Source organism: Microvirga sp. VF16, from assembly GCF_016864375.1.
GTDB lineage: Bacteria > Pseudomonadota > Alphaproteobacteria > Rhizobiales > Beijerinckiaceae > Microvirga.
Genome location: NZ_CP069356.1, coordinates 571587 through 684485, shown reverse-complemented (window position 1 = coordinate 684485; position 112899 = coordinate 571587). Strand labels below are relative to the sequence as shown.

At 60.4% G+C, this 112899-nt stretch carries 104 protein-coding genes, 1 tRNA gene and 10 pseudogenes (2 of these 115 running past the window's edge); 49 read left to right on the top strand and 66 right to left on the bottom strand.

Going from position 1 to position 112899, the window contains the following annotated elements; genetic code table 11:
* Positions 1 to 163, bottom strand: a pseudogene (locus JO965_RS35575) (DDE-type integrase/transposase/recombinase) (its annotated part extends 32 nt beyond the left edge of the window); the annotation flags it as partial.
* 248 nt (positions 164 to 411) lie between these two features.
* Between JO965_RS35575 and JO965_RS35570 the strand changes: the two are divergent.
* Positions 412 to 1644 (top strand): annotated as a pseudogene (locus tag JO965_RS35570) (IS110 family transposase).
* Between the two features lie 264 nt (positions 1645 to 1908).
* On the opposite strand, the pseudogene JO965_RS35565 reads toward JO965_RS35570, so the two are convergent.
* Positions 1909 to 2418, bottom strand: a pseudogene (locus JO965_RS35565) (IS6 family transposase); the annotation flags it as partial.
* A 70-nt stretch (positions 2419 to 2488) separates the two neighbouring features.
* On the opposite strand from JO965_RS35565, the pseudogene JO965_RS35560 reads away from it, so the two are divergent.
* Positions 2489 to 2998: pseudogene (locus tag JO965_RS35560) on the top strand (IS630 family transposase); the annotation flags it as partial.
* Between the two features lie 430 nt (positions 2999 to 3428).
* On the opposite strand, the gene JO965_RS35555 reads toward JO965_RS35560, so the two are convergent.
* Entirely contained in the window at positions 3429 to 4691 is a 1263-nt protein-coding gene (locus tag JO965_RS35555) for an MFS transporter (protein WP_203446642.1), read from the bottom strand.
* A gap of 351 nt (positions 4692 to 5042) precedes the next feature.
* Positions 5043 to 5133 (bottom strand) — tRNA-Lys (locus JO965_RS35550).
* 121 nt (positions 5134 to 5254) lie between these two features.
* Here JO965_RS35550 and JO965_RS35545 point away from each other — a divergent pair.
* From JO965_RS35545 to JO965_RS35525, 5 genes are all read left to right on the top strand, one after another.
* The gene (locus JO965_RS35545; protein WP_203446641.1) at positions 5255 to 6535 is read left to right on the top strand and encodes a site-specific integrase; all 1281 of its coding nucleotides are present in this window, start codon (positions 5255 to 5257) and stop codon (positions 6533 to 6535) included.
* A gap of 476 nt (positions 6536 to 7011) precedes the next feature.
* Positions 7012 to 7332, top strand: a complete 321-nt coding sequence (locus JO965_RS49735; protein ID WP_371826994.1) for a helix-turn-helix transcriptional regulator — start codon at positions 7012 to 7014, stop codon at positions 7330 to 7332.
* Between the two features lie 136 nt (positions 7333 to 7468).
* On the top strand, positions 7469 to 9949 hold the full coding sequence (locus JO965_RS35535) for a phage/plasmid primase, P4 family (RefSeq protein WP_203446639.1): 2481 nt from the start codon (positions 7469 to 7471) through the stop codon (positions 9947 to 9949).
* A 438-nt stretch (positions 9950 to 10387) separates the two neighbouring features.
* A complete protein-coding gene (locus tag JO965_RS35530; protein ID WP_203446638.1) occupies positions 10388 to 10801 on the top strand; it encodes a hypothetical protein in 414 nt (137 codons plus the stop codon).
* 1748 nt (positions 10802 to 12549) lie between these two features.
* Positions 12550 to 13059, top strand: a complete 510-nt coding sequence (locus JO965_RS35525) for a MucR family transcriptional regulator (protein WP_203446637.1) — start codon at positions 12550 to 12552, stop codon at positions 13057 to 13059.
* A 55-nt stretch (positions 13060 to 13114) separates the two neighbouring features.
* On the opposite strand, the gene JO965_RS35520 is transcribed toward JO965_RS35525, so the two are convergent.
* On the bottom strand, positions 13115 to 13495 hold the full coding sequence (locus JO965_RS35520) for a hypothetical protein (RefSeq protein ID WP_203446636.1): 381 nt from the start codon (positions 13493 to 13495) through the stop codon (positions 13115 to 13117).
* Between the two features lie 243 nt (positions 13496 to 13738).
* Between JO965_RS35520 and JO965_RS35515 the strand changes: the two genes are divergently transcribed.
* The 3 genes from JO965_RS35515 (at position 13739) to JO965_RS35505 (ending at position 15379) form a co-directional block, all read left to right on the top strand.
* The gene (locus JO965_RS35515) at positions 13739 to 13966 is read left to right on the top strand and encodes a hypothetical protein (protein ID WP_203446635.1); all 228 of its coding nucleotides are present in this window, start codon (positions 13739 to 13741) and stop codon (positions 13964 to 13966) included.
* A gap of 165 nt (positions 13967 to 14131) precedes the next feature.
* The gene (locus tag JO965_RS35510) at positions 14132 to 14797 is read left to right on the top strand and encodes a hemolysin III family protein (protein WP_203446634.1); all 666 of its coding nucleotides are present in this window, start codon (positions 14132 to 14134) and stop codon (positions 14795 to 14797) included.
* Positions 14798 to 15106: 309 nt separating this feature from the next.
* Positions 15107 to 15379, top strand: a complete 273-nt coding sequence (locus JO965_RS35505) for a DUF2312 domain-containing protein (protein WP_203446633.1) — start codon at positions 15107 to 15109, stop codon at positions 15377 to 15379.
* A 493-nt stretch (positions 15380 to 15872) separates the two neighbouring features.
* Here JO965_RS35505 and JO965_RS48465 read toward each other — a convergent pair.
* Together JO965_RS48465 and JO965_RS35495 are read right to left on the bottom strand one after the other, a co-directional pair.
* Positions 15873 to 16344 (bottom strand): annotated as a pseudogene (locus JO965_RS48465) (AAC(3)-I family aminoglycoside N-acetyltransferase).
* A 121-nt stretch (positions 16345 to 16465) separates the two neighbouring features.
* On the bottom strand, positions 16466 to 17086 hold the full coding sequence (locus JO965_RS35495) for a DUF938 domain-containing protein (protein WP_203446632.1): 621 nt from the start codon (positions 17084 to 17086) through the stop codon (positions 16466 to 16468).
* A 625-nt stretch (positions 17087 to 17711) separates the two neighbouring features.
* On the opposite strand from JO965_RS35495, the gene JO965_RS35490 reads away from it, so the two are divergent.
* Complete coding sequence (locus tag JO965_RS35490) at positions 17712 to 18155, top strand: hypothetical protein (protein WP_203446631.1); 444 nt, start codon at positions 17712 to 17714, stop codon at positions 18153 to 18155.
* A 42-nt stretch (positions 18156 to 18197) separates the two neighbouring features.
* Positions 18198 to 19895: an amidohydrolase gene (locus JO965_RS35485; RefSeq protein ID WP_203446630.1), complete on the top strand. Its 1698-nt coding sequence runs from the start codon at positions 18198 to 18200 to the stop codon at positions 19893 to 19895.
* 226 nt (positions 19896 to 20121) lie between these two features.
* Here JO965_RS35485 and dinB read toward each other — a convergent pair whose 3' ends face one another.
* The 3 genes from dinB to JO965_RS35470 form a co-directional block, all read right to left on the bottom strand.
* A complete protein-coding gene (gene dinB, locus JO965_RS35480) occupies positions 20122 to 21264 on the bottom strand; it encodes a DNA polymerase IV (RefSeq protein ID WP_203446629.1) in 1143 nt (380 codons plus the stop codon).
* Positions 21265 to 22257: 993 nt separating this feature from the next.
* On the bottom strand, positions 22258 to 23235 hold the full coding sequence (locus JO965_RS35475; RefSeq protein WP_203446628.1) for a threonine/serine dehydratase: 978 nt from the start codon (positions 23233 to 23235) through the stop codon (positions 22258 to 22260).
* Positions 23235 to 24227, bottom strand: a complete 993-nt coding sequence (locus JO965_RS35470) for an ornithine cyclodeaminase family protein (RefSeq protein ID WP_203446697.1) — start codon at positions 24225 to 24227, stop codon at positions 23235 to 23237. The genes JO965_RS35475 and JO965_RS35470 overlap by 1 nt, the downstream gene beginning before the upstream one ends.
* A gap of 549 nt (positions 24228 to 24776) precedes the next feature.
* Here JO965_RS35470 and JO965_RS35465 point away from each other — a divergent pair.
* From JO965_RS35465 to aspA, 3 genes are all read left to right on the top strand, one after another.
* Entirely contained in the window at positions 24777 to 24926 is a 150-nt protein-coding gene (locus tag JO965_RS35465) for a hypothetical protein (protein ID WP_203446627.1), read from the top strand.
* The gene (locus tag JO965_RS35460) at positions 24923 to 25102 is read left to right on the top strand and encodes a hypothetical protein (RefSeq protein ID WP_203446626.1); all 180 of its coding nucleotides are present in this window, start codon (positions 24923 to 24925) and stop codon (positions 25100 to 25102) included. Before JO965_RS35465 ends, JO965_RS35460 begins: the two co-directional genes overlap by 4 nt.
* 742 nt (positions 25103 to 25844) lie before the next feature.
* Positions 25845 to 27296, top strand: a complete 1452-nt coding sequence (gene aspA / locus JO965_RS35455; protein WP_203446625.1) for an aspartate ammonia-lyase — start codon at positions 25845 to 25847, stop codon at positions 27294 to 27296.
* Positions 27297 to 28211: 915 nt separating this feature from the next.
* On the opposite strand, the gene JO965_RS35450 is transcribed toward aspA, so the two are convergent.
* The 3 genes and pseudogenes from JO965_RS35450 to JO965_RS35440 all read right to left on the bottom strand — a co-directional run.
* Entirely contained in the window at positions 28212 to 29519 is a 1308-nt protein-coding gene (locus JO965_RS35450; RefSeq protein ID WP_203446624.1) for an NAD(P)/FAD-dependent oxidoreductase, read from the bottom strand.
* A 71-nt stretch (positions 29520 to 29590) separates the two neighbouring features.
* Positions 29591 to 30013, bottom strand: a complete 423-nt coding sequence (locus tag JO965_RS49040; protein WP_256451945.1) for a putative PEP-binding protein — start codon at positions 30011 to 30013, stop codon at positions 29591 to 29593.
* A 210-nt stretch (positions 30014 to 30223) separates the two neighbouring features.
* Positions 30224 to 31027 (bottom strand): annotated as a pseudogene (locus JO965_RS35440) (D-amino acid dehydrogenase); the annotation flags it as partial.
* Positions 31028 to 31143: 116 nt separating this feature from the next.
* On the opposite strand from JO965_RS35440, the gene JO965_RS35435 reads away from it, so the two are divergent.
* Positions 31144 to 32472: an IS5 family transposase gene (locus tag JO965_RS35435; RefSeq protein ID WP_203443374.1), complete on the top strand. Its 1329-nt coding sequence runs from the start codon at positions 31144 to 31146 to the stop codon at positions 32470 to 32472.
* Between the two features lie 48 nt (positions 32473 to 32520).
* On the opposite strand, the pseudogene JO965_RS35430 reads toward JO965_RS35435, so the two are convergent.
* Both JO965_RS35430 and JO965_RS35425 read right to left on the bottom strand, forming a co-directional pair.
* Positions 32521 to 32994: pseudogene (locus JO965_RS35430) on the bottom strand (FAD-dependent oxidoreductase); the annotation flags it as partial.
* Positions 32995 to 33126: 132 nt separating this feature from the next.
* On the bottom strand, positions 33127 to 34452 hold the full coding sequence (locus tag JO965_RS35425; protein ID WP_203446622.1) for an FAD-binding oxidoreductase: 1326 nt from the start codon (positions 34450 to 34452) through the stop codon (positions 33127 to 33129).
* 311 nt (positions 34453 to 34763) lie between these two features.
* On the opposite strand from JO965_RS35425, the gene JO965_RS35420 reads away from it, so the two are divergent.
* Positions 34764 to 35240, top strand: a complete 477-nt coding sequence (locus tag JO965_RS35420; RefSeq protein WP_203446695.1) for an Lrp/AsnC family transcriptional regulator — start codon at positions 34764 to 34766, stop codon at positions 35238 to 35240.
* Positions 35241 to 35260: 20 nt separating this feature from the next.
* On the opposite strand, the gene JO965_RS35415 is transcribed toward JO965_RS35420, so the two are convergent.
* From JO965_RS35415 to JO965_RS35390, 6 genes are all read right to left on the bottom strand, one after another.
* Positions 35261 to 36922: an ABC transporter ATP-binding protein gene (locus tag JO965_RS35415; protein WP_203446621.1), complete on the bottom strand. Its 1662-nt coding sequence runs from the start codon at positions 36920 to 36922 to the stop codon at positions 35261 to 35263.
* Positions 36919 to 37785: an ABC transporter permease gene (locus tag JO965_RS35410; protein WP_203446620.1), complete on the bottom strand. Its 867-nt coding sequence runs from the start codon at positions 37783 to 37785 to the stop codon at positions 36919 to 36921. The genes JO965_RS35415 and JO965_RS35410 overlap by 4 nt, the downstream gene beginning before the upstream one ends.
* Positions 37782 to 38732 carry an ABC transporter permease gene (locus JO965_RS35405; RefSeq protein WP_203446619.1) on the bottom strand — a complete coding sequence of 317 codons (951 nt, stop codon included), beginning with the start codon at positions 38730 to 38732 and terminating at the stop codon, positions 37782 to 37784. Before JO965_RS35405 ends, JO965_RS35410 begins: the two co-directional genes overlap by 4 nt.
* A gap of 82 nt (positions 38733 to 38814) precedes the next feature.
* Positions 38815 to 40422: an ABC transporter substrate-binding protein gene (locus JO965_RS35400; protein ID WP_203446618.1), complete on the bottom strand. Its 1608-nt coding sequence runs from the start codon at positions 40420 to 40422 to the stop codon at positions 38815 to 38817.
* A gap of 224 nt (positions 40423 to 40646) precedes the next feature.
* Positions 40647 to 42023: an aspartate aminotransferase family protein gene (locus JO965_RS35395; protein WP_203446617.1), complete on the bottom strand. Its 1377-nt coding sequence runs from the start codon at positions 42021 to 42023 to the stop codon at positions 40647 to 40649.
* A gap of 13 nt (positions 42024 to 42036) precedes the next feature.
* A complete protein-coding gene (locus tag JO965_RS35390) occupies positions 42037 to 42873 on the bottom strand; it encodes a GNAT family N-acetyltransferase (RefSeq protein ID WP_203446616.1) in 837 nt (278 codons plus the stop codon).
* Positions 42874 to 43203: 330 nt separating this feature from the next.
* Between JO965_RS35390 and JO965_RS35385 the strand changes: the two genes are divergently transcribed.
* The gene (locus JO965_RS35385) at positions 43204 to 43872 is read left to right on the top strand and encodes a haloacid dehalogenase type II (RefSeq protein ID WP_203446694.1); all 669 of its coding nucleotides are present in this window, start codon (positions 43204 to 43206) and stop codon (positions 43870 to 43872) included.
* A 15-nt stretch (positions 43873 to 43887) separates the two neighbouring features.
* Positions 43888 to 45165, top strand: coding sequence for an FAD-binding oxidoreductase (locus JO965_RS35380; protein WP_203446615.1), 1278 nt, complete (start codon positions 43888 to 43890; stop codon positions 45163 to 45165).
* Between the two features lie 127 nt (positions 45166 to 45292).
* Here the strand turns inward: JO965_RS35380 and JO965_RS35375 are convergent, their stop codons facing one another.
* The 6 genes from JO965_RS35375 to argE all read right to left on the bottom strand — a co-directional run bounded on the left by JO965_RS35375 (position 45293) and on the right by argE (position 51891).
* On the bottom strand, positions 45293 to 46747 hold the full coding sequence (locus JO965_RS35375; RefSeq protein ID WP_203446614.1) for an NAD-dependent succinate-semialdehyde dehydrogenase: 1455 nt from the start codon (positions 46745 to 46747) through the stop codon (positions 45293 to 45295).
* 18 nt (positions 46748 to 46765) lie between these two features.
* Entirely contained in the window at positions 46766 to 47809 is a 1044-nt protein-coding gene (locus tag JO965_RS35370; protein ID WP_203446613.1) for a tartrate dehydrogenase, read from the bottom strand.
* Positions 47810 to 47820: 11 nt separating this feature from the next.
* Positions 47821 to 49287 (bottom strand): aldehyde dehydrogenase, encoded by a 1467-nt coding sequence (locus JO965_RS35365; protein ID WP_203446612.1) that lies wholly within the window; start codon positions 49285 to 49287, stop codon positions 47821 to 47823.
* Positions 49288 to 49450: 163 nt separating this feature from the next.
* The gene (locus JO965_RS35360; RefSeq protein WP_203446611.1) at positions 49451 to 49807 is read right to left on the bottom strand and encodes a cupin domain-containing protein; all 357 of its coding nucleotides are present in this window, start codon (positions 49805 to 49807) and stop codon (positions 49451 to 49453) included.
* A 15-nt stretch (positions 49808 to 49822) separates the two neighbouring features.
* Positions 49823 to 50746 carry a glyoxylate/hydroxypyruvate reductase A gene (locus tag JO965_RS35355; protein ID WP_203446610.1) on the bottom strand — a complete coding sequence of 308 codons (924 nt, stop codon included), beginning with the start codon at positions 50744 to 50746 and terminating at the stop codon, positions 49823 to 49825.
* Positions 50747 to 50769: 23 nt separating this feature from the next.
* Positions 50770 to 51891: an acetylornithine deacetylase gene (gene argE / locus JO965_RS35350; RefSeq protein WP_203446609.1), complete on the bottom strand. Its 1122-nt coding sequence runs from the start codon at positions 51889 to 51891 to the stop codon at positions 50770 to 50772.
* A gap of 277 nt (positions 51892 to 52168) precedes the next feature.
* Between argE and JO965_RS35345 the strand changes: the two genes are divergently transcribed.
* Positions 52169 to 53047: a GNAT family N-acetyltransferase gene (locus JO965_RS35345; RefSeq protein ID WP_203446608.1), complete on the top strand. Its 879-nt coding sequence runs from the start codon at positions 52169 to 52171 to the stop codon at positions 53045 to 53047.
* 177 nt (positions 53048 to 53224) lie between these two features.
* On the opposite strand, the gene JO965_RS35340 is transcribed toward JO965_RS35345, so the two are convergent.
* Entirely contained in the window at positions 53225 to 54037 is an 813-nt protein-coding gene (locus JO965_RS35340) for an IclR family transcriptional regulator (RefSeq protein ID WP_203446607.1), read from the bottom strand.
* 179 nt (positions 54038 to 54216) lie between these two features.
* Here JO965_RS35340 and JO965_RS35335 point away from each other — a divergent pair, with 179 nt between their 5' ends.
* From JO965_RS35335 to JO965_RS35300, 8 genes are all read left to right on the top strand, one after another.
* Positions 54217 to 55281, top strand: a complete 1065-nt coding sequence (locus JO965_RS35335; RefSeq protein WP_203446606.1) for an ABC transporter ATP-binding protein — start codon at positions 54217 to 54219, stop codon at positions 55279 to 55281.
* 10 nt (positions 55282 to 55291) lie between these two features.
* Positions 55292 to 56152 (top strand): ABC transporter permease, encoded by an 861-nt coding sequence (locus JO965_RS35330; protein WP_203446605.1) that lies wholly within the window; start codon positions 55292 to 55294, stop codon positions 56150 to 56152.
* Positions 56153 to 56156: 4 nt separating this feature from the next.
* Positions 56157 to 56951, top strand: a complete 795-nt coding sequence (locus JO965_RS35325) for an ABC transporter permease (RefSeq protein WP_203446604.1) — start codon at positions 56157 to 56159, stop codon at positions 56949 to 56951.
* Between the two features lie 10 nt (positions 56952 to 56961).
* On the top strand, positions 56962 to 57252 hold the full coding sequence (locus JO965_RS35320) for a (2Fe-2S)-binding protein (protein ID WP_203446603.1): 291 nt from the start codon (positions 56962 to 56964) through the stop codon (positions 57250 to 57252).
* Positions 57249 to 58625, top strand: a complete 1377-nt coding sequence (locus tag JO965_RS35315) for an FAD-dependent oxidoreductase (RefSeq protein ID WP_371826988.1) — start codon at positions 57249 to 57251, stop codon at positions 58623 to 58625. Before JO965_RS35320 ends, JO965_RS35315 begins: the two co-directional genes overlap by 4 nt.
* Positions 58622 to 59797 carry an FAD-binding oxidoreductase gene (locus tag JO965_RS35310; protein WP_203446602.1) on the top strand — a complete coding sequence of 392 codons (1176 nt, stop codon included), beginning with the start codon at positions 58622 to 58624 and terminating at the stop codon, positions 59795 to 59797. The genes JO965_RS35315 and JO965_RS35310 overlap by 4 nt, the downstream gene beginning before the upstream one ends.
* The gene (locus JO965_RS35305; RefSeq protein WP_203446601.1) at positions 59794 to 60846 is read left to right on the top strand and encodes an ABC transporter substrate-binding protein; all 1053 of its coding nucleotides are present in this window, start codon (positions 59794 to 59796) and stop codon (positions 60844 to 60846) included. The genes JO965_RS35310 and JO965_RS35305 overlap by 4 nt, the downstream gene beginning before the upstream one ends.
* Positions 60847 to 61251: 405 nt before the next feature.
* A complete protein-coding gene (locus tag JO965_RS35300) occupies positions 61252 to 62295 on the top strand; it encodes an IS110 family transposase (RefSeq protein ID WP_203439317.1) in 1044 nt (347 codons plus the stop codon).
* 480 nt (positions 62296 to 62775) lie between these two features.
* Here the strand turns inward: JO965_RS35300 and JO965_RS35295 are convergent, their stop codons facing one another.
* Positions 62776 to 63801 carry an IS110 family transposase gene (locus tag JO965_RS35295; RefSeq protein ID WP_203443608.1) on the bottom strand — a complete coding sequence of 342 codons (1026 nt, stop codon included), beginning with the start codon at positions 63799 to 63801 and terminating at the stop codon, positions 62776 to 62778.
* A 281-nt stretch (positions 63802 to 64082) separates the two neighbouring features.
* On the bottom strand, positions 64083 to 66584 hold the full coding sequence (locus tag JO965_RS35290) for an arylsulfatase (protein WP_203446600.1): 2502 nt from the start codon (positions 66582 to 66584) through the stop codon (positions 64083 to 64085).
* A gap of 721 nt (positions 66585 to 67305) precedes the next feature.
* On the opposite strand from JO965_RS35290, the gene JO965_RS35285 reads away from it, so the two are divergent.
* Positions 67306 to 68475 carry a sensor histidine kinase gene (locus tag JO965_RS35285; protein ID WP_203446599.1) on the top strand — a complete coding sequence of 390 codons (1170 nt, stop codon included), beginning with the start codon at positions 67306 to 67308 and terminating at the stop codon, positions 68473 to 68475.
* A 382-nt stretch (positions 68476 to 68857) separates the two neighbouring features.
* Positions 68858 to 69664 carry a class I SAM-dependent methyltransferase gene (locus JO965_RS35280; RefSeq protein WP_203446598.1) on the top strand — a complete coding sequence of 269 codons (807 nt, stop codon included), beginning with the start codon at positions 68858 to 68860 and terminating at the stop codon, positions 69662 to 69664.
* Between the two features lie 221 nt (positions 69665 to 69885).
* On the opposite strand, the gene JO965_RS35275 is transcribed toward JO965_RS35280, so the two are convergent.
* From JO965_RS35275 to JO965_RS35255, 5 genes and pseudogenes are all read right to left on the bottom strand, one after another.
* Positions 69886 to 70122 carry a hypothetical protein gene (locus JO965_RS35275; protein WP_203446597.1) on the bottom strand — a complete coding sequence of 79 codons (237 nt, stop codon included), beginning with the start codon at positions 70120 to 70122 and terminating at the stop codon, positions 69886 to 69888.
* A 429-nt stretch (positions 70123 to 70551) separates the two neighbouring features.
* A pseudogene (locus JO965_RS35270) lies at positions 70552 to 71466 on the bottom strand (IS1380 family transposase); the annotation flags it as partial.
* An 8-nt stretch (positions 71467 to 71474) separates the two neighbouring features.
* Entirely contained in the window at positions 71475 to 71909 is a 435-nt protein-coding gene (locus tag JO965_RS35265; protein ID WP_203446596.1) for a hypothetical protein, read from the bottom strand.
* Between the two features lie 108 nt (positions 71910 to 72017).
* Complete coding sequence (locus tag JO965_RS35260; RefSeq protein WP_203446595.1) at positions 72018 to 72263, bottom strand: hypothetical protein; 246 nt, start codon at positions 72261 to 72263, stop codon at positions 72018 to 72020.
* A gap of 239 nt (positions 72264 to 72502) precedes the next feature.
* Positions 72503 to 72754 (bottom strand): hypothetical protein, encoded by a 252-nt coding sequence (locus JO965_RS35255; RefSeq protein WP_203446594.1) that lies wholly within the window; start codon positions 72752 to 72754, stop codon positions 72503 to 72505.
* A gap of 329 nt (positions 72755 to 73083) precedes the next feature.
* On the opposite strand from JO965_RS35255, the pseudogene JO965_RS49035 reads away from it, so the two are divergent.
* The 3 genes and pseudogenes from JO965_RS49035 to JO965_RS35240 all read left to right on the top strand — a co-directional run.
* Positions 73084 to 73305, top strand: a pseudogene (locus tag JO965_RS49035) (hypothetical protein); the annotation flags it as partial.
* Positions 73306 to 73364: 59 nt separating this feature from the next.
* A complete protein-coding gene (locus JO965_RS35245) occupies positions 73365 to 73781 on the top strand; it encodes a hypothetical protein (protein ID WP_203446593.1) in 417 nt (138 codons plus the stop codon).
* Between the two features lie 61 nt (positions 73782 to 73842).
* Positions 73843 to 75246 (top strand): ISKra4 family transposase, encoded by a 1404-nt coding sequence (locus JO965_RS35240; RefSeq protein WP_203446592.1) that lies wholly within the window; start codon positions 73843 to 73845, stop codon positions 75244 to 75246.
* 75 nt (positions 75247 to 75321) lie between these two features.
* Here the strand turns inward: JO965_RS35240 and groL are convergent, their stop codons facing one another.
* The 8 genes from groL to JO965_RS35200 all read right to left on the bottom strand — a co-directional run bounded on the left by groL (position 75322) and on the right by JO965_RS35200 (position 80803).
* Positions 75322 to 76947, bottom strand: a complete 1626-nt coding sequence (groL, locus tag JO965_RS35235; protein ID WP_203446591.1) for a chaperonin GroEL — start codon at positions 76945 to 76947, stop codon at positions 75322 to 75324.
* 56 nt (positions 76948 to 77003) lie between these two features.
* Complete coding sequence (gene groES / locus JO965_RS35230; protein ID WP_203446590.1) at positions 77004 to 77318, bottom strand: co-chaperone GroES; 315 nt, start codon at positions 77316 to 77318, stop codon at positions 77004 to 77006.
* 228 nt (positions 77319 to 77546) lie between these two features.
* Positions 77547 to 78065: a hypothetical protein gene (locus JO965_RS35225; RefSeq protein WP_203446589.1), complete on the bottom strand. Its 519-nt coding sequence runs from the start codon at positions 78063 to 78065 to the stop codon at positions 77547 to 77549.
* A 45-nt stretch (positions 78066 to 78110) separates the two neighbouring features.
* The gene (locus JO965_RS35220; RefSeq protein WP_203446588.1) at positions 78111 to 78449 is read right to left on the bottom strand and encodes a hypothetical protein; all 339 of its coding nucleotides are present in this window, start codon (positions 78447 to 78449) and stop codon (positions 78111 to 78113) included.
* A 14-nt stretch (positions 78450 to 78463) separates the two neighbouring features.
* Positions 78464 to 78640, bottom strand: a complete 177-nt coding sequence (locus JO965_RS35215) for a hypothetical protein (protein WP_203446587.1) — start codon at positions 78638 to 78640, stop codon at positions 78464 to 78466.
* Positions 78641 to 78846: 206 nt separating this feature from the next.
* Positions 78847 to 79362 (bottom strand): Hsp20/alpha crystallin family protein, encoded by a 516-nt coding sequence (locus tag JO965_RS35210; RefSeq protein WP_203446586.1) that lies wholly within the window; start codon positions 79360 to 79362, stop codon positions 78847 to 78849.
* A gap of 91 nt (positions 79363 to 79453) precedes the next feature.
* Positions 79454 to 79915 (bottom strand): Hsp20 family protein, encoded by a 462-nt coding sequence (locus JO965_RS35205; RefSeq protein WP_203446585.1) that lies wholly within the window; start codon positions 79913 to 79915, stop codon positions 79454 to 79456.
* Between the two features lie 744 nt (positions 79916 to 80659).
* On the bottom strand, positions 80660 to 80803 hold the full coding sequence (locus tag JO965_RS35200; RefSeq protein ID WP_203446584.1) for a hypothetical protein: 144 nt from the start codon (positions 80801 to 80803) through the stop codon (positions 80660 to 80662).
* Positions 80804 to 81422: 619 nt separating this feature from the next.
* Between JO965_RS35200 and JO965_RS35195 the strand changes: the two genes are divergently transcribed.
* The 6 genes from JO965_RS35195 to JO965_RS49725 all read left to right on the top strand — a co-directional run bounded on the left by JO965_RS35195 (position 81423) and on the right by JO965_RS49725 (position 84917).
* On the top strand, positions 81423 to 81725 hold the full coding sequence (locus JO965_RS35195; protein WP_203446583.1) for a plasmid stabilization protein: 303 nt from the start codon (positions 81423 to 81425) through the stop codon (positions 81723 to 81725).
* Between the two features lie 84 nt (positions 81726 to 81809).
* On the top strand, positions 81810 to 82496 hold the full coding sequence (locus JO965_RS35190; RefSeq protein ID WP_203446582.1) for a sigma-70 family RNA polymerase sigma factor: 687 nt from the start codon (positions 81810 to 81812) through the stop codon (positions 82494 to 82496).
* 342 nt (positions 82497 to 82838) lie between these two features.
* Entirely contained in the window at positions 82839 to 83762 is a 924-nt protein-coding gene (locus JO965_RS35185) for a manganese catalase family protein (protein WP_203446581.1), read from the top strand.
* A gap of 391 nt (positions 83763 to 84153) precedes the next feature.
* A complete protein-coding gene (locus tag JO965_RS35180; RefSeq protein ID WP_203446580.1) occupies positions 84154 to 84648 on the top strand; it encodes a ferritin-like domain-containing protein in 495 nt (164 codons plus the stop codon).
* Positions 84649 to 84694: 46 nt separating this feature from the next.
* The gene (locus tag JO965_RS49730) at positions 84695 to 84826 is read left to right on the top strand and encodes a DUF2171 domain-containing protein (RefSeq protein ID WP_203446579.1); all 132 of its coding nucleotides are present in this window, start codon (positions 84695 to 84697) and stop codon (positions 84824 to 84826) included.
* Positions 84807 to 84917: a DUF2171 domain-containing protein gene (locus JO965_RS49725; RefSeq protein WP_203446692.1), complete on the top strand. Its 111-nt coding sequence runs from the start codon at positions 84807 to 84809 to the stop codon at positions 84915 to 84917. Before JO965_RS49730 ends, JO965_RS49725 begins: the two co-directional genes overlap by 20 nt.
* Positions 84918 to 85072: 155 nt before the next feature.
* On the opposite strand, the gene JO965_RS35165 is transcribed toward JO965_RS49725, so the two are convergent.
* The 8 genes from JO965_RS35165 to JO965_RS35135 form a co-directional block, all read right to left on the bottom strand.
* Positions 85073 to 85327 (bottom strand): hypothetical protein, encoded by a 255-nt coding sequence (locus tag JO965_RS35165; protein WP_203446578.1) that lies wholly within the window; start codon positions 85325 to 85327, stop codon positions 85073 to 85075.
* 137 nt (positions 85328 to 85464) lie between these two features.
* The gene (locus tag JO965_RS35160; RefSeq protein ID WP_203446577.1) at positions 85465 to 86127 is read right to left on the bottom strand and encodes a DUF6766 family protein; all 663 of its coding nucleotides are present in this window, start codon (positions 86125 to 86127) and stop codon (positions 85465 to 85467) included.
* Positions 86128 to 86163: 36 nt separating this feature from the next.
* A complete protein-coding gene (locus JO965_RS49030; protein ID WP_256451939.1) occupies positions 86164 to 86298 on the bottom strand; it encodes a hypothetical protein in 135 nt (44 codons plus the stop codon).
* 6 nt (positions 86299 to 86304) lie between these two features.
* Positions 86305 to 87297 carry an alpha/beta fold hydrolase gene (locus tag JO965_RS35155; protein WP_246777183.1) on the bottom strand — a complete coding sequence of 331 codons (993 nt, stop codon included), beginning with the start codon at positions 87295 to 87297 and terminating at the stop codon, positions 86305 to 86307.
* A gap of 725 nt (positions 87298 to 88022) precedes the next feature.
* Complete coding sequence (locus JO965_RS35150) at positions 88023 to 88388, bottom strand: response regulator (protein WP_203446575.1); 366 nt, start codon at positions 88386 to 88388, stop codon at positions 88023 to 88025.
* A gap of 1171 nt (positions 88389 to 89559) precedes the next feature.
* Positions 89560 to 90594, bottom strand: a complete 1035-nt coding sequence (locus JO965_RS35145; protein WP_203446574.1) for a DUF4142 domain-containing protein — start codon at positions 90592 to 90594, stop codon at positions 89560 to 89562.
* A 402-nt stretch (positions 90595 to 90996) separates the two neighbouring features.
* The gene (locus JO965_RS35140) at positions 90997 to 91632 is read right to left on the bottom strand and encodes an SGNH/GDSL hydrolase family protein (protein ID WP_203446573.1); all 636 of its coding nucleotides are present in this window, start codon (positions 91630 to 91632) and stop codon (positions 90997 to 90999) included.
* Positions 91633 to 91932: 300 nt separating this feature from the next.
* Complete coding sequence (locus JO965_RS35135) at positions 91933 to 92427, bottom strand: ferritin-like domain-containing protein (protein ID WP_203446572.1); 495 nt, start codon at positions 92425 to 92427, stop codon at positions 91933 to 91935.
* 165 nt (positions 92428 to 92592) lie between these two features.
* Here JO965_RS35135 and JO965_RS35130 point away from each other — a divergent pair, with 165 nt between their 5' ends.
* A complete protein-coding gene (locus JO965_RS35130) occupies positions 92593 to 93123 on the top strand; it encodes a DUF2243 domain-containing protein (protein WP_203446375.1) in 531 nt (176 codons plus the stop codon).
* Positions 93124 to 93363: 240 nt separating this feature from the next.
* Here the strand turns inward: JO965_RS35130 and JO965_RS35125 are convergent, their stop codons facing one another.
* Both JO965_RS35125 and JO965_RS35120 read right to left on the bottom strand, forming a co-directional pair.
* Positions 93364 to 93999: an SGNH/GDSL hydrolase family protein gene (locus tag JO965_RS35125; RefSeq protein ID WP_203446571.1), complete on the bottom strand. Its 636-nt coding sequence runs from the start codon at positions 93997 to 93999 to the stop codon at positions 93364 to 93366.
* A 93-nt stretch (positions 94000 to 94092) separates the two neighbouring features.
* The gene (locus JO965_RS35120; protein WP_203446570.1) at positions 94093 to 94371 is read right to left on the bottom strand and encodes a hypothetical protein; all 279 of its coding nucleotides are present in this window, start codon (positions 94369 to 94371) and stop codon (positions 94093 to 94095) included.
* A 375-nt stretch (positions 94372 to 94746) separates the two neighbouring features.
* On the opposite strand from JO965_RS35120, the gene JO965_RS35115 reads away from it, so the two are divergent.
* A complete protein-coding gene (locus JO965_RS35115) occupies positions 94747 to 95025 on the top strand; it encodes a hypothetical protein (protein WP_203446569.1) in 279 nt (92 codons plus the stop codon).
* A 47-nt stretch (positions 95026 to 95072) separates the two neighbouring features.
* On the opposite strand, the gene JO965_RS35110 is transcribed toward JO965_RS35115, so the two are convergent.
* Positions 95073 to 97244, bottom strand: a complete 2172-nt coding sequence (locus JO965_RS35110) for an NAD(P)-dependent oxidoreductase (protein WP_203446568.1) — start codon at positions 97242 to 97244, stop codon at positions 95073 to 95075.
* Positions 97245 to 97908: 664 nt separating this feature from the next.
* On the opposite strand from JO965_RS35110, the gene JO965_RS35105 reads away from it, so the two are divergent.
* On the top strand, positions 97909 to 98397 hold the full coding sequence (locus JO965_RS35105) for a DUF4142 domain-containing protein (protein WP_203446567.1): 489 nt from the start codon (positions 97909 to 97911) through the stop codon (positions 98395 to 98397).
* 155 nt (positions 98398 to 98552) lie between these two features.
* Here JO965_RS35105 and JO965_RS35100 read toward each other — a convergent pair whose 3' ends face one another.
* Both JO965_RS35100 and JO965_RS49720 read right to left on the bottom strand, forming a co-directional pair.
* Positions 98553 to 99101 (bottom strand): sigma-70 family RNA polymerase sigma factor, encoded by a 549-nt coding sequence (locus tag JO965_RS35100; protein ID WP_203446566.1) that lies wholly within the window; start codon positions 99099 to 99101, stop codon positions 98553 to 98555.
* Entirely contained in the window at positions 99094 to 99171 is a 78-nt protein-coding gene (locus JO965_RS49720; protein WP_371826993.1) for a hypothetical protein, read from the bottom strand. The genes JO965_RS35100 and JO965_RS49720 overlap by 8 nt, the downstream gene beginning before the upstream one ends.
* Before the next feature lie 437 nt (positions 99172 to 99608).
* Here JO965_RS49720 and JO965_RS35090 point away from each other — a divergent pair, with 437 nt between their 5' ends.
* Positions 99609 to 100334 (top strand): hypothetical protein, encoded by a 726-nt coding sequence (locus tag JO965_RS35090; RefSeq protein ID WP_203446564.1) that lies wholly within the window; start codon positions 99609 to 99611, stop codon positions 100332 to 100334.
* A gap of 185 nt (positions 100335 to 100519) precedes the next feature.
* Positions 100520 to 100723 carry a hypothetical protein gene (locus tag JO965_RS35085; protein ID WP_203446563.1) on the top strand — a complete coding sequence of 68 codons (204 nt, stop codon included), beginning with the start codon at positions 100520 to 100522 and terminating at the stop codon, positions 100721 to 100723.
* 304 nt (positions 100724 to 101027) lie between these two features.
* Here JO965_RS35085 and JO965_RS35080 read toward each other — a convergent pair whose 3' ends face one another.
* The 4 genes and pseudogenes from JO965_RS35080 to JO965_RS35065 form a co-directional block, all read right to left on the bottom strand.
* A complete protein-coding gene (locus JO965_RS35080; RefSeq protein ID WP_246777182.1) occupies positions 101028 to 101282 on the bottom strand; it encodes a DUF2934 domain-containing protein in 255 nt (84 codons plus the stop codon).
* Positions 101283 to 101697: 415 nt separating this feature from the next.
* A pseudogene (locus tag JO965_RS35075) lies at positions 101698 to 102992 on the bottom strand (ISNCY family transposase).
* A 145-nt stretch (positions 102993 to 103137) separates the two neighbouring features.
* Entirely contained in the window at positions 103138 to 103383 is a 246-nt protein-coding gene (locus JO965_RS35070; protein ID WP_203446561.1) for a hypothetical protein, read from the bottom strand.
* Entirely contained in the window at positions 103380 to 104132 is a 753-nt protein-coding gene (locus JO965_RS35065; RefSeq protein WP_203446560.1) for a Crp/Fnr family transcriptional regulator, read from the bottom strand. Before JO965_RS35065 ends, JO965_RS35070 begins: the two co-directional genes overlap by 4 nt.
* A gap of 205 nt (positions 104133 to 104337) precedes the next feature.
* Between JO965_RS35065 and JO965_RS35060 the strand changes: the two genes are divergently transcribed.
* From JO965_RS35060 to JO965_RS35050, 3 genes are all read left to right on the top strand, one after another.
* Positions 104338 to 104745 (top strand): response regulator, encoded by a 408-nt coding sequence (locus JO965_RS35060; protein ID WP_203446559.1) that lies wholly within the window; start codon positions 104338 to 104340, stop codon positions 104743 to 104745.
* A gap of 104 nt (positions 104746 to 104849) precedes the next feature.
* Entirely contained in the window at positions 104850 to 105098 is a 249-nt protein-coding gene (locus JO965_RS35055; RefSeq protein ID WP_203446558.1) for a hypothetical protein, read from the top strand.
* Positions 105099 to 105191: 93 nt separating this feature from the next.
* Positions 105192 to 105920, top strand: coding sequence for a Crp/Fnr family transcriptional regulator (locus JO965_RS35050; protein ID WP_203446557.1), 729 nt, complete (start codon positions 105192 to 105194; stop codon positions 105918 to 105920).
* 286 nt (positions 105921 to 106206) lie between these two features.
* On the opposite strand, the gene JO965_RS35045 is transcribed toward JO965_RS35050, so the two are convergent.
* The gene (locus JO965_RS35045) at positions 106207 to 107004 is read right to left on the bottom strand and encodes an MBL fold metallo-hydrolase (protein WP_203446556.1); all 798 of its coding nucleotides are present in this window, start codon (positions 107002 to 107004) and stop codon (positions 106207 to 106209) included.
* 488 nt (positions 107005 to 107492) lie between these two features.
* On the opposite strand from JO965_RS35045, the gene JO965_RS35040 reads away from it, so the two are divergent.
* On the top strand, positions 107493 to 107630 hold the full coding sequence (locus tag JO965_RS35040) for a NepR family anti-sigma factor (protein WP_203446555.1): 138 nt from the start codon (positions 107493 to 107495) through the stop codon (positions 107628 to 107630).
* 43 nt (positions 107631 to 107673) lie between these two features.
* On the opposite strand, the gene JO965_RS35035 is transcribed toward JO965_RS35040, so the two are convergent.
* Entirely contained in the window at positions 107674 to 108102 is a 429-nt protein-coding gene (locus JO965_RS35035; RefSeq protein ID WP_203446554.1) for a hypothetical protein, read from the bottom strand.
* A 73-nt stretch (positions 108103 to 108175) separates the two neighbouring features.
* Between JO965_RS35035 and JO965_RS35030 the strand changes: the two genes are divergently transcribed.
* Complete coding sequence (locus JO965_RS35030; RefSeq protein ID WP_203446553.1) at positions 108176 to 108565, top strand: hypothetical protein; 390 nt, start codon at positions 108176 to 108178, stop codon at positions 108563 to 108565.
* A gap of 28 nt (positions 108566 to 108593) precedes the next feature.
* Here the strand turns inward: JO965_RS35030 and JO965_RS35025 are convergent, their stop codons facing one another.
* The 4 genes from JO965_RS35025 to tnpB all read right to left on the bottom strand — a co-directional run.
* Positions 108594 to 109664 (bottom strand): class I SAM-dependent methyltransferase, encoded by a 1071-nt coding sequence (locus JO965_RS35025; protein WP_203446552.1) that lies wholly within the window; start codon positions 109662 to 109664, stop codon positions 108594 to 108596.
* 155 nt (positions 109665 to 109819) lie between these two features.
* On the bottom strand, positions 109820 to 110740 hold the full coding sequence (locus tag JO965_RS35020) for an oxygenase MpaB family protein (RefSeq protein ID WP_246777181.1): 921 nt from the start codon (positions 110738 to 110740) through the stop codon (positions 109820 to 109822).
* Between the two features lie 218 nt (positions 110741 to 110958).
* Positions 110959 to 112521, bottom strand: coding sequence for an IS66 family transposase (locus JO965_RS35015; RefSeq protein WP_203445782.1), 1563 nt, complete (start codon positions 112519 to 112521; stop codon positions 110959 to 110961).
* Positions 112522 to 112583: 62 nt separating this feature from the next.
* Positions 112584 to 112899: the 3' portion of an IS66 family insertion sequence element accessory protein TnpB gene (gene tnpB, locus JO965_RS35010; RefSeq protein WP_371826970.1), read on the bottom strand. Its footprint extends 11 nt past the window's final position; 316 of the gene's 327 nt are visible here — the last part of the coding sequence; its start codon lies off the right edge, out of view; the stop codon is at positions 112584 to 112586.

The following is a 112899-nucleotide window of genomic DNA, read 5'->3' as shown; positions in this document are numbered from 1 at the left end:
GGGATAACTGCGAACGGCAGGCATACTTCGCCTGTCCTTTCCGCATCATGTGAACCATCTCGATGCCGCCCAAGATCGCGTGGGCAGATGCCATCGACTTGAACCCGAGCATCGGTCGAACCTGTCGCTTGATCACGCGATGATCCTGCTCGATGAGATTGTTATCGGGCATGAATAGGCGCGGCACCCCATTCAGGTTTCTGAAGGCTGACGGATCAGGTATCCTCGGCGCACCGGGATAGGGGTGTCGGGAGCACGGAAGGTGGGCAGGCCGTCGTATCTGATGAGCTGAGGGCTCGTGTTGTTATCTGGCCGCCCCTTCGACTGGCCCGGGTGCGCCGCGAGCGCGGATCCGTAGTTGTCGTGTGGCCCACCGGCTCCCGAGGTTATGCAACCCAACAGGAGCCGGAGATGAGGATCATTGCTCTCGATGTCCATCGTTCCTTCGCTCAGATGGCAATCCTGGAGAAGGGGGTTATCCGGGATGCTGGCAAGGTCGATCTCGAACGCAGCCGTTTGCTGCACTTTGCCAAATCCCTGAAGCCGGACGACGAGGTCGTCCTGGAGGCGACCGGCAACACCAGCGCCATCGTGCGCCTGCTGTCGCCCTTCGTGGCGCGCGTGGTGATTGCCAATCCCAACCTGGTGCGGGCGATCGCCTGGGCCAAAGTCAAGACCGATAAGATCGATGCCCGCGTGCTGGCCAAGCTCCATGCGAGCGGGTTTTTACCCGAGGTCTGGATGCCGGACGAGGAGACCGAGACGCGCCGCCGTATCACGGCAGAGCCACCCAGTTGGTCTCGCAGATGACCCGGCTCAAGAACCGGATCCACGCGGTTCTGCATGCTCACCTGATCCCGCCTTATCAAGGGAGCTTGTTCTCAAAACGCGGGAGGGCCTGGCTGGAGGCCCTCCCGCTCGCCGAGGATCAGCGCCGGGTGATCGTGCGCCATGCCGGTGAGCTGGATCGCCTCGGCGCCGAACTTGCTGACTTGGATAAGAGCCTCGCCCAGAAGGCGCTTGATGATCCGCAGGTCAGGCGGTTGATGACGATCACGGGGGGCAATGCAACTGTCGCGATGAGCGTCCTGGCTGCGATCGGCGACATCAAACGCTTCTCCTCGCCGCAAAAGCTGGTGAGCTACTTCGGGCTCAATCCTCAAGTCCGGCAGTCTGGTGACAGGCCCGCCTATCATGGCCGCATCAGCAAACAGGGTCGGGCTCACGCCCGTTCGATGTTGGTCGAAGCCGCCTGGGTGATCTCCGGCGTCCCCGGGCCACTGCGAGCCTTCTTTGTTCGCATCAGGAACAAGCGCGGCAAGTCGGTGGCGGCCGTGGCGACGGCACGCAAGCTGGCGGTGATCGTCTGGCATATGCTGAGCAAAGAGGAGGACTACACCTGGAGCAGGCCGGCGCTGCTGCAGTGGAAATTGCGCTACCTGGAACTGGCAGCAGGATATCCGTCTCGGCGTGGCGGAAAGCAGAAAGGGGCAGCCGCGGCCTACAGCCACAAGGCGGTGCGGGAAGCAGAACGAGAGATGATCCGGCCAGGCAGAGGAAGCCTACTGGCGGTTTGTGGCCACCTGGAAACCGCGATCACCGAAAGGGTGCTCGGGTGCCGCCAATGAGGTGCGACGATCCTAAGCTGCGCGGCAGGGTTGCAACCTCGCGCCCTGCTCTTCGCTCCGGGGTCACCCGAACCCGTCAACTATAGCAGAACCAGCCCGGCCAATCCACTCCCGATAGGGTCGAGGCGTCTGCGCTCTTGCCATTCAGGCAGTTCCAGGCGCCCATCGTCAGGCCCCAACACACTGCACTCCCACGCCGAGCGGTTGACCGCAGACGATCCCAGGACCGTGGCAAAAGACAAAAGATCTCTCTGCTCTCGAAAAAGCGCTTGTCAAATACATCCGTCAAGTAGGCGTTTTGTCGAATCCGGATCGGCTTCAGTTTGCGCCTCGACCGATGTTGGAGGCGGTCTGTCGTATCGCAGGACAGGATGGCTTCCCGGTTGGTTTGGCTGCCATCGATCACGACCCTCTCAGGACGGCCATGCCGCTCGAGTGCTTTGCGCAGGAAGCGCCTGGCGGCCGTGAGATTGCGCCGTTCGCTGAGCCAGAACTCGACCGTGTCGCCATTGCTGTCGATGGCGCAGTAGAGATATTTCCATTGGCCTCGGACCCTGATGTAAGTCTCATCCACGTGCCATTTCCTGCTGACGGCTCGTTTGCGAAAATTGAATCGCTTAAGCAGTTCAGGCGAGTACCGCACAACCCACCTGTGCACGGTCGCGTGGTCGACGGAGATGCCACGCTCGCTCATCATCTCCTCCAAGTTCCGGAGGCTGAGGTTGTAAGCCAAATACCACCGAACGCAGAGCAGGATTACCGAACGATCAAAATGCCTGCCCTTGAACACGCCGCCCTCCATCGCTGAGCCCAGGACGAATTAGCTGAAACTCTGAAACAAAAAGTTTGCGACGGATCCCTTGATCTTTCTCGATGAGACGTACGTCAACACGAAGATGACCCGCCTGCGCGGCCGCTCCCGCAAGGGCCGGCGCCTGCGCATGAGAGCTCCCTTTGGACACTGGAAAACCCATACCTTTCTGGCCGGGCTACGGTGCAATGAGTTGAGCGCCCCGTGGGTGATCGATGGTCCGATCACCCGGTTGGCGTTTGAGGCTTACATTGAGACACAGCTCGCGCCGACGCTGCGCAAAGGCGACGTGGTGATCCTCGACAACCTCGCGGTCCATAAAAGTGTAAGGGCGGCCGAATGCCTGAAGCAACGCGGAGCCTGGTTCCTGTTTTTGCCCGCCTATTCGCCCGATCTCAACCCGATTGAGCAGGCCTTCGCCAAGATCAAAGCCCACCTGCGCAACGCCGAGGCCCGAACGTTCGACGCGCTCTGGCGCGCCCTCGGCACCATCTGCAACCTGTTCGAGCCACATGAGTGTTGGAACTTCCTCGGGGCTACCGGATATGCGTCTGTTTAACAGTCCGATGCTCTAGAGCTATGCCATTGTATGGCCACGCTGAGCCTTCAACATTTACTTATTGTTAAGCAACCCGATTGCACGACTGGAATGCTTTGAGATGTTTGAGGACCTGAAGTCTGTTGCCGTACCACTGGGTGCAGCCGCCGCGCTGACAGCCGTGGGTGTGCTAATTGCCGTCACTGCCGGGATAGCTTTTTAATCGACCGAGGTGGAAGGACAGACTGCCAACTCCACTTCGCGTAAGCTTTCGGGACAGCCCAAGGTGGCTTCTTACCGAGTGCCTGTGCGCCATACTGCACGTGTGCGCCTATAAGCTATTCCCGCGTTTGGCCACGAGAGGCGGAGTAGCTGATGGGTAGAGATCGATGGTGGGCCTGTCAGCACAGGATCCGGATTTCGCGGTCGGTCGACCATCGGCGGCTTCCCATCAGCGTTCCTCTGGCGGCTTGACGGCCGAGAACTGCCGCAGCAGGGTCAGGTCGTAAGCCGCCTTCAGGGTGCCAGCAAGAACGAGCGGCCAGCCGAACGGTGACACCGTCAGCAGCCAACCGGACAAGAGTGGCGCAACGGCCGATGCGAGGCTGCGAGGCACGGCCGTGACGCTCGCGGCCGCGGGCCTCTCCTCGGGGCGCACCACCGCCATGACATAGGAGGACCGGGCCGGGACATCCATTTGGGAGAGCAGACTCCGGAGGATCAGCAGCCCGAACGCAATCCAGATCGTCGGCGCGAAGGCGGTCAGGATCAGGAACAGGTTCGACGGGAGATGCGTGAACACCATGGTGTTCACCAGCCCGAACCGGCGAGCCAAGGGCACCGCCGCGAAATACGACACGGCGGAGCACAGGCTGGTCACAAAGAGGATTGCCCCGATGGTGGCGACACCGATGCCGAACCGCTCACTGAGCCAGATCGTGAGCAATGCGTTGATGACGAGCCCGCCGCCGAAGGCATCAACCGAGAACAGGGCCGCCAAGCGGTAAACGATCCCGCGCGAGGGACTCAGTGGCGCCGGCGGGTTGTCGGTGCCGGCTTCTGCCTGCGGCGAGAGATCGCGATAGAGCAGGAACGTGAGCAGCCCAAGCAGGCCGTAGAGACTGAAAAGAACCGCCGATGTCGTTCCCGGCGCGACGATTGCTGCAAGCCAGTCGACCACCCCGACCGAGAGTGCCCCGAGGGCGCCGAAGAAGGCGCCGACGAAGCTGTAGCGGGCGAAGGCAGCCGTCCGCTCCTCGTCGGCGACAATGTGCGAGAGGACGGTGTGCTCAAGGGGAAGGAAAACGCTGACATCGCCACCCGACGGATTGAGCGTGCCGACGAACGCAATCACGAGCAGCGGCCAGAAAGCTTCGATTCCTGCGAACCCCAGCCCGGTTGCAAGCATGAGAAGGGCTGCGGCCAGCAGGGCCGGACGCCTCCGGATCCGGAAGGCGGCGAGCCCGAGCGCGAGCGTCAACAGGGCGGACCCCAGCAATGACGCGGTCGAGATGATCCCGACACCGAAGGCATCGTAGCCAAGACTTGCGAGATGGAACGGCAGCAGGATCGCGACGTAGCCGTCGCCAAACGCCCGCAGGGACCGCGCCCAGAGAACCCTCTGGATGTCCGGCGGCTGGGCCTTGCCCAAGCGGGTCCGGGCACCCGCTCCGGGTCGGGGTTCGGCTTCGACGGTGGTGCTGGCTGATGGCATACTGCGTCCCCTTCGAAAACAGGACGTGATGCTTGGGCATGCCGCCTCGTGGGGAGATCGCGATCCCCATGCGCTCAGTAGATGCCCCTGAGATTTCTCTGTCAACCGGGCGAGTATGTCCACGTTCTAAGGGAGCCTTCGGGTCCAAGAACTGCGATTAAGCGTGACCGTGTAAAGGTCAGTTCATTGCGCGATTGCAGAAATTGCGCTGTCCAGCGCAAGTGAGGCGGAGCTGGTGCAGATTGCTCGAGTTTTGTCTGCTGTTACCCGTAGTGTTACCCGAAAGAAAATAAGGCGCGCGGCTGCAGACACAAGAATGGGATAGAACCCTTTCCGGTTAAGGGTTTGAGGTGGTGAGCGCGCTGGGACTCGAACCCAGGACCCTCTGATTAAAAGTTAGAAAGAGCGAGTCCGCGCGAATCCTTGCGGCACAACGAATCTCGAGCTAAGTAGTTGTGCAGACTCGGTTTTCTGGCATTGAATATGTCAAACAAACCCGAATAAGCTGCAGCCAAATCAAAGCAGCGTGCGCACGGGGTGCGCACGGAAACCGGGGGCATGTCGTGCCAGAGCGTATCAAGTTCACTGCCAGTCGGGTCGGATCTTTGCCGATCCAAGCCAAAGAATATGCCGTGTGGGATGAGGCCACACCGGGCTTCGGGGTCCGGGTCTATCCCTCCGGGCAGCGGCGCTACGTCTACCGCTATCGCGCGGGAGCCAGTCGAAATGCTCCGGCCCGAATGGTCACCATCGGTGATGTGCGTAAGCTCGGGCTGGAGGATGCCCGGCGGGTGGCACGTGATCTCGCCGGGCAGGTCGCCCGTGGCGGCGATCCCTCCGCTGAGAAGCGGCAGAGCGAGCTGGATCGCGTGCGCAAACGGCGCTTCGCCGATGTGCGTGACGAGTTCCTGACCAAGTATGTGGACACCCGACTGAGACCGAGGACGGCCGCCGAGTACCGGCGCATCCTGACCCGCCTGTTTGCGCCGCTGGCCAACAAACCCTTCGATGAAGTTTCCCGAGCCGACATCGCGGACGCTCTTCACGCCATCGCTGAGCGCGGCATCCGGCAAGCCAATCTCGCCCGGGCGGTCATCCGCAAGATGTTCTCCTGGGCCAGGTCCGTTGGACTCTGTGACGAGAACCCGGTCCGGGATACCGCTCCAGCAGGTCGAGATGTGCGCCGCGAGCGAGTCCTGTCGATGGAGGAGCTCGGGTTGATCTACCGAGGAGCCCTGGCCCTTGATGATACCTATGGTGCCGCCGTGCGGTTTCTCATGCTCACAGGCCAGCGCCGGTCCGAGGTGTTCGAGATGCCACACAGCGAGATTGACGTCGAGGAGAGGCTTTGGCGCATACCAGCAGAGCGGACCAAAAATCGGCGCCCGCATGATGTGCCACTCTCCCCGACCGCGTTGGCCATTCTCACCTCGCGGCAGCACGGACGGGACCTCGTCTTCTCAACCCTGCACGGGACGGTGTTTGGTGCCCTCTCGAAGGCCAAGCGCCGGCTTGATGCCAAGGTGCTGGAGCTGCGGCGTGCCGTAGATCCTAAAGCCAGTCCCCTGCCCCACTGGACCCTCCATGATCTGCGCCGCAGCTTCGTCACGCAGGCGCATGATCAGCTGGGGGTCGACATTCCGGTGATCGAGCGGGCGATCAATCACATCTCGGGTACGTTCGGCGGTATTGTGGGCGTTTACAATCGCGCTCCCCTGCTCAAGGAGCGGCGCGCGGCATTTGACGGCTGGAATCGTCTCCTCACCCATGCCGCTGGTCTGGATTCAGGCCGAATCGAAATAGCTAGCATTGGCTCCGACCAAGTCGCCGAAGCTGTGTTATAGGTCGCAGCCGGCGAGGTTATGCAGCGCATGACTGTCGACCTGCATTGCCAAATGCAAGCCTGTTGTGGTGCGTTGGCCGGGCAGTTGACTATGGCACTTCGACCAGCTCGTGAAGAATAGCCACAGCTTTCCTTAGCTGCACGCTGGCGCTTGTCCGCGGGATCTCAGTGAAAGTGGCTTCACACGGCGGTTGACAAACTTTCAGCAAATGGCGGATTTATCTGATTATAATTTGTCTAAACTTGTTATTTAGGTCAATGTAAACCTGGGGTTGACGCATAAATACTATGTATATGCTCAGATGATACAAAGTTCAATGCCAATCCCAGGTTGACAATACTTTTATGTTCGAATAAATATCGAGCGGTAAGACGATTATTGCTTGCATTGCTCGATTTATATACGCAAATTCGAAGCCAGAGAGAACGCCTGTAGGGCGCTTGGCTGAAAGCGTCACAAAAATTGTTTGTCTGAAAATGAAAATCTCTAATCGTCTAACTGCGTCTTCCAGGATCCGTTCGTACCAAACAGATCAGGTGGCGGCATCATCAACTAAGAAAAACCCAGAAGCATCGTCCGAAGCTCCAGTCATGCTGCGGAGAGAAAGCCTCCGCCTTCTCACCACAGAAAATGTGGCAGAGCTGCTCGGCGTCGCTCCCGCGACGCTGATTTGGTGGCGAAGCCAGAAGCAGGGACCGAACTGGCTGCGTCTGGGGCGCGGGACACGCGCTCCGATCCGCTATAGGCCTGAGGCCATCGAAGCGTACATTGCGCAAATGGAGAGTGCGGAGCTCTAGGAGCCCCTCTCCTCCTCACCAAACCCTCAATCTTAGCGACGGGCGCAGTGCATCCGGGGAATGGAGTCTTGTGTCCCTCTGGAATCCACTGCTCGCCCACGACGATACATTCAAACTTAAAATCTACGAGATTCACATGACAGAAAGTAAAGACCTCGCCGCGAAAGAACGCGGCGAGTATGATCATCTGCGCCTTCGTTTCGCGATCGGCGATAGCAACTTGGGCCGTGCACAGAACACGAGGGAGACGTGGGGTGCATTTCGTCATAAGCTCCTGACAAAGCGTCGTGACACGCAAAGCTACTCTCACTACCGGGCGCTCTCTAAGGAAAAGAAAACCAAGTCAAAAGGTCGACATGGATTTTTTGTTTCCGGCCCCTGCGCAGAGGGCATCCGAAGCGCCGAGAGCGTAACAGAATGCTATGTGCTGTCGCTCGATTTTGACGGCATGAGGCAAAGGACTTTCGACCTGCTTTACACTGTCGGTGCCTTACCCGGTGGAGACTATGAGGCAGTTTGGAGCACCACCCGCTCGCATTGCAGTACCGATATCCGCGTGCGCGTAGTGATCCTACTTGCCCGACCCGTGAATCGACGTGAGTACAGGGCGCTCATGGCTATCTTAGCCCAAAAGATGGGCCCAGCGATGCACGGACTTGATCCAGCGTCTGCTGAGCCGGAGCGGGCGATGTTCTGGCCTTCCGTATGTGGTGATGGTGAATTCTATGCTGGCCACATCTGCGGCAAGCTCCTCGACCCAGATGAGTTACTCGGTCCCTACCGCGACGCTGAAGGCGAAATCGAGTGGGATCGCCTGCCGCCCATCCCGGGCAAGGGAGAGGACAACCGGTCTACACCTCCCTCTGGACTGATCGATGGCATCGATGATGACCTCGACTTTCTTGCTTTGGCTGAGAGCCAGCGGCCGCTCGGATTGCCACTGGAGGTCCTCCGAAGTGCAGTCATGGCGATCCCCAATGACGGCAGCGCGCCGGAGCACAAAGATCGATCATGGTGGCTCGGTGTTCTTGCAGCCATCCACCATGAGACCAACGGCTCTGAGGAAGGACGAGCGCTGGCGCACGAGTGGTCGAAGAAATGGTCTGGCTATAATCCCGCCCATACAGATCATGCGTGGGTCTCGTTCCGCAACCGAGCAGGGAGACGGCAAACAACTGCCCGCTATATACAAAAGCTTGCCCGCCAGAACGGGTGGCAACCACCATCGGGGAATGCAGGGATCGAACTCGGCGCTTATGGCGAGACCTGGTTTGGCGATCGCTTCGCAGAACGTTACCTGGGAAAGTTGATCTACATTCCCGAGTTGCAACACTGGTTTGGTTGGACCGGGGTTCGTTGGGACCCGGTATCTGTACCTGAGATCAACAGGTTCGCCAAAATCGTGGCGGAAGAGGAGCTCGTAGCCGCGCAGGAGCGGTACCGTGCTGAGCCCTCCGATCTGAACAAGGCCCTCACGCGCAAGGCCGAGCGCTTCTACGAGTCGCTGTCCAAGGTCCGTAACATCATTGGGGCGGCTATGAGCGTACCCGGAATGTGGGCAAGTATAAGTGAATTCGATCAAGACCCGATGCTCTTGGGCGTCCGCAATGGAGTTGTGGACCTACGAACAGGGCAGTTTCTGGAGCCCCACCCGGGTCAGCGCATTTCAAAACAGGCTGGTGCCATCTTCGATCGGGATGCCGACTGCCCGAAATGGCGTAAGTTCCTGAAGACCGTACAGCCTGACGCCGCAATGAGAAGCTTCTTGCAGCGGGCAATAGGGTACACGCTCACAGGGCGGGTTGATGAGGAGAGATGGTTCTTTCTTTATGGCAAGGGCGCGAACGGCAAGAGCGTTTGTGCCAATATATTTGCCGAACTGTTCGGCGCCTATGCGGTCACACTTGGGTCGCCGCTTGTCACGAAGAACAAGCACGAAAACGAGGCGGAGCGTCTTAAGGCTCGGCTTCCGGGGAAGCGTCTCGCGCTCGTCAATGAGGTTGCTCAGGGAGACATGTGGGACGACCAGCGAATGAAGGAGATTAACTCCCGCGAGAAGATCTCGGCACGCCTCCTTCAAAAGGAAGCATTTGACTTCATGCCAACTCACACGCTTTGGGTGCGCGGCAACTATTTGCCTGGGGTCACGGACGCCGGGCACGGCTTCTGGCGTCGAATTGTGCCAATCCTGTTTCCGCGCCAGTTGGAGGCGCATGAGATCATCTCTGACCTCGACCGCCAGATCATTGCAGAAGAGCTTCCAGGTGTGCTGAACTGGGCCATCGAAGGGGCATTGCACTGGCAGCGCGACGGGCTCAAGATCCCTGCCACTATCAAAGCTACGACCGCAGAGTACCAAGAAGAAACCGACCTGATTGGATTATGGTTCGAGGAATGTTGTGAGGCCGATGAAGCGGCGCGCACAACAGTTGCGGACGCCTTCGAGGCATACCGCCAGTTTTGTGCAAATCAAGGTGTCACCTACGGATCCAAGATGGCCTTTTCCCGAATGCTTCGGGCGAGAGGGTTCAGGCCCGACCCGAGCCGCAAACAGGGTCGTGCATTCTTCGGGTTCCTATTGCGCCGAAAGTTCACTGATGAGGGCACATTCCTTTGAGTTTGATCATGCCGAGGGTCGTCGTCGGGGGACGCAGGGGACGCATTTGTGCCGAATCTCCTGTTCTCTACACGGGAAAATCGCTTTGTGAGAAGAGTGGGAGAATCTTGAATAAAGCGTCCCCGGCGTCCCCCTTTATTCAGAGTAACACCAGACGACAGCCTTCCGACCGAAGGAGTTCGCATCTAGCAAGTTCGATAATGTCTTCGGCAAAGCACGTAGTCAGGTCACCTGCATCCCCTTTGTCTTTGAGATGCTGAAGTGGACCGGGCATTCGTATTCCGGCGACGTTAATAGGCCAGAAGAGGTAAGCCTCGGCTCTGTGCGTAAGAATATCGATGCCCACGAGAAATATCTGAAACCCATGTAGACACGCGTCCAAATCGACCGCCTATGCCCTCTGTTTAATATGCGAGCAGCAACCTTAAGGAGACTGTGATGATTAGCCTTTGCAATGAAGATGCCGGTGAGATTGAGACCGAAGAACAGGAGCGAGCCCGCCTCACTCTCGACGATCTGTTAAAGGTATTTGAGAAGAACTACGTAGACGGCAACCGGATGCGCATTGAGATTCTCAATGAGCTTTGGCCGCGTGGCTTCATACCCGTAGATCCATTCAGATGGGCGGACTACGCGGAGGACATTATTCGGTCTTGCAAGCGCGCCAACATCACCGAAGAAGAACTGGCCCAATGGGCACTCAGAGATGAAGAGCGGACGAGGTTGTTCGAGGACTATCTCCCGACAGTGAAGCTCATTCTTAAGTACCGACGGGTACTCACTGGGTATGAGTCCGACGCTACAGGACGCAACATCCTACAAACCCGATACGCGGGGATCTGGCACACCTGACACGTTAGAGCCCCGCTTCGGCGGGGTTTTTCTTTGAGACGACATGGGACAAATCTCTCGAGTCCTCACACGCTAAACCGTATAAATTTCCGATATGCGCCGGGACGTATAGACAGATCGATCGTGCGAAACTTCTGACAGGAGTTTCCCCGAAAATGGGTAGTTTGTCAGAAGTTTAAAGCCTTACGCCATAAGGGTTTGCGAGCCATTTTCCGAAACTTCTGACAAAATAAACTCCTGACACTGTGCGAGGCCGGATGAGTAGGTCCCCACGAGGTTGAATCTTCGCGAGAGGGTGTAAGTGTCATATTGTCAGAAGTTTATCCCCCTCTCTTAGATTCCCTATATATTTCAACGAGATAAACTTCTGACAAACTCCTGACAATTGCGTCAGAAGTTGTCAGGAGTTTCCCCAAGAGCATTTCAGAAAAAAAGTTGAAAACTCTCATAGCCGGCGCTCCGCGCCCCCCTCGGTATGCGGCTGACATAGGAAGGACCCGGAGCGGTCTACCTCTGATCCTGTCCCATGCCGTCTCATAGCGTCCCATGTGCTCTCATGCGGTCTCACTGCGTCTCATCCTGTCCCATGTTGTCTCAATTTCACCCGGCCGAGGTGACGACCGATTGCCCCAAGTCCCATGCCGTCTCACCTTGTCCCATGCTGTCCGTATCCGTGCCATGGCGTCTCATGCTGTCCTATGCTGTCTCAGGGCTAATCCTTTGCGCTTTTGATCTGCCTACCAGCTGCCCGTTGTCCCATACTGTCTCAGTTTGTCACATGCTGTCCGCCCCAGTTCCAAACTGTCTCAATCCGTCTCATGTGGTCTCACTGTTCACCGCTCTAATCGTCCGACCCGATGCCGCTTGTCCCATGTTATCTCAATCTGTCTCATAGTGTGCCAGGGCGTGTCATGTTCCGCCAGGATGTCCCATGCTGTCTCATTGCCACGTGCGTTTGGTCGGTTCGTATGATTGAACGGTTCATTTAGCCAGTCCCAAGATGGGACGTTCTTTGTTCGTCGTTTTGAGAGGCAGTAAGCAGGATTGTCACCAATCTTTTCGACTAGAGATCAGAGCCGCACCGGCGAATGTCACCAACACTCCAATCGTAGAGATCCGGCAGAAGCTACATGTCTCTGCTCGACTGCTGCCCAGCCCAAACACAGCCCCCCTAGCACGTCGGCGACTTTGAAGTGGTGAGCCTGAGCTATTGCAAATACGGTGTCGCGAAGATCTGTGGAGGGCCGAGAGAATTGGAGATGGATGTATCCACGAAAAAACCACGGTTGAACGGCCAAGTTTAGCAGTGCGGTTTCAGTTCCCTTAAACCGCGCACGCCCTGGCTGAGGGCTTTCCCGATCTCCTCAGCTGGGACACTTCTATGTCTGAGCTACTCCCAATGCCGAGAGTGCTCACGTCAGGAATAAAGGCTCACGCCGCTTTCTCCATTGAGGATCTGCCGTAACAGCGTAGCTTATCGAACGTGGCTCTATTGTTTTGCCCTACGGGAGCCACAGCGCGCTGGCGGAGAGTTTTCGGCCCCGTCTCGGCTCGAGCGCTCTTCTTGGCTCCGGTTGACTCTGGAGGAAGCACTGCTACTCAGACCGCGCATGGCGCTCGGAGCTTGGCACACGCCCTCGTTCGAAGGCGCCTACGCTCCGGACGGGGACGTTTCTGGTTGCGGACCGATCCAGATCGTGACTACACCGGCCGCACTCCTCTTGATATCTGGCACGTAGTAAAACACCATGGACCCATCCAATCACCCTGCTCCCGATTTAACCAGCATCACCGCGGATATCGTCTCGTCGTATGTGGCCAACAATGCTGTCCATCGGGCGGATCTCCCTGCCGTGATTGCAGCCGTGCATGCTGCTCTCCAAGGCTTAGTAGCTCCCAGGCAGACGGAGCCTGAGAAGCCAGCGCCGGCCGTTTCGATCCGCAGGTCTGTCACCCCTGACTTTCTGATCAGCCTTGAAGATGGCAAGAAGTACAAGACACTCAAGCGTCACCTCGGCAAGCTCGGGCTGACGGCAGACGCGTATCGCGCAAAATGGGACCTCCCGGCTGATTATCCGATGGTTGCACCGAACTATGCTGCGAAGCGCTCTGAGCTCGCCAAGAGCAGCGGCCTCGGCCAGCAGCGGAGGAAGACCGCCGCGAAAGCAGTTGCAGCGTCGGAGGAGACCGTCAGGGTCCCCGCTGCGGCCTCTAAGCCCAAGCGCCGTGCTCCAGCAAAGAAGAAGGCAAGCGAGTAAGCTATTGTGGGACTGGGTGCGGAGTACCGAGCCCCTTCTCTCGTCGCGGAGCTCCCTATTCGACAGCAATTGCTTTAAGGGCGCGCCTGACAGCGACACGGGCTGCCTCAATGTGTCCTCCGGCCAGCAGTTCGTCGACAATTCTGAGTGCCATGACCGCATCAGGCCGCTGGACAGTGTCTGACGCTGAGATTGCGGCACCGACAGCAACTGCTGCTCCGGCAAGGTCATCGCTTTCGCCTACAAGATAGGCCGGGCTGCACTGGAGGACGGCCGCAAGGCTCGTGAGGGCATCCTCTCCTGGAAGCTGCGAGCGACCTGTAATGATGTCTTGAATGAACCCCGCTTCAAGGCCTGCTTCGAGGGAGGCCCGGCGCCACGAGATTTTGAGCGCGCCAACCCGTTCCCCAATGCGCTCTTTGAGCATCGCGTTCACACTTGGCTCCTTCGGGAAGGCTGGGGTCGAAATCAAACGGCGGGGAGGCGGTCCATCCGCGCTCTCCCCGCCTACCTTTCGGCTCCGTCTATCTTCCCGCTCAGATGGTTAATAAGCGACTAACAGAGGTTGCCGGCAAAGCCTCCAAGGCGCACATCTCTAAGGTGGGGGTAAGCTTCCCACCCACGTCATGAGCCGCCATACTTGCTTGTGGCAGCAGGCCATGCGCGGGAGCAGCGGGCCATGATCGAGACCTATCAGCGGATCGACGAGCAGACGATGTCTCTCGTGCAGGAGTTCGCGCGCCAGTACGGGTGCTCCGACGCGGTTGCGCTGAAGTACCTGCTCAAAATCGGAAGGTACCCCCAAGAGGCCGGTGAGGACGATGAGGCCTACGCAGCCCGGCTGGAGCGGCTGCCGGATCCTTACATTTCAGCCTATCGAGCAGTTGAACCCGCCAATGATGATTGAGGTCGCGGACGAAAAGGTCGCAGCGGCCGCAATTGTCTCCAAGGCCGGGGGCTGCTCGCGGGTGGGCGTTCGGGGTGAATCTGCGCCCGGAGGTCTCTGCGACGATACCCGGCCGCCGTATTGTCTTGCCCGACTGGCACACGCGCTTCGTCGTAGCCAAGGAGAATGGGATTGCAAAGACCAACTACCCGGCGTTTCGAGTATGATCGTGCTGAACGTTGGGCCGATGGTGTTATCCATGGGCTTGGCATCGTCCTAGGGCTTGTTGCCGTTGGGATGCTCGTCGCCGCGATGCTGCCCGACCCATCGCCTTCAGACCTGATCCCTGCCCTGATCTATGGCGTCGCGATGATAGCGGTGCTGGTGATCTCGGCAGCCTACAACATGTGGCCGATCTCGCCTGTAAAGTGGTGGCTACGCCGCTTCGATCATGCGGCAATCTATGTCTTGATTGCCGGCACCTACACGCCATTCCTGACGCGCATGGGCAGTGCCCTCATTCCGCAAGTTGTCATGGTTGGTGTCTGGGCGGCTTCCCTGATCGGGATCATTCTCAAGCTCGCGCTGCCCGGGCGGTTTGATCGGCTGTCGATCGGCCTCTACCTCGTGATCGGCTGGAGCGGGGTTGTCTTGTGGGATCACATTCTCGTATTCCCGAGCGCGACCCTGTGGTTACTCGGCGCCGGCGCTTTGCTCTACACCACCGGCGTGATTTTCCACGTGTGGGACAGCCTACGCTTTCACAACGCAATCTGGCACGCCTTTGTGCTTGTGGCGACGGCGTGCCACTACGGCGCTGTGTTCTCCTCGGTCATGACGCAGAGCGTATGATGGGCACCCTTCCTCTCGTTCAGTTTGGGGGAAGCTCAGCAACACCGGCCTTTGTTTCGTTATGTAACTATAGGGCAACCATCGAAGCAGGATCACACGCGTCCGATAAGCCGCATCGCCCATGGACTGTCCTCGGGCTCCGGCACTTTGCAGCCAGCCATGGACGGGTGAGGCTCCCCTTCTCATCACGGGTGGGTGCAGACACTCTGGCGCGATGCTGCCTGAAGCTGTGACTTGTGCCCACCCTATTAACACAGCGCTTACGGACCTGCCGGATAGTACCCGTCCATATCCAGCAAAGGAGACACCATGAGTGACGTCGTTGGAATTCCGGGCAATCGGATCCGCTCGTTTGTCGAGCGCATCGAGCAGATCGAGAACGAGATCAAGGACCTGACCGAGGCCAAGAAGGAAGTCTTCTCCGAGGCGAAGGGCGAGGGCTTCGACGTCAAGATCCTCAAGGAGATCATCAAGCTGCGCAAGCAGGATCAGGACGAGCGCGACGAGCACGACAGCCTGCTCGACGTCTACATGCGGGCCATGGCTGAAGCCGACCCAACCCCTGCCGCCGAGGCGGCCTGATCCGCTCGCCCCATTCAGTGATGGCAAGGCTGCCTCATCCGGCGGCCTTTCTGTTCACCTCCACGCGAAACGATGCATCTGTCGCACATCGCTTGAGATTACTCGCCGTCAGCGGTTTGAGAGATGGAGCGTCAATGAAGGTCACACGAGTGTTGGCGCCCGCGGTGACGCGCCGCACAGCCTCTGTGCGGGAGCGGGCGTCACGTGAATGACATTCCGAGCCAGAACGTGACGAAGGCAAGCGAGCTGATGATGGCGGCCCACTCTGATGCTGTCAGCCGGCCCGATCCTGACCTTGATGAATTGCCTGAGGCCATCGTAACCCCCTCGCCTGGTGCGTCCTCGTTGCGGCCAAGGACATCGCGGTGCTTGATACCAACGATCCCAAGACTACAGCGAGACGCTCGGCCTCGATGTGCTGCGAGACACATTTCCTTTCAGATCGGCATTGCTCGCGGAGATTGCCGGAGTGAGCGCTCAGTTCCGTGAAGCACTATTTCGGCTGAGGCTGCAACGGCTCAACCCTGATGTCGAAGTGCAGCACGTCCTCGCGAGTCCCAAGCGTCTCGTAGAGCGCAGTGGCTGGATCGTCGCCATAATCGGCTTGCACATCGATGACCCAAACGCCACGCCGAGCGGCAATCTCGCGTAAGTGCTTGATCAGGGCTGTCGCGACACCCTGCCGTCGAAGTTCGGCGCTGACGGCCAAGTCATAGATGTATAGCTCGCGACGTGCCCTCTCGAACTTGTCGAGTTCGTAGCCGACGAGCCCGCCGAGAACCTCCTCGCCCTCCATTGCCACGAGCGCCACGACTGTTCCTTCGCGAGCAGGCCCTCGAGGTAAGCGTCACTTGGCGGTTCGGCCCGTAGGTCTGCGGGTCGGCAAATGCGTCACCGAATAAGGCGTTTAGCTTGCGAAGAAGCCCGATATTAGCGGGCATGAGACGGCGGAGGGTGAAGGACATGGGGGCCATTCTCTGCATCTAGGACTGCTGCGCTGTCGGGAAACCCGCTTTGGTGGCGATGAAATCAGTTGGAGGTGACTCACCCCGTCTTTGCAGCCTCATTGATATGCACGTCCTCCAATCATTTCGACCGGCGGAAGACGAGGCTGAGATTGTTGGCGGGCATCTGAGCGCGTTCGACGAGGTCCAGTCCGTGCGCTCTGGCCAGGTCTGCCACTGCTTCCAAGTCACGCACACCCCATTCCGGATTGCGCCGCCTGAGGTCCAGGTCAAAAGCTTCATTGCTTGGAGCTGTGTGAGCGCCGTTCTCCTTGTAGGCCCCGTACAGATAAAGCACCCCTCCAGGGGCAAGTACCTGCCCTGCTCCGGCCATTATCCCCTGGGTCGCCTGCCAGGGGGAGATGTGGACCATATTGATGGCAACGATCGCAGCAACCCGCTCCACAGGCCATTCCGGGGTTGCGGCATCGAGGACGAGCGGCGCGAGCAGATTAGGCAGGCCTGAGGCCGCCTGATGAGCGGCGATGCTCTTGAGGGCTTGCTCATCGCGGTCGGTGGGCTGCCAGGTCAGATGAGGGAGGGCTGCCGCAAAGTGAACGGCGTGCTCACCGGTGCCACTGGCAATCTCCAGAACCTGCCCGGTTTGCGGGAGTACCCGGCGAAGCACACTCAGGATGGGATCGCGATTGCGGGCGACCGAAGGTGAGGTCAGTGCTTCTGCAGAGTCGGAGGGCTTCGTCATGCGCCAAAATATAGCGCAGGTCAGAGGAACATGCCTGAGCAGTGAAGCGAAAAAAGGTGTTGGAGACCCCAAGAACACTGCGAAGCAAAAGCCGGTGGAAACCCCAGAGACCTCCTTGTCATTCCCACGCACCAAACTAGAACAAACAAGGAACATTGAGGGCTGATTCCTATGCAACGCGGTCATTTGAGAAGGTCTCATCGCATCATGAACCCGGAAGTTGCCAACAGGCTTCTGGAGTTCCTACGCCCAACCCGTCATCTCCTCTCCCGCTCCTTGGCTGAGATCCCGATTGATGGTCCGGAATGCCGTCAGATCAACCGTGTCTTGCGAGAGATCGATGGGCTTGCCGAGATCTTGATCTGTGACGGGACTCATTTTTATCAAAAGGAACACGCCGCCCCCGACAGCGGTGCTGGATAGCCGATCCCTCGGTCAGCAGATCAGAGTTCGAAGCACGGCTTGACAATTATTTCCTTTAAACTTGAAATATTCCGACAACAATAAGTGCTCGGTGGGGGCAGTTCAAAATGCTCATCTGCAAGCAACGCTGAAGCCCGCTTCGGGTGGAATGCGGCGCATGGAGAACAGCATAAAGGCAAGCAAGGGATCAGGAGGTCTCACCATGTCTCGCTTCGCCAAGATCTGCTGCCACGAGGTTAGGCCTCAACTCGATCGCCGCTCCGTGCTGGCCGGAATCGTCGGTCTCATCGCTCTCGCCCCTCTCGCCAGCGCCCATGCAAAGGACGAACTGCCGCTACCCAACCTTGTTGGACCGGATGGGCAGGCTTCCGACCTCGCACGATCCATGACAGGACAGACGGTCAGAATCCGGGGCTATCTGGCACCAAGCCTCGATGGACGTGAGTTCGCCCTGTCTGAGGCTTCGCCAGGTGCCTGCCAGCTCTGTGGCGCGATCCATGATCCGGGTGCGACGATCACAATCCGTTCTGCTTCTACTGAAGGCGCTCTGCCGATCTTCGAACCTGTCCTCGTCGAGGGGCAACTCGCGGTGACTGGGCCAGCCGCCACAGTAGTCCTGTTAGACGCCAAGACGCGCACCGTCTGAGCCTGCACAGTTCTCCCACTCGTGAGACCAGGAACTTCCATCATGATCAGCACTCGTGCGCGTCACCTGTTGACCGCCAGCTTTCTGCTTGCCGGCTCCCTGCTCACTGAATCGGCCTGGGCACAGCCCGCCGATCTCATCCTTCACAATGGCAAGATCGTCACGGTCGACAAGAACTTCGCCACCTCCGAAGCCGTCGCCGTCCGCGGTGATCGCTTTGTTGCCGTTGGCGACAATGCAACCGTACTCAAGGAGGCCGGTCCCAATGCCCAGATCATCGATCTCGACGGACGCACTGTCGTGCCGGGCTTGATTGATACGCATCTCCACATGTCGATGGCGGCCTTGAACCGGCCCGCCGTAAAGCTGTTGGATGCTCGCTCGGTTGACGACGTGAAGAAGTTGATCGGCGAGCGCGTTACCCAGACGCCACCGGGCCAGTGGGTGATCGCCTCATCCGGTTGGCATGAGAGCCTACTCAAGGAAGGACGCCTTCCGACCCGGTATGAACTCGACGAGGTGTCGGCCAACAATCCAGTGTTCATTCCACGCGGCGGACATGTTGTCACCGTCAACAGCAAGGCCCTTGAGCTTGCTGGGATCAAAAAAGACACCCCTGATCCAAAGGGCGGAGTGATCGTCCGGGATCCGGCCACAGGTGAGGCCACTGGCGTCCTACTCGAAACAGCCGCGTACTTCGCTCGCCGTGCTCTTCCGCCGCCGCCCTCGCCCACCGAGCATGCACGCCTGCTCAGGGAGGCCATGCGAGAGCTCAACAGCTATGGTCTCGTCTCTGTCGTCGAGCCCGGGATTGATGAACGTACCATCCAGATCTATGCGCAACTGCGTGACGCTGGCGCGATGACGATCCGCACGGATCTGCTCTATCGTGCCCTCACCAAGGAGCAGGTGCAGAAGGGTTTGGCACAGGCCTCACTTCGCTCCGACGACATGCTTCGGTTTGCTGGAATCAAGTACCCGCTCGATGGCGGCGTTGAGGGCGCACGCCTTTATGAGCCCTATCAGATTGTGCCGAGTGAACAGCCGGATCCCAACTATCGTGGCGTCCTCCTTCTGCCGCCAGGAGGAGAGGATGAATACGTCGAGGGACTGAAGCTCGCCGCTGCGGCCAAAGTCCAGGTTCAGACGCATGCCGTGGGTGACGAGACGATCGACGTCATCGTGCGCTCCTATGAGCGGGTCAACGCTGACACGCCGATCAAGGACCTGCGCTGGACGATCATGCATGTGTTCCTCCCGACTGAAGGCGCGCTCAAGAAGATGAATGAGCTCGGCATCATGGCAACCGCACAGGATCACGCGGTGCTCCTTGGGCACAACCAACGGCGGTGGTGGGGCGACAAACGCGCAGGCTATGCCATCCCCATCCGGGCCATGCTTGACGCAGGTATGCATGTCGGCGGTGGAACGGATGGTCCAGTCGTTCCTGTGGATCCATTCCTATCTATGTGGTGGATGACAACGCGCGGTACGCTCAACGGCTATCAGCTTGGGCCGGAACAGGCGATCACTCCGCGCGAAGCACTTCAGCTCTACACCATTAACAATGCTATTGTCATGGGTGTGGAGAAGGATCGGGGCTCCATTGAGAATGGGAAGCTCGCCGATCTGGCAGTGCTATCCCAAGACATCCTTTCCGTGCCGCCACAGGCGATCCGCGAAACCAAAGCATTGATGACTATGGTGGGCGGAGACATCGTCTATCGGTCCGGGATCTAGCGCATCATGCGGAGAACTGGACTTGATTGTCCGCTCTTAGCGATGCGCTACTTGAGAGAGGGAGCATCGGAATTTGTCCCGAAAGTGCAAGTCCACTTTTGGGTCCGATACTCTAAGGGCTGAAGGTGCTCTCGCGGTCTGGCTGAGTTTGGGTTCCGACTTGAACATAATCGGGAGGAGACCGCCGCTGTGAGCTCGGTTTTCAGCGCGGCTCTCGAGAGGCCGCTTACAGCTCCAAGGATAGCTGGGGACTTTCCGACTCGTCATCCGTGTTCAGACCTGACAGGGATACTCCTAACAGGCGGACGGATTTGTTCAGAGGGAACAGCAACAACAGGAGATCGACACTGGCTTGGTCGAGCCTCAACCGGCTTTCAACATAACCGGGCAGCGTACGACTGCGAGTGATCTGCTGGAAATCCGAAAACTTCACCTTGAGCGTCACCGTCCGGCCTCGCACACCCGTCTGCTCGCAGTGCCGCCAGACTTTATCCACGATCGGCTGGAGCGCAGCCTTCATCTCCTCGAAGACAACGAGATCCTTCTCGAAGGTGTTCTCGGCTCCAATAGATTTGCGAATACGGTCGGGCTGGACCAGGCGATGGTCAACAGCTCGGGCAATCCAGTAGTAATGGGTTCCGGCCTTGCCGAAGCGTTCCTGCAGGAAGTCGAGCGACTGAGCTTTCAGATCCAGGCCGGTGACGATGCCGAACTCGTTCATCTTGCGGGCTGTAGCCGGACCGATGCCATGGAACTTGCCGACCGCAAGGCTCTCGACGAACGCTGGTCCCATTTCGGGCGTAATCACAAACTGGCCGTTCGGCTTGTTCTGATCCGACGCCATCTTGGCCAGGAACTTGTTGAAGCTGATCCCGGCCGACGCTGTGAGCTGGGTCTCCTCCCAGATCCTGGCCCGGATCTCCCGAGCGACCTGAGTGGCGTATGGGATATCCTTCCGGTTCTCGGTCACATCAAGATAGGCCTCATCCAGCGACAGCGGCTCCACCAGCGGGGTGTACTCGTAAAAGATCTCGCGGATCTGGCGCGAGACCTCGCGATAGACATCAAACCGCGGCTTCACGAAGATCAGCTCCGGGCATTTGCGGCGGGCCGTGACGGACGGCATGGCCGAATGCACGTCAAAGCGCCGGGCCTCGTAGCTCGCGGCCGCCACGACACCTCGTTCGCGGGAGCCGCCGACGGCGACCGGCTTGCCCCGCAGCTCCGGATTGTCCCGCTGCTCCACCGATGCATAGAAGGCATCGAGATCCACGTGCACGATCCGGCGCTGCGGCTCGTCAGACGATGACCGCGTTTCAGCCGGGACCTTTCCGGTATCCTCGGAGATGTTGAAATCTTCGCTCAACATCGGCTGCTCCGGCCTCCCAATGCCACGCTTCAAGGCTGTACTATTCTAACCAAAATCAGCACAAAGAGCGAACGCCCACCCTGTCCCTGGAGTGGCAATTCACAGCAACGTTCGTAGGCTGCGCTGCTCAACCAAACCCAGAGGACCGATGGCCGACAGTTCACCCTCACTGCCCCAGATCACTCAAGCCGTCAGGGAAGCTGCCGAGTAAGTAGGGGTCTGAGGCATTTCGGTTCAGCCGGCGACAGGCAAAGGGGACGCGCGGATCGCGCTTGAAGCGTCAGACTTTCTGGATCTAATTGAGCAGCTCAGACCCAAGGTCTTATACCTGACAGAACTCGTCTTCAGGGCCGAGAGCGATTCATCGAAGCACCCGAAGATGCATTGGAGGCTCGCCCCTTATCCGAGGCGCCCCCGGGTTCGGTCCCTCGTCGAGCCAGCCCAGGCGGAGGAACGCCAAATGCTTGGCCGGGGAACTCCGGCGGCAGCGGCGGATAGACAACTGATCGAACCTGGGAGGCGCTCAGGTTCCTGCAAGCACCTGAGATGCTGCAGCCCGCCAAGCGACATGCAACTCCATACTGGCGATTGCATGGGAAAGGCCGTCGGCGTCGATGGCGTTGCCCAGAGACACCGACCAAGAAAAATCGACTGCGGGCTGGCGATAGCCGCTACTCGGCAGGCTGGCACTATTGGTCTCAAGGTCGGCAAAGGCCTCGCCGAAAAGACGTGCAGCTCGCGAAGAAATCTGTGTGTCGTCCAGCGCACGACTGTGCGGCTCTGGAACCTGACCGCCTGGCTTAAGCTCCTGGGTTTTCAGACTGAGAGCTGATTAGTGTCACGATGCCGGGCGGACACATAATAAGAAGGTAGACGTTTGTTGCATGGCAAGGTTGGGGCCGATCCCGGACTGGAGATTCTTGCTTGGCGATGAGGATTGCAGACGTTCAACTGCTGCGATCCGGGTGGTGAACTGACCGAAGCTGGAACTGATTATCCCGTTACCTTGTATATATCGGCAAGGTCGCACAAATCCCAGTTCCCTCCAGTCAGCACCGCGCAAACTTTTTCATCCTGCTTGACTTCTATGGCGCCCGCCAACAAAGCTCCGACGCCGATCGAGGCGGCTGGCTCAGCGATCAATTTCGCATCCTTGGCAAGGGCACGCATCCCCGCGATGATGTGCTCGTCTTCAACGAGAACGATCTCGTCCACATACTTTTCGATAATCGGATACGGGTTTTGACCCGGAACGCTTATCCTCAGGCCATCCGCAATCGTGTTCTTCAAGGGAAGCGATGTGCGCTCCTTGTTTATCCGGCTGTGAAAATACTTTGGTGTCAAGGCGGGTTCTGCCCCTATAACGCGAACCGATGGTTTCGTTTCTTTTATAGCGGTAGCGATTCCCGAGATAAGGCCCCCGCCGCCTACGGGAACAATGACCGTGTCCACATCATACAGGTCCTGCAGTATTTCACACCCTATTGTTCCCTGGCCGGCCATAACCATTGGGTCCTCAAAAGCGTGAACAGCCGCGTATTTGTTTTCCTCAGCGATTTCATACACCCTTCTCCATCTGGCAGCGGTGTCGCCATCGAAAAGAATGACCTCTGCCCCGAGAGCTTTTGTGTTTTCGATTTTGATCTTTGGCGTGGTGACCGGAAGGACCAATATCGCTTTCACGCCCAGCATCCTGGCGGCATAAGCAAGCCCTTGGGCATGATTGCCCGAAGAGGTAGCAATGATGCCGTTTGCGATCTCATCTCTCGAGAGCGAAAGGGCCTTGTTCAGGGCGCCGCGAATTTTGAACGCGCCGGTAATCTGCAGGGTTTCAGGTTTGAGATATAGCTGACAACCAGCAGCTTTCTCTATTTTTTCCGCACGCAATAGCGGCGTGTGCCTGATGTGGGGTTTAAGCCGTTCCTGAGCTTCACGGATGTCCTGAATGGTAGGGTAGTTGCGCATGGTCATCACTCAAGAAACTGAAAGAAAGTGCCAACGTTATTATCTATTGCATTCTGGTAGATTTTGGTGGCTGTCGTATTGTCCTGTATGGCCATTCCCGTGGAATCGAAAATCGTGATTTCTTCATCACTTTCTCGTCCCGCCTTCCTTCCCAATAATATCTCACCAATCTCCGCGTGGATGTCGTCTTTGGTGATGATATTGCTATTCAGCGGGTGCCAGGTCTCGCCCTTTTCGGTGCATTGCGTGATCGAGTCGACGATGATTTTCGCGTTCCTGAAGAGCTCCGGATCCAGCTCCTGTTTGCCACGTTGATCTGTGCCGATTGCAACGATGTGTGTGCCGGGTTTCACCCAATGCGCTTCCACAAGCTCCCCTTTTCCCCGGGTCGTCGTAATCAAGATATCGGCCTGCTCAACCGCTTCCTTCTTGGAGCTTGCGACGATGACAGGAATGCCGAATTCGCGTTCGATGTCCGTCTTGAATTTGGAAAGCGTATCCAGGGTGCGGCTCCAAGCGTGGATCCCTTCGATCTTCATGACCTCGTTGATCGCTCGGATTTGCATTCTTGCCTGATTTCCTGTCCCGACTGATGCAATTTTCTTGGCATTTTTCCTTGCCAGTGCTTTGACGGAAACGGCTCCAGATGCCCCGGTTCTGAGACCAGTGATTAAACTTCCATCCATAACGCAAATCACCGCACCGCTCCTTGCATCAAACAGGAGAATGGTCCCCATGCCACTAGGCACGCCGTGTGCTGTTGGGTTATAAATGAACCCTCCAGAAGACGCTTTCATGGAGATCACTTCATTGGCTTTGTAGTAACCAAGCTTGAAGTCAATTTCTCCACGCGGTGATGGGAGATGTATCCCTATATAGTCAGGTTGCTCAACCTGATCACTGTTGAAGGCTTTGTATGCCTCTTCCACCGCACCGATGACTTCCTTCATGCAGATTAATCTGCTGACTTCCCCTTTCTTAAGCAGCAGTGTTTTCATTTGCATTGTCTCTCTATCTTTTAAATTCAGAGCATATGCCATATGCCCGCGGCCGAAAGCTTGACACTCTTCAAACAGATTCAAGGAGGCGCATGTTCGAACGTCGAGTAGGACATGTTGAGCTGGGGACGCCATGGAACAGCCCCGGTCGCCCCCTCTATCACTCTGCCGCCCCGCTTCGCCGGTGGTCTGGTACGGCTCGCCTCCTAGATCACGATAGATGTGGCAGATCGGGAAGTAGCCAAATAGCGCAGCAGCGAGCGTGCCCAGCATGCCGATCCCGGCCGCCACGATCAACAAAAACGTGATCACGATGATCAAACGGGATTTATTTGATGCTCATGTTCCTTGCGCGTCTCCCGGAATGCATTAGCTGAAGATACATGCAAGCAGTATTGCACGGGGTATGCAGCAGAAAATGTCGGATACTCCCCGAGTGCATAATTTTCAATGATTTCCACCCCGATCTGCGAAAGCTAATGCTACGAGCCTCAGGCTGACCTGATGCCGCTGTCGTTTCGATAGCGTGCAGGATCGAGCAGCTGCTGCATGCGCATCCGACACAAACTAATGAACCTGGTGCTGGGGGAACTCGGCGACCGCTGCACGCTGCCCAATGCCACCGTCGCCGGGCAGCCGCTCTATGAAAGCCTCAGTTTCAAGGCCATCGGCACACCATTCATTAGCATCAGGACATGATGGCCACCGTCGGGCCGGTTGCACTACCGGCGGGAGAAAGCATCCGCCTGGCCGAACTGGGCGACATCTCAAGGATCATTGAGGTGGCAAACTACAAGACGCCGCTCGGCTATCGCAACATCACCGGCCTGGGCGGCAAGAGGATCATCGCATCAAGCCTGCTATCGCGCCGCTGATCACCAAGCTTTTCGAATGGTATGTGCGGGGCGAAATTTCGCTGAAGGAAGCGGCGCGCAAGGCGCATGCAACGGAACCTGCGCGTCATTCCAGTTTATGATGACAGAAGAAGCAGGGATCCTACGCCGGTATCCCAGAATGACAGTCATAAGAGTATCCCATTGGGCACAGGAGATCTCTCTGATCGCGGCAGGACAGGCAAATCCGTCCCGTCAATCAGCTCTTCAGTCTCGCTGCCTGAGCGGCCCATTCATGGGGTTCGTTATTCCTTTTCCGAGTTACTGCAATAGTACCCCCACTCGTAAGGCGCGTTCTTGTTTGCAACTCTGGACTCGTGCATGTGACTGACTTCTTGGTAGCTCCAGACCACAATGTCACCGTTTCACCAAGCAATGACAGACGGAAAATCGACGAGACGATGGAGGATCTCTTCGATCTTCATGTTTGCCCAGCCGAAGGTAGGGTCGGGTGCGTACTAGGACCGCTCTACCCGCAACATGTACCGAAATGCGTCTTGTCTTAAGTGTAAAGTTCCGAACCTAAGTGCCTATGAGGCGCCTCCTATGGCGTAAATGTCGGATACTGATCTCCAACGGTACGATGCGGCCTTCTGGCATACGACGCCGTGATACGGGGTTGCTCGGCGCGTCATTGACAGCTGAGATGGCGCCGCCATCAGGCATCTGCGCACTGGCCGCCCAGACAATCAGTTAAATAGCAAAAGTCCTTAGAGGTCCTCCGATGCTGACCCATTCCATCCGCCTCCCGACCGATCGCGGCCTCACACGGATCGAGCACGACCTGCTGGGGGACTTGGCGGTTCCCGCCGACGCCTATTACGGCGTGCAGACGGCCCGCGCCTTGGCTAACTTCCAGATCACCGGCATTCCCCTATCCCATTTCCCCAACTTCGTGCGCGCGCTGGCGATGGTGAAGAAAGCAGCAGCTCGCACCAACTGCAAGCTCGGCCTTCTCCCGAAAAGATTGGAAGCTGCGATTGCAGCGGCCTGCGACGAAGTGATTGCCGGACAATGGCACGACCAGTTCGCCGTCGACATGATCCAGGGTGGCGCCGGTACCTCCACCAACATGAACGCCAACGAGGTGATCGCCAACCGCGCCCTGGAACTTATGGGCTACGAAAAGGGGCAGCACGAGCACCTGCACCCCAACAATCACGTTAACCTGTCGCAATCTACCAACGACGTCTATCCGACCGCCCTCCGGCTGGGCATTCTCCTGAGTTACGGCGAACTTACCGAGGCGATGGAGTGCCTTTGCGCGGCATTTCAAGCGAAGGGCGAGGCGTTCGCGCATATCATCAAGATGGGGCGCACCCAGCTTCAGGATGCGGTCCCAATGACCCTTGGCCAAGAGTTTCGCGCCTTCGCGACCACCATGCGCGAAGATGTGGAGCGGGTGCGGGAACTGGTTCGACTATTCCGGGAAGTCAATCTGGGAGCGACCGCCATCGGGACCGGCATTAATACGGATCCGGGCTATGCGCCACTCGTGGTTTCCGAACTCTCCGAGATCAGCGGCGAATCCCTGCTGCTGGCGGCAGACCTCATTGAAGCTACCTCGGATACCGGTGCCTTCGTCACCTTTTCGGGCATCCTGAAACGCACTGCGGTGAAGGTCTCCAAGATTTGCAACGATCTGCGCCTCCTCTCCAGCGGCCCGCGCGCAGGATTGGGAGAAATCAACCTGCCGCCGGTACAGCCGGGTTCTTCCATCATGCCAGGCAAGGTCAATCCGGTAATTCCGGAGGTGGTCAACCAAGTGGCCTATCAGGTCATCGGCAACGATCTGACAGTCACGTTTGCGGCCGAAGCCGGGCAGCTGCAGCTCAATGCTTTCGAGCCGGTGGTCGCTCTCAACATTTTCCAGTCCATGCGCCTCATGACCCATGCCATGACGGCGCTGGCAGAGCGCTGCATCAAGGGAATCACCGCCAATGAGGATCATTGCCGGAGACTGGTCACCCACAGCATCGGCCTCGTGACCGCGCTGAACCCGGTCATCGGCTATCAGAACGCGACCCGCATCGCGCAAAAGGCGCAGGCCACAGGCTGTGGCGTTGCCGACCTCGTGTTAGAGGAGGGTCTGCTCAGCCCGGTTGAACTCGATGACATTCTGCGGCCAGAAAACATGACGCAGCCGCGCAAGATCGCACCCCTCCCATCGAACTGACGGAAGACAATCATGTTCATCAGCGCTCCGAAAGAAATTAAAGTCCATGAATACCGCGGTGGGCTCACCGGTTCTGTCGAAAACTCGAAGGATAGGCATTTTCTAGCGGTAGTCCGCATCATGGCGGTGGTTCCAAGCCATTGATTTTCGAGCAGCCAGTCCGTGCAGAGCAGCTGGGACTGGCAAGTAAAAACCGAATTTGGGACAGAACCCAGTTCTAGCGAGGGGATTTTGAATACAGTTGGAAGTGACGCTTGGAGGAAGATCTACGACGTGCCGTCCGAGTGGACGCACCGCGCCTATGTTCCTTGCGCCTCAGGCACAAAAGACGCTGTTCAGATCGATCCACTTCATTCTTCTGGCCCTATAGTGGAAGAGCTATCGCGCTGATTCCGGAGAGAAGCGTGAGCCCGCGGGGCAGTCATGTTATGGAGCCAAACAAATCGTAAGTGCTTGATTGACCCCGGCCGGACAGAGAGGACCCTTTATGCCGCCAGTATTCCACTCTCGGCATGAGTTGCCGTCTGGCGGCTCCGTATGAGAGAAGTTTAACAGTGATGGTGCGCTAGGGTATCTTGCTTAGCTTCTTCATCAATCTGGTCAGCAGACGTTTGGCCGCCTTCGCGTTGTGGCGGCTCTGGACAAGCCCGTCGAGCACGTACCCATCCTGGCCTACGGCCTGCCCCGGCCAGTATTTGGAGGTACAAGGCAAAGTGGAAATAGAGCCCGACCGCGAGGCTGATCACCTCGGCAGAGAAACGGTAGCGAGCGTAGAGCGATGGGCAAGGCTTCTTGATATCGCTCTCTGCCAGCTGCTGCTCGCAGCTTGTTAGTATGACGATGCCAACGGATCGCCGTTAAGGTCGGTCTTGATATGAATGTTCGTCGTGAAATCTGCTCGTTCTGGTCTCGCCGTCAATGGAACTTGAGCCTGGGCCTAACAACTCGGTTCACGTGCCCGACCAGAATCAGAGCAATTCCCTTCAACCATCCATGGACCCCGATCAGATGCATTCGGTAGAGTGACACGTAGACGAGACGAGCGATCCGCCCCTCAACGGCCATGCGACCGCCTACCAGGTTGCCCATCAGACTGCCAATCGTCGAGTAACGGCTGAGGGACACGAGCGACCCACGATCGCGGTAGACGAATGTCTCCAGCGGCCTGTCGGCGATCAGGGAGAGAACGTTGCGATAGGCTGTCCTGACCATCTGGTGGGCTGCCTGCGCGCGCGGAGGCACCGGCCGGTCAGAGTCGTCCGGCTTGAAGTAACAGCAATCACCAATGGCGAAGATGCGTTCGTCCCGCGTGGTTTGGAGCGTCGGACGGACGATGAGCTGGTTGCTACGGGTCGTCTCCAGACCTGCAATGTCCTTCAGGACATCCGGAGCCCGCACACCAGCCGCCCAGATCTTCAGGTCCGCTTCGATCACCTCGCCGGTGCGGGTGCCCATGCCGGTCGAGGTGGCTTCCATGATCGCGGTGTTGACGAGCACCCTTACGCCAAGTGCCTCCAGTTCCTTGTGGGCGGCTTCAGCGAGGTTAATGGGAAGAGCGGGTAGAATTCGGGGACCGGCCTCGACCAGGGTTACGCGCAGGCGGCTCTCGTCAAAGACCTCCAGCCCGTAATGTTTCAGCGCGGAGGCAGCATTGAAGAGCTCGGCGGCAAGCTCGACACCGGTGGCACCACCACCAACAATGGTGACATTGACATAGGCATCTGCGCCAGAATCCGTGGTCATCGTGCGCGATACGCGCAGGCAGTGGTTCAGCAATTTTTGCCGGAAGCGGTCCGCCTGCTCGCGATCCTCCAGGAAAAGGCAGTGCTCGCGCACACCGGGGGTACCAAAGTCGTTGGATACGGCACCGACACACAGAACCAGATAGTCGTAGCGTATCCTGTGGCGCCCAATAATTTCGGTGCCATCCTCATCCAGGATCGGAGCCACCACAACCTGTCGCGCCGCTCTGTCGATTGTCTCGAGATTGCCCAAGAAGAAGCGATATCCCCATCGATGTCCGTGACTGCGATAGCCAACCTCGTCCAGGTTAGCGTCGAGCGATCCGGCTGCGACCTCATGCAGGAGAGGTTTCCAGATGTGGGTTTGGTTTCGCTCAATGAGGATCACATCGTAAGCATCCCGGCCCAGCTTGGCGCCAAGCCGCCGTACGAGCTCGAGCCCTCCGGCTCCGCCTCCTACGATAACGATCTGAGTTTTCATGGCCTTTCCGAACCGGCCTCCGATTAGGTGGGCTGCAGCTGGTTGAATTGATGACGCGTTATCTCATATCATTAGCACGCGGCTTGTCGGAAGCCGTCGTACTCTAAAACAGTCGGCTGCAAGATAGGGCCATTTAGGCTTGGGCTCGCGACCTTGTTGCCAAGCGCCGCTTGCGCGGCGGTACGGCGCACAAGCGGTACGCAGTATGGCGAGCAGGACACGTAATCGAGGCTCGCCTCCTGGCAGAAGTGGATGGACGCCGGATCGCTGCCATTCTCGCCGCAGATCCCAAGTTTGATGTTCGGCCTCGTCTTCTTGCCGACATGAGTCAGTGCGTTCTCGACCTGGGACTTCAGCTCCTCCGGATAGGAGTGGCCGTGATCGTAGTGATAGGTGCAGACTTCCGTCGTGATGGAGAAGCCTGGTGGGACCGGCAGGCCCAGGTTGGACATCTCGGCCAGGTTGGGCCCCTTGCCGCTTAGCAGGTTCTTCATCCCCGCCTGACTCTCGGTCTTACCGTCCCCGAGGGTATAGACCCACTGGGCTGTTGTGCGGCTTTCCTGCCTGACTGCGAAATTCCGATCATCCACGACGGGTCTCCACGCTATAGGGATGCTCCGATGAGCCAATCTGGCGCTGGCCACGACCTCTGATGCCCGAAAACGGGGTCTGATAGGCCTGCTCGACAGCGCGGCGTAACAGACCTATGCGCCCTGAAACCGCCACTCGCCCTTATAACGGTCGGCGGCGAGATACTTGTGGGACATCTCCGGCACCCGCCCGGAGATCAGGTCGGCGAGCACGCGTCCCGAGCCGCAGGCCATGGTCCAGCCCAAGGTGCCATGACCGGTGTTCGTGTATAGGTTCCGGTACCGGGTTGGACCCACTACGGGCGTGCCGTCCGGCGTCATCGGCCGCAACCCGGTCCAGAAGCTGGCCTGCCTGAAGTCACCGCCTTGCGGGAACAGGTCAGTAACCGAGTATTCCAGAGTCGCCCGCCGCGGCCTTCGCAGGCGCTGGCTGAATCCTGCCAGCTCCGCCGTACCGCCGACACGGATCCGGTCACCTAAGCGGGTAATCCCGACCTTGTAGGTCTCGTCCATCACGGTTGAGACAGGCGCCGCATCTGCGTTCACGATGGGCATCGTCAAGGAGTAACCTTTCACCGGATACACCGGCAGATGGATCCCTAAGGGCTTCACCAGACGGGGCGTATAGCTGCCCATCGCCGCCACATAGGCGTCTGCCGTGAGCACCTCGCCGCCGTCGACCTGCACGCCGGAGATCCGGTCGCTGTCGGTGAGCAGCCTCTGGACAGAGGTGCTGTACCGGAACCGGACACCCAGTTGCTCCGCAATCGCAGCAAGCCGCTGGGTAAACAGGTGGGCATCCCCGGTCTCATCGCCGAGAAGGCGCAGGCCGCCGGCGACCTTGCTCTTCACTAGACCCAGCGCAGGTTCGGCGCTGACGCATCCTGCGGGATCCAGGATCTCGTAGGGAACGCCATAGGTAGTCGGCCCTGAATAACCCACAACTTGTTGGGGCAGAAGGATTCTTCGTCGTCACGAAGCATTGTAAAATGCCAGCATCTGGGGATGGACCCGCTTAAACCTGGTGTTTTGCCATGGGACCCAAGCCGACGCTGCCGAGTTCCGGCGATCTCTACCGCAGCCGCCTCGACCAGATCCTCGATCCCCGCCACGCGTTGTTCCGCCTGGCTGCTTTGATCGACTGGCACCGCTTCGATGAGGAGTTCGGCGGCTTCTATCGGCCCCTGGGGCGGCCCGCGAAGCCGACGCGCCTGATGGTCGGGCTGTCCTATCTCCAGCATACCTTCAACCTGTCCGATGAGGCGGTGGTGCAGCGCTGGATCGAGAACCCGTATTACCAATGGTTCTGTGGCTGTGAGTACTTCCAGCATGAGTTGCCCTGCGATCCGAGCTCATTGACGCGCTGGCGCAAACGGCTCGGACCCGACGGACTGGAGACACTGCTGGCTGAGACGATCCAGGCCGGGCTGGAGAGCGGCGCCGTGCGCTCGTCGAGCCTGGAGCGGATCAGCGTCGACACCACCGTGCAGCCCAAGGCGATCACCCATCCGACCGACGCCAAGCTCTATCTCAAGGCGTTGCAGGCTCTGGTGCGACAGGCCAAGCGGCACGGCCTCGCGCTGCGGCAGGCCCACACGCGCCTGGCCAAACGCGTGGCCGTGCAGGTCGGTCGCTATGCCCATGCCCGGCAGATGCGGCGCATGCGCCGCGAACTGAAGCGGCTGAAGACCTATTTGGGCCGGGTCTATCGCGATGTCGCCCGCAAAGTCACAGGCGATGAGGTTCTCTTACGCCGGTTTGCTCCTCTGCTCGGCCTCGTAGAACGTCTTCTGTCCCAGGAGCGCACGAGCAAGAACAAGCTCTACAGCCTGCACGCGCCCGAGGTGGTGTGCATCGCCAAAGGCAAGGCGCATCGGCCGTATGAGTTCGGCAGCAAGGTCGCGCTCGCGGTGACCAACCGCGAAGGGTTCGTGCTCGCCTCCAAGGCGCTGGAGGGCAATCCGTATGACGGCCATACGCTCGGCACGACGATCGATCAGGTCGTGGCCATGACAGGCATCGAGCCGGAGCGGACTTATGTCGACCAGGGCTATCGTGGGCATGACTACGCCAAGACAGATCGGGTGTTCATCACCCGGCAGCGGCGGGGTCTGACGCCGACGATCAAGCGCGAGCTGCGACGCCGGTCCGCGATCGAGCCGACGATCGGGCACATGAAGGCGGACGGGCGGCTGGGACGCAATCACCTGCTCGGCGCAGCCGGCGACGCGATCAATGCCTTGCTCGTGGCCGCCGGGCACAACCTGCGGCTGATCCTGAACTGGCTCAGGCTTTTTGTTGCCTGGATCATTGCAGCTCTGATGGATTCATTTGCGCAACCGGATACTTCTCAAGCCGCCTGAAATCCAGCGCTAGCCCCGTGCCGACGCATTATTCAGGGCCGACTAGGTATCGAGGACAGCCGTGTCCTCCCTGATGCCGTCGAACTGCTTTTGCGTGCGGAAGAGCTGGAGGAGTCCTTTTTCCCGGTGGTCATAGGTGATGCTGGTCTCCTGCCGCAGCTCGCGCAGGCAGTCCCGGCTGTACTCGGCGAGAGCGACCATTCGGCTCTTGTTGCGCCGGTACGCCTCCTCGGTGCAGTTGGCCAGCATGTGAGCAAGCCAGCTCCAGAGGCGCAGCTCGGTGCGCGGCCAGAGCACCAGCGGCCGGTGCTTCATCATCAGCCACTTCATGGCCTTGATCGGAATGCCCGGGGCCGCCCACGGCGCCGAGTAGCCGGGCGAGACCTGGCCGGCATTGGCGAAGCTGGTCTCCATGCCGGCGGCGGGCTGGCGATCCACCACCGTCACCTCATGACCCTGCTTCGCGAGATAGTATGCGGACGTGACGCCGACGACGCCGCTGCCGAGAACGAGAACGCGCATGGTTCCTGAACCTCAAGAATGGTTGAACTGACAGTGCTAACGGGACGGCCGTGCCTTAAAAGCGGTCAAATCAATGGCTTGGCACCGACCGATCAAATTGAAAGCGGTACACTCCAGAAGCGGTGGACAGCCTCAAAAGTCCGCAACCCTGCCCCATGCAGAGGCGCTTAGGCGCTCAGGCCTGTAGGGGTGTGGATCAACAATCGGTGGTTTGCCCGTAATCAGATCCGCAATGAGGTGGCCAGCCCCTGGTCCAATGCCGAAGCCATGACCGCTGAAGCCGGCGGCCAGAATGAAGCCTGGAATATGCTCAACCTCGCCAATGGCAGGAACGCCATCAGGTGTGCTGTCGATATATCCGGCCCATACGTTGGATATAGGCATTTGCCGCATGCTCGGCATGAGATCGCAAGCTCTCGAGTGGGTGAGACGGATCTGCTTCATGTCAGGCTTGGGGTCGAGGATGCGGACTTTCTCCATTGGGGTCACTTCATCCAACCGCCATTTGCGCAGGGTCTCATGGCCCTGACGCCAACCTTCCAGTCCTCCTGGTGCAAGACTGCGCCACCGCCGAGCGAACATCGGAATGAACTCACGACTGAAACGAAGTTGCTGCGGCGTGGGGTCGACGCGCGCCCGACCGCTGATAGCCAGGGTATACCCGCCATTGCGGCGCCGGGTCATTGAGACTTCTGCGGTATGCAATGCGTCGGGCAGATCGTTCGCACCTGGTGCGACGGCCATGATCGAGGCTCGTATCGATGCTTGCGGGAACCGGATGCCGAGTTGGTGGCAGAAGGACGATGCCCAGGCACCGCCGGCCATGACAGCGATCCGTGTGCGTATGGTACCCTTCTCCGTGACCACCGCGCTGACGCGGCCGGCGCTCACTTCAAGGCCTCGTGCGGCGCAATTCTGATGGACGGTCCCGCCGGCCGAAAGAATGGCCCGGGCTGTAACGGGAACGGCTCGGGATGGGTCGGCCGTCCCATCGCTCGGTGAGAAGACCCCACCCTTCCAGACGCGACCGGTGGCCCGGCCGTGTTCCGTCGCTTCCTGCTGGCTCAGCATATGAGTAGTCACGCCGACGGTCCGGGCGAAATCGCGCCATTTCGCCCAACCGGCCAGCTCATTCTCGTTCTGCGATAGATACAGGAGCCCGCAGCGGCGGAAACCGGTGTCCTCGCCTGTTTCCTCGGCCAACTTCTCCCACAGATCGAGACTTTTCGTTGCTAGAGGCAACTCGCGTGCGTCACGGTTCTGCTGGCGACACCAGCCCCAGTTCCGACTGGACTGTTCCGCACCGACAAGCCCCTTCTCTACCAGCGCAACCTTCACCCCGCGTCGGGCCAAATAGTACGCCGTGAAGACACCAACCACACCACCGCCAATGACGACGACATCCGCTTCCTGCGGGAGATCGGGTGTTGCTTCGATATGAATAAGCGGCGCTGGCACGGCAGATCTCCCGTCGTTTGGCGGGATCATAGGGGACCGGCCGCAGACCTATACCCCGTAACGGCCCAGTACAATGGAATCTCATGCTGTTCATACAAGGGATGACAGGCGATTGTTGTGGGGCCTTTTGATCATAGGCCCCGAGCAACCCATGAGCCGATCGCAACCCCGTGACGTGTCATCCACATCGGCTCGTTCAGGCTCAGTAGATGTAACACAGGCCAAACACGAGCGCCCATACCCAGGAGATTGCGATCGCGGGTAAAACCGGCATAATTAGCGAACAAAGTATCGAGAATGCGCGGATGCCGATGAAGCTCGACCGGATTGATCTGAAGATACTCGCGGAATTGCAGAAGAACGGGCGCATCACCAACGTCGAGCTGGCAGAACTCGTCCATCTTTCACCTAGTCCCTGTCTGATGCGGGTCAAGAAACTTCAAACCGAAGGATATATAGCAGGTTACTCGGCTCAGATTGACGTTTCCAAACTTGGTCAAACACTGACCGTCTTCACGGAGATCACGCTCAAGAACCATCGTCAAATCGACTTTGCGCGCTTTCTCGCAACCGTCGAGAAAATCGACGAGGTCATGGAGTGCCACCTTATTTCAGGCGGCTACGATTATCTGATGAAGTTCGTCACGTCAGGCATCGCAGAGTATCAGACGATTATGGAACGTCTCATCGATCTGGATGTAGGCATCGACAAATACTTCAGTTACGTGGTGCTGAAGTCCCCGATCGTCAAAACGCACCTTCCACTCGACAAGATTTTCGAAGCCTGAACAAAGCCCTTCTATTCCTTTCATCGTCTCGAATAGGCCTGCAGGAGTTCCGGGTCCTGCTCCAGGCTGTCGAGCCAACCGGTGTCGAGCTTCGGCACGGATGCAAACAACAGGCGGGAATAAGGGTGACTGGCCTCGCCGCCCATGGCATCTGGGTTTAATTGCTCGATCTTTTCACCGGCATACATCACCGCCACTTCGTCGCAGATCGCCCTGACCGTTGAAAGATCGTGACTGATGAAAAGATACGATAGGGAGAGTTCGCGCTGAAGCTCCTTGAGGAGTTCAATGATGGCGGCCCCAACGACGGTATCCAGCGCTGAGGTGATCTCATCGCAAAGAATGAGCTTGGCGTCAGCCGCTAGGGCGCGTGCCAGATTGATACGCTGCTTTTGTCCACCTGACAGCTCGCCTGGCCTCCGATAGCGCAAAGCGCGTGGCAAGCGAACCATGTCGAGCAGGTGATCGACCCGGGCGTCAAGCTGCTTGCCGCCCATCCCATGATAGAAAATCAACGGGCGAGCCAGGATATCGGCAATCGATTTCGCCGGATTGAGTGCGGTATCGGCCGATTGGAACACGATCTGTATCTCACGTAAATCATTGCGGCTGCGTTTGCGCAGATCCGGATCAAGCGGCTTGCCATCGAACAGGATCTGGCCTTGCGCAGCAGGCAAAATCCCGGCGATCACGCGCGCTAGGGTTGACTTTCCGCACCCCGACTCGCCGATGATTCCAAGGTTTTTTCCACGAGGAAGCTCGAAGCTGACCTTGTTGATCACCCGCAGCGATGGCATTCCGGCATTACCGATTTTGCCGTACCCGGCCACAATGTCCTTGACGACGAGAAGCGGCACCTCGGGCTCATTGCGCCCGCCAGAAATCGGGCCGCGCGAGGCCGGCTCAAAGGCGTCAAGCAGCTCTCGCGTGTAGGGATGTTGCGGACGCTGCACAATGTCTGTGGTCTGACCGACCTCCTGGATTTCTCCGTTCTTCAGAACGATGATACGGTCGGCAATCTGCGCGACGACCGCGAGATCGTGCGAGACGTAGACGCCGGCTATTGCATCCCTCTTCATCACCGACTTGAACGCACGAAGGACCTCGACCTGCGTCGTCACGTCGAGGGCTGTTGTTGGCTCGTCGAAGATCACAAGCTTCGGATCACCAATCAAAGCCATCGCCGCTGAAAGGCGTTGCAGCTGGCCGCCGGATACCTGATGCGGATAGCGATCCCCGATCGTATCGGGATCGGGCAAGGCCAGTGCCCGAAAGAGCTCAATGGCCTTCGCGCGCGCTTGCTCAATCGGCATCAAATGATGAATTTTCGTCACCTCGATGACTTGATCCATGATCTTGTGCGCAGGGTTGAACGAGGCCGCAGCGCTCTGCGGAATGTAGGATACCTCGGTACCCCGCTTGCTCGCGCGTTTGCCCTCGGGCAAGGCGGAAATCTCCTGTCCAGCCAGCTTGACGCTGCCCTCGACAATGCGACATCCCGAGCGGGTATACCCCATCAGGGTCAGTGCGATTGTCGTCTTGCCGGAGCCACTTTCACCAATGAGAGCGACAATCTCTCCGTCAGCAATATCGAACGAAACGTTACGGATGATCTCGACCGTACGGCCGGAATCGGTCTTTGCACTGACCCGCAGGTTGCGGACTTCGACGAGATTGCTCATGGCTCGCTCCGGTCGCGTATCTTCTGAGGCAGATTGTCGATCAGCAAATTGACGCTGATGGTTAGACTGGCGATCGCAATCGATGGAAAGATCACGGCCGGTGCTGCGAACGATAGCCCGCCGATATTCTCCTTAACCAAGGCACCCCAGTCAGCGAACGGTGGCTGCACACCGAGACCCAGAAAGGACATGCTCGACAGCAAAAGCACGATGAACACGAACCGCAGTCCAAAATCGGCCAGAACTGGTCCAATAATGCCAGGGAGGATTTCGGAGCGGATCAAGTAACCCAAGCCCTCGCCGCGGGCGCGGGCGACGGTCACATAGTCCATTGTATTGATGTTCACAGCCAGCGCACGTGCAAAGCGGTAGCAACCTGGCGTGTAGATGACGGCCAAAGTCACGATGAGGATCGGGATCGACGAGCCAACGGCAGCCACGATGACGAGCGCCAGGATCTTGCTCGGGATGGATGTGAGGGCATCGAGCGTCCGGCTCAGCACAGTGTCGAACCATCCGCCGATAACCGCGGCTGTCATTCCCAGTGTGACTCCGCACAAACACGCCAAGCAAACGGCAGCAAGCGAGATACCCACCGTATAGCGCGCGCCGAGCAGGATCCGCGAGAGCATGTCACGGCCAAGATAATCCGTCCCCAACGGAAATTCGGCGGTCATTGGGCCAAAGAAGTCGAAGTCGACGATATCGCCAACCGGATGCGGAGCGATGAACGGTGCGAAGATGGCAACGAGGATCCATGCGGCAATAATGAGAAACGATATTACGCCGACAAGGGGAAACCGGTACCCGAAGCGTGGCAGCCTGGTTTTCTGGGGTTTCGGCAAAGAAAGGGTCGTGGTCATTGAAGCCTCGGATTTGAGATGATGGCGACGAGGTCGGCAATGGTGATGAGAAGCAGGTAGCCCAGGCAGAAGATCATCGCGCAGCTCTGGATCAGCGGCAGGTCCCGGGTCGAAACCGCGTCAAGCATGAGCTTCGCAATACCGGGATAGTTGAAGATCGTTTCGACAATGATCACCCCACCCAACAGGTAAGACAGTGACAAAGCCACAGCATTAACGATTGGGCCGAGCGCGTTCGGCAGCGCGTGGCGGAGGACCATACGCCGGCGCGATGCGCCCTTCAGAAGGGCCATTTCAACATAGGGGGTGTTGAGTGTTTCGAGCACGGCGGCGCGGCTCATGCGGATCATTTGCGCGGAAACGACGAAGCTCAGCGTAATCACCGGCATAGCGAAGGCCTTCAGCAAGCCACCGATCGATGTGACCTCATTGGTCATGGAGAGCGCAGGCAGCCAGCCGAGATAGACCGCAAAAACGATGACGGCGATCGTTGCGACCATGAACTCGGGCACAGAGATCACCGAGATCGTGAAGATCGACACGATGCGGTCGTAGAGTGTCCCTCGCTTGATGGCAGCGGTGATACCAAGTGCCAAGGCGATGGGAACTGAGATCACGGCCGTCACACCGGCCAGCTTCAACGAGTTGACGAGCCGTCCGCCTATAAGGTCGGCAATTGGCATCTTGTTGACGTAGGATACGCCAAAATCGCCCGTGAACAACTCTCCGAGCCAGTAGATAAAGCGTAGGAAAGCCGGCTGATCGAGGTGCATGGCCGTGCGCAACCCAGCCACGGCTTCGGGCGTAGCGGCTTGGCCGAGGAGGATTTCCGCGACATCCCCTGGCAACATCTCGGTCGCGAAGAAGATCGTGAATGCGACGAAGAGCAGCGTCAAGAACGCGATAACTACGCGTTTTGCGGCGAGTCTAAGTATGAGTGGGTTCATGGGGCGACACCCGCTGATGCATAATGATGCCTTGACCCGGACGCGCAGAGTTCACTCTACGCGTCCAAGTTAGATCAACTCCTTAAGCCTCAATCCACGCATGTTCCGCGAAAGTGTAGCCCATCATCCCGCCAAGCGGGTTGGGGGTGAGACCCTTCAGCTTGGGCGAAATAGCATCAACATTTGACATAAAGACAGGAATGACCGTGCCTGCCCCATTGGAGATCATGGCCTGCATTTCGCCATAGATCTGCTTGCGCTTGGCCTCGTCGAGGAGTCCGCGTGCTTCGAGCAGCATGCTGTCAAACTTCTCCGACTTGTAGCCAGTCTCGTTCCAAGCTGCATCGGACTTGTAGAGCAGCGAGAAAAGGATGTCGGGGGTCGGACGTGCATTGATGTTGCCGAAGTGGACGGCATCCTTGATCCAATGATTGGACCAGTAGCCGTCAGATGGGACGCGGTTGATCGCCACCTTGAGGCCGATCTTGGAAGCCGCCTGCTGCACGACCACCGCATAATCTGGCGAGGAGGATGCCGCCTCGGCGGCCGTGATCCGGATCTCCTGGCCAAGCACGCCAGCCTTTGCGAAGAGAGACTTAGCCCGTTCCGGATCAAACTCGCGCTGCTTCAGTTCAGCGTTGTGATACTTGTTCCAATCCGGGATCGGATGGTCATTGGCGATCTCGGCCAGTCCGCGTAGCACCGATTTCTTAATGACGTCTCGGTTGATGAGGTATTTGAAGCCTTCCGCAACCCCCTGCTTGTCGCCGGGTGCCATGTCCAGGCGAACATTCAGGTTGGTGTAGGTACCCAGTTTCGAGATGAACAGGTTGGCCGCCGGGTTGTTCTCGAGCACGCGGAGCGAGCGGGGATTGAGGTTGGCGGCAAGTTGGATGTCGCCGGAGAGCAGCGCGTTCATGCGAGCCGTCTCGTCCCCGATTGCGAAGAACTCAAATCCTTCGAGGTTCGCCTTCCGGTCCTTCCAGTAATTCTCGTTGCGTGCCGCGATCGAGCGCACCCCTGGCTGAAACTCTTTCAAGATGAAGGGTCCGGTGCCGTTCCCCTTTGAAAAGTCGGTCGTACCGTCGGCAACGATCATGAAATGGTGTAGCGCAAGAATCGTCGGAAGATCGGCGTTCGGTGCTTGAAGTGTGATCTCAGCCGTCTGAGCGTCGATGGCCTTCACTTGGTCGATCTGCTTCGCGAGCGCGTTGACCTTCGAGCCAACAGCTGGATCCAGGTGTCGGTTGAGCGAAAACACGACGTCGGCTGAGGTTAAGCTCTTTCCGTCGTGGAAGATTACACCCTTGCGCAGCTTGACGACCCAGACCTTTGCGTCATTGCTTTCGATGCTCTCGGCCAACTCCATCGTCGTTTCGCCGGCACCGTTGAGGAAAGTGAGACGGTTGTACAAGGCAGAACAACGAACATAGTCGGTGGCGTTCGATGCTTTCGCAGGGTCGAGCGTATCAGCGGTTGAAGCAGAGAAGCCTGCCGCCTTGATGAAGCCGCCCTTCACAGGTTCAGCGGCAACCGCCGCCGTTGCACGCCCGAGGATTGTGGCGCCGGTGGTTGCCGCGACCCCGCCCATGAACATCATCTGCAGAAGTTCGCGGCGGCTTGCACCGCGACGGATCGCGCTCTCGACCATCGCATCGTCGGAAGAAGTCCAGTTGGCAATCTTGTCCATAGCAGTTCCCTTTTTTGTCTAGTGGCTGACTTCTGGTTATTTTTGTTCGCCTCCTCGGCGTAAGCTTAAAAATCTCAGGTTGACCCAGCTCCGCTACCGATAAGGATTAGTTTGGCGGCTATTGCTCGCCGATTGCGCTGAATCGTCGATGGCTCGCGGCACAAAATTGCGAATATGATGCCTCGGCAACATTTGTGCCGCGAGGTTGCCAGCTTCCAACCCACTCATCCGGCTACCGCCGCACGAACATCTGCGTCCTCCAGCGTCTGATTGAGCGTCACGCGGGTGCAATCGATAATCCTGTCGATGTCCTCTTCCGTGCAACAGAGTGGCGGTGCGTAACCCAACACCCCGTTGGCAAAGGCTCGGATGATGAGCCCGTTCTCCCATGCTCTGTCGAAGATCCGGCGTGCGGGATCTGCCGCTGCCGGGAGTGGCGTCTTGCGTTGCTTGTCGGTCACGAGTTCGACGGCCGCTAACATGCCGCGCCCCCGGACATCGCCGACCAGCGGGTGGTCCGCGAGGGACTGCAGACCGGCCATCAGCCGCTTGCCAGCCCGCACGCCGTTCTCTAGCAAGCCATCCTCGTAGAGCCGCAGACATTCCAGTCCGACTGCAGCACTGACGGGGTGTGCCGAGTAGGTGTAACCGTGGCCAACTGCGGTCATACCGGCGCCGTCAGCAATAGTGTTGTAGACCCGATCGGACATGAAGACGGCGCCGAGTGGCACATAACCGGAGGTCAGCCCCTTGGCCGTGGTCATGAGATCAGGCACGACCTCGTCCTCCGAACAAGCAAACAGTGGGCCCGTTCGCCCGAAACCCGTGATCACCTCGTCCGCCACGAACAGGATATCGAGCTCCCGGCAGACCTCGCGCATGGCCTTCATCCAGCCCTTCGGCGGCACCAGAACGCCACCAGACCCCTGGATTGGCTCGACATAGAAGGCGGCCACGCGCTCAGCGCCTAATATTTCCACCTTAGCACGCAACGCCGCCATGGAAGCATCAATGATGGCCTGAGGCTCCGAGCCGACCGGATTGCGGTAGGCATAGTGAGACGGAATTTTATGCTGCCAATCAAACGGAACTCCAAAACCTGCGTGGAACGCCGGCAGTGCCGTCAGGCCAGAACCAGCCGTCGAGGACCCATGGTAGCCTTGCTCGACCGAGATGAACTGGTCTTTCTGGGGCGTGCCCTTGGCGTGGTAGTAGTAGCGGATAAAGCGGATGGTGCTGTCGACGGCATCCGATCCACCAAGGGTGAAGTAGATGTGGTTAAGGTCGCCTGGCGCACGCTCAGCAAGCTCGGCTGCTAAGCGGATCGCCGGTTCGGAGCCCAGTCCGAAGTACCCGGTGGCATAGGGGAGCTCACGAAGCTGGCGGGTTGCGGCCTCCACGATGCTGTCTTGGCCGTACCCGGCATTGACGCACCAAAGGCCCGCGAAACCATCCACCAAGGTGTGCCCAGTGGAATCCGTCACCGACGCCCCCCTGCCGGATTTCAGGACGCGCACGCCTCTTTTCTCATGCCCGCGATAGGAGGCAACGGGATGGATCAGGTGGGCACGATCAAGCTCGATCAGCGAATTGCTCAGCATGTTAGTCTCCAACTTAACCCAGCGCCTGGTTGACCAGCGCATATGTGCGGTATGGTGCTTCGGCTCGCTCCACCTTGGGGCCGCGCTGCATCGGGATGCCGCCGCCGACATGGGCAAGGCCACGCTCGACAAGCCAGGGGCCAAGCTCAGTGGACAGTTCCATGTCGAGGCGGACGAAGTCCCCTTCATGATGCGCAAGCATGAACTGGATGAGGTCCTTGGCCTGCTGGCGGCTCGATGCAACGACCGGTCCGACAACGAGGCCATGGCCGAAGGCGCGCACTGCCGCGAATGCCTTGACCTCCCCTCGTTCCCGGATGACTGCGAACCGGGCCGCTTGCCGAAGGATGCACATGAGCTTGCTGCGATCGAGGCAGCAGGCAGCGCGGTCTAGCGAGCAAATTTTCTCATGTTCATCGTCCCGCGCCCAGGAAACGGTCGCCGGGACCGCGACCTTCAGGGCTTTCCCCTGATGCTGGATGATTTCGCCAACCGCAACGAAACCGAGCTTCTCATAAAGGGGCAGACCCTCTTTTGTCGCCACGAGCCGGCAGCTGCGGATGCCGGTCTTTTCCAGCGCGGCATCCATCAGTCTCCGCCCGAGCCCGCGCCCCCGCATAGCCGAGTCCACGATCACCATGTTGATGGCAGCGGCATCAGAGCCGAAAGGGGTTATGATGGTTGTTGCGACAACGCGGCCATCTTGTAGTGCCACGATGCCCTCGCTGACCGACAACACCAACTCCCAATCCTCGCGGCGATGAGGCCAGCCCGCCTCGCGCGAGAGCAGGACGGCTCCGTCCAGATGCCCGGTTTCCATTGCTTCCAGAGAGATCTGTTCTGCAGTCATTCCGTTTTCCGCGTCGCGTTTCGTGTCACCTTATGAATAGACTAGGCCTCGAAGCAGCTCCTCCTGACTCCAGTGCCTGATCAATGCTTTTGCGCTTTCTGTGGGCCTCACTTCCGCATCTTATGCCGCTCGTGCAACACGACGGGCCAACGCCGTGACTTCCGCCCCTGGCGGCGGGTGCTGCTGGAAAACTCTCTGCCGTGCCCGTCATCCAATACGGAACATTCTGCTTTCCGTCGGACCAAATGCGGTGATTAGTCCATAAGGAGGGGCGCTACGATGCGTGGCAGGTCGGCACGCGGTGCCGGCATCATTGCAAGGATTGACCTCATGAGCCAGTTTCGGCCGAAATACATCACCTTCGATTGCTACGGCACGCTGACCAACTTCGACATGGCCGGCGCAGCGAGGAGAGTCTATGGCTCGCGGCTGTCCCCCGCTGCGATGGCACAGTTCATCAAGGATTTCGCGGCCTATCGCCTGGACGAGGTGCTTGGCGCCTGGAAGCCCTACGCCGAGGTCGTGCACAATTCCGTCGAGCGCACCTGCAAGCGAAATGGCGTTGCATTTCGACCGGAGGATGCCCAGCGCATTTATGAAGAGGTGCCGACATGGGGGCCGCACCCGGATGTCCCGGCGGGTCTGGCCAAGGTTGCTAAGGAGATTCCGCTGGTGATCCTGTCGAACTCCATGAAAAGCCTGATCACGTCAAACGTGGAGAAGCTTGGTGCACCCTTCCACATGGTCATCACGGCGGAGGAAGCGGGTGCCTACAAGCCGCTGATGAAGGGGTTCGAGTATATGCTCGACAAGCTCGGCTGCGGACCCGAAGACATCACCCACGTTTCCTCCTCCTTCCGCTATGACCTGATGACGGCCTATGACATGGGTATAAAGAGCAAGGTCTGGGTGAACCGCGGCCACGAGCCTGCGAACCCCTTCTATGAGTACACGGAGATCAAGGACATCTCGGGCTTGGCTGGCGCAGTAGGTCTGTAATAAGGAACCGGCAAGATGCAGTTCAAGCCCTACTGGCACGAAACCACACCACCCTTCACCATGGCGTCGCCAGACCCGGTGAGCGGGCACTATGATGTCGCCGTGATTGGTGCAGGTTTCACGGGTTTGTCCGCGGCCCTGCACCTCGCCAAGGCTGGCGTGCGTGTCGTCGTGCTGGAGGGCGGAACGGTTGGCTCCGGCGCGTCCGGGCGAAACGGCGGCCATCTCAACAACGGCATCGCCCACAGCTACCTGGCCGCCAAAGCCCATCTCGGGGCCGACCGCGCGAAGGCGCTCTACCGCGCCTTTGACGATTCGATCGACTCGATCGAACGCATCGTCAGGGAAGAGACGATTGACTGCGCCTTTCGTCGTTCCGGCAAGCTGAAACTGGCGTCAAAGCCTTCGCATATGGATGCACTGGCCCGCAACTTCGAGGTTCTTCACCAGGAGGTGGATCCGGACACGGCGCTGTTGCGCCGCGAGGACCTTGCCGCCGAGGTCGGCTCGGACGCGTTCCATGGTGCGATGCTCTCGCGAAAGAGCGCCATGATGCACATGGGCCGGTATGTCACGGGCCTTGCCACGGCAGCCACCCGTCACGGCGCCACCATCTTTGAGAACGCGCTCGTCACGCAACGCCATCACAGTGGTAGTCTAACTGAACTTGAAACCCCGCACGGAACCGTTACGGCCGATACGGTCGTGTTGGCAACCGGGGCATACACGACAAAGACCTTCCCGTATTTTCGCCGCCGGATCATCCCCGTCGGCAGCTTCATCATTGCCACAAGGCCGCTCAGCGAGAGTGAAATCGCCGCGACCATGCCGGGCAACCGCACCTACGTAACGTCGATGAATATCGGCAATTATTTCCGTTTGGCCCCGGACCGGCGCATGATCTTCGGGGGCCGGGCGCGCTTTTCTGCCACCTCGGACCAAAGATCTGACGCCAAGAGCGGTGAGATCCTGCGCGCCAGCCTCGCAAATCTCTTCCCGCATCTGGCCCAGGTGGAGATCGATTATTGCTGGGGTGGTCTTGTTGACATGACACAGGATCGGTTCCCACGTGCCGGCTTCGCCGATGGTGTGTGGTTTGCCATGGGTTATTCGGGCCACGGCGCGCAGATGTCGACACAAATGGGCATCCTGCTCGCCGATGCGATTATGGGCAAAGGCGATCGCAATCCGCTCAATGGCCTCGAATGGCCGACCATCGCCGGGTACTCGGGCAAGCCGTGGTTCTTGCCGGTGGTCGGCCTCTACTACAAGATGCTCGACAAGATTCAATAAAAGCGATCCCGTCACATAGGCAACTGAGGAAGGCGGCCTGGGCCGCCTTCCTCCTTTCTGCCAGGCTTTGGCCGCTTCCACGCCACCCCAACGAAAGCAACTGGCGGGCGCACCGCCCCCAATCAAATTAGTTCAACCCTCCCATATGCAGGGTTTTTACCTCCAGATACTCTTCGATACCGAGCTGCGAGCCTTCACGGCCGATGCCGGACTGCTTGACACCACCGAACGGCGCCACCTCTGTGGAGATGGCACCGGTGTTCAACCCGACCATTCCGAACTCCAGTGCCTCGGCCACCCGCCATGAACGGCTGAGATTCTGCGTATAGAAGTAAGCCGCAAGTCCGAATGGCGTGCCGTTGGCGATCCCAATTGCCTCTTCTTCCGTCTCAAAACGAAAGAGTGGCGCGACTGGTCCAAAGGTTTCTTCCGATGCAAGCAGCATTTCGGTGGTTGCACCCCCTAGTACCAGAGGTCTTGCATATTGCGGGCCAACTGGAACAAAGTTACTTTCCGAGAGGATGTGTGCACCCTTTGCCAATGCATCATCGACATGCCGCTCAATCTTGTCGATGGCGGCTGCGTTGATCATCGGGCCGATCACCACACCGTCTTCCGTGCCGGCTCCAACCTTCATGTGTGCCACGCGGTTAGCCAGCCTCTCGGCAAATGCATCATAGATGCCAGACTGGACTAGGATGCGATTGGCGCAGACGCAGGTCTGGCCGCCGTTGCGAAACTTCGAAGAGATGGCGCCTTCTACCGCGAGCTCGATATCGGCATCGTCGAACACGATGAAGGGGGCGTTCCCACCCAGCTCGAGGCTCAACCGCTTAATGCCATCGGCCGCGCCACGCATCAGGAGCGCGCCGACACGCGTCGACCCAGTAAAGGAGATCTTCCGCACGGTTTCGTTGCCGATCAGCTCCCCACCAATCTCGGTGGGCATGCCCGTGACGATGTTGATGACGCCTGCCGGAATTCCGGCCCGCTCGGCCAGAACGCCGAGAGCAAGTGCCGAGTGGGGCGTAAATTCGGACGGCTTTATCACCGCCGTGCAGCCGGCCGCGAGCGCAGGCGCGACTTTACGGGTGATCATTGCGTTGGGAAAGTTCCAAGGCGTAATGATCCCGCAGACGCCGACGGCCTCCTTCAGAACTAGGATCCGTCGATCCGGTGTTGGCGACGGAATGGTGCTCCCGCCGATGCGGCGCGCCTCTTCGGCGAACCATTTGACGAAGCCCGCACCGTATCGAATCTCGCCGCGCGCCTCAGCAAGGGGCTTCCCCTGCTCGAGGGTCAGAATGAGGGCGAGATCCTCCTCATGCTTGAGCATGAGCGCGTGCCAGGCCTCAAGGAGCGCTGCCCGTTCTGCATGCGTCTTCTTCTTCCAAACCTTGAAAGCACGTGATGCCATCTCGATCGCGTCACGGGTTTCAGCCGCGCCCATGTCGGGAACCGTCCCGAGCACCAATTGTGTCGCTGGGTTGATGACATCGACGGTTTTGCCAGATTTTGCATCTCGCCACTCTTCACCAATCAAGCCGCGCTGGCGGAACAGCTCTGTATCCCTCAACTGCATGTCAGGTTTCCTTTTCGCTTAGACCATTGCCGCCAAGATGGCGTCTGTGATCGCCCCTGTCCTATCTTTGCCGGGCACGGTGCCAACGCCCTTGGCAGTACTCGCTTCGATTGCGCCCATCACATCCCTCGACGCATCCGCCTCGCCGAGATGCTCCAGCATCATCGCGCCTGACCAAATGGCAGCGATGGGGTTGGCAATGTTGAGATGTGCGATGTCAGGGGCGGATCCGTGCACCGGCTCGAACATCGAAGGCGCGGTGCGATCCGGGTTGATGTTGGCTGATGCGGCAAAGCCTAATCCGCCCTGGATGGCCGCGCCGAGATCCGTCAGGATGTCACCGAAGAGGTTGGAAGCAACCACGACGTCCAGCGATTCCGGCGCCATCACCATGCGAGCCGCCATGGCATCAATGTGGTAGTGCGACACCTCAATGTCTGGGTACTCGCGCGCAACGTCCCGTGTCACCTCGTCCCAGAACACCATGGAGTACTTCTGGGCATTCGACTTCGTCACCGAGGCCAGTTTGCCGCGCCGGGCTCTCGCCTGGTCAAACCCGAAACGAACGATGCGCTCAACACCCTTGCGGGTAAAAATTGCCGTTTCGACCGCCACCTCGTCTGAAGTGCCCGAATGCACCCGTCCGCCGGCTCCGGAATACTCCCCTTCGGTGTTCTCGCGAATGCACAAGATATCGAAGCTCTGTGCACGCAGGGGACCTGTGACGCCTTGCAGCAGCCGATGTGGGCGAATGTTGGCGTATTGGATGAATGCCTTGCGGATCGGCAGGAGGAGACCGTGCAGCGACACCGAGTCGGGCACCTCTGTCGGCCAGCCCACGGCGCCGAGATAGATCGCATCGAAGGCACGCAGCGTCTCGATCCCGGCCTCCGGCATCATGGCACCGGTTTGCCTATAGTGCTCGCAGGACCAAGGAAATGTCGTACCCTCGAGGTTGAAATTGTGCTTGCTGGCTGCGGCCTGCAGTACGGCCCAGGCGGCTGCGGTTACATCCTTGCCGATACCGTCGCCTGGGATCAGCGCTATAGAAAAGCTCTTCATGGATTGCCCTCTCAGAGGTCGATGAGCACGCTTTTCGATTTGCGATTGGCGAGATAGGCCTCCCGCCCGAGGTCCTTGCCAATACCTGAGCTCTTGTACCCACCGGTCGGCAGGATGTGGTCCCGTGACCGGCCGTATCGATTGACCCACACGGTCCCCGCCTGCAGAGCTTTGGTGACGCGTAACGCGCGGGAGAGATCGCGGGTGAACAGACCTGCTGCGAGCCCATAGGTTGGGTGATCCGCGAGCGCGAGCGCTTCCTCCTCGGTATGGAACGTCTGCATTGTCAACACCGGACCAAAGATCTCCTCGGTGACTACCGGTGATGACGAACTGACGCCGGACAGCAAGGTCGGCTCGTAGAAGTAGCCGGACCGTTCCATGATCCGCCCGCCGACGATGCACTCGGCCCCCTCGTGGAGGCTTCTGCGCACAATTGTATCGATGCGATCAAGCTGGCGTCGGGAGATGATCGGCGAGTATTGCGTATCCTCATTCCAGGTCACGCCGGGTCTAATACCGGCCATGTGCTGGGAAAGCGCTGAACTCAGCTGTTCGGCTATCTCTTCGGAGACAATCAGACGCGAACCGGCAACGCATGCCTGTCCCGAATTGGCGAGAATGCCGCGCGCTATTGCCGACGCGGCAAGGTCCAGATCCGCATCGGCGAATACAACCTGAGGGCTCTTTCCCCCCAGCTCGAGCGTCATCGGCTTGATGCCGGTCCGTGCGATGTTCTGCATGATAGCGGCGCCGGCCATGGTCGATCCAGTGAAGCTGACCTTCGCAATGTCGGGGTGCCCCGTGATGGCATTGCCGGTCGTCTGGCCGTCGCCAAGGACGATATTGATGAGCCCGCTTGGAATGCCTGCCCTGACTGCCAACTCGGCCATGTAGAGGGTGGAGAACGGCGTCATCTCGGAAGGCTTCAACACCACTGCATTCCCGGCGGCAAGCGCGGGACCCAGTTTCCAGCCAGCCATTGAGATCGGGAAGTTCCAGGGCGTGATCGCACCGATGACACCATATGGCTCGGTCAGCGTCATGCCGAAAGCGGAGGCCGAAGTCGGTACGACGTCGCTGCCCTCCTTGTCGGCGAATTCGGCGAAGAAGCGGATCTGCTCAGCTGTGACGGCGATGTCGCCTTCGATCAGCTGGGCGATGGGCCGTGTCGAGGACACCGCCTCCAGACGTGCGAGCGTCACCGCCTCCTCTTCCATCAGGTCCGCCCAGCGCTGCATCACCTTGACGCGCTCGCGCGGGCGGACATCGCTCCAGCCACTGGTTTTCAGGGCCCGTTTGGCGCTCTGCACCGCTCGATCGACAAGGTCCGCGTCCGCGACAGGGCATTCGCCATAGGCGCGACCGTCGGACGGCCGCCGCATCTCCGGTCCTGCGGCAACTGACGCGAGTGGCTTGCCGTCGATAAAGTGGTGGAAAGGAAACGCGAGCGTTTCAGGATCGAAACTCAAGGTCATGAGGCACCTCGCACTGCTGTTCGATCAGAGACTAGCGCCATGTGTGCCGCATTTTCCGTCGACATCTGCACTTCGGGCGGCGTAGAATCGTGCTGAAACGCTGACTTGCGGTGAATTGTTTTGGAGAGCGGCGGGCGCGGCTACCCACCCGCCCGCTCCTGGATCACTCGTAGACGCAGACGTAGATCTTGCGGACTGTCTCGATGGTCCGCCAGACGCCAACGAAGCCCGGCTTCATCACAAAGCTGTCCCCGGCGCGGTAGGTTTTGGTCTCACCCTCCTTTTCCTCGATTTCGACCAGGCCCGAGATGAGATGGCAGAATTCGTATGTGGTGCCCTTGATCGAATGCGTTTCGCCGGGTGTCGCCTCCCAAACGCCAGTTAGGACCTTATCCTGACGAGAGGCGTCCTGTGCCCAAGTCTTGAACGATGGATTGCCGGATATCAGTCGTTCCGGTGCCGGCAATGCATCCTTCGGCGCAAAGTCTGGGTTGGGATCGATGGTGACGAGAAGCGACATACTTTTCTCCTTGCTTCAGTAACCGCGTGTCCGATCGACGAGGCCGATCAACTCCTGACCGGCACGATGACGCCGGATGTTTTCAACGACCGATCGCGCCGCTGTGTGAGGCTGGGTCACGCTGGCTATATGCGGGGTCAGCATCACCTTCGGGTGGCTCCAAAGCGGGTGTCCCTGCGGCAGCGGTTCCGGATCGGTGACATCGAGCACTGCACCCGAGAGTTTTCCGGTATCCAGTGCGGCGAGGAGAGCCAGTTGATCGAGCTGCGGGCCACGGCCGACATGCACGAGTCCTGCACCCTGCGGCAGGTGCTCGAACAGGCGAGCATTCAGGATTCCATGCGTTTCGTCGGTGAGTGGTAGGAGGCAGACAAGAATGTCAGTCTGCGCCAGGAACTCCGGCAATTGACTGGCGCCATGGAAGCTCCTCACCTTAGGCACGTCGCGCTCGGTCCGGCTCCAAGCCGCTAACGGGAACTGGAACGGCGCCAGTCGTTCGATGGCGGCTTGAGCAAGCATGCCGAGGCCAAGGAAACCAACCCGACGCTCACTTGCTTGGCGGACGGAACGGACCTGCCATTCCTGCGCTTTCTGCTGCTCCCGGTATGCTGGCATCTCCCGATGGAGCGAAAGAACACCGAGTGTGACGTACTCCTGCATCATGCGGATGATGCCCTCTTCCACCATCCGCACCAGCTTTACATTCCCGGGCACACTGCCTGGCCGAAACTGGTCCACGCCTGCTCCAAGAGAAAATAGAACCTCGAGATTGCGGTATCGCTCTATCTCCTCCGGTGCTGTCCAGGTCAGAAGATAACGAACCCGTTCCGGGGGGACAAACTCCCCCTTCTGCACGAAATCGGTGTCGGGCAGCTCTCGAGCGAAGATCTCCCGGAAGACAGCGCCGCGCTCAGGATCGGAATTAAATAGGAAAACCATTGAGCCAGCCTATTGTTTGGAGGTCACGCCGAAAGCCGTGCACCTAAAGCCTCGATCATCTGCTGGCAGGCATGCAGTTCAGCCAGTGTAATATATTCGTCAGGACGATGGGCGCGGTCGATATCACCGGGACCGCAGATGATCGCCTCAATGCCTGCCTGCTGGTAGAGGCCAGCTTCGGTGCCGTAGCTGACTGCCGCGAGAGCCTCTTGGCCCGTCAACTCCTCCAGCAGACCCGCAAGGGGACTATCGGCGGCTAGGGACAGGGCGGGATAGGCTGAGAGTTCATGCCAAATCGTCTTGAAATTTTTGTCCTGCAGCGCTTCGAGGTCCGCCTTCACCGGCTCCAGCAGAGACAAGGGCGACGTGCCGGATACGGCACGCACCTCGATGTCGGCTGTGCAACGGTCTGGGATGATGTTGACAGCTTGCCCACCGGCGATAACTCCAACTTGCAGGGTTGAGTATGGCGGCTCGAAGTTCTGATCAAACGGCCCTCGGGCCAGGAGTTCGCTATACGCTACGGCCTTGGTGACGATAGCTGCCATGGCATGCACGGCATTCAGTCCAAGGTAGGGTTGGGAGGAGTGCCCGGACCTGCCTATCACCTCCAGGCGCACTGCTGCTTTGCCCTTGTGCGCCCGCACAGCCTGCATCCGGCTGGGCTCTCCGATAATGGCCCCAAGAGGCTTTTGGCAAAGATGGGGAAGCGCTGCGATAAGATGCGGAACGCCGCGGCAGCCAGCCTCTTCATCATAGGAAAAGGCGAGATGAATGGGTCGACTGAGATTGCTGGCGGCAAATGTCGGAAGAGCAGCAAGGATGCAGGCAAGGAACCCCTTCATGTCTGTGGTGCCACGCCCGTAACGCCTGTCCCCCTCGGACCGCAACGTGAAGGGGCCGGAACTCCATTCCGGTTCACCCGCTGGCACCACGTCCATATGGCCGGACAGGATATAGCCTGCCTTGTCGCGCGGACCGACAGTGGCAAACAGGTTGCATCGGTCCCCCTCTGGGCCAGGTAGAACCTCGACGGTCGCGCCGTGCGCTCTGCAGTAGTCAGCGATCCAGGCAACGATCGCCCCATTGGGCGCGCCCACGACGGACGGGAAGGCAACCAATTTTGCTAGAATGTCTTCTACCATCGTCGGGGCACCAAACGTTTCGGTAAGGGATCTTTGCCGTTGGGCTAAGGTAGTTCTCCGTCAGTGCTGTTTTCTGCCGGATTATGGTCAGGTACGGATGAAAATTTCGAATGCGGGGGCCTATCGAGCCAAAACTACTGCCATCCCCATGCGATGCTGTGACCAAACATGTATGGTCGACCGACCTTATTGAATGCTCTTCAATCGCTGGATTTCTGGCGATGAGGAGTATCGGTGACGCCACCCGAACCTGGGGAGGCGGGGAGTAGGAATATCAATGCAAAATCATCTACGTCTGGACTCGTTTGAACTCAGCCTAAGCGATATTGCCTCTATCGACGTAAATATGCTGCACGCGCTATCCCTAGGTGTCAGCTGGCCACATCGTCCTGAAGATTGGAATATGCTTCGACACGTGGGTAAGGGGTTTGCGGCAACGGATGGGATCGGTCGCGTTTTTGGCACGGCGATGTGGTTTTCCCATGGAACGGATTTCGCGACGGTTGGCATGGTGATCACGTCACCTCGCCTGCAGGCTCGGGGCAATGGCCGCTGGCTGATGGATCGAGTTCTCGACCGTTGCGGGGATCGAAATCTCATCCTCAACGCAACCCGTGAAGCCTACCAGCTTTATGTTTCTCTTGGGTTTGTGCCGGAGGCAACGGTTTATCAATGTCAAGGCGAGGCTGCAACACAATTGCCGTCTCTGAGACCCATGGACGGTGAACTAAGGGCTATTCCAAAGGCTGATTTCGATAGTCTAGCCGCGCTTGATACCCGTGCCTTCGGCGCGGATCGAACGAGGCTTCTCAAGGTTCTCGCACCCGACTCCAGCGGCTACGGTATCTGGCGTGACGGAGCTCTCATAGCATATGCCTTCCGTCGCAGGTTTGGGCGTGGACAGGTCATTGGCCCAATTGTGGCGAGCAATGACGATGATGCGATGCAACTCGTCTCGGCACATTTGGCAGATGTGCCAAGGCAATTTGCGCGGGTTGATACGCGACATAAGGAAGGTGCTTTCATGGCTTTCCTCCAGGAAAGCGGGCTACGCGTTTTCGATACGGTGACGACGATGTCGCGAGGGCGCCCGTTGCTCAAGGCAAAAATGGGCGAGCCGTCAATATATGGCCTGGCAGCGCACGCGCTAAGCTAACTCTCCCTGATGGTGTCCGCTACGAGGGCACAGCCGTACTTCCAATGCAGTGATCTCATTTGTTGGCGTCTTGTGAAGGTCTGCTGTTCCCCACTCTAGCGGACATTCGGCCTACTTCTGGAATGTGCCAGGAGCGGTCCTTTGATCGGCTAAGACGAGGGCAGCTCGCTGGAATGATCATACGGATCCTGTGCCAAGGCTTCGCGCGGGGTAGCGCAGGGTTGGGTCGAAAGGGTTGAGTTGCCGACCAATCCCATTCGCTTCCTTCTGCAGCAATTCCACCACCAGCGGAAGACGATCCCCCTCCAATCGTTCCGACAAGGTCCCGATGCTCAAGGCGGCGACAGCTCGCCCCTCCGAATCGAGGATCGGAACGCCGACTCCGGCCATTCCGGGAATGAGGCCCGTATTGAGGCTGGCAAATCCCTTCTTGCGGACATTCTCGATCTGCATCCGCAGCCCGACCTCGTCGAAGCTGCCCCGGTCGAGGAGGCGCGGAACATTGAAGCGTATGATCGTCTCACGCTCGTCCTCCGGCAGATAGGACAGAATAGCGAGACTGCCCTGCCCAATTCCGAGCGGCACCTTCCCGCCGATATCACCCGTGAACGTCCTGATCGGGAACGGCCCCTCCACGCGGTCCAGGCACAAGGCATCAAAACCGTTACGGACAAGAAGGAAGACGCTGTCGCTCAGAGTTGAAGACAGGCGTAGAAGGGCCGGCCTTGCCGTGCCGCGCAGCCCGCCTGCATGTGCAGCCCGCGCCGCGAGCACGAAGAAGTCGAGGGCCAACTGGTACCTTCGGCCGGCCTCGGACTGCTCGACGAACCCCTCTGCCATCAAGGCCTTCAGAGCTCTGTGGGCGGTAGGCTGACTGATCCCGCTCGCCGCAGCGATATCAGTGAGACGCATGCCCTGAGGATTTCCACCCCCAAGGATCTTAAGGATTCCGAGGGTTCTCCTGATTCCGGATAAAGTATCTTCAGTCATTTGTAATTTTAACCTGATTTCTAGGGCTTTTATTTCGATATCAGAAAGGAATGTCAAAAAAATTTCATAAGCTGGAATTGATCCATTGACTTGGCCTCGCGTCATGTCCGTGATCTGGGTCCAGGCACCACGCTCACTCAGGCTGCGATCTGAAGCGCTGCAGGGATTGGAGGAATTGTATGGCGTTCCTGACACTCGAAGGGGTTTCGAAGGAATTCGGTACATTCACGGCCGTGCGCGATGTCGATCTTACGATCGAAAAGGGCGAATTCGTTTCGCTTCTCGGCCCATCGGGCTGCGGGAAAACAACGACTTTGCAGATGATCGCCGGGTTGGTCGAACCAACCTATGGGCGGATCTCGCTCGACGGTCGTGACATCACGCGCGAGAAACCCAATCGCCGCGGCTTGGGCGTTGTCTTCCAGAGCTATGCGCTCTTTCCTCACATGACTGTTGCGCAGAACGTCGCCTTTGGCCTCGAGATGCGCCGCGTGCCGTCGGCTGAACGCACGGAGCGCGTACGCGAGGCGCTCTCGCTGGTGCAACTCTCCTCCTTTGCCGATCGCTATCCGCGCCAGCTCTCGGGCGGCCAGAGGCAGCGTGTCGCCATCGCCCGCGCCCTCGTCATTGCGCCGCCTGTCCTTCTGCTGGACGAGCCGCTCTCCAATCTTGATGCCAAATTGCGGGAGGAGATGCAGTTCGAATTGCGCCGGATCCAGCGCAAGGTTGGCACGACAACGATCATGGTCACCCATGATCAGGCCGAAGCGCTCTCCATCAGCGACCGTGTGGTCGTGATGGAAGGCGGACAGATGACCCAGGTGGATGCACCCTACCGCCTCTACGAACAGCCCTCGAACGCCTTTATCTCGTCCTTCGTCGGCAAGACCAATCTTCTGCCCGGCACCTGGCGCCGCGATGGCGCATCCGGAGCTGTGGACATCAGAGGCACCCTGCTGGAGGCCTCTGCGCCGGAGATCGCCCCTGGCACACAGGTCACACTGTCGATCCGCCCAGAGAAGATCCTGTTGCGAGAGGCTGGCGCAGGCCGCCTCGAGGGGCGCATCGCCAGCCGCTTCTTTCTCGGCAGCCAATGGCTCTTTACGATCGAGACCCTGCTTGGGACCATGACGGTGTCCACTCCCAACCAAGGTGACGAGCCGCCTGCGGAAGGCTCTCCGGTGAGCCTCGACTGGTCGCCCGCCAACCTGCGCGTCATCGCGGGCACCGCCGCAGCGGCTTGAAGGGAGCAAGATGACTCCGCGTTCACCCACCTCTTCCGCCCCATGGCTGCTTGCCGGTCCCGGAGCTCTGTTCTTTGTCGGTCTCGTGCTGCTGCCGCTGGCGCTGACCGTCATCCTGTCGTTTCATGCCTACGATCATTCCACCGGCATCCAGAACACCTTCACCCTGTCCCACTACGTCACAGTCGTTACGGATGGGTATTATCTCGAAATCTTCTGGAGAACGCTGCGGATCGCAGCGCTGACCACGATCATCTGTGTCGCGATCGGGGTTCCGGAAGCCTATATTCTGTCGCGCATGCGCGATCCATGGCGCTCGGTTTTCCTCCTCGTCATCATCGGCCCATTGCTCGTCTCCGTCGTGGTCCGCACTTTTGGCTGGAGCATGCTGCTCGGCTCGCAGGGCCTCGTAAATCAGGCACTGCAGCTTCTCGGATTCCCGCCGGCCAGGATCCTCTACACCGAGACCGCCATTGTCATCGCTCTCGTCCACGTCATGCTGCCGTTCATGGTCATTCCGGTATGGACGGCATTGCAGAAACTAGACCCCATGGTCGAGGCTGCGGCCTGGACGCTCGGCGCCTCGCACTTCACGGCTCTTCGCCGGGTGGTCATGCCGCAGGTGACGCTGGGCATGCTATCTGGCAGCCTCATCGTCTTCGGGCTGTCGGCTAGCGCCTTCGCCGTTCCGGCTCTGCTTGGCGGCCGTCGCCTGAAGATGGCGGCGACGCTGGTCTATGACGAATACTTGCAAGAGCTGAACTGGCCTCTCGGAGCCACCATCGCGATCATCGTGCTTGTCGCAAACCTCTGCATCATGCTGGCCTACAACCGCATGGTCGAGGCTCGTGCACGCCGGACCCTCGGGTGACACCATGCAGAAGAATGGCCCCATCGCTCTCATCTTTCACATTCTCGTCCTGACTTTCGTCCTGACACCGCTCGTCATCATCTGCCTTGTCGCGTTCACGCCCGAGAACACGCTAAGCCTGCCGACAACTGGCCTGTCGCTGCGCTGGTTCGCAGCTGTCTTCGCGCATCCGGATTTCATGGCGTCCTTCTGGAACAGCATCTGGTTGGCGACCCTCTCCGCGACGCTCGCTGTCGTGTTCGCGGTGCCCGCGGGACTTGCTATCAGCCGTTACACGTTCCCGGGCCGGGACTTCCTGAATGCCCTGTTCCTGTCGCCGCTGATCATTCCACATCTGGTGCTCGGTGTCGCCTTTCTGCGTCTGTTCGCGCTCATCGGCGCCACGGGAAGCTTTGCCTGGCTTGTCGCGACACACATCATCATCGTGACGCCCTATGTGCTCCGTCTCGTGCTCGCTGCCCTATCCGGGCTCGATCGCAGTGCCGAGCAGGCCGCGCGGACACTTGGTGCCGGGGAATGGACCGCGTTTCGTCGCATCACCGCTCCCATGATCCTGCCCGGTATCACGGGCGGCTGGCTGCTTGCCTTCATCAACAGCTTCGACGAGCTGACGATGTCGATCTTCGTCACCTCGCCCGCAACCGTCACGCTGCCGGTCCGCATGTACATGTACGCGACGGAGTCCATCGATCCGATGATGGCGGCCGTCTCGGCTCTGATGATCGCCATCACGGCCGTCGCCATGCTGGTGCTGGATCGCGCCTTCGGGCTCGACCGCATCCTTGTCGGGCAGCGCTGAGGAAAAAGATATGGCTCTTCTCAAGCGCCTCGCCCGCCACAAGCTTCCCCCGATTGCCTTTACGCTGAATGGTGAGGCCTGCTTCGGCCTCGCGGGCGACACGGTTCTGACCGCCATTCTTACCAGGACTGATCGGCTGCGTCTCAGCGACTTCTCAGGCGCCCCGCGGGCTGGCTTCTGCCAGATGGGCGCGTGCCAGGACTGCTGGGTCCTGACGAGCGACGGCAGGCGCATCCGCGCCTGCAGCACGATTCTCGAGCCGGGAATGAATCTTCGAACCATTACGGAGCCGAGATCGTGAAAGACACCCTTCGACCGCTGATCGTCGGTGCCGGTCCCGCCGGAATCCGCGCCGCCCAAGCCCTCGTGGACGCGGACATCAGGCCAATCGTCGTCGATGAGGCAGCGTCCGGTGGCGGACAGATCTATCGCCAGAGGCTCGTTCCTGATGAGCGCACGCCACGCGACCTCTACGGATCGGAGGCCGGGAAGGCGACGGCGCTGCACGAGGCCTTTGCGCGCATCAGGGACCAGATCGATTATTTGCCGCAGGCTCTGGTTTGGAACGTCCGGGACAAGGTTGCCGATGTAGCGGTCGGCGGCCGAACCCGTCGCCTCCCCTTCAGCCATCTCATCCTCGCCACGGGTGCCACCGATCGTGTGCTTCCCTTCCGTGGCTGGACCACCCCGGGTGTCTTCACCCTTGGCGGAGCGCAGATCGCACTGAAGTCGCAAGGCTGCGCCATCGGCGAGCGGGTTGTCTTCCTCGGCTCCGGGCCTCTGCTCTATCTCGTCGCTTGGCAATATGTGAAAGCCGGTGCCCGGGTTGCCGCCGTACTCGATACGGCTCCTTTTTCGGCGAAGCTTCATCTCCTGCGCGGTCTGCTGTCTCAGCCGGGTGTGGTGATGCGCGGATTCCGCTATGCAGCCGAATTCATGGCACGCGGCGTCCCGGTGCATTTCGGCGTCGAACCGGATCGGATCGAGGGCGAGACACAGGTCGAGGGCATTGTCTGGCGTGAGCGAGGAAAGGAACATCGCCTGGCCTGCAATGCCGTGGGATACGGCTTTGCCCTGCGCTCAGAAACGCAGCTGGCAGATCTTGCGGGGTGTCGCTTCGTCTTCGACGGACGGGATCGTGCGTGGCGACCAGAACGCGACATAGCGGGGCGCACCAGTGTGCCTGATCTCTATATCGCAGGCGACGGGGCCGGGATTGCCGGAGCGGACGCCGCCGAGCTCGCGGGAGAGCGAGCCAGTCTCGCCCTCCTCGAAGATGCTGGCCGTTCCGTCGACCACGTGCGGATCGCGGTGCTGGAACGCAAGCTTGCCGCGATCCAACGGTTCCGCGACGTTCTCGAAGCCGCCTTCCCCTTCCCCGACAAATGGGCGAGCAACATTACCGACGATGTTCTCCTCTGTCGCTGCGAGGAGATTTCCGTCGGTCAGGCGCGTGCCGCGGCGCGCGATCAGGGGGTGCACGAACTCAATCGTCTCAAGGCCCTGACCCGTATCGGCATGGGCCGATGCCAGGGACGGATGTGCGCAGGCGCGGCGGCAGAGATCCTGGCAGCTGCTCACGGCCAACCGCTGGAGGCCGTTGGCCGGCTGCGTGCACAGCCGCCCATCAAGCCTCTCCCTCTCGAGATCATGGCAGACGGAGAGGCCGCATGAGCCGGATCCTTCTCAAGGACGTGGCGATCATCGGCGGCGGACTTGTCGGCAGTTCCGCTGCGCTCGCCCTTCGTCGCATGGGCTTTTCCGTCGTTCTCCTCGACAAGGGCTTCTGCGGCGCGCAGGCGAGCGGCGTCAATTACGGCGGCGTGCGGCGTCAGGGGCGCCCTCCCGAGCAGATCGCCCTGTCCCAGCGCGCTCATGCCATTTGGCCGCGTCTGAAGGAGCTCATCGGCATTGATGGTGAGTTCGTGCGCTCCGGCCATCTCAAGGTGGCTCGGACAGAGGCCGAGATGGCATCGCTTGAAGGCTATGCGGCACGCGTTGCGGAGTTGGGGCTCGACCTCGAACTGATCGGCCATAACCAGCTCCGGGAGCGGTTTCCCTGGATTGCGGGAGATGTCGCGGGAGCATCGCTCTGCCCTGGAGACGGCCATGCCAATCCGCGCCTCGTTTCGGCGACTTTCGCCCTTGCGGCCCGGCGGGCCGGAGCAGAGGTTCTCGAACATACGCCAGTGTCCTATGTTGAGAAGGCGCCGGAAGGCTTCCGTCTCTCGGCGGGCCGAGGGACCGAGATCAAGGCGCGGTTCGTCATCAACAGCGCCGGGGCTTGGGCGGGCGCCTTCGCCGAGGCTTTCGGGGAACCGGTACCTCTCCAGCGCATCTATCCGAGCATGATCGTCACCGAACCGCTGGACGTGTTCATGAACGTGAACATCGGCGCGGAAGGCGGCGGCATCTATGCGCGTCAGGTGGAGCGCGGCAACTGCATCGTCGGCGGCATGCGCGGCGAGCCGATTGCGAATCCGGACTTCTCGCGCCCCACAGACATCGGTGCCGTCACCATCATGAACCGCGCGGCAGGCCTGTTCCCGGTCCTGCGCAATGCCTACGCCATCCGCTTCTGGAGCGGCACGGAAGGCGAGATGACGGACAGGAACCCAGTCATCGGCTTCAGCCGGACCACACCGAACCTTATTCACGCCTTCGGCTTCTCAGGCGCCGGATTCCAGATCGCACCAGGTGTCGGTGAAGTCCTCGCCGAACTCATCCGTGACGGTGAAAGCCCAACGCCGATTGACGCCTTTGCCATCGACCGATTTGCCCGCATGGACCAGGGCTCCCCTGTGGGTACCATCCCCGAGCCCCAAAAGAGGGAAACTTTGAAATGACCAAGTCCAAATTCCTACAGACCGCGGCCTTTGCTGCGCTTGCCATCACCACCGCGGGCGCAGTCCAGGCTCAGACCAAGACGCTCTATGTCGGCATGAATGGCGGCAACTTCGAGAAAACCTATACGCAGAATGTCTTTCCGGATTTCGAGAAGGCGAACGGCGTGAAGGTCGTCGTCGTGCCGGGCACGTCGTCCGATATTCTCGCCAAGGCTACGGCGGCCAAAAGCAATCCTCAGATGCACGTGATGTTCCTCGACGACGGCGTCATGGTGCGCGCCATCGGCGCCGGCCTCTGCGAGAAGGTGAAGGATACGCCGGCTCTGGCCGATCTCGCCCCGGGAGCCCGGCTGAAGAATGACATGGCCGTCGGTATCGACCTCGGCATGACGGGTCTCGCCTACAACAAGAAGATGTTTGAAGAAAAGGGCTGGGCCCCGCCGACCTCCTGGATGGATCTCGCGGATCCGAAGTACAAGGGGGCGGTCGTGTTCCAATCCGCCGCGGCCTCGTCCTTTGGCCTGCATGCGTTCCTGATGTTCAACCGGATCCAGGGTGGCGATGAGAAGAACGTCGAGCCGGGCTTTTCCAAGTTCAAGGACACCATCGGCCCGAACGTGCTCGAGTATATCCCCAGCTCGGCTAAGATCTCCGAGATGGTACAGACCGGAGAAGCCGCAATCTTCCCGTTGACGCCCACGGCCGTGGCGGCTCATCAAGAAAAGAACATCCCGGTGGAATATGCTCAACCTAAGGAAGGCTCCGTTGTGCTGATGGTGACCGAGTGCGTCATCGCCAACAACAGCGAGCCGGAACTGGCTCAGAAGCTTGCTGCATATCTCCTGTCGCCGGAAGCTCAGAGCAAGGCACTCCAATACGGCAACATCGTTCCTTCGAACGTGAAAACCAAAGCCCCCACGCCGGAAGCGGAAGCCAAACTCAAGAAGTTCCACGAGTACATGAAGACTGCCGTCACACTCGACTGGGATACAATCAACGAGAAGCGGCCTGAATGGAACAGCCGCTGGAACAAGACCATCGAACGCTGATATCATCATCATAAGACCGAGGCGGACGCTTGATGCGTCCGCCTTTGGCTCTCTTATCCCCCTTGGAGCATTTGAAGAGCGCCAGAGCGCAACCGAGATCTGCGGTAGGTCAAATAGGCAGCGCCCAAAATTCCTGCTCTCCGCTGCGATCTAAGCCATTCATCTAAAGTCGGCTTTGGGTCAACCAAAGCCCTTGAGCGAGGTCCCGCGAAGGTCCCAATCCCGCTCCATTGCGGAAATACCTCCAAGGTCGGCCTCGTGCCATGTGTGGACGGCTCCCTGTTGGCAAGGGATTTATTAAACGCTTCTGCAAGGCTGGTCGATGCTGTTGGAGTGGACGGCCCCCTTACGGCATCGCTGTGCCAGAATGAGGTCGTTGCAGATCTCAGTCACAGGAGACCGTCCATGGACCAGATTATCCGCATCGGAATGGATACGTCAAAGCACGTCTTCCAACTGCACGGCGTGAATGCCGCCGAGGAGCCGGTGCTGCGCAAGAAGCTGCGGCGCCAGGATCTGATCACCTTCTTTGGCAAGCTTCCGCCCACCGTAGTTGCCCTTGAAGCCTGTGGGGGCTCGCACCATTGGGCGCGCCTTCTGCAGTCGTTAGGGCACCAGGTGAAGCTGATCGCGCCGCAATTGGCCAAGCCGTACGTCAAGCGTGGCAAGAACGATGCGGCTGATGCCGAGGCGATCTGCGAGGCGATGAGCCGGCCCACCATGCGCTTCGTGCCGGTCAAAACAGCCGACCAGCAGGCGGCCTTGATGCTGGTGGGCGTGCGCGATCGCTTGATCCGGCAGCGCACCCAGCTGGTCAACGTGATCCGCGGCTATGCGGCGGAGTTCGGGCTCATTGCCCCTAAGGGGCTGTGCCGGATCGAGCCTCTGCTGGAGCGGGTCAAAACCGAGGAGACCTTGCCGGCTCTCGCCCGGGAGCTGTTTGCGATGCAGGCCACGGAGTATGCGCAGCTGCAGGCCCGATTGGAGGAGATTGAAGATCGCCTCATGGCTTGGCACCGCGCCCATGAGATCAGCCGACGCTTGGCCAGGATTCCTGGGGTGGGTCCGATCGGCGCTGCGATGTTGGTGATGAAGACGCCTGCACCCGAGGCCTTTCGCTCGGCCCGCCACTTTGCCGCCTGGCTTGGCTTGACCCCGAAGGATCATTCCACCGCCGGCAAGGTGCGGCATGGGGTGATCACGCGGGCCGGTGACGAGGCCCTGCGCAGCGTGCTGGTGGTCGGGGCGACTGCTGTCATCCGGCAGTTGCGGCGCGGCCAGAGTGCGCCGCCTTCGCCGTGGCTGGTGGCGTTGCTCCAGCGCAAGCCGCCCAAGCTGGTTGCCGTGGCGCTGGCCAACAAGATCGCCCGCATTGCCTGGAAGCTGATGGTGACAGGGGAGAGCTACAAAGCCCCAGCGTCAGTATCGGCAGCGGCGTGCGCTGTGTAGAGATCAGCCCGACATGAGAACCCTTCAAGCGCTCTCGTGTTGAGCTGGTGTCGGACCTTGCAAGGAAGCGAGCAGATGGTGTGATCGATCGATCCAGACGGTGAGACACTCCGCACATGACTGTGGTCTGGCGAGGCCGCGGTGCTGTTGGGAACTCACAGAGCGGACGCCATCTTGGCCAGCGGTCATGTGTGACTGCAATGAAAGGCCGGACATATGACCGCAAGCGATCCGATCAAACCATGCCGAAATCTTCTTGCGAGGCGGGGGCCGTCCACATAGGCCATGTGTTCGACCTGTTGATGCGGTGCTTATGACCGCTGGCCATAATGCCCTCCGCGAAGGGGTCCCGACCAAAAGCTCGCATTCCAAGATGCTCTGGCACGAGTGGGGTGTCCCGCTTCCCGGTTCGACCGGATCCTGCATTAACGTCTGTTCGCCCTTTCCAACCTCGTGATCGCCGGAGCCTTCCGACGATGATTATGCCGCTTGTACAACAGGCTCCCGATAGTGCTCGCCCTTGGCCATGATCGCCCACACCATCCGGGCCATCTTGTTGGCCAGGGCCACCGCCGCTACCTTCGTGGCCCGCCGCGCCAGCAGTTGCACGATCCACGGCCGCTTCGTCCCGTGCCGCTGGGCAAAGCGGATCACTGCGAGTGCGCCCACCGTCAGCAGGGAGCGCAGGTAGCGGTTGCCCTGTTTGGTCACGCCGCCGAGCCGCTCCTTGCCGCCGCTGGAGTTCTGCTTCGGCACCAAGCCGATCCAGGCCGCCAGATTGCGCCCGGATGAGAAGGCCTTCGGGTTGGGAACATGGGCCACGAGAGCTGATGCGAGCAGCGGACCCACACCGGGGATCTCGGCCAACCGGCGGCTGACTTCGTTGGCGCGGTGGCAGGCGGTGATCCGTCGGTCCATCTCCAGGATCTGGCGCTTGAGCAGCACCAGTTGCTCGGCCAAGGCCAGGATGCAGGCCCGGGCCAGCTCCGGGATGCGCTCATCTTCGTTGCTGACCATGAGCAGCAACTCATCAACACCTTCCCGGCCGATCTTCGCCACCACGCCGAACTCCGCCAGGTGTGCTCGGATCGCATTGGTGAGCATGGTCCTCTGCCGCACCTGCATCAGCCGCACCCGGTGCAGCATCAGGGTGCTTTGCTGCTCGCACGTCTTCGTCTCGACAAAGCGCATGGTGGGCCGGGTGACTGCCTCGCAGATCGCCTCGGCATCGGCCATGTCGTTCTTCTGTCGTTTTACATACGGTTTGACATAAGCCGGCGGCATGAGCTTCACCTCATGACCGAGGCTCTGCAACTCCCGTGACCAGTGATGGGCGCTCGCACAGGCCTCGATGCCGATCAGACAGGGTGGCAGGGAAGCAAAGAACTTGAGCACCTGCCCTCGCCTGACCTGGCGTCGGATGATCACGACCCCTTCGGCATCGATGCCATGCACCTGGAAGACGGACTTGGCGATGTCCAGACCAATGGTAGTGACCGTGCTCATGGGCTGCTCCTGTTCGCTGGCTGCTGACAACAGCCATGCTACCTCACCGCTGGGTGGGAGCCGTCCACAGCATCAATTGCAGACATCAGGCCTGCGGCCTCATTGAGCAGCGATCGGGTCGCTGCGCCCGTCGACGCGTGCGGGCAGGCGCAGCCGATCCTGCCCGACCGTTCTCGACGGAAGTGGATCGCAGCGCTTGTCCCACCGCATCCCACTCGTTGGGGCACCTGGGGCGTTCATGCCCACCGGCCAAAGACGGGCTGACCGGCGAAACCGCGCGGTCACTGACGCTTCATCACCGCCCGGAACTTGGCAGCCTTGTCCTCGATCAACTCACCGCTCGTGTCCACCTGAACCCGCTTGATGGTGCCGGTGAACCTGAATGGGGGCTTGTACTCCGGCATGGCGGGCGAACCGGGATCGGTGCCGACAGCAGCGGCCCCGCTGAGGCCAAATCCTATCGGAGTCGTGACCGGCAGATCGCCACGCCCGACCTCCTTGCCGTCGACGAGGAGCCGCACCGTGGCCGGCGTGCCGATGCCCTTGGCGAGGTCCGCCTTGCCTGTCGGCGTGAACTCGAAACTGAGGAAATGGTGCCCCTCCGGCACCCGGTCGCTGGATCCGATGGAGAAGTAGTCTTGCGCGACGTAGTTGTAGCCGTACCGCAGCTTCCCGTCCTTCACGTAGAACGCGAAGCCGCCGTCGTTGCCGCCCATGGAATAGAGCACGCCCTCCGCGCCGCCCTTGGGTATCTCGACTTCCGCGGTCACCGAGTGCGGCCGATTCAGCACGTTGGCCGCGGCATTGCCGGGGATCACCTGGGTGCCGGGGTAGTACATGTACTTGTCGCGACCGACTGAAAGCTGCGGGCGCTGTTCCGCGAACTTGAGCGTGGTGCGGCTGTCGATCGGCAGGACGTTGTACTTGCCAGCCTCGGCATACCACGTCCCGATCATCGCGATCAGCCGGGCGCGTTCCGTCTCCGCCAGATTGGCCGTCTCGGTCGGATCCTTGGTCAGATCGTAGAGCTCCCATCCCTTCGCGTCGAGCTCCGTGAGTTTGGCGGCGGAGATCGGATCGCCGAACGCCGCCGGCGCCTCGACGAACGACAGGCCCGGCCACGGGCAGACCGCCCGCCAGCCCTCGTGGTACAAGGCCCGGTGCCCGAACATCTCAAAGTACTGCGTGGTGTGCCGGCTCGCCGCGTTGGCGTCGTCGAAGGTGTGGGCGAAGCTGACGCCCTCGATCGGCGACTGCGTGACGCCGCGGATCGCCGTCGGGGCCTCGAGACCGAGCGCCTCGAGCACGGTCGGCACCATGTCGATGGCGTGCGCATACTGAGTGCGCACTTCGCTGCGCGCCTTGATCCCGTTCGGCCAGCACACGATGAACGGATCGCTGACGCCGCCGCGATAGGTCTCGCGCTTCCAGCGCCGGAATGGCGTGTTGCCGGCATGCGCCCAGCCCCAGGGATAGTGGTTGAAGTACTTCGGGCTGCCGATGTCGTCGATCGCCGCGAGGTTCTGCGCCAGGTCCTCCGGTACGTTGTTGAAGAACTTGCTCTCGTTGACCGAGCCGGTCGGCCCGCCCTCGGGGCTGGCGCCGTTGTCGGAGATCAGCATGATCAGGGTGTTGTCGTACTCGCCGATCGTCTTCAGGAAGGCGATCAACTCTCCGATGTAGTGGTCGGTGTGGGAGAGGAATCCGGCAAAGACCTCCATCATCCGCGCGTAAAGCCTGCGCTCATCGGAGGAGAGCGTGGTCCAGTCCTGGACGTCGGGATCGTGCCGGGAGAGGACGGCCTCCTTTGGCATGAGGCCCATCTCCTTCTGGCGCGCGAACACGGTCCCGCGGTAAGCATCCCAGCCCCCGTCGAACTTTCCCTTGTAGCGGTCGGCCCACTCCTTCGGCACGTGATGGGGGGCGTGCCCCGCGCCGGTGGCGAGGTACATGAAGAACGGCTTGTCGGGCGCCACCTGCTTGGCGTCAGCGATCATCGCCTTCGCCTTCTCGACCAGGTCGGGCGTCAGGTGATAGCCCTCCTCCGGCGTCTTCTCGGGCTCGGTCTGCGTGTTGTCGCGGACCACCTCCGGATAGTACTGGTGCGTGTCGCCTCCCAGGAAGCCGAAGTACCGCTCGAACCCCCGGCCGAGCGGCCAGCGATCGTATGGGCCGGCCGCGGAGGTGGCCTCCGACGGCGTCAGGTGCCATTTACCTATGGCATAGGTGTTGTAGCCCTGTCGCTGCAAGATCTCGGAGAGGAATCCGTTCTCGAACGGAATGTACCCGTCGTAGCCGGGAAAGCCGGTGGATATCTCCGTGATGCCGGCCATGTGGTTCGAGTGGTGGTTGCGGCCGGTCAGGATGCAGGACCGCGACGGCGAGCAGAGCGCCGTGGTGTGCATGTTCGTGTAGCGCAGGCCGTCCTCGGCCAGGGCGTCGATGTTCGGTGTCTCGATCAGGCCGCCGAAGCAGCCGAGCTGGCCGAAGCCCGTGTCGTCGATGACGATGAAGAGCACGTTCGGCGCCCCGGCCTTGGCGCGCACGGGTGCCGGCCAAGCCGGCGAAGATTCTTCGACGGTGCGGCCTATGCGGCCAGGAAATGTGGTGCCGGGCCTGAATTCCTTCAATTGCCCGTTCGCCGAGGTGTTCGGAGCTGCCGTTGCCAGTGCCGAAACTGCGAGCAGTGAACTTCCGCTCAACAACAGATCACGGCGTTTGAGGCCTTTGTCGCCTTGGGATTGCGGACGCGGAGATTTGTCTTTCGAGTGGTCGTCACTCATGTTGGCCTCCTGATCGCTCGACTTCCGGAGGTCCAGCGACATCCCTGCTGCCCAGTCTGCATCAGGCCCGGAGCGCGAGCCATCGGGTGTTTCCCTGAGATCGGATCCAGGCGACCTCTGAGCCGATGGCCCTTTAACCGCACGTGGGCTCCGTGGCATCGACCGCCGGCAAGTCCTGCCTCGGGTGCGAATTGGGACAATGCTGCCAGCCGCCTGGCCCACCCCGCCCACTGGATACGGCGAGGGGCGGAAGCGAATGTGGACGCAAAGGATCGTCGGGTATCCACCAGCTCCTCCTCTGCCTGGGTTTACGCAACCACTCGGCTCAGGAGCGACGTCGACAAAGCTGTCGATCGAAAGCGGCTCGTCGGGAGCCCAGGTCGAACGCAGGACTTTGCTTGAGGTTAGGACGATACGCCTTTCCGGTGCGGTGGGAAAGCGGATGATGGGTCGGCTGTTCCCGAAGAGAGCGGAAGGTCGGTTCAGGGTTAGGAGCCGAGACACCTTGCGCGTTCGGGATGTCCGGTTCGATGGGGCTTGCTGCCTTCACGCTTAGATCTCAGGAGTGCCATTAGGAGACTTTCCAGGCTTACACGCCCTCACCCTGACCCGCACTCCGGTGGATGTGAAAGCTCGCGGAAGGCCATTTAGGGAACTCAATATTGTGGCACCGCCTTTAACTCAACATTGAAGGTGCCGGATGGACATTGTTGAGGGGAAAATGCCCAAAAGGAGCGGTAATCCTGCCCCTGAACCGAAGCGGTTGCACGAGTATCAGCGGGCACTCGCGGCCTTCAGCCGGGTCGCCTCTGCGGTCCTGCCGACCGAGCGGCTGCTGCACTACGTCACCGCCCGGGTCTCCCGCGTCACCCACATCCGGCACGTCAAGGTGATGCACTACCGCCCGGACAAAGGCGATCTCCTGCTCGTGGCGGGCGTCGGCTGGAAGCCGGGTGTGGTGGGCAACACAACGTTCTCTCTCGACAGCGCCTCGGTCGCCGGCCGGACGATGCAGACGTCAGCTCCGGTCATCATCGAGGACCTGCCGAACGACCCCGAGTTCCGGACCCCGCCGACGCTGCGCGAGCACGGCATCGTCTCGGTCCTGAACGTGCCGATCCGGATCGACGGGCGCACCTGGGGCGTGCTGGAGATGGACGCGGAGGAGCCGCGCTCCTTCGACGAGGATGACGTCACCTTCCTGACCACCATGGCCAACATCCTGGGCGTCGCCCTCCTGCGTCAGGAGACCGAGGACAAGGCAGCAGAGACCACAGCGGAGCATGCCCGGCAGAAATCCTTTGCCGAGGTGGTCCTGCGCGAGTTCCAGCACCGGGTGAAGAACAACCTCCAGACCATCATCTCCTTCCTGGCGCTCCAGCGGCGGCATGCGTCCACGCCGGAAGACCGGGATCGCTTCGTGAGCGTCATGGACCGGGTTCATGCCATTGCCTTGGCGCAGGACCAACTGTCGTTCGAGACGGGGGTCAGCAATGTCGAGTTCGGCGACTACTTGCGGGCGCTCTGCGCCAACATCGATCCGCGGCGGGACGAGGTCACCATTGAAGTGGAAACCCACAGGGGAGCGCTGCTCCCGCTCGACCGGGCAGTCGCGGCCGGCCTCATCGTCAACGAGTTGGTCACCAACTCGCTCAAGTACGCATTCGATGAGAGCGGTGGGATTATCCGAGTGACCTTCACGATGGCCCCCGAACTGGGTGAGGCTTGCCTGGCGGTCGAGGACAACGGGCGCGGGATGGGATCGCCCCGCCAAGGCGGGTTGGGCCTACGCCTCATTGATGCCTTCACGACCCAGCTTGATGGCCAAGTCGAGCAGGAGCCAGCCGAGAAAGGGACACGCACCTGCGTGAGATTTCCATTGCCCCTATGATTGGCGTCAGCGTAGTTCAAGAGGCGGCTATGGAATTCAGCGCCGACAGCATTACGCGCTTCGTTCAGGCATATACACATACCGCGGATATGGTCCGCAGTGGGTCATCTAAGGAAATTGCCAACGATCCAGGAATGTCTGTTGTCCCCTTCGGCAGCAGACATTCGGTCTACTTCGCGGATGTGCCAGAAGCTGCCCTTCGGCCGTGGCTGGCTCCTATGCAGGCTGCTTGAACCCGGTTCCCGCTCCGTCAAATGTTCCGGCTCTCGGAAGCTCAGTGGGGCTGATTGAACCATTCAGGTCGCCGGGAAGGCTTCGTGATACGCGCTGCCCCCCAAGACCGTGTTATATTCCATTCTCGATCGAGGGAGGATGGCAAGCCATGGAAACCCCGCAGCTTCGATACAATTGGGCTGATCCCGACGTATACGAGACTTTCATGGCGCGTTGGAGCGAACGTCTGGCAGGCCAATTTCTCACTCGTGTCAATATCCCTCCGGGCGGTCGCGTGCTCGATGTAGCTTGTGGGACAGGTGTGTTGACCAGAGCACTGGCCCAGGCGGGGGCGCATGGGATCGGTGTTGATGCATCGGAGGGATACCTGGAAGGAGCGCGCCGTCGTCGATCTCACCCCAACATCACATATGAACACGGTGATGTCCGGCAAATGCGGTTCGCCAATGATGTATTCGATGCGGCCGTTTCCACGTTGGCCCTCGACGTTATTCCGGACATTGACCAGGTGGTTGCCGAGATGAAGCGCGTGACCCGCCCGGGCGGCGTGGTCGCGTCCGCTGTTACTCAGTTCCTTGGGGGCATGCCCGCTTGGGACCTCGTTATTCACACCGGTGCTGTGCTTGAGACCGACTTCGCCACGCTCAGGTCCATACGGGCGGGGCGCCAAGTCTTCTGGCCTGATGGTCAGGCCGAGTTGTGGCGGAAGATCGGCCTCACCGACGTGACGGAGGCTCCCGTTGTCGTGGATTGCGAGTATTCGTCCTTCGCGGATTATTGGGCTACGTTCACCGACGGCCCGGGCAGCGTCACGGGCATGTTGATGTCACTTTCAGATGATGCCCGCGGTTCAATCGAGCAGCATGTTCGTGCCGGATATCTGATCGGCTTGCCAGATGGACCCCGGTCATTTCCCATGGTGTTCCGTGTGGTGCGTGGCTTAGTCCCAGCCTGATCCTGGATAGTACGTAATGGGGCCTGGGAGGGTCCAGTTGGTATGATTTCTCTCCAGGTCGTCAGGTCTGAAGGTTCGGCTCGGGTCGAGGCTGTAACAGAGAACGGATCAAACGAAGATCCGCTCAGCGCGCAACCACGGAACCTGGGATAAGGTCGGCCTGGTGCCAAATCCAGACCTTCCCGAATAACGCAGAACGATCCTTACTTTAGTGCCGAGATCTACCAAGTGGACGGATGGCGCCGTGCGGCTGAGCGCGAGGCAGCGGACATGAGGGGGACCCCGCAGTCTTTCAGGGCGAGCACGGCACGGCCGCGTGGTGCCGAGCGCCCCCTGACCGTCCGCAGAAGGAACTCCTCGATGATATCACCAGCGCCGACTACCGCGGCGTCCTGATCGCCGATGGGTTGGCACCGCTTGCGAAGGCACTCGAGAAGCGCGGTCTCATCGGATTCCATGTCGTGAAAGGTGTCCTGGGAGGAGATCGGACGATGGCCTTCCTCCCCCACCTGGTCGACCCCATCGCCCGGTTCAATGCTAAGTGCGAGGCGGAGGAGGCTGCTGGCGAGGATGCAGACGAGGTCCCGGGCCCTCGGTTGCCTTGAGGGAAAGGTCAGCGACAGCCGCTGTTGTATGCAGCTCTGTTCGCGCTGATTCCTTGCCGGATCATCCCGCCGTAACCCTGCGCATCGTAGGCGCCCAGCACCCTCTCTAACCCGCTTAATTCGTGGCGACCCGTTCGAGGTCGGTGGCGTGAGCAATGCCGGGGTATTTGAACGGATTTCGGGCATGCCTTTGCCGCCGCCGATTGTGTTCGGTGGGCGAGGATGGCGGGGTTTGCGGTGGACGGGGGCGAGCTCAGATCAGGGGCATGCGCGCCCCCTCCGTCATGTGACAAGACGCGGTATGCGACCAAGAACGACGCGCAGGATGTCTTGGTAGGGACACGCGCTCGGCATGTGCAGGCGGATCTGGGTCTTCAGTTCAACCACCCGCGCGGCGATCTTGATGAGGCGCAGCCGCAAGGTGTCAAACTGCGCCACCCGCCAGGTTGAGCGCTTCGGCATCATGGCTCGCAGGCCCCACATCAGCCAGTATGCGCCGGCGTGCAGAAACAGCCAGAACTGGTTCGCCGTTGCTCTGGTGCAGGACGTCCGGTCGGCCGCGAGATGCGTCTTCCAGGACTTGATGTGGTTTTCTGCCGATCCACGCCGGCAATAAACATCTTCGTAGAGCACCCTGGCCTTGCCGTCCGTGAGGTTGGTGACAATGAACCGGGTGTCGGCGCCCTGATCCCCGGCCTCGACGCGCGCGATGATGCGCTCGACCCGGCTCCAACTCGCGGCGCCGTCGAGGAACTCCTTGAAGCGCCGCACTTTACCCTCGTGTGGAGCGGCACCGAAGCGGGCCTTCGTGCTCACCTCCAGGGTCTCGACATGGTTGCGCAGGATGGATGTCGGGGCGACACCGAGAATGAAGTCGACGTCGTTCTTCCGGCACCAGTCGATGACGAGCGGGCCGCAATAATGGCTGTCTCCGCGGATCAGGATTCGGGTGTTCGGCCAATTGGCGCGCATCGCCCGAATGAGTCGGCGCAGATGGGCGCGGATCTCGCTCCCCTTGGGTCGCTTCGCCGGCCGCAGCACCGCAGTCACGAACCGGCCGTCGCCGTCGAACACGACGATTGGCTGGAATCCGTATTCGTCATGATGAGCGTTGAAGAGGCGCAGTTGCTGGCCGCCGTGCACGGCGTCGAACGTATCATCGATGTCGAGAACGATCCGCTTCGGGACGAGACTGAAGGGACTCTCTAGACCGGCCAGCGCTCCATTGCGCTGATCAGGGCCTCGTCAACCGGATCGATAAGACCCTGATAGCCACGCAGGAGCAGCAACTCCGCCAGGGCCCGTGTCGAGAATTGCACTCCGAAAAAGTAGCCGCCTGACGCATCCCTCGACTTGCCTGTTGGTTCGATGGCATCCGTTCCGTCGCTCGTGAGCCAAGCGTGTTTGATCACCTGCGCCTTGTTGGGACCCATGGCGAACCCCTCGACGTAAGACAGCCCACGACCGTCAAGGGCATGATGGGCCGCATTCTGGTAGCACAGTCCCACCTTCTGTCCGCGCATCCCCTTCGGGCGTTGGCTGCCTGCGAAGACACGGCCATGCTGCAGCACGAAGCGTTCGGCCTCGCATCCTGGCTCGTCCTTCACGGCTTCGAGGTATGCGACAACCGGATGGATCATTCTCTTTCCCTTGGCTCAAGAATTTCGCTCTGCCCTTCCATCATCCGCCGCGGAACAACCGCTTCGCCGCCTCCGATAGCATTTCGATCGGTTTGGTCTTCCAAGCGTTCAACTGGGCCTGGGCTTCCTCGCGTTCGCGATCTGCGATCCCGGCAGATGGCGCAGGATCGTCTGCGGCGGGCGTGGGCGGGATCGGCTCGTCGGATGGGGGATGTCCCCCAGATCCGACGACCGTCCGTCCTGCGCGTCGGCAACGCGTCTGGCAGCGACGCTCTTCGCGAGAATCTCATCGAGATGCGCGTTGAAGGTCCGTTGGTCGTTCTCATCCGGAACGGGCGACATCTCGGGTGCCATCTTCGCAGATCTCCGATTCTCGACAGATCGAGGCGATGGACGATCCGTTCTCCGATCTCCTTCGGAGAGCGGCCCCGCAGGGGCCTCCTTTGATCCCATCTTCTGCGGGAAGTGAGATTGTTCCAAGGATTTTGGAGGGAGAGGGATCTTTTTCCCGGTTCTTATGTGTCCCAAAGGTATACGGGTATTCGCTACGCTCATGTCTTTGGGACATTTAGCGCGGGATCCTCCTGGGGGCGTCACAGGGACCGGACGCATCGTTTCCGCAGGACCGGACGACGCGCACCAGAATTCCCGCCACGGCCCGCCGCATCACGTCTATTCGCATTGATGAACAGGGGGGCGTACTCCGCTCCGAACATGAACCGGATCGGCTTGCGCTGCAGACCGTCCTCCGTCGCCTGATATTTGGATCCCGACGCCAGGGCGCGGTCGAGGAACCCGATCTCCTCCAGGACGCGGATCGCGCTTCGGATCTGTCGCTCCGTCAACGCGAGATCCGGATGATCGACGAGCTCGCGACGATCCAGGGGGGAAGGCCTCGACAACGCGGCCAGGGGCGGAGTGGTAGCGCGCGATGAAGACCGCGAGAGTCATGACCGCATCGCGGTTGCGGAACGGCGTCAGCGACGACGCAAGACGGTCCCTGACGCCATGCGGCAGGCGATAGGGTCCCTCCTCCCTGCGACGGATGGAAGGGACGGCGATTACTCCGCGCCCTGGCCCTCTGGAGAGCATGAGGAAGTGTGGGGCAGTTTGATAACGGGTAGGTTGTACAAGGTCTCCGGCCAGACGAAACAAGGCTGCGAGACACCCTCACTTGCCAAAGAGTACCCCATCCGAACCCAAGATTCCTGAACCTCCCCAAGCTCCGGAGATCCTGCAGTTCAAGGTCTGGCTGCTGGGGCTCAGTCCGATGATCTGGCGTCAGTTTCTGGTGCCTGCCAGCCTGACGCTGCGGGAGCTTCACGGTGTCATCCAGGTCGTGATGGGCTGGGAAGGCATCCACCTGTTCCAGTTCACGCTCCGGGCAAAGCGGTTCGGCTCCCGGGAACTGGCGGCTCGATCCCCGGATGTCCCACGTCCGAGCTTCGCCTGCGCGTGGGCGCTCGCTTCCGCTACGAGTACGATCTCAATGGTCCATGGGAGCAGGAGGTGCGCCTCGAGAGGCGGCATCAGGCTGAGCCTGGGAAAAGCTATCCCATTTGCCTGGACGGGGATGGAACCTGCCCACCGGAGGATTGCGGTGGGGTGAACGGCTTTCTGACCCGGCGTGAAGCTTGGACCGCTCCGGAGGTGAGGCATGACTTCGCCGTCCTCGCCGATTTCGTGGATCAGCTCGCTCTGAAGCGGAGTACGGGCGCCTCCATCAACGCCGAGGGGACCGGTGACGTTCGGGAGGCTCTGGAGCGCCTTGAGGTGTGCCAAGGATGGCAGGGTAAGCCGTTCTCCCGCAGGGACGTCAACGCGCAGCTAAGTAACGCCGAGTATCTCAACCTCATGCATCAACAGTGGTGAGGCTGTGAGGTCCGTTGGCCGGCAACGGGTCCTGGCTTCCCGAGAACCCATGGAAGGTCCCATGCAGGTCAGGATCATGCTTCAGATTGTCGGAGATGACGGCACCGTTGGCGACGCGGAGGAGGTCGCATCCCTGATGAAGGTCACCGAGCGGGCCGAGGATCTGGGCCTGTCCTTGGCCGAGAGCAAGGCCCTCTTGGCCGCCGCTCAGCAGCGGATCGTCGAGGCTCAGGTCAATGGCTGGCTCGCGAACCACCGCCACTGCAAGGTTACTGGTCGGAAGCTCCGGTGCAAGGGCAGTTACCCAGTCACCTTCCGGACCTTGTTCGGCGATGTCCAGCTGAAGAGCCCGCGCTTCTACGTTCCCAAAGAACGCCAGACCAATGGGCCAGCGACGATCTCCCCGCTGACGCAGTTACTTCCCGACCATGTTGCGCCGGAGCGCCTGTACCTCGAGACGCGCTGGGCCTCGCTCGTGCCCTATGCGGCAGCCGCCGATCTCCTGGCCGATGTCCTGCCTGTCGGGAGCGGCGTCAACGCGACGACGGTACGCCAGCATGTGCTCCGCGCCGCCGAGCGGATAGAGGCCGATCTCGCTGGACAGCGAGCTTCATTCACCGAGGGCAGAGACCCTCGCGATTGGGAGGATCTGCCGATCCCCGAGAGCCGGATGGTTATCGGCCTGGACAGCGGCTATATCCGCGACTGGCGCGACAGAAAGCGGAATTTCGAGCTGATCGTCGGCCGGTCCATCCCTGAAGAGGGAGACGCCCGCTACATCGGCTTCGTTCATGGCTATGATCGCAAGCCGCAGCGTCGCATCATTGATCACCTCAGGCGCCAAGGCTTCCAGGCCGATCAGGACCTGACCTTTATCACCGACGGCGGGGACGAGGTGCGCGCCCTTGCCGAGCGGATCAGCCCGTGCAGCGAGCATGTCCTCGACTGGTTTCACATCACGATGCGGATCACGGTTGTGCGCCAGTTTGCCCAAGGTCTGGTACACCATGACAAGGACGCAGGGACGGCGGCTCTCGATGAGCTGCGCCGGATCAAATGGTTCCTCTGGCACGGCAACACCTATCACGCTCGGGAGGCCATCGATAATCTGCTCCTCGATCTGGAAGCCCTCGACAGTCGCTATTCCAACCTGCGCAAGTTCAGGACGGCGATGCGGGAGTTCCAGGTCTACATCGCCAGCAACGAGGCCAGCCTGATCAACTATGGCGAGCGCGATCGGTCCGGTGAGCGGATCTCCTCGGCCTTTGTCGAGGCAACGGTGAACGCAGTGATCAGCAAGCGCTTTGCCAAGAAGCAGCAGATGCAGTGGAGCCGACGCGGGGCTCATCTGCTCCTGCAGACCCGCACCAGGACCTTGGATGGCTCGCTGCGTGCTGCATTCGAGCACTGGTACCCCGGCATGATGAACGACAATGACAGGGGTCACAAACGGGTAGCGGCTTGATTGCCCCACAAAACCTCATGCTCTCCATAAGGAAAACGGCGCCGCTTGCGCGGCGCCGTCGTGTTCGGCCTGAGTTTAGAAGTCCATACCGCCCGCCGGCATCGCTGGCGCGGCTTCCTTCTTCGGCTTCTCCGCGATCATCGCCTCGGTGGTGATGAGGAGACCTGCCACGGAGGCGGCGTCTTCCAGGGCGACACGCACAACCTTCGCAGGGTCGATGATGCCGAACCTGTAGAGATCGCCGTACTCGCCGGTCTGGGCGTTCCAGCCAGCCGCGTAGTCCTTGGCCTCGGCCACCTTGCCGACGATGACGGAGCCGTCCTCGCCCGCGTTCAGGGCGATCTGGCGGGCTGGAGCCTGGAGCGCGCGACGCACGATCTCGACGCCGGTCTTCTGGTCGTCGTTGACGGGCTTGACCGTCTCGAGAGCTTTCAGGGCGCGCAGCAGGGCCACGCCGCCGCCGGGCAGAATGCCCTCCTCGACGGCCGCCTTGGTGGCGTGCATGGCATCATCAACACGATCCTTCTTCTCCTTCACCTCGACCTCGGTTGCGCCGCCGACGCGGATCACCGCGACGCCGCCTGCGAGCTTGGCCAGACGCTCCTGGAGCTTCTCACGGTCATAGTCCGAGGTGGTCTCCTCGATCTGCGCTTTGATCTGGCCGACACGGGCTTCGATGTCGCGCTTGTCGCCGGCACCATCCACAATGGTGGTGTTCTCCTTCTCGATCACCACCTTCTTGGCGTGGCCGAGCATGTTGAGGGTGACGTTCTCGAGCTTGATGCCGAGATCCTCGGAGACGACTTGGCCCTTGGTGAGAACGGCGATGTCTTCCAGCATGGCCTTGCGGCGGTCGCCGAAGCCGGGCGCCTTGACGGCGGCGATCTTCAGGCCGCCGCGCAGCTTGTTGACCACAAGCGTCGCGAGTGCCTCGCCTTCCACATCCTCGGCGATGATGAGGAGCGGCTTGCCGGTCTGTACCACGGCCTCCAACACAGGCAGCATGGCCTGCAGGCCCGAGAGCTTCTTCTCGTGGATGAGGATGTAGGGATCCTCCAGCTCTACGCGCATCTTATCGGCATTGGTGATGAAGTACGGCGAGAGGTAGCCACGGTCGAACTGCATGCCCTCGACGACTTCAAGTTCGGTCTCAAGGGACTTCGCCTCCTCGACGGTGATCACGCCCTCGTTGCCGACCTTCTGCATGGCTTCCGCCAGCATGCGGCCGACCTCGGCATCGCCGTTGGCCGAGATGGTGCCGACCTGGGCGATCTCGTCGTTGGACGTGACCTTCTTGGCGTTCGTCTTGAGATCCGCCACTACGGCTTCGACCGCCATGTCGATGCCGCGCTTGAGGTCCATCGGGTTCATGCCGGCGGCAACCGCCTTGGCGCCTTCCTTCACGATGGCCTGGGCGAGGACGGTCGCAGTCGTGGTGCCATCCCCGGCACGGTCGTTCTGCTTCGAAGCGACCTCGCGCACCATCTGGGCGCCCATGTTCTCGAACTTGTCGGAGAGTTCGATCTCCTTGGCGACGGTGACGCCGTCCTTCGTGATGCGCGGAGCGCCGAAGCTCTTCTCGATCACCACATTGCGCCCTTTGGGACCGAGCGTGACCTTCACCGCATCGGCCAGAATATCGACACCCCGCAGCATCTTCTCGCGGGCGTCCAGGGCAAATTTGACTTCCTTAGCAGCCATTGTTCGTCACTCCTGATGAGACGTAACGATGTGTGACTCTGATTGTGGGATTGGCCTTAAGCGGCCTTCTTCTGGGCAGCGGCCTGATCCAGCACACCCATGATGTCGCTCTCCTTCATGATCAGGAGATCCTCGCCATCGATCTTCACTTCCGTGCCGGACCACTTGCCGAAGAGCACGATGTCGCCGACCCTCACGTCGAGGGGAACGAGCTGGCCCTGTTCGTTGCGGGCACCGGGACCGACAGCGATCACCTCGCCCTGCTGGGGCTTCTCCTTGGCAGTGTCGGGAATAATGATCCCGCCCGCCGTCTTCTCCTCGGCGTCGATGCGCTTGACCACGATCCGGTCATGCAAAGGACGGAACTTCATGAAGCTTCCTCCAATGATTTCAGTCTGTTAACTGCTCACGCGGAGCCGTTCGGGCCTCCGCGGTCGATGATTTGGTTGGCCAAGCTCTACCGTTCAAGGGGAGCGTGAAAGTTTTTTGGCGCTCCTTGGACGGGAGTGCCAATGACAAACAAACCTCGTTTTTGAGCGAGGCATCACTGCCGAGGCCCGCGGAGAAGTGAAACAGATTCCTGTCCAGAGTCTCCCATTCTAAGCTGCAAGGGCTTCGTCCCAGTGGTACGGGACGATGAAAGCCGCAGGGGCCGCCGGGTCAGGGCTGCGCTCCAAGTTGACCAGCCGCAGGGCCGCCTTGACCTCATCCAGGCGCAAGGGCTCGCTTTCCGGCATGCCCTCAGCATTGGCAAGATCAAGCAGATACTCGTCCCAAGCCCAGCGCTGCAAGATCTCTCGCTTGCAGTCGATCGTCAGCAGCGGATGGCGCACGACATCATGAGGCGAGCCGAAGACGGACGCTGGGTTGACGAACGCCCGGTCGAGATCTGGCAGGAACGGAGCCTCACGGCGGCTGGCGCGGCCACCCAGCCAGGACGCCCATGGCACGATGCTAGGAGGGTTTGCGCCGGCTGCCCACTCGCCAGTTGCGAGATGCGAAGGGCCAACTGGATGCTTGGAACTGCCCTTCCCTGCTCGCTTGGGCCAATGGTGCTCTCGGGTCAGGAACGGCGGTGGTGATTGGTTGTGTTCGATCCTGATCGTCTGCTGCTCCATCGCACTCCTCCAAGTGCAAGTTGATCGATGGCTGGTTTGGAAGCCTCACTTGACTGGGAACGGCCCGAGCCAGAGGCGCAGGCCGAGGCTTGCCGTGAACAGAAGTGCCGCCTCGTCCCAGGCGGTCAGGTGCAATGCCAGCGGCGGATCCCCGCGCAGGACCGCCAGGCTGAGCGAGGCGATCCCGGCCAGGAACAGCAGACCGGCGAACGCAAACGGCATCAGGGGCACCGGCGCGAGAGAGGCGAAGCACAGGCAGAACGCCAGCGCCAGGCAGCATCGCTCGAGCACCTCCCGATTGATCTCCCGCGGGTTGCGGCGGCCCTGATGCGGATCGAGCCAGTCCGGCAGGCGGGGCCAGTCGCGCGGGTTGAACGTGGTCACGGCACCCTCCCCGTTTAGTGGAGCGCGCGGCCATCGAGCGCCCGCAGGGCGTCGAGGATGTCGTCCAGCGCCACGAGAGCACCGGTCCCGGGCAGCTTGCGCCAGGTCGGCAGGTTCTCCACGGCACAAGCATCCGAGACCCAGGCCGCGAGGATGGCCCGCTTCGCGCCGACGCCCAAGCCAGGGTGCATCAGAACCTCCTGCGGATCTCTGAACGGAAGGCTCTCAGCTCCGGGCGTCTCACTTCGCCTGTGGGCTTGCAGTGGAGAGGGCGATGCTGACGGGTCATGGGTAAGCTGCAGGTCAACGGTCACTGGATCCATGGTGTCCTTCCTCCATCGAGCAAAGGGTGGGGCCCGGGCAGCCAGCCAGCCTCCCGGGCCCAGCTCTCATGCGGCTAATGCTTGGTTTCCTCGCCCGCGCGGTTGATCGCGATGCGCTTCACCTCCGGCGGGCTCACGACCGCCTTGGGCAGGGTAATGGTGAGAACGCCGTTCTTGAAGCTGGCATCGATCTTATCCTCCTCGACCTCCCAGGCGAGCGGGATGCGGCGCTCGAAGCGGCCATAGGTGCGCTCGCTGAACGCGCGCTCCTTGTCCGCGATCTCGGATTTCTTCTCGCCGCGGATGGTGAGGACGCCGTCGCCCATCAGCACCTCGACACCCTTCTCGTCCATGCCGGGCAACTCCGCCGAGATGCGGACGTCCTTGTCGTTGTCGACGACTTCCACCTGCGGCCAGCCTGCCGTCCGGCTCATGCTGCCGAGCGGCGCCATGTCGAAGCCGCGGAAGACGTCGTCGAAGAGCCGGTTCATCTCGCGATGCAGGGTCATGAAGGGGTCACCCTCCTCGCGATAGCGGCTTGGGGTCGTCTGCTCGTTGCGACCCCAGGGAATGAGATCGCGCATGTTCATAACGAATCCTCCTTGTCTGTTCAGTTCGAGCCAAGCGGCTGAGGTCAGCGCCGATCCCTGACCAGCGTCGACCTCACCCCTGATCAAGCCGTTAGGCTGCCTTGTCGTGCTCGATGGTCTTGGGGCTACCGCCGGTCCCGATCTCGATGCGACGGGGCTTCATCTCCTCCGGCACCTCACGCACGAGGTCGACCGTCAACAGGCCGTTCTCAAGCTTCGCCTCCCGGACCTTCACGTAGTCGGCGAGGCTGAAGCTCTGCTTGAAGGCGCGCGTGGCGATGCCCCGATGCAGGAACTGGCCGTTCTCCTGCTCCGGATGCTTGTGGCCTGCCACCAGCAGCACGTTCTCTTTTTGAGTGATCTCGATCTCGTCGGGCGAGAACCCGGCCACCGCCATCGTGATGCGGTACTGATCATCGCCGACCTTCTCGACGTTGTAGGGCGGCCAATGGGGCGAGGCGTCTTGCCGGGTCGTCTGGTCGATCAGGTCGAACAGCCGGTCGAAGCCGACCGTGGAGCGGTACAGGGGAGAGAAATCAAACGCTGTTCTCATAGCTACATCCTCCAATGAGCAACGTAACCACAAGGGCGCCGGACACCTGCCAGCGCCCGATCCGCCAAGCCATTGAGGGCCTTGGCACAAATGATGATAGGAGCGGTTTTTCGGGGTTTCAAGAGGGGCTTGCAAGCCCTCTGGGTGGATTGGGCCCAAGCTTTGAATAGGCGGCAATGGCGGGCGCCCCCTGTCCGATCGCAGTCCCAGGATCGGGCTGAACGCCACGAACAGATAGTAGCCGTTGAGACGCACCCCGATCCTCGCCGCCTCCCGGTCGAAGCCCAACGGGGTCGGCTCAGCTTCGGCCAGCTGACCGGCTGCCTGCTACGGCTCGGACCCGAGACAGGCAGACGCAGGCCGGTTCTCCGGCACGGCGCAGAAGAGCTCCGGCTCATGCTGGCTTCGGAACAGGTCGTATCGGATGTGGGAGATGCTTGAGCATTCCGGCCTGCTTGCCGGGTTTCCCCGGAACGGGTGGGTTGGGGTCAAAGGCTCATCAGGGACAAAGGTGCTGGGTATCTTGGCCTCCGAGAATACTGTCGAACTCCTGTCTGGATGAAACGAGAGAATGATGCCACAGGCTGGGACGGGTCGAAAGGCGAGCCAGTCAAGCCGAGCCCGCCGATCGCCTGATCCGCGCGGAGAGCACCTCATTTCTGTGACCGACGAGATCGGATCCCGTTGCCCCCGGCCGACCCGTCTGAGGGTGGGGCGCTTGGGCGAGCGCCCCGCCGTCTCGGCTTACTTCTTCAAGCTGGATCGATTGCTCGCCGCGGAAGACTGGCCTCCCTGCCCTTCCGTGCGGAACGGCAGCTTGCCGGCCACGCGCCTGAGCGCATCCGAGATGTCGTATTTGAGCTTGTTGGTGATCTCCGACATGGTCATGGCAAAACCTCCTGAGGTTCAGCACACACTCCGTGCCGGGCTGACAACGCAGCACCTCGCTGCTGGTTTCTGTGATGCTCGTCGCCACGGCGCGTTGAGGGGCCAGCCCTATCGGTCGTCGGGTGGCAGTGCTCACCACCTCTAAAGCGCATCCTACCCTAAAGGGGAGGATCGGTTGCTGAGCGATGGCACCGCTCCAAACCTTAGTTGGCTCAAGGTGCCGTCTCCGATTGCGTTTCTCTGGTGTGACAAGTGCAAGCAGGTCAAGTTCACCGGGCTAATCGCCTCCTGGCGGCTTTAGAGCCGGAGGATCTGGCCTACCTCGAGCCGCATCTGGAAGTCGTGCATCTCAAACGCAGGCAGCTCCTCTATGAGACCGGCGACACGATGCACCACGCCTACTTTCCGCATGACATGGTGATCTCGCTGGTCGCCGTGATGCAGGACGGGAGATCGGCCGAGATGTCCCTCTATGGCCCCGAGGGAGTTGCAGGTCTCATCGCAGCCGGGGGCCGCCGCCAGTCAGTGCATCGGAACCGTTGCTTCAACTGCTCGTTTCCGACTCCAGGAAGCTGGTCGCGGAGATCATGCACCTCCGCGCATGTCAAGGAGACGGGTGATGCCGCGCGGTGCCAAGTCCACTTACACTGACAAGCAGAAGCGCAAAGCCGAGCACATCGAGGAAGGCTACGAGAAAAAAGGCGTCTCGGAGAAAGAGGCTGAGCGGCGTGCCTGGGCGACCGTTAACAAGGAAAGCGGGGGCGGCAACAAGAGCGGCTCCGGCCGTGGTAAGACGGATACGACGACGTCGGCCAAAAAGGGCGGCGCTCGGGGTGGAGCGGCCTCGGCCAAGCGTCCCGCCGCAGCCCGTTCGGCATCCGCGAAAAAGGCCGCGGCGACGCGAACGCGGAATGCAGGCTGATCGGCGTCGGCCTCTGCCCGACCTAATCCAGGACCAGCCTGCAAAGCAGAGCCCCTTTGATCGCTGACAGGATCCGACATCAGTATGTCAGACACTGACTCGAAGGCGCCTCGGGGTAGTCTTGGCGCTGCCGTTCAAGCCCATCTCGGCGCACAGTTGCGTGACCTCTATGGCGATCCCTCCGAAAATAAGCTTCCCCTCGGCCTGCGCCTGCTCGCCCGACGTGTGGCGCAGACCATCCGTGCGCACACCGAGCCGGTGGACCAAGCCTTCATGGATGGGATCATGGACAATCTCGCCCCGCTCCGAGCCTATGCCATATCGCTGACCAAAGCCGTCGATCGCGCCGAGGATCTGGTTCAGGACACGGTGCTTCGCGCTCTCAGTAGGCAGGAGAGCTTCGAAGCAGGCACGAACTTGCAGGCTTGGCTCTTCACGATCCTGCGCAACAGCTTCTTCACCGAACATCGCAGGGCCGCGCGTGAGATTGAGGATGTCGATGGTCGGCTGGCTGGCGCGATGACGACGAGTGCGGACCAGGACAGCAGGCTTGTTCTGCAGGAACTGGCGGCGGCGCTCGCCAGACTGCCCCAGGAGCAACGAGAGGCGCTGCTGCTCGTAGCCATGGAGGGTCTGTCATATGAGGAAACGGCAGCGGCATTGGGCTGCGCTGTCGGCACTGTGAAGAGCCGGGTCAACCGGGCCAGGAACAGGCTGGCCGAGATGCTCGATCTGGAGGCGGATGACCGTGGTGGCAACCGGATGCGTTAGCCGTGATCCTCACCAATTCGACTAGGTTGGACGAAGTCGTCAGGCAGTCGAATAGATCTCTGCCTGTCCTGCCATTTCGTACGGTCGCGAGGCCGCAGTGCGCCGGCTGAAAGCGCGGTGCGGACCCTGGCTTTCCGGCCTAGCCCGACTTGAACGTGCCCGACAGCGATTGGCAAGAATCAGCACAACGCGTTGCCTATGCAAAAGGACCTGGCGCCACTTCGCAACAGATCTCATTAACGGGCGGGGCCTGCCTCTGGCCCGTGAAACGGATAGGGTCGTCTGGAACATACGCACAGCTCCTCCGTTAGGGAGGGCTGCCCCAACGAACGGAGACGCCCCATGTTTCTACGTGTCGACAAGCTGCAGATCGATCTGCCGGCGCCGAAGCGCCAGGACCCGAACGCTGCCGCTGCCCTGCAGGAGCTCCTCGGCGGCAAGTATGGGGAAATGTCGACCCTCGGGAACTACATGTTCCAGAGCTTCAACTTCCGCAGCAAAAGCAAGCTCCGGCCCTTCTACAGTCTTGTGGCGGCCATCACGGCCGAGGAGCTCGGCCATGTGGAGCTGGTCAGCAATGGCGTCGCCATGCTGAATAACGGTCCCGACAACGACGGCGACAATGAAGACGGCGGCGACATCTCCGGTGCACCCTTCGAGGACATGAAGGACATTCGCCTGGCCGCGGCCTTCCTGTCGGGCGGCGGAGGCGCCATGCCGGTCAACAGCAACGGCCAGTCCTGGAACAACGACTTCATCACCACGACCGGCAACGTCGTGCTCGATCTCCTGCACAACTTCCATCTCGAATGCGGCGCCCGGCTGCACAAGCTGCGGGTCTATGAGACCCTCTCTGATCCGACGGGACGTGAGGTCTGCGGCTATCTCCTCGTGCGCGGCTCGGTTCATGCCCACGCCTATGCCCTGGCGCTGAAGAAGATCACCGGCGTCGACATCGACAAGATGCTGCCGACGCCGAATATCCCCTTGGGCAACATCCCGGAATGCCAGAAGTACCTGGATGAAGGCTCGCACCGGCGCCTCTATACGTTCAGCCCGGATGACTACAAGGAGATGGCCGGCATCTGGGGCAACGGCGAGGTCGCCCTGCCCGACGATCCTCCGGGCGAGCTGACGGTGGTCGACGGCATGCCTGAGGGCGGCAAGATCCAGCAACTCACGGGGGTCCCGTCGGCCTTCACGCCGGACTACGCACCCGAGGAGATGTTCGAGATCGCCACCAAGCTCTACAAGGCATCGCGGTAGGTGCAGGACCATGATCCGACACCCGGTTCATCGGGTTACGGTTCCTTGACAAGCCTGCCGCGTCCTGTCGCGGCCTCGCCACGAAGGCTTGTGCGAGTGAACGCCAGCCTTCCGGCCGCCCGCCGTCCGTCGGTGTCCACTCCGCTTTCCATTGGCTACGGATCGCCGTGCACAACCACATCGCCCGCGCCGACGCGGTTGCCATATCCGCTGCTCCACTCGAGGTTGCGCATGATGCGCCATTGGTCATGTCACGACGCCGGCCCGATGAGCATCTGTTTACTGCCCCGGACTTGTGTCCACATTGAGCATGGGAACCTCGTCGACGTCGGTGCCGTTGGTTGCCGCAAAGCACTCCCTGTCCACCAACCCAATGTCAGGAGCATTCTTCATGGCCCCCAGACAGAAGACACTTGACGACCTCTTCCTCCATACGTTGAAGGACATCTACTACGCCGAGAAGCAGATCCTGAAGGCTCTGCCGAAGATGGCCAGGCGCGCGGAGCCGGATGAGCTCAAGGCCGCCTTCGAGACGCACCGCGAGCAGACCCAGGGACAGATCGAGCGGCTCGAGCAGGTCTTCGACCTTATTGGCAAGCCCGCGCGCGGCGTGACCTGCGAGGCGATCAAGGGGATCATCGACGAGGGCGCGGAAATCATGGAGGACTTCGCCGGCAGCCGCGCTCTTGACGCCGGCCTCCTGTCCTCGGCGCAAGCCGTTGAACACTACGAGATCACCCGTTATGGCACACTCAAGACCTGGGCCAAGGCGCTTGGGTTGACCGAGGCCGTGACGCTGCTCGATCAAAACCTCCAGGAGGAGAAGGAAACGGATGAACTCCTTACTCGTCTTGCCGAGGCCCGGGTGAATATGCAGGCGGCGTAGAGGGCAACCTGGCGCATCAATTCTCCCCACACGAGTTGAAACATCGATGACAGACGCATTCCAGATCAGAGGACACATGGAAGTGGTTGGGTCCGACCAGGAGCATGTTGGCACGGTTGACGAGGTCGAAGGACCGCGCATCAGGCTGACGAAAACGGATCCGGCCTGCTGGCGGTGAGCACCGCTACCTCCATCTCGATTCGGTCGAAAGGGTAGAAGCAGGCAAGGTAGTCCTCAATCGTACCGGCACCCAAGCGCACGACGAATGAGGCGTGCGCGAGGTTTGATCTCAACTCGCTGATATGCACAAATCCGATGAAGGGCGCTGGTGACGGCGCCCTTCATGTTGGGTGAGACTTTCCAAGGACGAAGCAGGAAGTGCGGGAACGCCACCAGCAACCCACATGAAGCCTTTCACGCTGGTTTAGCACCCCAGGCGCCGGACGTTGGCGCGAACTTTCCTTCGGTAGCCTTTGACCACGTGATGAGCCGTACCACCCGTCGTGATGATTGCAGCCGCCTCTGCGAAAGCATTCACCTTTTCAGTCACCATCAGTAGGCTCTCGGCAGGCGAGCCCTGGCCCAAGGCGATCCTCGACAGGCGCGCCCATATCACGGACTGGGCCTCAAAGGTCAGCATTGTGGCGTCAATCGTCAACTGCATCCAGGATAGTAACATCAGACCCTCAAAGCTGCGGCAGGCAGCAGGTCTCCAACTCCAAGCTCAGGCTTTGGATCCCGATGCGACTGATGTCTTTTTGCCGCCGGTGGTCCCTGGCATTTGTGCCGCGTCCGTCATGCTTCTCGATCCCAGCATCAGTGTCCGGTCTCCGCGTGAGGTGCGGCCACGGGCTTGGACTCCGGCGAGCCGCGCTCGCGCAAGTAGATGCCGAGCACCAGCAGCACCCCGATCGACAGGAACTCACTCTGCCAGTTCTGGAAGCTCTCGTACCAGAACTCCGGCTCGGTCAGCATCTCAGCCATGGTCTTCATCGGCTGATGGTGCTGAAGTGCCTCCTCGTTGGCCCGCCGTGTGCTCCCCGTCAGATGCAGCCAGAAGGACAGGACGAACAGTGCCACAAGCACGAGGCTGAGCGAGTGGGAGTAGAGCTTCAGCAGCAGTCCGCCACGATGGACTGGCCAGGGCGCATTGGGGTCATTGCGCCGGTTCTCCGGCGTCTCGTCTTCTGGATTGTCCTCGTCAGGCTTTTTGGATTCGGACGAACCCTTCTGAAACAGGAAGACGGTCAGCAGCACGTAGGCCGCCATCTGGAGGAACTCGCTCTCCCAGTTCTCGAACACCGCCGAGATGAAGTGGCCGCTGGTCAGGTACTCCAGAAAGCCGGTGGCAGGAAGTTCATGCAGGCGGAGTTCCTCAACGTGAGCTCTCCAGCCTGTGAGCGCCTGGCCAATAAGTGAGACCAAGAACAGAGCAAACAACGTAACCGACAGTCCGTTGTCACGCAGGAACCGACGCATACACCTAACCTCATGATGCTGGACTGCTACGGTTGATCAACGCGGGATAGAGATGTCGGTTTCCCGACCGTTCGCCTCATCGACGCCCAAGCCCTCCGGAGCGTCACGCTCCACGATGGCGCGCTGCTTGCGCAGCGTAACCGGCACCTCGACAGCTAAGGTCGTACCCAATCGGGATCACTGCGCGGTGCGATCGATCGCATCAGCGACGGCGTCCGGGGCCAGGTGATGGATCATGTGTCCCAGTCCTGGGAGGGCGATGAACTCACTCTCGGGCAGGTCCTGGTGCAGGCGCTGGGACTGACGGCCCACATCCGCGATCTGATCACCCGCACCCGTGATGATCGTTACCGGCCCCGTCAGCTCGCGGTAGTGCCGTTCGAGTTCCATCACTGACGGGGTCATGAGCGCGGCATCCTCGGCCGCCGCGCGAAGCTGCAAGGGACGAAGCATCAGCGGCTTCGGAAACTCGCGCTCGAAGCGCTCCGGCACCGGAGCCGGCTGGAACACCCGCTTGATCATGCCCGGCAGGATCGCCCGCGCCACGAGCGGGGAGACGGTGTAGCGCATGGCATCGCCGATCACCGGGATCGCTGGCGGTGAGAGCAGGAACGTGTCGGCTCGCAGGGTTGGATAGTAATAGCCCGAGCCGAGGACCAAACCGCGCACCAGCGAGGGAAACTCCAGTGCGAGGGCGGTCGCCACCAAGGTGCCCCAGGAGTGGCCGTAGACCACCGCCTGCTCGACCCCGAGCTGCGCCAAGGCGCTTCGGAACAGCCTGGCATGAGCACGGGGCGTCCAGAGCTGGCGCGGGCGCGAGCTGTAGCCATAGCCAGGGCGGTCAATCACGATCACACGGTAGCGCTCCGCCAATTTGTCGACGATGCCGCTGATGGTGAAGTCCTGGATCATGGTGCCGTTGCCGTGGATCAGCACCAAGGGATCGCCGCGGCCGCGCTCGATGTAGTGGAGGCGCACCCCGCCCACGTTGAGGAACCGGCCGATAGGTGGGTACCTGCGCTCGGCATCTTGGGTCTGCTTGCGGTTATAAAGGGCTGCCGCACCCAGCGCGGCGGCCGCGCCCACCAGAACGGGCGCGAGCCATCGGCGCGACCTGGAGCGGCCAGTCCCAGCAACCTGCTGAACTTCATCAGGCTCCTGATTAGTCACCCAATCGGATCTCGCGCCGGGCTCTCCAGGCCTCGATGCATTCAGATCAGTTCCTGTCTCCCGACCGCGCATAGACCCTCTCCGATGGATCCAGGAACGGATAACGCTCTGAATCCTGATCGGTTGCTGCGTTGCAGCAAACAAGGCATATCAGGCATCAATGGAAGTGCACCCTGACTGCCAAAATGATGATGATGAGCTGAGCAAGCTCATCTCCGGGAAGACCCTTCCCACGTAAATAGCCAGCGGACGCAGCCATCGCCAACATCCCTCGTCCATCCGCAGGCCTGATTATCCCTTTCCTGCGCCCGTAGGATCCAAGCCCTTCATCGCCGGGTCGGTCATCTTCGTCGTCGTGGATGAGCCACCTGTTCGTGCCGTTGCGGTGGACTGTCTGGAAGAAGGGATTGAGGTGATCGAGACTCCGTCCGCCGACTATGCGGTCACGTCCTTCACAACAGAAACGACATCCGCTTAGTGTTTACCGATATCGCCATGCCAGGAATGATGAATGGCCTCGACTTGGCTCGGGTGGTCGTGGCGATGTACCCGCAGATCTCTGTTCTCATCACCTCCAGTGCCTTGCCACCAGGGGTCACTGAACTGATGTCCAGGACGCGATTTTTGATCAAGCCATACCAGATGATCCATGTTGTACAGGTAATCCGTGAGATGATCGCTGATCACCACGGAGAACCCTCAGGAAATACAAACCAGCCTTCGCCTTACTGCCGACAAGCAACGGTCATCGCTTGAGCGAAGTCTTCCTGGCTGAAGGGCTTCTGAAGCGTAGGGTAGTCTTGGAAATTGTCCTTCAGTCCATAGTGGCCATAACCTGTTGCAAAGATGACGGGGATACCGCGTCCACGGATCACTTCAGCAATCGGGTAGCTAAGGGTGCCGCTCAGGTTGAGGTCGAGAACCGCGAGGGCAAACTCCGCGTCACGGGCCAGGACCAGAGCATCATCGAACTTGGCTACTGGCCCTACAACTTCGCCGCCCCAATCCCGAACCATATCTTCGAGCAACATGCTGATCATCGCCTCATCCTCGACGATGAGAATGCGATGCTTATGCTCGTCAATAAACATTGGCGCTACTCCGAGGCCGTGTGGAACTGTCTCCGCGGATTGTTATGTTTTGAACATTGCGAAGGGTGGTTAATAAGATTTTAACTCTACTGAAGACAATTTGCCCGAGCATTAACCTATGTGGCCAAGTCCGAGAGCTTTCGGCAGGCTTTATGCCGCGGGAACTTGATCAGAGCCTCTGTCAACACGGGAACAAGAGGTGCTCTGCATTTTCTGCCAACCGATGCAACTTTATCGCCATTCTCCGGAAGGTACGCTTTGGACCTTGCTGGTCGCTGTAGCAGGCGCGCACACTCTCCACATTCTGAGGCTGACTTCATCGTTGGCACTTAAGCCAAAAAAGCAGGACGAAGAATAGGAGCCGATCGGTCCAGCACACGCGCTTGCCGGTTCCGTGACGAGAGATCCACGTGACGCAATTCCGAGATGCCCCTGTCCTGAGCCGAGTTAAGCGCTAAAACCTCAAACCACCTTGGAGCGGTGGCTGGTATGGCGATTGCTGACGACATTGAGGCACTGATTGCCTGTAGGCCCGGCCTGGCGGAGGCTGCGATTGCAACTGCCCTGTTCGGTGACGCAGCCTCCCCGCAACGGATCAGCAAAGCCTGTCGATCCCTCTTGAAGAGCCACCGGATGGAGCGACGCGGGAGAAGCGATCTGTTCCGCTGTTTCGCAAAGGGAGCTCTGTCTGCTCCTAGCCTGCAGGTGATGCGCCCTCGATCTCCGGCGTAGCTCCGCTGGGCGGGGTGGGCCGCGTCAACCAGGCGAGAACTCGTGCCAGGGCCTCGCGGCTGACAGGTTTCTCGAGCCAAGGCACATCCCGCAGTTCCGGCAGACCATCGGCAGCAAGCCTGAGGCGATTGCGAAGGGCACGCTGTTATTCTTTAATTCACAGGCAATCTGTCAACAGGTTCAGTCCCTGATTATGACATCCGGCCGAGCCCGAGCAGATGCGTGGAGGACAAAATCGCCTTCACTTGTTTCTTCGCTCGGGGATGGGAAATCGTCACTTGCTTAGGTGCAACGGTGCTGCAGCTTCCCTGATGCGGGAGCCGTCCGAACAGCTAATCCTTATCTCACTCAGGCACCTCCTCGTCACCGGAGAAATCCGGCTTGGACGTTTGAAGGACGAAAGGGGCTTTACAGCCCCTTACTCATCGAAGAATTGCCCTTAGCGGGCGTACTTGAACTCGGGAGCCGCCTTCAACTGATCCTTGGTCATGCTCAGCATAGCATGGTCCGGCGTGGAGCGGTTCGCCGTATCGGCTGCAGCTCGGTCCGCCGTAGTTGTCGTCCCAGTCGTGGCAGGAGCGTTCGGAGATGCAGGTGCTGCCGGGGCAGATGAGGCATTCTGGTTGGTCCCGGCGGCCGCTGCACGTGGCTCGCTCACGAGCCTGATCTGATTGAAGGGTACCGCGACATCGTGCTCGCCCATGCCGAGGAAGCCGCCCACGCCGATCACAACAGCCTCGATCTTGCCGTTCTGATCAACCAGCAGCTCGCTGATATCGCCGATCTCCTCGTTGCTGTCGTTGTAGACGTTCAGGCCCTTGAGCTTCGAGGCTCGCCATTGCCCTGGTTGGATTTGGGCCGTGAGCGGCCCAGACATCTGTCCGGACTGGCTCTGGCTGACCTGAGCTGGCGGACCGAGCAGACGGCTGTGAATCTCGGTGATGTGCTGAAGGTGCTGGCGCAGTGTCGGCAGCGTCTGTTGCGCGAACTGCTTGATCTGAGCATCATCACCGTTCTGGCCATAGTTGTCGAACAGTGTGACGGCCTTCTGGTGACCATCGAGCTGCATCCGCACGTACGAACGGTTGAAATCGTTGTCAGATGCCTGCTGCAGCTGCTGCAACATCTGAGCGTGCTCCTGATCAAGAGCCGTCGGGACTGTCTGACCTTGGGCAGCAGCCTTCAGCTTGTCGCTTGCGGCAGTGTGATCCTGAACCATCTGCTGGGCAAAGTCGCGGATGCGGCTATCCTGTGTTTTGTTGAGCGCGAGCTGGCTCGATTGGATCTCGAACATGTCACTGTTGGCCGCCTGGGTAACAAACTGAGCGGCAGTTATGTTCATTGCTCTGGCCGTGGCAGGGACCTGATTGCCAGCGGCCGGTGGATTGCCTGCGGGCGCTGTGGTCTGGGCAACTGCGAGAGTAGCGAAGGATGCAGTCGCGACGAGGCACGCAGCCATATGGATCCTGAACATACTCTTCCTCCGAGTGTGGTTCCGGCACTGAACGGATGCCAAGACAACTGCCTCGGCTTTCGTTTGTTCGAGCAGTTCTCTCGGGGCAGAGCCCTTCTGGGGCTCCGATGAGGTCGTTTAAACCACGGGCTGGTTTGCAATCTTTTCTGCAACGGTTGATCTGCTCGGCCTATGTCAAGGCGGACAATGGACGGCCAGACCTTAAGCGCGCCACCGCCAATTTGGCTGTCGTGGTCGGTCCCCCTTACAGTCTTGGACACCATCGGCTTCGCACGCCCGAGATCGCAGCGGCGAGCGAGCAGGCTGCCGGGCGCCTTGTATCAGAGGAACTGGACGAAAGCCTTGTGGCCCCAACCCGACGTTTCATCTGCAATGGCGCACTGATTGTGTGGTCTACCAGCCTCAATGAGCGAAAACCTGAGTGCGTGGAAAGATGGTATTGCCCGCGACCACCTGAGCAATCACTCCCGCAATCTTTTCTCCACCCTTGGCTGATGGCTCGATCGGGTTAGCATAGTCATCGGGTTCATCGCAGATCAGGCGCAGGTCAATCAGCGGTACCCTTCTGGCAACGGCCTCGCGGGTGATGACATCGTTGAAAAGGCAGAGGCCAGTCACAACGAGGCGCTGCTCCTGCGGATCGGAAAAGCGTGCCTCATAGATGGTACAGAGCACAACCGGCAGCCGATGCTGCATGAGTGCATCGACCATTACGTGATAGGCCCTGGAGAACTCTTCGCGCACGTCAGCAAGCCGCCCCACGGCCTCAGCAACCGAGCGAGCTCCTTCTCTCAGGACGCCGATATTCCGCAGTCCATCATTCCCGCCGACACTTACAACCAAGTGACTGGCGTCAGCAGGCACGTTCCGAAGCTGATGCACCACGTCGCTGGTTGCTGCACCATCAACAGCACAAAGCGTTGCCCGCCAATCCTTGGGGAGCTTTGCCTGAACCTGCTTCACCAAATCCGGCTGCCCAGGAAGAACATAAGCTCCGTTGTCGAAAATGCTGTCCCCAAGGAGAATGATGTGGCTCATCCGCGTTCTCAATCAGGCGTTCTGTTAAGCTGCGCTCAGTCAAACCGAGTGGTGGCGCAGATGACCTAACCTCTCGTCGGAGAGTTCGAGACTGCACAGCTCTTTGCAGGGAAGTCATGATCGCTCTCGGACCGGTGTTCCCACGAGGTACTAGGCCCGGAAAGCAGGTTAATCCCACAGACTGAGTGATGATCGTATGCGCAACGTCTACGCATCCACTGATCTTGTCCTGTTAAATAAACCGAATGGTCGGCCCGGCAGAATTCAGATGGCCGTCAGGGCTTGGCCGATCAGCTTCGATCAAGCCGCTTGCCGATTGACGGCTGCTTCGGCGATCTGCGTCAGCACGGCATCGGTGTGCTTTTCTTCTTGCAGTGTTTGCTCGAGAAGCCGGGCGGCCTCGGTCAGGCCAAGCTGGGTCGCCCACGTCCGGAGCGTGCCATAGCGCGAAATCTCGTAATGCTCGACGGCTTGGGCCGCCGCGAGAAGCCCGGCATCGAGCGCGTCGGAGCCCTTGAAGTCCTCGATGACCTCTTGGCTCTCCTCGACCATGCCCTGGATCGCCTCACAGGGTTTGCCGCGCGCCGCTTTGCCCAGCATCTCAAACACCTGCTCCAGGCGCTCCACCTGGCCCTCGGTCTCCGCGCGATGCTGTTCGAAGGCCTGCCGCAGCTGATCTGACTCGGCCGCCTTCGCCATCTTCGGCAAGGCTTTCAGGATCTGCTTTTCGGCATGGTACATGTCCTTGAGGGTCTCGAGAAAAAGATCGTTGAGGGTCTTCTGCTTGGTGGCCATGGCACACCTCCTGTGCATGGGAGAACTTGGATTCAACCAACCGGAGGCATGGCAGTTCCGGCCTCCGAAGCGCTCTGGACTGTCCTCGCCCGCTCAACAGTTGGAGCGGCATTCTGGAACCGCCAAGTCAACCTTCTTGTTGTCTGGTGAACCTGGGGACCAAGCATGGCTCTTAATCCCACCGCGCGCACGCCGGCTGGTGCAGGACGCGAGGCGGAGGATTTCCCCATCTCCGCAGGCATCCTGTTCGGACTTGGACTTGGCGGCTTCTTCGACGGGATCGTGCTGCATCAGCTGTTGCAATGGCACCACATGCTGACCAGCGCCGGTTACCCACCCGACAGCGTGGAGAGCCTGAAGGTGAACACGCTTTGGGACGGCATCTTTCACGCCAGCACCTATATCTTCACGGCACTCGGCCTCTACATCCTGTGGCGGTTCTCGCGGACAACCCATATTCGGTGGTCCGGCAAACTCCTGCCGGGAACAATGCTGATGGGGTGGGGCATCTTTAACCTCGTCGAGGGCCTCATCGACCACCACCTGCTCGGCATCCACCACGTCAATGAGACAGTGCCACGGGAGCAGTGGCTCTATTGGGATCTCGGTTTCCTCATCTGGGGCGCTGCGATGCTCATCGGTGGCTGGCGCCTGCTTCGCGCTGGACAGCGCAATACATTGGAGCGGACACCATGAGCAGGTTGCGATCCTAATCCGGTTGTGAACCCTGTTCCGTCAACAGCCTTCTGCGCACTTTATCTCAGCGCTTGGATCAGATCTCAGCGCTTGGATCAGCAAGCGACGACGGAGCGGTTCCTCGACTGGCCACATGGGGTTATCTTGTCGAGGTGAACACAACGATGCCTGAGTAACGTCCCGGGCGCACCCGTCAGAACCAGCAGGGCTTGCAAAACCATCCAACCTCTTGAGGTCCGCTCACCGTGCAAACACCTGCGACCGCGGCAAGAGCGTCGTCCCTACCGCCACCTGCGCGATGACGGCGGCGATCTTCTCGCCACCCTTGGCTGAGGGCTCGATGGGATTGGCGTAGTCGTCGGGTTGGTCGCAGATGAGCCGGAGGTCGATGAGCGGAAGGCGGCGGGCAAAGGCTTCGCGGGTGATGACGTCGTTGAGGATTGCGAGACCTGTCAGGACGAGGCGCTGCTCCTGCGGGTCGGGGAAGCAGGCGTTGTAGATGGTGCAGAGCGCGACCGGCAGCCGAGGCATCATAACGGCATCCACCATCCCCCGATAGGAGTCAGCGAAGTCCTCGCGCACGGCAGACAGTTTTTCCATCGCTTCGGCCACCGAGCGGGCTCCCTGTCTCATAATGCCCAGGTTGAGCAAGCCATCATTGCCGCCGGCGCTCACGACAAGGTAGCTCGCATCCGCAGGGACGTGTTTCAGCTGGCGCTCGACATCGCGGGTGGCCGCCCCATCGACCGCGCAGAGGGTTGCCTTCCAATCGCGGGGCAGCAGGGCCCTGACCTGGGCGATGACGTCGGGCTCGCCGTGCCGGACATAGGATCCATTGTCGAAGATGCTGTCGCCGAGAAGAACAACATGGCTCATCGCTGTTAGCCTCATGCTCCAGATGGAGTCCCGGTGGCCCCTGGCGAGAGCCCTGGGCAGAAGTCAGTCTGCCCGGACAGTGTGGCACCACCCTCAGCCGAGCCCCGGATGACCTTTGCCGAGATGTGAGATCAGCCCGACGACAAGCGCTTCGTCCCAATAGTTGAGCGACCGGCCGAGCGGAAGCTCACGAGAGCGAAGGGCAAGGACAATGCAGGCCCCCGCCGCAAGAGCCGTCAGGTTAAAGAACACGTTCGGCCCTCCTGACGCGATCTGGATGCTGCAGATGAGCGAGAAAATCGCGAGCTTGAGCAGGAAGCGGAAGACCATGCACCAGGAACAGTTCCGGGAGCGTTGGCTGGCTGGTTCCATTCATCACCTGTCGACTGGACGTAGGCCTAGGGCCACAGTGAAGAAATCGCTGAGGCCTTCCGCCATAAGCGCTTCATCCTCGACGACGAGCACACGCTCCTGCCAGCATCGCCCTTCGTTCTTTCGCAATGCCAACAAACAACTGCGCCCTGCCCATGTTCCCGCGGACTTGGCATTCCTGTTTGATCCCGACGAGAATGGTGAGAACGACAAGAAACCGAACCAGGGTGGACACGGAGGCCTCTGCAAGCCCTCCTGCGCCGATCTAGCCGCCAGGAGCACGAATTCCGCACGCTTCTGATCCACAGACGCTTCTGCGTCGTTGTCCCACTGATCGGCCCGGAGTTGCGGGGATCCCTTCACTGGAGGAATCGGATGCCTGTCTTCAAGCGTGAGTTGGCCTTTGCTGCAGATGGCCCGACGGAGAATGCGGGTGACTGGTGGCACTTGGTTCTCGATACCGACGCACCGGGGCTGTATGTGGAACACACCTGGCTCCACGCGAGCCCCCATCAGGATGGCCCCGCAGCATGTGATACGCAGCGCTTCGGGATCAATGACTTTCTCACGCTGGCTGAGGGTCGGCCGGCGCAGCCGATGCTGATGAGCGCACTCAGGGAGATGTTCCGCGACGCCGCATCCACATCCGAGTAGCGTCGTCTGCAAGCGACATCACGCTCAAACCCATGGTGTGCCTGCGGTCATTCGGCCGCCTCAAGGATCGAGGGCGCTGTCCAGTCAACCTCGCAGTCCCGGAAATAGCGCGAGATGGCGCTCTCGAAGGAGGGCAGGATCAGACCGCGTTCACTCGTCAGGGCCGTCAGCGGTGCAGCAGCCTCCACCACCCGCGGTCCTGCCTGCCAGGACAGCCCGGCCTCGGCCGCGGTGCGCTCGGCCAGTTCGGCCCACGAGGTCATGCCCTGGTTTGCTAAGTGCCAGAGGCCCCGCTCGCCGTCGACCAGGAGATCAAGGGTGGCATGGACGAGATCCGGAACATAGGTGGGCGAGACAATGCCCTCAGCTGGTTTGACACACCGCCCGGCATGAAAGGCACTCAGCACCCGGTAGACGAAGTTGGCCCTGTCCCATGGACCGAAGAAGGCGCTGGTGCGGATGATCAGAGCCTTGGGATGAGCGCTGGCGATGCGCTGCTCGGCTTCCGACTTGCTCTCCCCGTACACGCAGGCCGGGCAGACGGGATCTGTCTCCCGGTAAGGACGCCCAAGTCTGCCATCGAAGACCCGGTCCGACGAGAAGGCGACCACCGGCAATCCGAGATGGGCGCAAGCCTGCGCAATGGCTTCGGCTCCGAGAGCATTGGCTCGGAAGCAGAGATCCCGCTCGCGGGCGGCATCATCAACACGAACGTAGCCTGCCGCATTGATCACGGCCCAAGGGCGATGCCGTGCGAGCGCGGCCTCGACCGAGGCGGGATCGGCGATGTCCATCTCGCCACGCGCCAAGAGCACGTGATTGAGGCCGCGCCACTCGCACAAGCGCGCAAAGGCGCGGCCGAGGGTGCCGGTTGCGCCAGTGATCAAGATGGGACGGCGTGCCCTTGTGGGAGGAGCGGCCTTCCGGGCCGGCGGATGGTAGTACCGGCCGTCGCGCCGCCACCAACCCGGCTGGTCGAGCACAGGGTGCTCGAAGGCGCCCGTGCGCGCCAAGGATTCGACCGCTTGGCCGATGGCCGTGCGGCGGGGCTCGGGGCCACGGATGTCGAAGGCGCCGGGCTCGTAGAAACCATTGCGTGCGACCAGGAGAGAGTTCCAATCGACTGCCCCGAACAGCGACCAGACGGTCACTGCCCGGATGTCGTGGCCCATGCCCCTGAGATCCTGGACGTCCTGCCAGATCTCCATCAGCCAGCGAGCCTGCTCCTCGCGCGTGCAGCCATGATGGGCCTCTGTCACCGCCATTGGGCTGCGATAGCGCTCCCAAACCTCGGCCAAGCGGGCCTTGAAGCCGATCTCCGCAGGGGGCAGGTCCATCCGCACGGCTTCGACATCCGCATAGGCCTGCCGCCCGTTGCCGCCATGAAAGTGCTCGGGATAGCGGTCCATCGCGTCGTCGAGGTAGCGTTCGCTCGTTGGGTAGTGGTTGATCCCGATGATGTCGGGCGCGCCATCCCCGTCGAGGAAGAAATCCAGCTCCTGTTCTTCGATGCCGCTGCGGAGGCAGATCTCGTACCACGGATGCGAGCGGTCCACACGCCCGAGCAGCAGGTCAAGACTGAGCCACCGGCGCTCGTTCTCATGATCAGCTTGCTCGCGCAAAAGCGCCGTGCTGAAGGTTTTGCCCATGTCCTCAGTCTGGATCAATTGGGCGTGCGGCGTGATCCGGTGGATGGCGCGCATGGCGAGCACCGTCGCCCGGCATTCCGTGATGAGGCACCGCAGGAAGGTTGGATTGTCGCGTCCGTGCGGATACCAATGGCCGTAGAGGCCGCTGAAACGGGCGGTGGTGAGCGGTTCGTTCACAGGTGTAAACATGTCGACCCACGGGTAGCGCTGGGCGACGCGCTCGGCGTGGCGGGCGAGCAGGTCAGGGAATGCTGGATCAATCAGGCTAGTGTAGCGGGGTCCGCTGCCATGGTGGACAAGGCCGGCAATGGGCCGGATGCCGAGTTCTCGCAGACGGGCGAAGCGCTCGTCGGTCCACTTCCAATCACAAATATCCGAACGATCCGGCGCGATGCACTCCCATACGACGGGATAGCGAAGAGTACGAATGCCGAGAGCGGCGATGGCATCAAGGTCGGATAAGCGCTGAAGGTGGCCGGTCTCTTCGAGCTGGTTACGAAAATCGTCGCCGATCCGCACTACGGAGCATTCGAGGCCACCCCAAAGGGCGAGCCGGGCGCAGTCTGCCATTATGTGTCTCCTCACTCAGGCAAACCACGACGGAAGCCATTGAACAGAGACATTTTGAACAATAGAAAAGCTGAATAAGTTCCAGCAAAGCTTATTTTTAGATAAAAATACTTCAACTAATCTATGTTAATTTTTAACTTTTGTTATTTCCATGTATAATTTTCAGAAGAGATCGTTCAACTCAAGACAAATCCGCTCGACGGCAGCGTGCCAGAGACAAACAGGTTGTGGTGCTGGAACGCTCCGTTAATCGGACATCGCGTGATGCTGTCGTCATCCGGTGGGATCTACGAGCGTCCAATTCCCTACATGATCGGATTGCTTGAGCCTGCGGACACCAGTCGGCACCATCCGAATGCCAAATAAGCCGTGGCTCCCCTTCAATCGTCGCCTTAACCTCGGTTCACTCCCGGCAACGATAGGGTTGTGACGATCCTAACAAAATCGGTTCTGCAGCGTTTGTACCGCGCAAGTACGCAGGGCTGTTGCCTCTTTTGATCATCGTAACCACAACAGGAGACATAGTATGGATCGCCGCCTCGTATTGGCAGGCTTGGCCGCCGCAGTTACCGCTCCCGCGCTGGCGCAGACCAGCGGATCCTCAACCACTAGACAACCAGGAGTCGCCGGTTCATCCGGGGCAAGCCCCACGGGCAGGGCACCGATGACACAGACAGACATGCAGCACATGCAGCAGACGATGCAGCTGGGTATAGTGGCCCTGGAAACCAGTCGCATCGCGCAGCGAAAGACACAGAATGCCGACCTGAAGAGGTTCGCAACATTCGAGGTGCAGGAGCAGACGACCCTCTCCGAGGTTCTTCGCTCCATGATGGAGCCTGCTGCGACATCAGCAACGGGATCAGCGGCTCAACCAAGTGCTGGATCTGGTGCCACCGCGCCAGCCATGCAGATGGATGGTCAAAGCAGGGAGATGATCCAGAGGCTCCAGAACACACAACCCGGCGAGGCCTTCGACCGCCAGTACCTTCAGGGGCAAATGGAAGGGCATAGAGGCCTGCTACAGGTGCAGACGCAGTATTTGCAAGGCAATCCGCAGAACCGCGAACATGTGAACGTCGCGAAAATGGCCCGTGGGGTGATCACCGAACACATAGCTTTGTTGGAGGATATCCAAACCAAGATGAAATGAGCCTTGCGACACGTGCGGCAGGATGTGCTTGGCTTGCCGCTCGTGTCAGGGCTCTACGCAAGTCATCGCTATGGGCGTCGAGCTAGTTTGCGGGCCTCTGCTCGACTTCGGCAGCAGCGGCTCCGAAGCGGCGTTCCGCAGCACTCGGGCATAGCCTAAAATGAGGCATGCATGACCAGGGTTGCCTGGACCAAGCGGTCGGGGCCGAGGTCTTCCTCGGGGACAAGGTCCAGCAGTTCCACCAGCCGAGTGCGGGCCCGGTTCACGCGGCTCTTGATCGTTCCCACGGTCGTGCCGCAGATCCTTGCGGCCTCCTCGTACGACACACCCTCTGCACCCACGAGCAACAGGGCCTCGCGCTGGTCGACACTGAGCTGAGCCAGCGCCGTCAGCATGTCGTTGAGATCTAGGCGAGCGCCCTGCTCGGGTAGGACTGACAGGCTCCCGGCCATTATGCCATCCGGGTCCGGCACCTCGCGGCGCCGGCGGCGGATCTCAGTGTAGAACCGATTGCGCAGGATGGTGAAGAGCCAAGCCTGCATGCTCGTGCCGGGCTGGAACTTGTCGAGATATTCGAGTCCCCGCATCAGGGCGGTCTGGACCAAATCGTCCGCATAGGTGATGTCGCCGGACAAGGAGATGGCGAAGGCGCGCAGGTGTGGGATGGCGGACAGCATCTGTTGGCGCAATGCGAGGTCAACCATGACCTGCCCTCCCCTTTTGATCCACCGCCTCCAAGATCTGGAGGAAGGTCTCCGGGATGGGCTCGGCCATCAGCTGCGAGTAGTGGGCGCGCAGCTGCTCCCCAAGGCAGGCAGTGACCATGAGTGGAAGGCCTGGCTTATGGAGATGATCGCTTGTGCCCGCTTGAGGCTCTTGGAGTTCGTCGGATGTCACCGATGGGCAGCTGGGTACAATCATCAGCACGGGCGCTCCTCCGGGTTCAAGGGTGATGATCCATCCCTAAAGGAGCCGTGCAGGCCTGCCATTAACCTATGATCAGCTTTAGCACGGGCCGCCCTGTATAGACGAAACCGGGCAGGAAGCGCGTCAGAAACTCCAGCCACGTTTCACGTGGGTGAATGAGCGGATACCCGATCAGGCCCACGGTTACGTCTGATGGTGTTCGCGCGTCCATTATTCCCGGCGAGGGCCCTGCCGAATGCCCCGCGACAGGGCTCTCCGTCTCCTTGGATTGCCTGAGACCTAACATGGTGAGTGATATGAGTAACCCTTGTTGCATGATCGTTGAAGACCAGGCGCTAATTGGCATGTCGCTCGAAGCGTACCTGGAGGACGCTGGATTTTCTGTGGCCGGCCCATTCCCGTCCTGCGCCGATGCCCTCCGGTGGCTGGAGCACAACACACCGCAGATTGCAGTGCTGGACGTCTCCCTCAGGTATGGGACCTCACTGCCGATTGCCCAGGCCTTGAAGAGGCGTAACACACCCTTTGCCATCTTCGGGCCTGCCATTCACCGCCAGCCTGCCGAAGGAACTCAAAAACGTGCCGTGGCTGGAGGAACCAATCCCACGGGAAGAACTCACCCAGACGCTGAGCCGCCTCCACCGAACCGAAACTTGAACGGCAACCTCACCGGGAAAGGAGGAGCGATGTTTACGATTGAAATCGGCGGTATCCCGATTGCCACGACGAACGCTGACGAAGCCCAGGCGCGGGATGTTTTCGGAAGCGAGGAGTTCAGGCATGACCTGATGGCAATGACCAGCAGCGGGACGCCGTTGTGGGATGGGAAGGCGCCCCTGACCGTCCGGTCGGCCTTCCGGCATGAAGTTGACGTATTTGAGGATCCTGGCCCGGACGGGAATGAGTTTGATGACGACGCGGAAGATGACAGCGTATTTGTCACCTTCCTCGTGCCGATTGACCATGACCACGAGGAGATGGCGGCCCTCCCGCCAGAGCTTCAGAGCTGAAGGCAGGCACTTTGGGTCGCTGCGCCATCTCAGTATCTGCTGGCAAGGAACTCTTCGCAGTATGCTCCCGATCCAAGCGGCCTTCCTGCCCGAGTGCGCAAGCCGGGCTGGTGGAATCCCACCCGAGCAGCGCCTCAACCGTGTATAAGGGAACGAGCCCGGGCAGGATTGGGCAGGAGGACACCATGATTGCTCCGCTCATCCGCAAACTGGAAAACTTCACCAAATTGTCCGAGGAGGAGAAGGCAGCGCTGGCGCAAGTCGCCCGCCGCACGACGACGCGGTCTCCGACCTTCAAGTCCGACACGCCTGGGCCAACCGCCTTGATCACAGCGGGGTCCCGGGACGATGAAAACACTACGTCGCACGCGCAGAAGGATGGCGCGTAGGTCGATAAAGTTCCTCTATGGATCGTACAGGTGAATTGCCTCAAGGCCATCTTGGGGCGCGATATGGGATAGAACGAGGAGCCGATGCCCGCACCACGCTCCTCGAGTGTCCGTTCGTAGTTCTGAAGGAGCTTGTTGGTTTCCGTCACGCTATGCCCGTGCCGGCCTGCATGAACTTACGCGCTCTTTGGCGTAAACCTCGATCCGGCTGACAAGGCCGAGCGACTCGAAGAGCCGGATGCGCCGTCCCCGGACGTAGTCACCTCTTGGATGGTGCAGGGCCAAAGTCAGGTGGCTTGATCAGCTAATCGGCCCACCGTTCATCCGCGATCTCGCCGGCTGCGGCAGAGTTTGCTTCCACTGCGGCGGCCGGTGGGGCATCCTCCAGGATTGCGTCGGGTCGCTCCTGGCTTTGGCCAGCAAGCTCGTGCTCGGCCCTGAACCAATGGTCCTCAGGATCTCCGGTGCGGCCTTCACTTTCCCAGATCTCATAAGCCCTTTGCCGGATACGCTCATCCTGGCTGGCGGCGATGGCTGTGGGAGACATCGTGTCGGACATGATCGTCATCCTTTTCCTCGACATCCTTCAATGATCGGACCTAGAGAAGGTTCACTCGCACCGTTGCTACCGCTGGCGGGAGGTCTCGACGGTGCCATCGATAAAGCTGCTCATGAAAGCAGCATCGCCGTGTCGCGCACTTATTGTTCTGGCAAAATTTCACAAGGTTTATGTCTGGAACGGGTAAAAGCGTAACGAACAGCAAATGAAATGAAGGTCCGCTTCGCGCCTCATGACCGGACCAAAGCGTTTCTTCTGAGAAGCGTCATTGGGCGACCATTCGGGCTCACACTATCCCTCACATTGAACCGTCAACAGCCTACAGGTGAGAGGATAGATGTTGTCAGAACTCATTAGACAAGTCTCTGATTGTCCTCATTAGAGATGTCACCTCCGGGGAGTGATTGCTGAGAGCTCAGCCCACCTTGAACAGGCTCTTGCCTTGGCCCCGGCGCCGCGGGGCGCTGTTGCTCCGGCTCATGTCGAGCTCCTTCTGCCGCTCGGCGATATAGGCCAGAACCGGCCCCAGCCGCTTGTTCTCGACAATCGCCGCCTGATCCACCTGCTGGCGGCGGTCAAAGGGTCTGTACGGCAGCTCCAGGCCCTTGTGCTTGATGGCAAAGCGCCCATCCGGATAGTCGTAGACGGTCCCCGCTGGCGGGCGAGGGACAGCGTGATCGCGTTTGGCTCGAGAATGAACAACACCTGGTCGTACTGCAGGGTCAGGCTGCGCGAGACCGTCCGCTCCTCCCGCCAGGCGAACACATCATCCAGCCCATCGTCGTCGCTGAGCGGGCGATGCAGGTCCTTGTCGCTGGAGGGTGCCTTGGCAAAGCGGCGGTTGAAGTCCGCCATGAACGCCGGCAGGAAGGCATTGCCCGCCTCCAGAGTCGAGATCCCGGCCAGCCGCAGCTCCTTGACCAGCCGGCCCTGCAAGGTACCGTTGGCGCGCTCCACGCGGCCTTTGGCCTGCGGAGCATTGGCGCAGATGATGTCAATGTTGAGCTGATGCAACGCCCGTCCGAACTGGGTCATGCCGTCACCTCCCACCGCTCCTTTGCCGTTGACGCGGAAGACGGCATGCTTGTCGGCGTAGAACGCCACCGGCTTGCCGTAAGCCTCCAGGTACTCCCGGGTCGATCTGAAATAGTCGAAGGTCGACTCGGTCTCGACGAACTTCAGATGCATCAGCCGGCTCGTGGCATCGTCGATGTCGACCAGCAGCGTGCAGGGCGGGCCGCGATCCTCGAACCAGTAGTGCTCGGAGCCGTCGATCTGGATTAACTCGCCAACGCAGTCGCGCCGATGGCGCGGCTGGTGCACGCGTTTGAGCCGCTGTTTGCGGTCCTGCCACAGGCCCGCAGCGATCATCCAGCGCCGGATCGTCTCGACGCCCAGATCGATGCCGTGCCGCTCGGCGAGCTTCTCGCAGGCGAGGGTCGGACCGAAATCGGCATAGGTGGCCGTGATCAGCGCCAGCACCTCGCTTCGCAGCACCGCCGGATAGGAGCGGTTGCTGGGCTTACCGCGGCGTGACGACACTAACGCTGCCGGACCGTCGGCCTGATAGGCCTTGAGCAATCGGAACACCTGGCGCCGCGTAATCCGCAGCAGCTGGGCGGCCTCGCGCACCGTAATCCGCTTCGCCACGACGTCCCGCAGAATGTGAACCCGATCGATCTCCGCCCGGCTCATCCCGATCACCGTCATCAGATCCAATCTCCCCAGCACGATCACCCAGGGAGAGTGACATTGGTAACGGGGAGAGGAGTGACCTTTCTAACGGGGTTCTACAGATGTGTTTCCGATAAGGCCGTTTATGGAACAGAAGTAGCGTATCTGAGTAGCAGAGCGCTTACCGCCCACTTGCAAGGCGCTCGTCGAGCCAATCCTGGGCGGCCTCCAGATCCGCAAAGGTCGGGCGACTGATCTCACCTACCGGGCCAAACCCGGCCTCCAGATACCAATGATCCGGTGCCACCTCGTTGGCTTCCGCCAGATGGGTCAGCACCGCCACAAGCCGCTGCTCCTCGTCAAACACCAGCCTGCCCTCTTCGTCTGCGCCTGTTGCTACGCGCACCGGCTGAAGGGTGAAGCTCATGCAATGGCCTCGTCCCGTCTGAGGTGGAGGTAGGTCGGATCAAAGTCGCCTGCCTCCTTAAACCTCTCCCAGTCGGGAATATTCAGGCGACTACCGTTGGTCTTGATCAGGCCATCGGCGCGGAGTTGCTGCATTACCCGGTTGACGTGAACCGTCGTGATGCCAAGGGCATCGGCAAACTCGACCTGTGTAATGGGCAGTTCGCAGACATGGTCCTCGGCCAGTCCCACGGCCCGCAGGCGCACCAGCAGCTCACACATGATGTGCGCCATGCGGTGATAGGCTTCGCGGCGTCCGACATTGAGCACCCACTCGCGGAAGATGGCGCCCTCCACGAGGCACTCGCGCCAGAAGGCGGCAGCGATCCGTGGATGACGCGTGCAGAGATCCCATAGAGCCTCGTGTTCGATGAAGCCGACGGTGCACGGGGTCAGGGTCGCCACGCTGATGTCGAGCACCTTCAGGTGCAGGCTCTGGAGATCGGGTATGTCACCAGCGATGCTGAAGGTCACGATCTGGCGTTTGCCGTCTCCGGTCATCTTGTAGGCGCAGGTGAAGCCGCTCAGGATGGCAAACGACCGCGAGGGCCGGTCGCCCTCACGCACGATGTCCTGATCCTCCTTGATGACACTGACCTGCATCGGCAGGTCCAAGAGCGCCTGCCGCTCCTCATCGTTGAGCGGGAAGATGCTCTCAAGCTTTCGGATCAGCGGATGGTAATCGGGCGATAGTAAAGGTGCAGGCACCATAGCTGCTTCTCCTTTGCCGGCGGAAGCATTTCCAGGGATCAGCACCCAAAACGTGGCCATAGGTGATGATAAAGCCACCTTTTCAGACATGTAAGTGTCAGTCTTTGATCTATGTTACTTTTTCGATGGGTGTGAGGACGATTTGGCGCGGCTCCGACCCACTTATGTAAATGTTGGTGGCTCCCTCCTCCTTTAACAGGAGAGCATGAGCACAGAAATGACCTATCAACCCCACTGCTTGGTTATCGAAGATCAGACACTCATCGCCATGTCGATTGAAACCTACCTGAAGGATGCCGGTATCACCGTGCAGACAGTGGTTTCCATGGCCGAGGCACGAGCCTGGCTGGAGGCCAACACAGCCGACATCGCCATTGTTGACTTCATGCTCAAGGGTGGTCCTGCCACCGAACTGGCACGAGAGCTCAACAGACGTGCCATCCCCTTCATCATCTACTCTGGATACCCTCACGGCGATAGAATGCCATCCGAGCTTCAGGCTGCGCCGTGGCTCGAGAAGCCGACGAGCCGGGACGATTTGTTGAAGGTGGTGCTGAAGACTCTCATGGCCGTATCGGGGCGAGCGCCCTCAGCACCTATTCTTCATTCTTGAGCTTTACCCGTCGCAGTGAATCTCAGCTTTCGCAGAAGGTCGGTATGGAACTGTGAGCACGGCATCGGGCGTTGATAGGCGTCCTTTCCAGCGCCGGAGTGCCAGTGCCCCGCTTTTTCTTCGACACCCACGACGGCGAATTTTTTGCCCCCGATGAGCAGGGGCAGGAACTGGAGGACCTCGAGGCGGCTAAAGTCGTCGCTCAGGAAGAACTGCCACAGATGGTATGGGATGAACTCCCTGACGGCGATCAGCGCACTTTCATCGTCAGCGTAAGAGACGCTGCCGGACAGATCGTGATCCGAGCCACGCTCTCCTTGGTCGTCGAATACCCGACCACGGCACAAGGTTAGGCCGGACAATTTCGCATAAGCCGCAGGATGAAACCGGCCACGCTGGAATGATTTGCCCCCGACCGTGTTATCTGAGCGGAGGAGGGAGTGGCCATGACCGACGCTCCGCAACCCGACCACCGCACGAACTGGCTCCTGGCGGCGCTGGAGCCGGAGGACTTTGCGGCTCTGGAGCCCCACCTGGAGGTGGTCGAGCTGCCCCTGAAGCAGGTGCTCTACGAAGCCGGTGATCCCATCCGCCACGCCTACTTCCCGCACCACGCCGTGGTGTCGCTGGTGAATGTGCTGGAGGACGACACCACGGTCGAGGTGGCCCTGTTCGGGCGCGGCGGTGTCGTGGGCCTGCTCAGCGCCCTCGTGAGCCGGGAGGCCTTTGGGCGGTATGTGGTGCAGATGGCCGGCACCGCCTCGCGCGTTGCAATTGAGCCGCTGAATGAGGTGCGCAACGCCCACCCCAAGCTGCGGCAGGTGATCGCCGGCTACGGCGAGGTCCTGCTCGCGCAGACATTCCAGATCCTGACCTGCAACGCCGTTCATCCGGTGGAGGCGCGCTGCTGCCGCTGGATCCTGATGATGCATGACCGGGCGGAGCACGATACCCTGTCGCTCACGCATGAGTTCCTGGCCGAGATGCTGGGCGTGCAACGCTCGACCGTGAGCGTGGTGACGCGCACCCTGCAAACGGCGGGGCTGATTCAGCAGGGACGCGGGAGCATCACGGTGACGGACCGGGCCGGTCTCGAGGAGACGGTGTGCGAGTGCTACGGCCGGATCCAGCGCGTGATGCCGGGCCGCTACCCACCACCGAAACCGGGCACGTAAGTCCGCCCAGCAATTCCGCATAGGCCACAGAATGGAGCCGCGAACCAAGGCTTCTGCCTGTCGGTGATAGTGTCAAGATCAGAATCGTTGTCCAAGGATGCCTAATCGAGCATCCTTTGTTACCCTAAGCGTTACCCCAATCCGATTTTATAGAAGGGCACTCTCTTTATTGAGATCGAAAAACCCTTGCCGGTTAAGGGTTTAAGGTGGTGAGCGCGCTGGGACTCGAACCCAGGACCCTCTGATTAAAGTCAGAGTGTCTGAGTCAGAGATGTCCGGCAATCGTTCAATGCCCTGGCAGCACCAGGATCTTCGGGTTCTTCGGCAGCGTGGCGCGCGACAGGATGATGGCTGCCGTGTCGCTGAACTCCACCGGGAAGTACGCTCGGGCGGAGGCGAGAAACCGGTTGAGGGTCGACGAGCCGAAGAAATGCATCGGGATCATGAGAGGTGCATTGACCGCGCGCAGCACCTCCATCATGTCGAAGGTCTCCAGCGTGTAGCCGCCATCCACCGGCACCAAGAGAACATCGATGCGCCCGAGTTTCTTCAGGTGCTCGGGCGTAAGGGTGTGATGCAGATGGCCGAGATGGGCGATGCACAACTGAGCGGTCTCGAACACGAAGATCGAGTTGCCGTCGTATTCCGTTGCCCCGCCAGAGCTGCGGATGTGGGTCGAGACATTGCGGATGCGCACATCCTGCACCGTCAGGTCGTGGATGGCGGGACCTCCGGCCGGGTTCCAGCCCCTGAGCACATGCTTGATGGCTGGATCGGGGCGATAGCTGAAGTGGGTGGAATGCGCCTTGTTCATCGTGGCCACATCGGGCATGACGGGCGGGCGCGTGCCGTCATTGTAGTCAGTGGCAATCCGCACCCCCTGTGGCGTCTCGAGCAGAAAGGTGGCGTGCCCAATGAAGGTCAAGCCAATCTCGTCCTGGCGCAAAGCCGCCCTGGAGAACAGAGTGTTTCGGGAGGCGATCAACCCTGGGCAACTCTCCGGCTCGGCGGCAGAGGCTGGTAAGGCGAGGCTCAAGCCGACGAAGACCGCAACCGAACCGGCAACTCGAGTGAAGCTCAGCATCGACGCCTCCGTTGATTTGGACTGGCGGCAGGGCAGGTGATCCCGAAGCTCTCAGCCAAGCTCAAAACTTACGAGCAGCAGCCTATACGTCTACATGCGGAACACACGGCCCTTCATGGCGATTTCGAATAGGAAGATCAGCAAACGGTGCGATCCATGTCCACTTGCCAGAGCCCGACATTCCGCCTCTGCCGCCAGCGGATATTCCCTCCGAGCCTACACCTGACATTCCGCCACTCGATCTGCTCGACCCATCAGAGAGTGATGCTCTTGAGGGAGAACCTCCGGCCTTGTCCCTGGATGTGCCGATCATCCGGCCGCCCGGTACGCAATAGATCATCAGCGGTGAAGAGGCTGACCGGACATGGGCCTGAGACGATGCCCCAGGCGCGGTTGCGGGTTCGACTTGGATTCCGCTCTGACAGAGGGAATGGTGAAGTGCCTTCTGGCGACGATGCAAAGATGGAAACGGCCATGGCCGAGGATCAGTGAGCCGGTCGATCCAGGATCTCATCGGCGAGCAGCTGCGCGTCATGTATGATGAGCTCAAGGAGGAGCCTGTCCCTGACCACTTCCTCGATTTGCTTAAGCGCCTGAACAAGCCGCAACCCGACGAGGATTCATGATGCAGCTGACATCGCCGAGCACCCACAGCCCGACTGTCTTAGCCTAAAGGCGCTCTTCGAGCACCTTGCGCACGGAGGCCAGCGACAGGCCGAAGTGCTTGGCGACTTGGGTCGGCGCCACGCCTGCCGCAAGGGCGGCCCGCACTGCCTTGCGTTGCCCCTCCTGCAGCACAGAGGAAGTCTTGCTGGACCTTGAGGGCCTGTCTTGGCGTGGAGAGCTGAGGACGAGGCGTTGGAGCGACTCGCAGGCCTGTTTCACCGCCGCCTCCAGCTCCGATCCGGTTCCCCTGCCCTTCCCCATGCGGCGCTGCACTTCTTCCAGCAGTTGGCCGAGCTGCTGGGCCAGTTGGACGTCCGACAAGCTGGCAAGCGCCGGCGGCTTGGCCGAGACAGCCAGTTCCGACGGCGTCGGTACCGTCAGGGTGTACTCGAACAGGTCGAGGGTGCGGGGCGAAGATCCCTTGGGCGGCATGCAGTCTATATGGGCACTCGGCCGCCCTTCTCCAAGCAGATCTGGTATATTGGGGGTCCGCAGGAGGCACGGGATGACGCGTGCCCAAGCTTTGGAAACTCTAGTCCTGCTGGCCCGGCGCGGGCGAGAGATCGGCATGGCCACGGCAGATGGCCTGATCGCCAATGGCATCAACGTCATTGAGGTCGCCAGCACCGACGAGGCCCTCAGCTACCTCGAATGCCGCAACGACATCCGCCTGGTGATCACAGAGAGCGACATGCCCGGCTGCCTCAGCGGACTCGATCTCGCACGCTACGTCACACGGCGGTGGCCGCACCTCGGTATCATTGTCCTGGGATGGCCCACCGTGCCCATGCCGAGCCTGGCGCAGACCGTGACTTTCCTGCCCGGGCAGTGCGCTTCCTCAGCTGTGGTGGAGCAAGTGTGTGCCAAGTTGATAACCTTCTCTCGACCTGCCTGAGCGACGCGGCGGCGTTAGAAGTCCGCCATCAACTCGGCTTGTCGAAGACCATTACCTTCGAGACGTATGCTGTTTCGTCACGCGTGTGGGTCAGATCACACGCTCTGGCCAGCGCCCCAAAGTCCTCCTCGATGTACCCAGCAAAATATGGCTCGTGGTAATTCTGCGGAAACAGCTCCAGAAGGCCGTCATACTCCGGCTTGTCACCGCGCTGCAGCGAGTCCACCAGAACCAGGCGGCCGCCGGGCTTCAGCACCCGGGCGAACTCCCGGAAAACGGTGCGGCGGACCTGGGGCGGCAGTTCATGGAACACGAAGATGCTCGTCACCGCATCCTGGCTGGCGTCCGGCAGCGGGATCGCCTCCCCGTTGGCCACGACGAGATTCAGCCACGACCAGCGCTGCAGGTGCTGCTTAGCTTCCCGGACATAGGCCTCCGACAGATCGATCCCGAGACAGGGTAGCCGCGGCCAGACCTGCTTGGCGCAGTCGAGAAAGCGCCCGGTGCCGCAGCCAACGTCGAGCAGGCGCAGCTGGCGCTGATCCCGCCCGGCAAAAACCTGCTGCAGCGGCGGCAGCGCCTGCCGCCGCATGGCATTGGCGGTCCCGCTGAACAGCACCTCAACCTGCGTGTCGTAGCGCTGGGCCGAGTCCTCGGTCATCCAGCCGCCGGTCTGGAAATGGAAGTTCTGGAGATAGTAGCGCGGCCGCTTGCCCCGGGTTTCCTCAGTGAGAACCTCGCTGTGCCCGCCGCTCTCGCGCCGGTGGTGAACACTTGGCAGGTCCTCGAAGAAGAGGCTGGAGCGGCGAAGGCGCGTCACCAGGGAGCCATCGTGATCAGCAGGAAGGGGATAGATGCCGGCCTCGACATTGGCGAGGTCCTGCCGGAACAGCGCGGCCATGTCCTCATAGAGGCTGTCGCGGTCCGGCACAGGCGCCGCGGTATGGGCCCGAGGGCGCTTGCTCTCCCCCTCCTCTTTCCGGGCTTTCGCTGCAAGGCGGCTGACGGCAGCAGCATGGGCCGCATACCAGGCAAACCGGGGCAGCTGTCTGGCATGGTACGCGGCACGGATGGCAAAGCGGGTAAGGGGACCGGCCATTCTTCCCTCCGCTCATGGGATAGAAAGTGTGATCGCCTCAACCAGGATCCGCAAGCAGGTCACTCGGAGTGCGCAATTCATCCGTGTCAGTCGATGATGCCTGATGGCGCTGACTTCAGCCTCCGAAGGGCGTGCATCACGAGACACTATCCGGTTCACCAGCGACGATAGAGATAAGCATCGGACAGGCCCAGGCGGCGGCAGGATTGGATGGCCGGGGACGACCGCAGGATGAGGCGGTCACTCGCCAACGCCAGGGCACGCACGATGGCGCGCTCTGTCGGCCGCAGCGTCCAGCGAGATCCAAGCCCAAGGCGCTCCCGCAGCCAGATGGGCAGGATCTCGACCGCTGCCTTGAGAAGCACCCGCTGAACCGGTCGCGCGGGTATTGGCAGAATCGGGACGTGCTCCATGATCTCCAGGAACTCGAAGATGACCGGCGAGGCGACGAGCCTGGGCCTCATCACCTCGAACAGGGCGTCGAGTTCCTCTTGTGAGGCGGGCGCGCCGGTGGCGCCGTAGAGCCGCGCGCTCGGCAGGGCCTCGGCGAAGAGAGCCCCCCGCTCATCCGCCGTCAAGCAGCGCACATAGGCGTGATAGGCCTCCGTGAAGCCGAAGCCTGCTGTTGCCTGCACCCAGTCGAGCAGCGCCGGCTCGTTGGCGTGGTAAGGCTCGCCCTCACTGGTCCAGCCTGTCACACGCTCATGCCGCCTGACCACGCCCGCGATCATCGCTTCAGCCTTGCTGCGGGGGCCGTAGACAGTGACCATGGCGGCGAGGCCGGTCCGCTGCAGGCGTGTGAGTGGATCAGTGCGGAAACTACTGTGCTGCCAGACGCCATCCCGCACGCGCGGCTCGGCAAATTCGAGCAGAACGGCCGTCACGCCGCCAATGAACACGGCAACAGGATTTTTGAACATGCGCCAGGAGATGGAATCGGGCGGGATCAGCGCCGGTTCTTCCTTCGGCCTGGAAAAATCGACGGTCGGCTGCGGCTGCAGGAAGGATTGCGCCAGCTCATCGATCTGGCGTTGGAGCGGACCGGGCAGGAGGATCGCGCCCGAACTGTGAGTCACGGTGCTGTCTCCGACCCTTCAATGCAGCCTGGGCGCAAAAGGTTGCGCCTACCACATCTTGCCACCCTCTGAGGCGGAGCGTCGGCTCAGGCTCAATCAGGAAATACCCTATCCTTCAGGAACGTCTGGTTCCTCCTCCTAGGGGCCGGAACAAGGTAAGCGTGGCGTGATGGCCGCGGGCTGGGACCGGATCCTGTCCACTCATGGCCAAGTGGACACTAAGACCGTGGCATCCAGTTCCATGGAAGGAGTTCATCGACCCTGTTGGCCGGGTGATCAGCAATGCGCTCGATGACGTCAGCAAGATAGGCTTGCGGGTTGACGCCGTTCATTTTGCAGGTTTCGACGATGGTGTAGATGACCGCTGCGCGATTGCCACCGGCATCGGAACCGCTGAAGAGATAGTTCTTCCGGCCCAGGGCCAAAGGTCTGATGGCCCGCTCAGCGGCATTGTTGCTCATCTCAAGCCGCCCGTCCGTGGCGTAAACCGTGAGAGCCTTCCAGCGGGAGGTCATATAGCGGATCGCCTCGGCCAATTCGCTTTTGCCGCTGATGCGCGTGAGCGTCGTGTCGAGATGGCTCTTCAGGATTTCCAGAAGAGGGACCGACCTGGCTCGGCGCGCAGCGAGCCGCGTTTCTGGATCCAAACCGTTGATCCCGGCTTCAACCGCAAACAGGTCGGAGATGAGGTCCAATGCCCGTTCCGCCGAAGGCGAGCGATTGCGGAGGAACTCGTTGTACAGATCGCGGCGGGCGTGGGCCCAACAGGCCACCTGAATCAGGCGCGTCTCGCCGGTGAGTGGATGGCCTGCATAGAACTTGTCGAAGCCGGCATAGGCATCGGCATGCAGGAAGCCACGGCATTGCGACAGCAGGTGCTGGGCACGCTCCCCTTTGCGATCTGGAGAATAGGCATAGAAAGCCGCGGGCGGCACGGCCGATCCCCATGGACGTTCATCCCGCACAACCGTCCAAAGCCTGCCGGTCTTGGTCTTGCCGCGTCCAGGGTCGAGCACTGGAACGGGGGTGTCGTCAGCATGCACCGTTTCGCCGGCGCGGGCATGGGTTCCGATCCTGTCACTCAAGACCTGAAGCAGCGCTGCCATGGCCCCGACCCAGCCGGCCAGCGTCGAGCGATCGAGATCGACGCCTTCGCGCGCATAGATGTCACTCTGGCGGTGCAGGGGAAGATGATCGCAATACTTGGAGACCAGGACATGGGCGAGAAGGCTGGGACCAGGTCGACCGCGCTCGATCAGCAGCGATGGCATCGGCGCCTGAACGATCGTCTCGCAGGTGCGGCAGCTCAACTTCGGACGAAGGTGGACGACCCGCTTGAAGTGCGAGGGCACATATTCCAGCACCTCACGTTCATCCGTGCCGATCGTGCTGAAGATGCTTCCGCCGCAATTCGGGCAGGTGCAATTCGGCTCGTGCACGATCGTCTCACACGGCAGATGGGCCGGTAGCGGCTTGCGGCCCAGCGACGGTTTTGCCGTCGCGCCAGCCGATGGGGAGGATGCGATTGGCCCCGCTGCCGTCCGCTCAATGTCAGCATGAGCCTCGCTCTCTTCCAGATCGGCAATCGCCAGTTCCAATTGCTCGATGAGATGGTCGAGTTTCTCCGAGGAGCGGCCGAAGCGGGCGCGCTTCAGGCTCGCGAGCTGCGCCTTCAGCTTTTCGATATAGAGGTTCTTGGCATAAAGCTCCGCCTGCAACTGCGCGGTCAAAGCGCGCAACGCCTCCAGTTCGGCCAGCACATCGGGAGCAGCAAGAGACATCTGTTTCTCTAGCACAAGCGGCCCGATGCAGCTACGTTTTTATATGTAAAAACAGTATGTTATCAGGCCATTGTCGGTTTTGGCAGACGCTCGGGCATCAGCGTCCGCCGCCAATCCATCCCTTCGATGAGAAGAGCGAGTTGTGCCGCCGACATTTGCAGCACGCCATCGACAAGCGACGGCCAGACGAACTTGCCATGTTCCAATCGCTTGGCAAAAAGACACATGCCGGTTCCGTCCCAATAGAGAGCTTTCAAATAGTCGCCTCTTTTCCCGCGGAAGAGGAACAGATGGCCGGAATAGGGATCGGCGTTCATCCGGTTGACGACCTCCGCGGACAGACCGTCGAACCCCCGACGCATGTCGACCGGCTGGCAG

Excerpts from the sequence above, each read along its gene's own strand:
- JO965_RS35515 (WP_203446635.1), top strand. The coding sequence starts at position 13,739 with ATGATCGAGACCTATCAGCGGATCGACGAGCAGACGATGTCTCTCGTG.
- JO965_RS35290 (WP_203446600.1), bottom strand. The coding sequence starts at position 66,584 with ATGAGTGACGACCACTCGAAAGACAAATCTCCGCGTCCGCAATCCCAA.
- groL (WP_203446591.1), bottom strand. The coding sequence starts at position 76,947 with ATGGCTGCTAAGGAAGTCAAATTTGCCCTGGACGCCCGCGAGAAGATG.
- JO965_RS35375 (WP_203446614.1), bottom strand. The coding sequence starts at position 46,747 with ATGCAGTTGAGGGATACAGAGCTGTTCCGCCAGCGCGGCTTGATTGGT.
- JO965_RS35305 (WP_203446601.1), top strand. The coding sequence starts at position 59,794 with ATGACCAAGTCCAAATTCCTACAGACCGCGGCCTTTGCTGCGCTTGCC.
- JO965_RS35035 (WP_203446554.1), bottom strand. The coding sequence starts at position 108,102 with ATGCCGCCCAAGGGATCTTCGCCCCGCACCCTCGACCTGTTCGAGTAC.
- JO965_RS35505 (WP_203446633.1), top strand. The coding sequence starts at position 15,107 with ATGAGTGACGTCGTTGGAATTCCGGGCAATCGGATCCGCTCGTTTGTC.
- JO965_RS35105 (WP_203446567.1), top strand. The coding sequence starts at position 97,909 with ATGACACAGACAGACATGCAGCACATGCAGCAGACGATGCAGCTGGGT.
- JO965_RS35310 (WP_203446602.1), top strand. The coding sequence starts at position 58,622 with ATGAGCCGGATCCTTCTCAAGGACGTGGCGATCATCGGCGGCGGACTT.
- JO965_RS35355 (WP_203446610.1), bottom strand. The coding sequence starts at position 50,746 with ATGGTTTTCCTATTTAATTCCGATCCTGAGCGCGGCGCTGTCTTCCGG.
- JO965_RS49720 (WP_371826993.1), bottom strand. The coding sequence starts at position 99,171 with ATGGCCGAGCCCATCCCGGAGACCTTCCTCCAGATCTTGGAGGCGGTG.
- JO965_RS35125 (WP_203446571.1), bottom strand. The coding sequence starts at position 93,999 with ATGAGCCATGTTGTTCTTCTCGGCGACAGCATCTTCGACAATGGATCC.
- JO965_RS35525 (WP_203446637.1), top strand. The coding sequence starts at position 12,550 with ATGGACCCATCCAATCACCCTGCTCCCGATTTAACCAGCATCACCGCG.
- JO965_RS35045 (WP_203446556.1), bottom strand. The coding sequence starts at position 107,004 with ATGCTGAGCTTCACTCGAGTTGCCGGTTCGGTTGCGGTCTTCGTCGGC.
- JO965_RS35070 (WP_203446561.1), bottom strand. The coding sequence starts at position 103,383 with ATGAGCTTCACCCTTCAGCCGGTGCGCGTAGCAACAGGCGCAGACGAA.
- JO965_RS35115 (WP_203446569.1), top strand. The coding sequence starts at position 94,747 with ATGCCTGTCTTCAAGCGTGAGTTGGCCTTTGCTGCAGATGGCCCGACG.
- JO965_RS49735 (WP_371826994.1), top strand. The coding sequence starts at position 7,012 with ATGAAAATCTCTAATCGTCTAACTGCGTCTTCCAGGATCCGTTCGTAC.
- JO965_RS49040 (WP_256451945.1), bottom strand. The coding sequence starts at position 30,013 with ATGAAGAACCTGCTAAGCGGCAAGGGGCCCAACCTGGCCGAGATGTCC.
- JO965_RS35160 (WP_203446577.1), bottom strand. The coding sequence starts at position 86,127 with ATGCGTCGGTTCCTGCGTGACAACGGACTGTCGGTTACGTTGTTTGCT.
- JO965_RS35150 (WP_203446575.1), bottom strand. The coding sequence starts at position 88,388 with ATGTTTATTGACGAGCATAAGCATCGCATTCTCATCGTCGAGGATGAG.
- JO965_RS35320 (WP_203446603.1), top strand. The coding sequence starts at position 56,962 with ATGGCTCTTCTCAAGCGCCTCGCCCGCCACAAGCTTCCCCCGATTGCC.
- JO965_RS35345 (WP_203446608.1), top strand. The coding sequence starts at position 52,169 with ATGCAAAATCATCTACGTCTGGACTCGTTTGAACTCAGCCTAAGCGAT.
- JO965_RS35260 (WP_203446595.1), bottom strand. The coding sequence starts at position 72,263 with ATGGCACCCGAGATGTCGCCCGTTCCGGATGAGAACGACCAACGGACC.
- JO965_RS35365 (WP_203446612.1), bottom strand. The coding sequence starts at position 49,287 with ATGACCTTGAGTTTCGATCCTGAAACGCTCGCGTTTCCTTTCCACCAC.
- JO965_RS35240 (WP_203446592.1), top strand. The coding sequence starts at position 73,843 with ATGCAGGTCAGGATCATGCTTCAGATTGTCGGAGATGACGGCACCGTT.
- JO965_RS35030 (WP_203446553.1), top strand. The coding sequence starts at position 108,176 with ATGACGCGTGCCCAAGCTTTGGAAACTCTAGTCCTGCTGGCCCGGCGC.
- argE (WP_203446609.1), bottom strand. The coding sequence starts at position 51,891 with ATGGTAGAAGACATTCTAGCAAAATTGGTTGCCTTCCCGTCCGTCGTG.
- JO965_RS35325 (WP_203446604.1), top strand. The coding sequence starts at position 56,157 with ATGCAGAAGAATGGCCCCATCGCTCTCATCTTTCACATTCTCGTCCTG.
- JO965_RS35110 (WP_203446568.1), bottom strand. The coding sequence starts at position 97,244 with ATGGCAGACTGCGCCCGGCTCGCCCTTTGGGGTGGCCTCGAATGCTCC.
- JO965_RS35225 (WP_203446589.1), bottom strand. The coding sequence starts at position 78,065 with ATGGAGCAGCAGACGATCAGGATCGAACACAACCAATCACCACCGCCG.
- JO965_RS35380 (WP_203446615.1), top strand. The coding sequence starts at position 43,888 with ATGCAGTTCAAGCCCTACTGGCACGAAACCACACCACCCTTCACCATG.
- JO965_RS35535 (WP_203446639.1), top strand. The coding sequence starts at position 7,469 with ATGACAGAAAGTAAAGACCTCGCCGCGAAAGAACGCGGCGAGTATGAT.
- JO965_RS35335 (WP_203446606.1), top strand. The coding sequence starts at position 54,217 with ATGGCGTTCCTGACACTCGAAGGGGTTTCGAAGGAATTCGGTACATTC.
- JO965_RS35130 (WP_203446375.1), top strand. The coding sequence starts at position 92,593 with ATGGCTCTTAATCCCACCGCGCGCACGCCGGCTGGTGCAGGACGCGAG.
- JO965_RS35080 (WP_246777182.1), bottom strand. The coding sequence starts at position 101,282 with ATGTCCGACACGATGTCTCCCACAGCCATCGCCGCCAGCCAGGATGAG.
- JO965_RS35385 (WP_203446694.1), top strand. The coding sequence starts at position 43,204 with ATGAGCCAGTTTCGGCCGAAATACATCACCTTCGATTGCTACGGCACG.
- JO965_RS35060 (WP_203446559.1), top strand. The coding sequence starts at position 104,338 with ATGAGCACAGAAATGACCTATCAACCCCACTGCTTGGTTATCGAAGAT.
- JO965_RS35295 (WP_203443608.1), bottom strand. The coding sequence starts at position 63,801 with ATGAGCACGGTCACTACCATTGGTCTGGACATCGCCAAGTCCGTCTTC.
- JO965_RS35300 (WP_203439317.1), top strand. The coding sequence starts at position 61,252 with ATGGACCAGATTATCCGCATCGGAATGGATACGTCAAAGCACGTCTTC.
- JO965_RS35140 (WP_203446573.1), bottom strand. The coding sequence starts at position 91,632 with ATGAGCCACATCATTCTCCTTGGGGACAGCATTTTCGACAACGGAGCT.
- JO965_RS35400 (WP_203446618.1), bottom strand. The coding sequence starts at position 40,422 with ATGGACAAGATTGCCAACTGGACTTCTTCCGACGATGCGATGGTCGAG.
- JO965_RS35360 (WP_203446611.1), bottom strand. The coding sequence starts at position 49,807 with ATGTCGCTTCTCGTCACCATCGATCCCAACCCAGACTTTGCGCCGAAG.
- JO965_RS35190 (WP_203446582.1), top strand. The coding sequence starts at position 81,810 with ATGTCAGACACTGACTCGAAGGCGCCTCGGGGTAGTCTTGGCGCTGCC.
- JO965_RS35210 (WP_203446586.1), bottom strand. The coding sequence starts at position 79,362 with ATGAACATGCGCGATCTCATTCCCTGGGGTCGCAACGAGCAGACGACC.
- JO965_RS35285 (WP_203446599.1), top strand. The coding sequence starts at position 67,306 with ATGCCCAAAAGGAGCGGTAATCCTGCCCCTGAACCGAAGCGGTTGCAC.
- JO965_RS35195 (WP_203446583.1), top strand. The coding sequence starts at position 81,423 with ATGCCGCGCGGTGCCAAGTCCACTTACACTGACAAGCAGAAGCGCAAA.
- JO965_RS35405 (WP_203446619.1), bottom strand. The coding sequence starts at position 38,732 with ATGAACCCACTCATACTTAGACTCGCCGCAAAACGCGTAGTTATCGCG.
- JO965_RS35510 (WP_203446634.1), top strand. The coding sequence starts at position 14,132 with ATGGGATTGCAAAGACCAACTACCCGGCGTTTCGAGTATGATCGTGCT.
- JO965_RS35465 (WP_203446627.1), top strand. The coding sequence starts at position 24,777 with ATGCGCATCCGACACAAACTAATGAACCTGGTGCTGGGGGAACTCGGC.
- JO965_RS35475 (WP_203446628.1), bottom strand. The coding sequence starts at position 23,235 with ATGACCATGCGCAACTACCCTACCATTCAGGACATCCGTGAAGCTCAG.
- JO965_RS35435 (WP_203443374.1), top strand. The coding sequence starts at position 31,144 with ATGGGACCCAAGCCGACGCTGCCGAGTTCCGGCGATCTCTACCGCAGC.
- JO965_RS35340 (WP_203446607.1), bottom strand. The coding sequence starts at position 54,037 with ATGACTGAAGATACTTTATCCGGAATCAGGAGAACCCTCGGAATCCTT.
- JO965_RS35215 (WP_203446587.1), bottom strand. The coding sequence starts at position 78,640 with ATGCACCCTGGCTTGGGCGTCGGCGCGAAGCGGGCCATCCTCGCGGCC.
- JO965_RS35185 (WP_203446581.1), top strand. The coding sequence starts at position 82,839 with ATGTTTCTACGTGTCGACAAGCTGCAGATCGATCTGCCGGCGCCGAAG.
- JO965_RS49730 (WP_203446579.1), top strand. The coding sequence starts at position 84,695 with ATGACAGACGCATTCCAGATCAGAGGACACATGGAAGTGGTTGGGTCC.
- JO965_RS35370 (WP_203446613.1), bottom strand. The coding sequence starts at position 47,809 with ATGAAGAGCTTTTCTATAGCGCTGATCCCAGGCGACGGTATCGGCAAG.
- JO965_RS35025 (WP_203446552.1), bottom strand. The coding sequence starts at position 109,664 with ATGGCCGGTCCCCTTACCCGCTTTGCCATCCGTGCCGCGTACCATGCC.
- JO965_RS35090 (WP_203446564.1), top strand. The coding sequence starts at position 99,609 with ATGGTGAGTGATATGAGTAACCCTTGTTGCATGATCGTTGAAGACCAG.
- JO965_RS35050 (WP_203446557.1), top strand. The coding sequence starts at position 105,192 with ATGACCGACGCTCCGCAACCCGACCACCGCACGAACTGGCTCCTGGCG.
- JO965_RS35490 (WP_203446631.1), top strand. The coding sequence starts at position 17,712 with ATGTCTCGCTTCGCCAAGATCTGCTGCCACGAGGTTAGGCCTCAACTC.
- JO965_RS35275 (WP_203446597.1), bottom strand. The coding sequence starts at position 70,122 with ATGGAATCCGATGAGACCGCGCTTCTCGAGTGCCTTCGCAAGCGGTGC.
- JO965_RS35135 (WP_203446572.1), bottom strand. The coding sequence starts at position 92,427 with ATGGCCACCAAGCAGAAGACCCTCAACGATCTTTTTCTCGAGACCCTC.
- JO965_RS35390 (WP_203446616.1), bottom strand. The coding sequence starts at position 42,873 with ATGACTGCAGAACAGATCTCTCTGGAAGCAATGGAAACCGGGCATCTG.
- JO965_RS35280 (WP_203446598.1), top strand. The coding sequence starts at position 68,858 with ATGGAAACCCCGCAGCTTCGATACAATTGGGCTGATCCCGACGTATAC.
- JO965_RS35555 (WP_203446642.1), bottom strand. The coding sequence starts at position 4,691 with ATGCCATCAGCCAGCACCACCGTCGAAGCCGAACCCCGACCCGGAGCG.
- JO965_RS35265 (WP_203446596.1), bottom strand. The coding sequence starts at position 71,909 with ATGATCCATCCGGTTGTCGCATACCTCGAAGCCGTGAAGGACGAGCCA.
- JO965_RS35330 (WP_203446605.1), top strand. The coding sequence starts at position 55,292 with ATGACTCCGCGTTCACCCACCTCTTCCGCCCCATGGCTGCTTGCCGGT.
- JO965_RS35415 (WP_203446621.1), bottom strand. The coding sequence starts at position 36,922 with ATGAGCAATCTCGTCGAAGTCCGCAACCTGCGGGTCAGTGCAAAGACC.
- groES (WP_203446590.1), bottom strand. The coding sequence starts at position 77,318 with ATGAAGTTCCGTCCTTTGCATGACCGGATCGTGGTCAAGCGCATCGAC.
- JO965_RS35530 (WP_203446638.1), top strand. The coding sequence starts at position 10,388 with ATGATTAGCCTTTGCAATGAAGATGCCGGTGAGATTGAGACCGAAGAA.
- JO965_RS35065 (WP_203446560.1), bottom strand. The coding sequence starts at position 104,132 with ATGGTGCCTGCACCTTTACTATCGCCCGATTACCATCCGCTGATCCGA.
- JO965_RS35200 (WP_203446584.1), bottom strand. The coding sequence starts at position 80,803 with ATGACCATGTCGGAGATCACCAACAAGCTCAAATACGACATCTCGGAT.
- JO965_RS35485 (WP_203446630.1), top strand. The coding sequence starts at position 18,198 with ATGATCAGCACTCGTGCGCGTCACCTGTTGACCGCCAGCTTTCTGCTT.
- JO965_RS35495 (WP_203446632.1), bottom strand. The coding sequence starts at position 17,086 with ATGACGAAGCCCTCCGACTCTGCAGAAGCACTGACCTCACCTTCGGTC.
- JO965_RS35180 (WP_203446580.1), top strand. The coding sequence starts at position 84,154 with ATGGCCCCCAGACAGAAGACACTTGACGACCTCTTCCTCCATACGTTG.
- JO965_RS35085 (WP_203446563.1), top strand. The coding sequence starts at position 100,520 with ATGATTGCTCCGCTCATCCGCAAACTGGAAAACTTCACCAAATTGTCC.
- JO965_RS35100 (WP_203446566.1), bottom strand. The coding sequence starts at position 99,101 with ATGGTTGACCTCGCATTGCGCCAACAGATGCTGTCCGCCATCCCACAC.
- aspA (WP_203446625.1), top strand. The coding sequence starts at position 25,845 with ATGCTGACCCATTCCATCCGCCTCCCGACCGATCGCGGCCTCACACGG.
- JO965_RS35470 (WP_203446697.1), bottom strand. The coding sequence starts at position 24,227 with ATGAAAACACTGCTGCTTAAGAAAGGGGAAGTCAGCAGATTAATCTGC.
- JO965_RS35120 (WP_203446570.1), bottom strand. The coding sequence starts at position 94,371 with ATGGAACCAGCCAGCCAACGCTCCCGGAACTGTTCCTGGTGCATGGTC.
- JO965_RS35165 (WP_203446578.1), bottom strand. The coding sequence starts at position 85,327 with ATGTTACTATCCTGGATGCAGTTGACGATTGACGCCACAATGCTGACC.
- JO965_RS35410 (WP_203446620.1), bottom strand. The coding sequence starts at position 37,785 with ATGACCACGACCCTTTCTTTGCCGAAACCCCAGAAAACCAGGCTGCCA.
- JO965_RS35015 (WP_203445782.1), bottom strand. The coding sequence starts at position 112,521 with ATGTCTCTTGCTGCTCCCGATGTGCTGGCCGAACTGGAGGCGTTGCGC.
- JO965_RS35420 (WP_203446695.1), top strand. The coding sequence starts at position 34,764 with ATGAAGCTCGACCGGATTGATCTGAAGATACTCGCGGAATTGCAGAAG.
- JO965_RS35145 (WP_203446574.1), bottom strand. The coding sequence starts at position 90,594 with ATGTTCAGGATCCATATGGCTGCGTGCCTCGTCGCGACTGCATCCTTC.
- JO965_RS35395 (WP_203446617.1), bottom strand. The coding sequence starts at position 42,023 with ATGCTGAGCAATTCGCTGATCGAGCTTGATCGTGCCCACCTGATCCAT.
- JO965_RS35205 (WP_203446585.1), bottom strand. The coding sequence starts at position 79,915 with ATGAGAACAGCGTTTGATTTCTCTCCCCTGTACCGCTCCACGGTCGGC.
- JO965_RS35460 (WP_203446626.1), top strand. The coding sequence starts at position 24,923 with ATGATGGCCACCGTCGGGCCGGTTGCACTACCGGCGGGAGAAAGCATC.
- JO965_RS35450 (WP_203446624.1), bottom strand. The coding sequence starts at position 29,519 with ATGAAAACTCAGATCGTTATCGTAGGAGGCGGAGCCGGAGGGCTCGAG.
- dinB (WP_203446629.1), bottom strand. The coding sequence starts at position 21,264 with ATGTTGAGCGAAGATTTCAACATCTCCGAGGATACCGGAAAGGTCCCG.